Origin of the sequence: Pseudomonas sp. Sample_20 (assembly GCF_004307585.1) — a bacterium.
Lineage (GTDB): Bacteria > Pseudomonadota > Gammaproteobacteria > Pseudomonadales > Pseudomonadaceae > Aquipseudomonas > Aquipseudomonas atacamensis.
On the sequence record NZ_RCOA01000062.1, the window covers coordinates 1 to 114,622 of the forward strand.

A 114,622-nucleotide genomic window follows, 5' to 3' on the forward strand; every position below is an offset into this window, starting at 1 on the left:
TCCTCATGGATGACGAAGACCGCGAGAACGAAGGCGACCTGATCATGGCCGCCGAATGCTGCCAGGCCGAACACATCAACTTCATGGCCAAGCACGCCCGTGGCCTGATCTGCATGCCGATGAGCCGAGAGCGCTGCGAACTGTTGAAGCTGCCGCTGATGGCGCCGCGCAACGGTTCCGGTTTCGGCACCAAGTTCACCGTTTCGATCGAAGCTGCCGAAGGCGTGACCACCGGCATCTCCGCCGCCGATCGCGCGCGCACCGTGCAGGCCGCTGCGGCCAAGGACGCCAAGGCTGAAGATATCGTCAGTCCGGGCCACATCTTCCCGCTGATGGCCCAGGCCGGCGGCACTCTCGCTCGCGCCGGCCACACCGAAGCCGCTTGCGACCTGGCGCGCATGGCCGGTTTCGAGCCGAGCGGGGTGATCTGCGAAGTGATGAACGACGACGGCACCATGTCCCGTCGCGCTGAACTCGAAGCATTCGCCGCCGAACACAACATCAAGATCGGCACCATCGCCGACCTGATTCACTACCGGATGATCCACGAACGTACCGTTCAGCGGATTGCCGAGCAGCCGCTGGACAGCGAACTGGGCCAATTCAACCTGGTGACCTATCGTGATTCGGTGGAAGGCGACGTGCACATGGCCCTGACGCTGGGCACTGTCTGCGCTGAAGAACCGACGCTGGTTCGCGTGCACAACATGGACCCGCTGCGCGATCTGCTCATGGTCAAGCAACCGGGCCGCTGGAGCCTGCGCGCCGCCATGGCTGCGGTCGCCGAGGCCGGCAGCGGTGTGGTGCTGCTGCTCGGTCACCCGCTCGATGGCGACGTGCTGCTGGCGCATATCCGTGAAACCGGTGAGCAGGCAGCGCCGAAAAAACCGACCACCTACAGCATTGTCGGTGCCGGTTCGCAGATCCTGCGTGACCTCGGCGTGCGCAAGATGCGCTTGATGTCAGCACCAATGAAGTTCAATGCGATATCCGGTTTCGATCTGGAAGTTGTAGAATACGTGCCCTCCGAATAATGACCGGCTGTTTCCGGACTCCGATTCGCGGCAAATAATCACTGAGGGGCGCGTAGCAGACGCGTCCCGGCTCTTTAAGAGAACTGACGAATGACCCTGAAGACCATCGAAGGTACCTTCATCGCCCCCAAAGGCCGCTACGCTCTGGTAGTGGGCCGCTTCAACAGCTTCGTGGTTGAAAGCCTGGTCAGCGGTGCCGTTGATGCCCTGGTTCGCCACGGCGTGAGCGAAAGCGACATCACCATCATCCGCGCGCCGGGCGCCTTCGAAATCCCGCTGGTTGCGCAGAAAGTCGCCCAGAAAGGCGAGTTCGCAGCGATTATCGCCCTTGGCGCGGTCATTCGTGGCGGTACTCCGCACTTCGAATACGTGGCTGGCGAGTGCACCAAAGGCCTGGCCCAGGTCTCCATGGAATTCGGCGTACCGGTCGCGTTCGGCGTGCTGACCGTCGATTCCATCGAGCAAGCCATCGAACGTTCCGGCACCAAGGCCGGTAACAAAGGTGCCGAAGCTGCCCTGTCCGCTCTGGAAATGGTCAGCCTGCTGGCGCAGTTGGAGGCCAAGTGATTAGCGACGAAAGCGATCGTTTCAACCCGCGCGATCCGAAACCTGCGGATGCCGGCAAGCCGTCGAAGAGCGCCAAACGTCGCGAAGCCCGTCAGCTCGCGACTCAAGCGCTGTACCAGTGGCACATGGCCCGGCAATCGCTGAACGAGATCGAAGCGCAGTTTCGCGTTGATAACGATTTCTCCGATGTCGACGGCGCCTACTTCCGTGAAATCCTTCACGGGGTTCCGCAGTTCAAGACCGAAATCGACACTGCCCTGACGCCTTGCCTGGATCTGGCGATCGAAGAGCTCGACCCGGTTGAACTGGCGGTTCTGCGTCTGTCGACCTGGGAACTGCTCAAGCGCGTCGACGTGCCTTACCGCGTTGTGATCAACGAAGGTATCGAGTTGGCCAAAGTGTTCGGTTCGACCGACGGCCACAAGTTCGTCAACGGCGTGCTCGACAAGCTGGCCCCGCGCCTGCGTGAAGCTGAAGTGAAGGCGTTCAAGCGCTGATCGGCGCTTGAATACTTTTTCTCGGCCATGGGCGAGTTTGAGCTGATCCGCAATTTCTTCGCCGCCGCGCCTTGTGCGCAGGGCGGCGAAGGCGTTGCTCTGGGGATCGGCGACGACTGCGCCTTGCTGGCAGTTCCCGTTGGGGAACAGTTGGCGGTTTCCACCGATACGCTGGTGGCCGGTGTGCATTTCGCCGACCCCTGCGATCCGTTTCTGCTCGGTCAGCGCTCGCTGGCCGTCGCGGTCAGTGACCTGGCCGCCATGGGCGCCGCGCCCGTTGCCTTTACCCTTGCCCTGACCTTGCCGACGGTGACTGCCGATTGGCTGCAAGCCTATGCCCGGGGTTTGAACCGCATGGCGCAAAGCTGCGGCGTCGCGCTGGTCGGCGGCGATACCACGCGCGGACCGTTGAGCCTGACGGTCACCGTGTTCGGCCGCGTACCCGCTGGCCAGGCCTTGACCCGCAGCGGTGCGCAGGCCGGTGATCTGCTCTGCGTCGGCGGCGAACTGGGCAATGCCGCCGGCGCCTTGCCGCTGGTATTGGCCCAACGTGATGCCGAAGCGCATATCGCCCGGCCGCTGCTCGAGCATTACTGGTCGCCGCAGCCGCAACTGGCGCTCGGTCAGGCCCTGCGCGGCAAGGCCACGGCGGCACTGGACATCTCCGACGGCCTGCTCGCCGATTGCGGGCATATCGCGCTGGCGTCGAAGGTGCGACTTGAGATTGAACGCGAGCGTGTACCGTTGTCGGATGCTTTAGTCGCGTTTCTCGGCCAGCGCGGTGCCGAGCGCGCGGCATTGAGCGGTGGTGATGACTACGTACTGGCCTTCACCTTGCCGTCCGCCGAATTGCCGGCACTGCTGGCCGACGGCTGGCCGATCCATGTGATCGGCCGTGTGCTGCCGGGCCAGGGCGTACTTCTGCTGGACCGCGACGGGCACGACATCACTCCGCAGATTCGCGGCTACCAACATTTTCAGGAGACACCGTGACAGATCACCCGAAACAGGTCCCTGCCGAATTCGTGCCTCCTTCGGTCTGGCGCAATCCGTGGCATTTCCTCGCGTTCGGCTTCGGCTCCGGCACCTTGCCAAAAGCGCCGGGCACGTGGGGCTCGCTGGTGGCGCTGCCGTTCATTCCGCTGTGGCAGATGCTGCCCGACTGGGGCTACTGGCTGATGCTTGGCATCACCATGCTGTTCGGCTTCTGGCTGTGCGGCAAAGTCGCTGACGATTTGCGCGTGCACGACCACGAAGGCATCGTCTGGGACGAAATGGTCGGCATGTGGATCACCCTGTGGCTGGTGCCGGAAGGCTGGTACTGGTTGCTCGCGGGTTTTCTGGTGTTCCGCTTCTTCGATATTCTCAAGCCGTGGCCGATCCGCTGGATCGACAAGCATGTGCATGGCGGCGTCGGCATCATGCTCGACGACGTGCTGGCCGGTGTGTTCGCCTGGCTGGCGATGCAAGGGCTGGTCTGGGTATTCGCCTGATTCGACTCACGTGAGGAAACACGCAATGCTGCGACGCGGGTTGGCGCTGCTGCTTCTGGCTCTGCTGGGCACGTTCGCCCATGCGCAGGCCGCCGCGCCTGTGCCTGGGGTGATCCATCTGGCCAGCGAAGACTGGGAGGATTACACCGCCGCCGACGGCCATGGTCTGGCCTGGGACGTGTTGCGCAAAGTGTTCGAGCCGGCCGGGGTCAAGCTGGATATCCGCACGGTGCCGTACACCCGGTCGATCGGGCTGGTGCAGTTGAAGGAAGTTGACGCGCTGGTCGGCTCCTACCGCGACGAAGCCGAGCATGTGCTGTACCCGCAATCGAAGTTCGATTCTGATCACATCTACGCGCTGGGCCTGTCCAGCAGCCCGCCGCCGACCCAGGCGACCCTGGGCAAATATCGTCTGGCCTGGGTGCGCGGCTACCGCTACGAGAACTACTTGCCGAACATCCAGCGCTTCAACCAGATCGAACGACGTACCGGCATTCTGCTGATGCTCAAGCAGGGCCGGGCGGATTACTACATCGATGCGCTGACCGAGATTGAAGCGGTCGTGCGCGATGCCGCGGATCCAGCGCAGTATCGCTATTCGCATCTGGCTGAGTTGCCGCTGTTTCTCGGTTTCGCCGATACCCCACAGGCTCGCGCGTTGATGGCGCTGTATGACCGGCGCATGGCGGAGCTGGTCAAGAGCGGAGAGTTGAAGCCGGTCTTCGAGAAGTGGCAGCAGCCGTATCCGTTTGATCCAAAATGATCACAGTGTCCTGTGGGAGCGCATGGCAGCTGTCATCAAACTTTTTGATGGTTATGCCCGATAATTCAGCCTAAGCGTCCACAGGAACCTGCTGTTACAATGCCCGCCTGCGAATTTTCAGTCTTCTAGATCAGGAGCACATCGGTGCCTGTCGTCTTCGTCGCCGCTTCCAAGCTGCCAACGCCTTTTGCGCAATTCACCATGCACGGCTTTCTCGATGAGAGCACCGGGCGTGAGCACGTCGTGCTGAGCCTCGGTGAAATTGCCGATGGCGCCCCGGTACTCGGTCGCCTGCATTCCGAATGCCTGACCGGCGATGCCTTGTTCAGCCAGCGTTGCGACTGCGGCTCGCAACTGGAAGCCGCGTTGCAGGCGATTGCCCGCGAAGGCCGTGGCGTGCTGCTGTATCTGCGTCAGGAAGGGCGCGGCATCGGTCTGCTGAACAAGATCCGCGCCTATGAATTGCAGGACGGCGGCGCCGACACCGTGGAAGCCAACGAGCGTCTGGGCTTTGCCGCCGATCAGCGCGACTACGCCATGTGCCTGCCGATGCTTGAGCATCTGGGCGTGAAATCCCTGCGCCTGATGACCAACAACCCGCGCAAGGTCAAAGCGCTGACCGACATGGGCATCGTCGTCGCCGAGCGCGTGCCGCTGCACACCGGGCACAATCCGCACAACAAACTCTACCTGGCGACCAAGGCCAGCAAGCTCGACCACATGATGGGCAACGAGCATCAGGGCGAGGCCGACCGCGCGTGACCCGTGGCCAGGTGCGGCGGCGGTTGTCGGTGGCCTGGTGGCAATACCTGGCGCTGGCGCTGTTGCCGCTGTTCGTGCTCAACGCGCTGTTCGGTGAAGGCCAGGGCCTGCTGCCAGTGCTGGCAATGCCTTTGTTCATCGCCGGCGTCGCCTCGATGTTTGTCAGCCTGAAGTATTTCGCCCGCTACAAACACGCGTTGATCGCCACGCAAAAAGCCCTCGATACCGCCGAAGAACCCGCCGCCTGGATTGCCCTTGCGGCGCGTCGGCGTACGGCGTTGCTGGTAGGGTCCTTGCCGGCCTGGATTGGCGCACTGGCGGTATTCGTCGGCCTCGAAGCCGTGCCGTTGATGTTGCTGGCGCTGTCCACCGCCGTGCTGTTCTACCTCTACCGTATTCCGCGACAACTCGGCTGATGCATCGCCTGTGGCTGGCGGTTCTGCTGCTCGCCCTGAGCAGCCCGGCGCTGGCCGCACTGCGTGTGGTCAGCCTCGCCCCCTCGCTGTCTGAAATCGTCGTTGAACTGGATTCCGCTGACCTGCTGGTCGGCGTACTGGATGCGGGCGAGCGGCCGGCGGCGATAGCGGATGTTCCATCAGTGGGCCGCTACGGCCAGCTCGACATGGAGCGCTTGCTCAGCCTGAAACCGGATTTGCTGCTGCTCTGGCCCGGCAGTGTTGGCGCGGGGCAGCGTGATCAGCTCAAGCACCTGCACATTCCGACCTTCGTCGCCGAACCGCACACGTTGGCGCAACTGGCGACGCAAATTGAAGCGATCAGCAAACAGCTCGGGCGTCCAGAACGTGGGGCGAAACGAGCGGCCGAATTGCGAGAGCAACTGAATGATCTGCGCCAGCGTTATAGCCGTGACGAACCGCTGCGGGTTTTCTATCAAGTCTGGGACAAACCGCTATACACCGTCGGTGGCGGGCAGATCATCAGCGATGCGCTTGAGGTGTGCGGCGCGCGCAATGTCTTCGCCGAGCTGAATCTGCCGGCACCGCAGGTGAGTATCGAGGCGGTATTGCAGCGTGATCCGGAAGTGATTGTCGCCGGTGATCAGCCCCAGCTAGGGGCGTGGAAGGCCTGGCCGCAGGTGGCGGCGGTCAGGCAGGGGAGACTGCTATTGGTCACTGACAAAGGCCTTGAGCGACCGAGCGGGCAGATGATCAGCGCCACCGCCAAGCTTTGCCAATCGATCGCGCCGGATCGGTAGACCGCATCGCCTGTATTCGCGAGCAGGCTCGCTCCCACACTGGATTTGCGTTGAAAACAAACTGTGTGGCCGCACTCAGTCTACTGTGGGAGCGAGCCTGCTCGCGAAGAGGCCTGCCAACCAACACAAATCTCAGTTCAGAGTTCAGGGGTCCATGTCACCCCAAACATCCACGCCCGACCTTCCTCACGATAGCCATACTGCGCGCCTTCATAGCTGTAATTCGCCCGGCTGTAGCCCTTGTCCAGCAGGTTATCCACCTTCAGATCCAGCTTGATCTCACGGTTCAGCGCCCAACTGCTGCGCAGCCCGAGCGTGCCGTAGCCACCCAGCGACTGGGTGTTGTTCAAGTCGTCGTAACTGCCGCTGACCAATTGCCAACTGGCGCCGAGTCCCAAGCGATCAAACTGCTGATCCAGATCCCAACTGGCCGTGCGCCGCGCCCGTCGCGCCAGCGTATGCCCGGTATCGCGATCACGTGGGTCAATGATCGCCACGCCAAGATTGCTCTGCCAGCCAAACAACTCCTGCTTCAACGCTGCTTCAAAACCGTTGATGCGCGCTGACGCAACGTTCTGCGGGCGTGAGTTGCTGCCGAAGATGATCGCGTCTTCCAGGTCGGTGCGGTAAATCGAGGCTTCCAGCCGCGCGCTGTCGCTCAACTGGCTGCGCCATTGCAGTTCGTAGCTTTTCGAAGTTTCCGGTTTCAGGTCGGGATTGCTGAAATCCGGGTAGTACAGGTCGTTGAAGGTCGGCGCGCGGAAACCTTCGCTGTAGCTCAGCAGCACGTCGTTGTCCGGGTTCAGCGGCAGGGTGAAGGTGCCGCTCCAGGTGTTCTGGCTGCCGAACTGCTGGTTGTCGTCGTGGCGCAGGCCGATCTCGGTAGAGAAGCTGTCGGCCTGGTAGCGATGCTGGATGAACGCGGCGCGATTCCAGCGGCTGTCCTCGTCAAACGCAGTGCTGCTGTTGACCCGGTCTTCGTACCAGTCACCACCGAGGATAAGGCTGTTGCGCGCGTCCAGCGTCAGGTCGTTCTGCCAGTTCACCGAGTCGCGATAGGTGTTGAACACCGTTCGCTCGTCGCTGAGCTTGTCGAAGGTCTTTTCGCGGTTTTCGCTGTGGCCGAATTCAATGCGGGTTTTCCAGGTTTCCTTGACCCGCGCATCGACATAACTGCTGATGCTGCTGACATTGAAATCACTGTATGGCTGCTGTTGCACCGACTCGAAAGTGTCCATGTCGAAGCGGCCGAACGGGTTGTCGAATTCGCTCCTGCCACGGTTATCCAGCAGATTGGCGCCGACTTCGACGTCATCGGTCAGCGCGTGGCTGAGGCTCAGGCTCAGGGATTTGTTGCGGTAGGCATCATGGTCGCTGTCGCTTGGATACGACTCGTGGGTACGGTCGAGCCCGGCCGTTTCGTCGAGGCTGGCGCCGAGGTTGAAGCGGGTTTTCTCGTCGCCGCCGGACAAGCCGAGGCTGCGTTCCCAGGTCTGCTGACTGCCGAAGCCCAGATGCAGGCGTGGCTGCAAGCCTTGCTCGGTGCCGCGCCGGGTGAAGATCTGGATCACCCCGCCAATCGCGTCGCTGCCGTAAATCACCGTGCGCGAACCGCGCAGCACTTCGACGCGCTCGATCTGCTCGATGTTCAGATGCTGCAGGTTGCTGTCGCCGGAAGTCGAATTGCCGATGCGCTGGCCATCGACCAGCACCAGGCTCTGCGCCGATTGCGTGCCGCGAATGTAGATCCCCGGCAGGCTGCCGCGCCCGCCGGTCTGCGCCACTTGCACACCAGGCACGCGCCGCAGCAGATCGGGCACGTCGCTGGGTTGCAGGCGATCGATGTCTTCGCGGGTGAACACGGTGTTGGCGGCGCTGCTGTCGTTGCGCGCCTCGACCTGACGATTGGCGCTGATCAGCGTGTCCGGCAGCTTCAGCGCCTGATCGCGTTCGAATGTATCGGCAAGGGCGCTGGCGGTTGGCAGCAGGAGGAAGGGCAGGGCGAGGCGGGAGAGGTTCATGGACAGTCCAACGGGAGTTTCAGGTGTACACAAATCAAATGTGGGAGCGAGCCTGCTCGCGAAGGCGGTGTATCAGTCAGTTCGTCTGTGACTGACAGTCCGCTTTCGCGAGCAGGCTCGCTCCCACAAGGGTATTGCGTTTATTGGGCGAGCAATGCCAGCCGCTGGCGAATCGACGCTTCGATCCCGGCCTCATCCAGCCCGCACTCGGCAAGCATCTGCGCCGGTTTCGCATGCTCGACGTAAATGTCCGGCAAGCCCAGATGCAGCATCGACTTGAGAATGTTCTCGCGGGCGAGAAACTCGCTGACCGCGCCACCGGCGCCGCCCATGATTGCGTTCTCTTCGATAGTCACCAGCAACTCGTGGTTGCCGGCGATCTCGCGCACCAGCGCTTCATCCAGCGGTTTGACGAAACGCATGTCGACCACGGTGGCGTCGAGTTTCTCGGCGACTTTCAAGGCTTCGCTCAGTTGCACGCCGAACACCAGCATGGCGACCTTGCTGCCCTGACGACGGACAATGCCCTTGCCGATTTCGATCGCTTCGAGATCTTTTTCGATGACTGCGTTCGGCCCGCTGCCACGCGGGTAACGCACTGCCGCCGGGCCGTTGTAGAGGTGGCCGGTTGTGAGCATCTTGCGCAATTCGTTTTCATCGCTCGGGGTCATGATGACCATGCCCGGGATGCACCGCAGGTACGACAGGTCGTAGCTGCCAGCGTGGGTCGGGCCGTCTTCGCCGACCAGGCCGGCACGGTCGATGGCGAACAGCACGTCGAGGTTCTGCACGGCGACGTCGTGTACCAACTGGTCGTAGCCGCGTTGCAGGAATGTCGAATAGATCGCCACCACCGGTTTCGCGCCTTCGCAGGCCATGCCGGCGGCGAACGTTACCGCGTGCTGCTCGGCAATCGCCACGTCGAAATAACGCTCGGGGAAGCGCTCGCTGAACGCCACCAGATCCGAGCCTTCCTTCATCGCCGGGGTAATTCCGACCAGACGAGCGTCAGCCGCCGCCATGTCACACAGCCACTCGCCAAACACCGCCGAATACTTCGGCCCGCTGACGGCTTTCGGCGCAGCGGCGGGAGCGTCCAAAGGTTCGAGTTTGGTGATGGCGTGGTAACCGATCGGGTCGACTTCCGCCGGGGCGAAGCCTTTGCCTTTCTTGGTGACGATATGCAGGAACTGCGGGCCTTTGAGATCGCGCATGTTGCGCAGCGTGGCGATCAAGGTGGGCAGATCGTGGCCGTCGATCGGGCCGATGTAATTCCAGCCCAGCTCTTCGAAGAGGGTGCCAGGGACCAGCATGCCTTTGGCATATTCTTCGGTGCGACGGGCGATTTCCCACGCACCGGGCAGGCGCGAAAGGACTTTCTTGCTGCCCTCGCGCATGCTCGCGTAGGTGCGGCTGGACAGGATCTTCGCCAGATAATTCGACAACCCGCCGACGTTGCGCGAGATCGACATATCGTTGTCGTTGAGGATCACCAGCATGTTGGCGTTGACTTCAGGCGCATGGTTCAGCGCCTCGAAAGCCATGCCGGCGGTCAGCGCGCCGTCGCCGATCACGGCGATAGCCTTGCGATCGCTGTCCTGCAGACGGGCGGCAATGGCCATGCCCAGCGCGGCACTGATCGAGGTGCTGGAGTGGCCGACGCCAAAAGTGTCGTACTCGCTCTCGGAGCGGCGCGGGAACGCGGCAATGCCGTCCTTCTGACGCAGGCTGGCCATGCGCTCGCGGCGACCGGTGAGGATCTTGTGCGGATACGCCTGATGCCCGACGTCCCACAGCAGACGGTCGTCCGGGGTGTCAAAGACATAATGCAGCGCGATGGTCAGCTCGATCACGCCCAGGCCGGCACCGAAATGCCCACCGGTCTGGCCGACCGTGTAGAGCAATTCCAGGCGCAACTCATCAGCCAGGGTTTCCAGCTCGGCTTCGCCTAACCGGCGCAGGCCGTCCGGCGTGTTCGCACGGTCGAGCAGGGGCGTGGTCGGGCGCTTGCGGGGAATCTCATGAAACGTCGTGGGCATCAGGCGAATCGTTATAGGTATAAAAGATGCGGCAGTTTACCTGATGCATCGCCCCCTGCCCACGCGTTGGTCTTTTTTGGCCGATACGCCGTCAGTTGCGCCGCTCGACGATATACCGGGCCAGCTCGCGCAACGGCTCGGCGACCGCGTCAAACGGTCGCAGCGCCTGCAGGGCCTGATCGCGCAGTTCCAGAGCGTAGGCCTTTGCGGCTTCGAGGCCGAGCAGGGCCGGGTAGGTTGGCTTGTCGCGGGCAATGTCGGCGCCCTGGCGTTTGCCGAGAGTTGCGGTATCGCTTTCCACGTCGAGGATGTCGTCCTGCACCTGAAAGGCCAGACCAATGGCCTGTGCATAAGTCTGCAACGCCTGAAGCTGATCATGCTGGGCGCGGCCGCTGGCCAGGGCGCCGAGCCTGACGCTGACTTCAATCAGCGCGCCGGTCTTGTGCCGGTGCATCTGTTCCAGGGCTGTTTGATCGAGCTTGAGACCGACCGAACCCAGATCGATGGCCTGACCACCGACCATGCCCGCAGGGCCGGCTGCATGGGCCAGCGCAGAGACCATCTGCAGACGGATGTCGCTGCTGCAATCGCTCAGGCGCGGGTCGAGCAGGGCGCTGAAGGCCAGGCTCTGCAAGCCGTCACCGGCGAGGATCGCGCAGGCTTCGTCGAATTTCTTGTGGGTCGTCGGCTGGCCGCGACGCAGATCGTCATCGTCCATCGCCGGCAAATCGTCGTGCACCAGCGAGTAGGCGTGGATCAACTCGACCGCACACGCCGCGCCGCTGGCCTGTTCAGCCTGGCCACCGAGGGCTTCGCACGCCGCGTAAGCCAGCAACGGGCGCACGCGTTTGCCGCCGTTCATCACGCTGTAGCGCATCGCTTCGTAGAGCCGCGCCAGTTCCGGCAGCGGCGCGTTGAACAGCGTCTCCAGCGCCGCGTTGACCCGGGCCTGACTGCTCGCCGAATACGTCGCGATCATTCTGGCTCATCCGCGTCGAAGGGTTCCTCGGCGAGCTCGCCATCACGCTCCAGCAGCACCTGCACTTTCTGCTCGGCCTGGGCCAGCGCCGCCTGGCAGTCACGGGTCAGGCCGATGCCCTGCTCGAAAGCGGTCAGCGAGTCTTCCAGCGACAATTCACCGTTCTCCAGACGCTCGACCAGTGTTTGCAGGTCGGCGAGGGATTGTTCGAAATCCAGTGCAGCTTTTTTGCGGGCCATGGCGGCAATTTCCGGTAGACGTTAAACCGGCGCGACACTAGCAGATAGGGGGGGTATGGGCAAATGAGCGGGCCGTCGCTAGGCCCCTCCATAACGGTCGGCGAGTCAATCCGGATAGTTGATTTTGTAACGCGTACTGCGTCCGCCGCCCGGCAGGCGTTGCAGGCAGCCCTTGTCCAGCAACTCCGCCAGATGCCGCGTCGCGGTGGCTTTGGATACTTTCGCAACCGCTTGATATTGCCCTGCGCTGAGGCCCTGTTCGAAACCGCGCTCACCGCCATCGAGCAAGCAATTGAGCACTTTGATCTGCTCCGCTGAAAGGTCGGATTCGCGGTGCGCCTGCCAGAAGCGAGTCTTGCCCAACACCGAATCTATCCGGGTGATGGCTTGCTGCAGGCTGCGCAGCAGTGTCTGCAAAAACCAGGTCAGCCATTCGGTGATATCGAGCGTGGTCTTTTGGCTCGACTCCAGAATCCGGTAATAACCGGCGCGATCCTCGAGAATGCTTGCGGACATCGCGTAGAAGCGGATCGCCTGCGCTTCGCCTTGCGCCAGCGCCAGATCGGTGATGGTGCGGGTCAGACGACCGTTGCCGTCGTCGAAAGGGTGCAGAGTGACAAACCAGAAATGCGCGATGCCTGCGCGTAACAGCGGATCCAGCGAAACCTGATCGCGGCTGGCTTCGAACCAGCTCAAAAAACGCTCAATTTGCTGTTCCAGCCCTAGGCGCGGTGGCGCCTCAAAGTGAACCGTTGGTCGGTCGAGTCGTCCGGACACCACCTGCATCGGTTCGTCGCCGCGCAAGGTACCGACGAGTATTGGCCGCGCGCTGAACATCGCTTCCTCGGCGGGGAAAAGCCAGGTGTGCCATTCCAGCAATCGGGCCAGGGTCAGCGGCTCGTCGAAGCCATGGGTGGCATCGAGCATCAATTGCGCCAAGCCCTCGCTACGCTGGCTGACGCTATCGCGATCAACCCATTCCAGACCCAGGCGCCGGGCCAGAGAAGAGCGCACGGAGCCGACATTCAGTTGCTCACCTTCGATGGCGGAGGAGGTGACGATGTTCTGAAGCAACGCATCGAGCTCGCTCTGTGCGCTCATCGAATCGCCCACTGCGCCGGCCATTCCCAACAGTCGGCCCTGCATCTGCACGCACTCGCGCAGCAGCGGGGCGAGGCGCTCTGCTTGCCAGTTGAAGTTGGGCCAATCCGGTTGTTGCCAGATCCAATGTGCGGTCATTGATCACCTGTCGTAGAAGCGTGAGCCGAATAAAAACGCTATTCGGCTCATTTGGTGAGCCGAATATGCCGGCTATTCGGCTCATCGTCTACCCGGATGGCGAGATTCCTACAGCAATCACACATGTATCCGATTGTTAAAAAACTGCCGAATCGCTAATCTTCGCCGCTTCTACGGCCCCGACAGTTGCGGGGCATTCAGACGAAACGCAGTTCACCGCTGTGAAGTACCGAGGATCGGGTGCAAGGTTTCGTTCAAGGCATGGCAGGAGGCGTCACATGCGTTCATTTCTTTTGCTGCTGATCGGCCTCGCCTGCGCGCCTGCGCTGTGGGCCGCGCCGACTGCGCAGTTGTCCGAGCCGGTCGGCGGCTGGCGTTATCACGGCCTGCTCGATCGTTCGGAAAATCCGCAGGTCGCCTACCCGACGCCGCCGATCGATCGCGGCATTCAGCGCAATCGCACGATGATCCAGGGCCAGCTCAAAGCCCTCGGCCACATGCGTCCGCCGCACAGCCTCGCCGTCAACGGCAATCCATTGAATCTGTACACCGATGATCAGGGACGTTTTGCCCGGCCCTACGCATTTGGCGCCGGTTCCAACAGCGTCGAAGTGATCAGCGCCGAGGGCCAGTCGCTCAAGCGCGTGCAATTTTATGAAGCAAATAATCTGCGCACGCCGGCGAAGATTCGTCTTGTCTTGGGATGGGACGACCCGAAAGCCGAGCTGGATCTGCATATTGTCACCCCCGACGGTCAGCATGCCTTTTGGGCACGGCCGGCGCTGAGCAATGGCGGCGGCCTCGACCCGGATGGTGTCGACGGCCCCGGCCCGGAAATGTTCACCATGACCGCGCCGCTGCACGGCACGTATCTGGTCTACGTCAACTATTGGGGCAATTACGGCGATGGTGGCTATAACTTCGAGGAAACCAGTAATCAGAACGAGGTGATCACCTCGCAGATCACTCTGGTGCTCAACGAAAACACCGTCGACGAAAAACGCGAAACCTTCATCGTGCCCCTGCGGGCGATCGGTGATCTGCTGCTGGTCAAGACTTTCAACTATTAAGCATCCCGCCACGGATGAACTCGGATGTTGTGAACATGAGCGATAACACTGTGACTCCAGCTGCCGCGACACCGGCGGCCAAACCTTCGCGGCGCTGGCCGCTGGTATTGCTCGGCCTGTGCCTGGTGGCCGGTGTGGCGGGCGGTTTCGGCTGGCTGCTGCTCAAGCCCAAAGCGCCGCCGGCGACACTTGCCAGTGACAAGCTCGGCCTCGGTCGTCCGGACGCCTTGCTCGAAACCCGTTCACTGAGCCAGTTGCCCAAGGACCTGCTGACGGTGCCGTTCCTCAAGGCCACGCTCACCGAGGATTTCGTCTTCTATTACGAAACTCACGCCGACCGCCTCGGCCTGATTGGCAGCCTGCGGCGGATCATCTACGAGCATGACCTCAAATTGCAGGACAGCCTGATCGAGCAGCTTTTTGATCAACCGGCCGATGTGGCGTTGTGGCGCGGTGCGGATGGTCGCTTGAAGGATTTCCTGCTGGTGATGGATCGCGGCGGGTTGGCCAAGCTGATCGAGCCATTGGCGAAAGTGGCGCTGGATGACACTCAGCTCAGCATCTTCGGCACTCTCAAAGTCGGCGGCGATGACGTGCCGCTGTATCAACTCAGCTACAACGCCAGCAAATCACTGCTGTTCGCGTCGCGCGGCGACAAGCTGGTGGTGTTGTCCAATCCAGCCAAGTACTACGACCCCGAGAGCGGCGTCTCGGAGGAGTCGGGCCGCGTTTCCACGCAAGCGATGGCGGCGTTGCTCAACGGTGAAAAACTCTTCCCCGAAGCGTTCGGCTTGCCAGCGAAAAACCCGGAAACCAAGCAGCGTCTGTCGGTCAATTCCAGCGTCCTCGCCATGGGCTATCAGCGCTTCATTCCGAATTTCGCCGGCCTGCGTTTCGACATGGACGACAAGGGCTGGCACAGCTATCTGGCCATGGACGAACTGGAAAATCAGCCGGACTTCGATTTCAAACCGGTCTGGCAGGCGATGCCGTTGGGGGCGAGCGCTTGCGTGACCCTGCCGGTGGCGGCCGAGCCGCAGAAACCGATATTGATCAAACTCGGTGCCGATGAAGCTGTTGCGCAAACGCTGACCGAACACGTCGCTGGCGCGGCCGGCCTGTGCTGGTACGCCGATTCCCGGTTGTACACACCTCTGCTGGTCGCCAGCCTCAAAGACGAGGACAGCAGCAAACTCGACGCTGATCTGGGCAAGTTGTTCGGTTCGATGGTCGGCGCGTTCGAAGCCAACGTCGCCGAAAGCGTTTTCCCGGTGATCGACAAGCAGGAGGGCCAGAGCCACGTCTGGCAGCGTCAGGTCAGTTCCAGTTTCGGTCCGTACGCGGCGAAGACCGCTGAAAACCCGGAGGCGATTTCCGGCAAGGCGTTCATGAAAGTCAGCCTCGCCCGTCACGGCTCGACGCTGCTGTTCTCCCTCGACGACAAACTCGTCGACAAAGCCCTCGGCACCCTCGACAAGCGCTTCCCGCCGATGGCCGACGTTTTGCCAAAAGACGTACTGATGCCGATCTACTTCGGCCCGGACGCGATGGCGCAACTGATGCAGCGCGAAACCCTCGACAGCCTGCCGCAGGACATGGAGCCGGTGTTTTATAACGCTGCGCAAACCTACCTGATGCCGAAACTGCGCACCCTTGGCGGTTACGGCAAATATGCCCTGACCCTGCCCGAAGGCAGCGAGCCTGACGGCCACTGGCAATGGCTGCCGCTGGAATGGAAAGCGCTGTGAGCGCACTGATCCGCAGCCTCGGCTTGCTTGCGTTGCTGCTGAGCGCAGGCGCCCGTGCGGTTGAAGCGCCAGCGCTCGACCCGGCGCAATCCCAAGTGTTTCGCGCCTGGTTTGTGCGTATTGCTCAAGAGCAATTGAGCCAAGGCCCGAGCCCGCGCTGGTATCAGCAGGACTGCGCCGGCCTGGTGCGCTTTGCCGCCAACGAAGCGCTGAAAGTCCATGACGACAAATGGCTGCGCAGCAATGGTCTGTCCAATCGCTATCTGCCGCCGGAACTGGCGCTGAGCGATGCGCAACGCAAGCTCGCGCAACAGTGGCAGCAGGGCGGCGGCAAGGTCGGGCCGTACGTCAACGCGATCAAACTGATTCAGTTCAACAGCCATCTGGTCGGCCGCGATGTGTCGCAGGCGCGGCCCGGTGACCTGATGTTTTTCGATCAGGGCGACGACCAGCACCTGATGATCTGGATGGGCCGCTACATCGCCTATCACACCGGCACCACCACCCCCACTGACAACGGCATGCGTTCGGCAAGCCTGCAGCAACTCATGACATGGAAGGACACCCGATGGATACCCGACGCAGCCAACCCCAACTTCATCGGCGTCTATCGACTGAACTTTCTTTCCCAATGACCGGTGCCCGCATGTTGCGTATCTGTTCGCGAATTTCCTTGCTGTTGGCGTTGTTGCTGCCGTTTACCTGCGTCAACGCCGAAGACTCGGTGGAGCCGAGCAATTACACGCCGGTGGCCGGTGAGAGTTTTTTCTTGCTCGCCGATAGCAGTTTTGCCAGCGACGAGCCGGCGATGGTCCGCCTCGAAGCCCCGGGTCGTGACTACCGGCGTTTCCGTATGGAACCGTACGGCGGCGCCGACATTCGCGTGTATCGCATCGACAAGCCGCTGGATTTCCTCAAGCGCCAGAAGAACCTGCATCGCGTCGTCAGCGACGGCCAGTTCAAGGGCGAAGGTCTGTCCAACACCCTCGCGTATCTGTGGGACAACTGGTATCGCAAATCCCGCCGGGTGATGCAGCGTGCGTTCTCCTACGAGTCGCGCAAGCAGGTCACCGAAGAAGTGCCGGAGCTGAAAATGGGCGAGGCCATGGCCGCGCCGACGCCGTACGACGCGCAGCCGCAATTCGCGCTGATCCCGGGTTTGCCGGTGGTCAGCCAGTTCCGTTATCCGCTGTGGCAGGCCAAGCCGATTCAGCCGCCGGCCGGGGTCAATCTGGCCGGCTCGTCCAGCGACTTTGTCAGCGTCGCGCCGGGCAACGTCTACATCCCGCTGGGTAACCTGAAGCCGGGGCTGTATCTGGTTGAAGCGCTGATCGGCAAGTACCGCGCGACCACCATGGTTTTCGTCTCCAACACCGTCGCGGTGAGCAAGATTGCCGGCGATGAACTGCTGGTCTGGGCCGCGCGCAAACACGAAGGCAGTTCGGTGCCGAAGGTCAACGTGCTGTGGACCGATGGCCTCGGCGTGATGAGCAGCGGTGCTACCGATGCCGACGGTCTGCTGCGCCTGAAACACGTCAGCCCGGAGCGCTCGTTCGTCATCGGCGAGGACGAAGAGGGCGGCGTGTTCGTCTCGGAAAACTTCTACTACGACAGCGAAATCTACGACACCAAACTTTACGCCTTCACCGACCGGCCGCTGTATCGTCCGGGCGATTGGGTGTCGTTGAAAATCGTCGGTCGCGAGTTCAAGAATGCCCGTGATTCGGTGTTGCCGGGTGCGGCGGATGTCAGTGTCAGCGTGCTTGATGCCACGGGGACCGAATTGCAGACCCTCGATCTGAAACTGGATTCCAAGGCCGGTACTCAGGGCCGTTTCCAGTTGCCGGATAACGCCGTGGCCGGTGGTTACGAGATCCGTTTCAACTACAAGGAGCAGGCCTACAGCAGTGCTTTCCGTGTGGCTGAATACATCAAGCCGCACTTCGAAATCTCGCTGAATCTGGCCAAGCAGGATTACCGTACCGGTGAGCCGGTGAAAGGCAGTCTGGTGTTGCTCTACCCGGACGGCAAACCGGTGGCCAACGCCAAATTGAGCCTGAGCCTGCGCGCCCAGCAACTGTCGATGGTCGACAACGAGCTGCAATACCTCGGGCAATTTCCGGTGGAGCTGACCAGCACCGAACTGACCACCGACAGCAAGGGCAACGCGACCCTCGATCTGCCAGCCGCCGACAAGCCAAGCCGCTACATGCTCACTGTGTTTGCCAGCGACGGCGCGGCTTATCGGGTCAAGACCACCAAGGAAATCCTCATCGACCGTGGTGCGGCGAGCTTCCGCTTGAGCGCGCCGCAGCGGTTCAGCGCGGTCGGCGACAAGGTTGTCTTCAGCTACGCGAATGAGGGTGGCACCGAACAAAGCAAAGCCGTAACGCCGAGCAGCTACGCCTGGGTGCGCCTGGAAAATCAGAGCACCGGCGAAGGCAAACTCGCCGCAACGGACAAAGGCTTCAGCCTCGCCTTCGAACGTCCGGGCACCTACAACCTGACGCTGAAGGATCAACACGGTCGCGTCCTCGGCGCCACCAGCCATTCGGTCACCGGCGACGGTGTGAAAGCGGTGCCGGGTACCGTGGAAATCGTCCTCGACAAGCCCGAGTACAAGGCGGGCGAAGAAGCGCTGGCGCTGATCACCTTCCCTGAGCCGGTCAGCGATGCACTGCTGTCGCTGGAGCGCGACAAGGTCGAGGCCACTGCGCTGCTGGCCAAGGGCGCTGACTGGTTGAAGCTGGAAAAACTCAGCGACACCCAATACCGCGCGCGCATTGCGGTGAAGGATAACTTCGCGCCGAACCTGACCTTCTCCGTGCTCTACACCAAGGGCGGTCAGTACAGTTTCCAGAACGCCGGGATCAAAGTGGTCGCGCCGCAAATCGACGTGGCGATCAGCACCGACAAAGCGGTTTACCTGCCGGGCGATACGGTCACGGTCGACCTCACCACGCAGTTCGCCGGCAAAGCGGTTCCGGCGCATCTGACGGTCAGCGTGGTCGACGAAATGGTCTACGCGCTGCAACCGGAAGTCGCGCCGAGCATCGACCAGTTCTTCTATCACCCGCGGCGCAACAACGTGCGTACCAGTGCCAGCCTGTCATTCATCAGCTACGACGTGGCATTGCCGGGCAGCCCCGGCGCACCGGGCAAGGCCAATCGCAGCGAGCGCGGCGTGAAAGTGCTTGAGCGTCCGCGCCGTGAAGACGTCGACACCGCTGCATGGCAGCCGGAGTTGTTGACCGGCGCCGACGGCAAAACCCGCTTCACCTTCAAGATGCCGGACTCGCTGACCCGCTGGCGCATCACCGCGCGGGCGATTGCCGATGACGGTCAGGTCGGGCAGAAGAAGCAGTTTGTCCGTTCGGAAAAACCGCTATACCTGAAGTGGAGCGGGCCGAGCAGATTCCGCAAGGGCGATCAGCCGCAACTGGGCGTGTTCGCTTTCAGTCAGGCAGAGAAACCGGTCAAGGCTGAACTGGTGACTCACTATGCCGGTACCGAACAACGTCTGCCGGTGACTTTGAACAGCGGCATCAACTACCTGCCACTGCCGGCGTTCGCTTTGGCCTCTGGCGAGTGGACGGCGCAGTTGGTGCAGGATGGCAAAGTCGCCGATGCCCTGGCTGTGCGCTTGAGTGCCACCGGTGAAGGCTGGCCGGTCACCCAGACACAAAGCCTCGAAGTTGTCAGCGGCGACACGCCGTTGAGTTTTCCGGCGGATGCCACGGATATCCGCCTGCGTCTGGATGACAGTCCGCAAGCGCTGTTCCGTTCCGCCCTCGATGATCTGCTGAGCTACCCGTACGGCGGCGTCGAGCAGACCGCCAGTCGCTTGCTGCCGTTGAGCATCGCCTATCCATCGCTGGCTTCGAACCCGCAGATTCGCGATCGCTTGCGCCTGATCATGCAGAACAGCCGCCTGCGCCTGGTGCAAATGGCCGGGCCGTCGGCGAGCTTCACCTGGTGGGGCTACGACGGCGAGCCGGATGCATTTCTCACCGCCTATGCCTATTACGCCGACTGGAATGCCAGCCGCGTACTCGACCTGACCCTGCCGCCGGAGCACTGGCAGCGGGTGCTGGAGGTTTATGCCAAGCAGGCGCCGAATACGCCATTGCTGCAACGGGCGCTGATTCTGTCGTTCGCCAAACAGATGCAGCTGCCAGTGAACACGCTGCTCAGCGGTTTGATCGACGATCTGGCCAAGGCCGGTGAAGGCGCTGCCGAAACCTTGCTCGACGACGGCCAGGACAGTCTGGTGATGAACGACCCGGATTCGGCGCTCGGTCTGGCGACGGCACGGGTACTCACTGCATCGTTGGCCTCGCAGGTAAAAGTTGCTCTGCCGGAGGCATTCAATCGTCAACTGGGCGCAGCGCAACAACGTCTGGCGGTCAGCTCGCAGCCCTTCGTCGAAGCGCTGAACCTGTCGCTGCAACCGTTTGATCAGGCTCGTGCGACAGCGCTGCTGCAACGTCTGTTGCCGCAGCAATCGACACTGGAACGTGCACTGGCGCTGACCTGGCTGCAACGCAGCATCGCTCAGGCTTCGCCGACCATCGCGCTGATGCCGGGTGAAGGCTGGAAGAAAAACCACGGCGCCAGCGGCGAGATGTACTGGACATGGCAGGGCGCGGCGCCGCTGCCGAGCGTGCTGAGCGTGTCCGGCACGCAAGAGCGGCCGCTGCGTGCAGCGCTGAGCTTCCAGACGCAACAGCCGCAGGTCGATCCGATGGCCGTGACTATCACCCGGCGCCTGTCGCGTCTGGTGCCGGGCGACGAAGCGTTCACCTTCAAACTCGAGCCGGTCGGCACTAAACCGTTGTCCAGCGACAGCCTGTACCTGGACGAGGTGATCCTCACCAGCAAGGCAGCGAAACCGCTGCGCTACGGCATGCTTGAAGTGCCGCTGCCACCGGGCGCGGATGTCGAGCGCACGACGTGGGGCATCAAGTTGCAGGGCAAGGACGGCACCGAACCGACCGCGCTGGAGAAGGCGCGTTTCGAACCGGGACAACTGGCATACGCGGTGCCGGTCGACGCGCTGAGTGGCGAGTTGCGCCTGCGTCATCTGGTGCGCTTCTCGCAGAAGGGGCAGTTCAACCTGCCACCGGTACGCTTCAAGCAGGTGTATGCACCGCAGCATCAGGCCCAGGAGGCGAAAGCCGCCCTCGGTCAGGTCACGGTCAACTGACATGCGCCGGCCGCTGTTGTGGCTGCTGATGGGTGTGATGCCTGCGCTGGCGACAGCGCAGGACGAGCCGTTGCGCGTGGCCAATCAGGGCGAGTTGTTGTCGTTGAGTCAGACGCAACTGATCAAGCGCGAACCGTTGCCAGCGTCGCTGGATGCGCCGCTGGGCAGTCTGTGGAAGTTGTTCGTCTACGCGTGGCTGGTGGATACCGGTGCACAGGAACCGGCGTATGAATGTCGCGGGCAGTCCAGAGAAGAAGTTTATTGCTGCTCGGCGGGCGGCAAGATCGAGCGGGATCAGGCACTGGTGAAGTCCTGCGGTCTGTATTTCGAACCGGCGCGGTTGGGCATTGCAGCGACGGATTGGCGAGCGTATTGGCAGGCGCGGCAAGCGCCGTCGTGGTTGCTGGATTTGCCAGCCGTGCAACCGGCAACAAGGGTTTCGGTTGCCGAGTTATTGAGCGTTCTGGCGTTGCTGCCAGCGCAGGAACAGATGCGCCGCGTGCTGCTCGATGTCGTGCTGAACGCGGCGGACGGCAATGTCGTCGGCGAGTTGGGCGGGCGCCTGCGGGTGAAAACCTGGAGCTGGCTCGGCGACCAGGATGCACAATCGCGCCAGGGTGGATTCGCCGGCTGGAGCGCCGACGGCGCACCGATCTGGGCGGGTGGGCGCGGTACCAGTCAAATGGTTCTGCGTCACTACGCTCAGGCGCTGGCCAGCGTGTTGCCGACGGCGTGGCCAGCGGACACGGGGCGTTGTGTGCAAGTCGGGCTGTTCTCGAAATACCCGGTGTCGAAAGTTCTGGCCGGAGATCGTGTTGCCACGTCCGGGCCATTGCGCGGCGACTACCGCGTCGAATTCGCCAACGGCAATGCGCTGGACATCCACAGCGATGGCGAACTGTTTCTGCTCAACGACAAACTCGTCGCAAGGCTTGATCGCGAAGAATATGTCGCCCGCGTTCTTGAGCGCGAAGCCAAACCGCAACCCGCCGAAGCCGCCAAGGCGCTGGCCGTAGCGATCCGCACTTATCTGCTGCAAAACGCCACGCGCAACGGCGACTGCCTGAGCATCGACGACAGCAGCAATCGCCAGCGCGTCGCCCCGCGTCCAGCCTCGGCCGAGTCACGCAACATCGCGGCGTGGACGGCCGATCTGGTGCTGGCCGGCAGCACCGTCACCTATCACTCCGACCAGCCCGGCCCGGACAAACTCGCCTGGCAGCAAGCCGTCGAGCAAGCGAACGCCGGCCAACGTTTCGACGCGATTCTGCTGCACGCCTATCCACGCGCCAGCCTCAGCCGTTGGGACAACCCGGTCGCCTCCTGCGAAGCATTGCCCGCCGCGCAAGACTGGCTGCAAAAGCAGCGACGCGGCTGGCGTCCGAGGCTTGAAAGCGAAACCGGCTACAACGAAGTCAGCACTTTCGCCGTATGCAAACTCGCCTTCGGCCGACCCTTCGTCGACCGCGAACGCCAGCGCATTTACGTGCGCGGCGTACTGACCCTGCAGGATCGCCTCGACCTGACTCATGAATATCTGCACCTGGCCTTCGAAGCACACCCCAACGGCCAGAATGAAACCTACATCGAAGGGCTCGCCCGTCACCTTTTGCTGGAATAGACCATGACACTCCGTTATCCACAGGTCTTGCTGCTGCTCTGTGCCCTCAACGTACTGCCGCAAGCGTTCGCCGCCGATGGCGTCAAACTCGACACCCCGGTGGGCGGCTGGCGCAGCGGCGCTCCGCAAGGCGAGGGCGAGAGCTTTCGCCAGACCGTCAACTACCCGGCCTCGTCGGTCAACACACCGCTTGGCCAGGCCAATACCGCCAGAATCAGCGGCCAGATCAAAGCCGTGCCGAAGAACAACGAACCCGGCCGCCTGATCGTCAACGGCGTCAGCATGCCGCTGAAAATCGACCCCGCCGGCGGCTTCGATCGCCCGTTCTCCTTCCCCAACGGCAGCAACAGCGTCGAAGTGCGCAGCGCCGACGGCCAGCAACGCCACCGCACGCAATTCCTCAACGCCCGCGGCGGCGCCACCCCGGCCAAACTGCGCGTGCTGCTGGCCTGGGACAGCGACGGCACCGACCTCGACCTGCACCTGATCACCCCCGATGGCGCCCACATCTGGTACGGCAACCGCAGCGCCGCCAACGGCGCCGCCCTCGACGTCGACGTCACCACCGGCTACGGCCCGGAAATCGCCGCCATGCCCGCGCCGATCAAAGGGCAATATCTGGTGTATGTGAATTATTACGGCGGCGGATATCGCGGGGATGACGAAGGTGGGGATGAAGCGGTTCAGGCGCTGACCACGGCGCAGGTGACGGTGATTACTGAAGAAGGCACGCCGAGCGAGAAGATGGAAACGTTTGTAGTGCCGATGCGGACGGCGGGGGAGCTGACGTTGGTGAAGTCGTTCAGTTATCCGTGAGGGGAATTTGTCCAACAGGTTGTTGGACAAATTCAGCAACTGTAGCTGGGCGCTCGAACAGCTTACAGATCAGCCAGACTGACCTGCATTCGCTGAGGAGCGGCGAGGCGCTCGTGAACGATGGCGGCAAGTTCGTCATCTTCTTCACTGGCCAACTTATCTTCGGCAGGCGGCTCGCCTCGTTCGGCGGCGCGCTTCAGCGCGTCCTCAATGGGGAATGAGGTTTTGGGCATTTGGTGTTTCCTGCGATATTTGGCGGGACGGTAACCAGTGCATTGGGCGCTATACATGCTGGAATGCAATTTCAGCAATGGATATGGTTTGTTGCAGGCATTAAAAAGCCGGCTTGTGGCCGGCTTCTCGGGGACTGGCTTGGTTTATTTTTGGTAAACCGCGCCAGCCTTCAAAACGTACATCCGGATCTGCGTCCGGCTGTGGGACTTGGTCAGACGTTGGTCTGCCGCGTCGGGCGTCATCCGAGCCGCTGGGCGGGTCGATGCGCGAATGTGGGGCGCAGGATACTGAGTTTTGCTCTGGATTCCCAGCCTCGAGTGCGGTTTAGAGCGACTGAAGCAGTACAAATCCTGGATTTGTACCGGTTATCAGGGCCATCTTCGCGAGCAGGCTCGCTCCCACAGGTTCGAGTGAACTGTCATAGAAACGGCACCACCGGCCGGCGCTTGCCCAGTGTCGACCACCAGAACACCCAGCCAAGAATGTGAATCCGCTGCTCTTCGATCTGCGCCGGCCGGAAGACCTCATCGGGGTATTCGGCGCTGTTGTGGCTGCGCATGCGCAGGCCGTTGCCGGGCATGCGGTGCAGGTATTTGATGCGCAGCATGCCGTCGTGCTCTATGGCGTAGATTTCGCCGTCGACGACCTGGGTCAGTCCGCGATCAATGGCGACAATGGAGCCGTCTTCGATGCGATCGGCCATGCTGTTGCCGATCATGTGCGCGCAGATGGCGTTGGCGTGCTGGATGTCGAGTTGATCGAGGTGGGCGCGGGGCAGGCGCAGGGATTGGTCGGGGTCGAGGATGACGTGGGTCTTGCCGTCGCCGTTGGCGATCGGAGTTTCCTTGAAAAATGCCAGGTCGATGTCGCTGGGGTTGATGACGGTGCAGACGCCGCAGATGGACTGGGCATCGAACGTGTCGCCGTTGCTGGCGGGTGGGTGCAGGCGCGCGACCTCCTTGACGCCTTCCCCGGTTTTCAGCCATTCACTATTGACCGACAACAGGCGTGAGACTTCTTCCATGCGATACGCCGGGACGCCCCGGGTGTACCAGTTATGAACGTTTTGGGCTTCCGTGCCCCAGAACCTTGCGAAATCCGTGGTGCTGATGTTCGCTGCTTCCAGGAGTGCCTTGAATCGTGGACCGCTAGTGTTCTTTCTCATAAACACGGAGTCTACGGCCGGACTAGAGCGGTTTGAATAAACCGGGCGTTCAAAAAAAGCCTGTATTTTGCGACGGGATGTAAGACGTACTTGTGGGAAATTAAACAGATTAAAACTGCATGTAGGAATTTAAACGGTTTGTTTAGTCGGGCTTTTTCAAGAGCCCCTCACCCCAACCCTCTCCCGGAGGGAGAGGGGGCCAACCAAGGTGTATTTCGAGTTACATCGACCAGAACAACGGAGTCGATTATGCAGACGCCAATAACAAAAAACCCCGGAAATCCGGGGTTTTTTTCAAGCGTCACGCAAGGCGCATTGGCTTAGCCCTTGTAGGCGGCAACCGACTTGGTGATCGCTTCGCGGGCGGCGTCTGCACCGGCCCAGCCTTCGATCTTGACCCACTTGCCCTTCTCGAGATCCTTGTAGTTCGCGAAGAAGTGCTCGATCTGCTGGATCAGCAGGGGTGGCAGATCGGTGTATTCCTTCACGTCGACGTACAGCTGCGACAGCTTGTCGTGGGGCACGGCGATGACTTTGGCATCGCCGCCGCCGTCGTCGGTCATGTTCAGGATGCCGACCGGACGGGCGCGGATTACCGAGCCTGGAGCAACCGGGTAAGGAGTCACGACCAGCACGTCGAGGGGATCACCGTCGTCAGCCAGGGTGTTCGGGATGTAACCGTAGTTGGCCGGGTAGAACATTGGGGTGGCCATGAAACGGTCAACGAACAGGCAATCGCTGTCTTTGTCGATTTCGTATTTGATCGGCGCGTGGTTGGCCGGGATCTCGATCGCGACGTAGATGTCGTTCGGCAGGTCTTTGCCAGCCGGAATCTTGCTGTAGCTCATTGGGCGTTGCCCCCGTAGTTGACCAAAAACACTTGGCCGGATTGACCAAAAAGTGGCGGCGATTATAGGCACATTCCTACGCCGACGCCACGTACCAGAAGTCGTGCAGAGCTTAGTCGTGCGCCTGATAGACCGGGTCTGTGGCCTGAAGTTGCCGCAGTCTGCCCAACGGATCCTGCCGGTAGAAAAGCTGCAGTTGCAAGTAGACCTGTGGATAAGCCTCATGCAGCAGATCCGGGGCGCTGAAGAAGTATTCACTGGTGACGGCGAAGAACTCCGCCGGGTTCTCGGCGGCGTAGGGATCGATGGCGGTTTCGGCGTCGGGATCGTGGTCGAGCTGGCGGTTGAGGTCGTCGTAGGCGGCCTGCATCACTTCAGCCCAGTCGCTGACGCGCATGTCGGTGTGCAGTGGCGGCAGGCCGTTGGCGTCGCCGTTGAGCATATCGAGCTTGTGCGCCAGTTCGTGGATCACCAGGTTGTAGCCTTCCCAGCCACCGCTGGCCTGTACGCCGGGCCAGGCGAGAATCACCGGCCCCTGTTGCCAGGCTTCGCCGCTGTGTTCGCCATCCCACTCATGCTCGACGCCGCTGGCATCGCGATGACGTTGCGGGCTGAGGAAGTCATCCGGGTACAGCACGATTTCGTGGAAACCCTGGTACCAATTCAGATCACCGAGATGCAGCAACGGCAACTGTGTTTGCGCGGCGAGCAGCAGGCGCTGTTCCTGATGCAGTTCGACGCCGGGCAGGGCGGTCAGGTGTTTGTCGTCGAGAAACAGAACACAGGCTTCGCGCAACCACTGGTCTTCAGCAGCGCTGATGCCATCGAGGAAGGAGAGTTGATGGCGCACCCGTTGCCACAGGTCGTCGGCAATCGGGTGCCTGGCCAGGAGGCGCCGGCGTCGCCAGGCGCTCAGTGACCACATCGGATCAGTGCGATTGCACTTTGGTGCCGCCGAACCGGCTGCGCACCACGCCGATGATCATCGGCACCAGCGACAGCAGGATGATTGCCACCACCAGCAGCGAGAGGTTTTTCTTGATGAACGGCACGTTGCCGAAGAAGTAACCCAAGGTGACCAGACCGCCAACCCAGAGGATGGTGCCGAGCACGCTGAAGCCGAAGAAACGCGGGTACGGCATCCGCGCCACGCCCGCGACGAACGGCGCGAAGGTGCGGATGATCGGCAGGAAACGCGCCATGGTCACGGTCTTGCCGCCGTGCTTGTCGTAGAAGTCGTGGGTTTTTTGCAGGTAGTCGCGACGGAAGATTTTCGAGTTCGGGTTGCTGAACAGCTTCTCCCCGGCCGTGCGTCCGATCACGTAGTTGGTACTGTCGCCCATGATCGCCGCCAGCATCAGCAGGCCGCCGAGCAGCACCGGATCCATGCCGCCGCCGGCCGCTACTGCGCCAGCGATGAACAGCAGCGAGTCACCCGGCAGGAATGGCATCACCACCAGACCGGTTTCACAGAAGATCACCAGAAACAGGATGGCGTAGATCCATGGCCCATAGTTGTTCACCAGCAAATCGAGATACACATCGAGATGCAGGATAAGGTCGAGCGGGTTGAAATCCATGGGGGCACCTGTATGACGGCCCGACTCGGCAGGCCTGTGCGGATGACTTCGTGTAAGCCTACAGCGGGGTGTAGTTTTTCTTACAAGCCGGAAAGATCGGGATTATACGGTCTGACCGCTGAAAAGCGCGCCGGTTTTGTAGCGGGGAGTGTCGCGAAGTGAGCAATTGTCAGGGAAGGGGCGGCCGTGGCGAGGGAGCGAACTCCCTCATCACCGAAGCCGTTGGAGTCAGAGCTCGTCGCTGATTGGCAGTACGTAGTTCTTGAACTCGGTGTCTTCCTTGAAGCCGATCGATTCGTAGGTTTTCTGCGCCACTTCGTTGTTCGCGCTGGTCGAGACGCGCATGCGCACGGCTTGGGTTTCCTTGGCCATTTTCTTTGCGGTGCGGATCAGGTTGTCGGCGACCAGTTGCCGGCGCGCATCTTCGGCAACGTAGATATCGTTGAGAATCCACACGCGTTTGAGCGACAGCGACGAAAAGCTCGGATAGAGCTGGCAGAAGCCCATGAGTTTCTTGTCGTCATCGTCGGCCAGGGCCAGATAGATCACCGACTCTTTGCGGCGCAGGCGCTTCTCGAGGAACGCGCGGGAGGAATCCGGGTAAGGCAGGGAGCCGTAGAACTCGCGATATTTGACGAACAAAGGAGTCAGCAAATCCAGATGTTCGAGGGTCGCTTGAATAATCCGCATGATAGGTCTCGTCTTCAAGTGGCTGTCTTCAACTGCTCTGACGGCGATGGGAAACCCGGGCGGCCGTGCGTCGATCCTGCCTGAAAGCAGCGCAGAAAGGCAATGCGGAAACGGTTCAGGCTGGCGGTGGATCGAGCAGGAAGTTGCCTTTCATGTCGACAGCGTCGTCCGCCTCCAATGTGTGCAGCTGAGCTTCATCCTTCAGGTTGACCCCCGACAGCTGGCGCCGACAGGCCTCGCGCATCAGATACAGCAAGCGATGCGCCGCCATGCCGTAGCTCAAACCTTCAAGCCGAACATTGGAAATGCAGTTGCGATACGCGTCGGTGAGGCCGACCTTCGGCGCGTAGGTGAAATACAGCCCGAGGCTGTCCGGTGAACTCAAGCCCGGGCGCTCGCCGATCAGCATCACCACCATTTTCGCCCCGAGCAGCTGGCCGATCTCGTCACCGATGGCGACGCGGCCCTGTTCCACCAGCACCACCGGCGCCACGGACCAGCCGTCGCCGCTCATCTGTTCTTCCAGGCGCGTCAGGAACGGCAGCGTGTGCCGATGCACCGCCAGCGCCGACAGGCCATCCGCGACGACCATCACCAGATCGACGCCGCCCGGGTGTTCGCTGGCGTAATCGCGTAAGACCTGCGCCGATGCATCGCTGAGCTTGCGCCCCAGATCCGGGCGTTGCAGATAGGTGTGTCGGTCCGACGCGGCGCTTTGCAGCGCCAGGGTTTCCCGCCCGCGGTCGCTCAGTTGTGCGCTGATTTCGCTGTGATCGAAGGCCAGATGCACGGCATCACGGGCTTGGGCGTGGGCAAACTGAAAATCCAGCTGCGCCCGCGTCGGCAGACTGGTGCCGGTTCGGCCCAGGGCAATCCGCGCCGGGGTCAGGCGGCGCAGTTCCAGCCAGGGGTTTTGCGGATCGACCGGTGGTTTTTCCATAAGACTTATCCCAAGTGCGCCAAGGCCTGGCGGAAGGCCGGCGGCAGGTTGTTGCCGAAGCGAACCTTGCCGTCCGCCTGGGTGAAGATGCCCATGTTGGCCAGCCATTGCTCGAACTCCGGCGCCGGTTTCAGGCCCAGGGTCTGGCGGGCGTACAAGGCGTCGTGAAACGAAGTGGTCTGGTAATTGAGCATGATGTCGTCGGAGCCGGGGATGCCCATGATGAAGTTGATCCCGGCGACGCCGAGCAACGTCAGCAGGGTATCCATGTCGTCCTGGTCGGCTTCGGCGTGGTTGGTGTAGCAGATGTCGCAGCCCATCGGCACGCCGAGCAGCTTGCCGCAGAAGTGATCTTCAAGGCCGGCGCGGATGATCTGCTTGCCGTTGTAGAGGTACTCCGGGCCGATAAATCCTACGACGGTGTTCACCAGGAATGGCTTGAAATGTCGCGCCACGGCGTAGGCCCGTGTCTCGCAAGTCTGTTGATCGACGCCGTGGTGGGCGTTGGCCGACAGCGGGCTGCCCTGACCGGTTTCGAAATACATCAGGTTCTGCCCGAGGGTGCCGCGCTTGAGACTGAGCCCGGCGTCGTAGCCTTCTTGCAACACGTTGAGGTTGATGCCGAAACTGGCGTTGGCTGCCTCAGTGCCGGCAATCGACTGGAACACCAGATCCAGCGGCACGCCACGGTTGATCGCCTCGATCGAAGTGGTGACGTGGGTCAGCACGCAGGCCTGGGTCGGGATGTCGTAGCGCTGGATGATCGCGTCGAGCATTTCCAGCATCGCGCAGATCGAAGCGATGCTGTCGGTGGCCGGGTTGACCCCGATCATCGCATCGCCGTTGCCGTAGAGCAGGCCGTCGAGAATGCTCGCGGCAATGCCGGACGGCTCGTCGGTCGGGTGGTTGGGTTGCAGGCGGGTCGACAGGCGCCCGCGTAAACCGAGGGTGCCGCGAAATTGGGTGACCACGCGGATTTTCTGCGCGACCAGCACCAGATCCTGCACGCGCATGATTTTCGACACGGCGGCGACCATTTCCGGGGTCAGGCCGGGGGCGAGGGCGCGCAGGCTGGTTTCGTCCGCCGCATCACTGAGCAGCCAGTCGCGAAAGCCGCCAACGGTGAGGTGGCTGACCACGGCGAAGGCTTGCTTGTCGTGGGTGTCGATGATCAGCCGGGTGACTTCATCGGCTTCGTAGGGAATCAGCGCTTCTTGCAGGAAGTGGGTGAGCGGGATGTCCGCCAGGGCCATTTGCGCGGCCACCCGTTCGCCGTCGTTGAGCGCGGCGATCTCGGCGAGAAAATCCCCCGAGCGGGCGGGGCTGGCCTTGGCCATGACGTCTTTGAGGCTGTCGAAGCGGTAAGTCTGCGCGCCGACCGTGTGAGCAAAACTGGCCATTCAGCGTTCTCCGTGACGGCGCAGATGCGTCTGCGCCGTGGTTTTCGACAATCAGTGCAAGGCATGTTCAGCTTTTTGAATCGCCGCGAATTCTTCTTCCGGCGTGCCTGCTACCAAGTGATGCCGACTGTAGAAAGCAAAGTAAGCAATTAACACTCCATAGATGATCGCCGCGCCGATCACCACCCGTGGATCGACGAGGAAGCCCGCCACCACGGCGATGCACGCCAATACCAGCGCCACACCCGAGGTGAAAATGCCACCCGGCGTGCGGTACGGCCGGTCCATTTTGGGGCGACGGATGCGCAGGGTGATGTGCGCGGCCATCATCAGCACGTAGGAAATGGTAGCGCCGAACACCGCGACCAGAATCAGCAGGTCGCCCTGGCCGGTCAGCGACAGACCGAAGCCGATGACGCCGGGAATCACCAAGGCCAGCACCGGCGCCTTGCTTTTGTTGGTCTGCGACAGTTTGCGCGGCAGGTAACCGGCCCGCGACAGCGCGAAGATCTGCCGCGAGTAGGCGTAGATGATCGAGAAGAAACTGGCAATCAGTCCAGCCAGACCGACAAGGTTGACGAAGCTGCCCATCCAGGTCGAGCCGCCGTAGGCTTTGCTCAGTGCTTCGACCAGCGGATTACCCGACGTCAGCAGCGAATTCGCACCGGCGCCGCCGGGACCGACGATCAGAATCAGCAGGGCGAACATCAGCAGCACCAGCATTGCCCCGATCAGCCCGCGCGGCAGATCGCGCTTGGGGTTTTTGGTTTCTTCGGCGGCCAGCGGCACGCCTTCGACGGCGAGGAAAAACCAGATCGCATAGGGAATCGCCGCCCATACGCCGACATAGCCGAACGGCAGAAACGGACTGGCACCGACCGCAGTGGTCACCGGGATGTCGAGCAGGTTGGCAACGTCGAAGTGCGGCACCATCGCCACCAGAAACACCCCCAGCGCCAGCGCGGCGACGGCGGTAATGATGAACATCAGCTTGAGCGCTTCGCCGACCCCGAAAATATGGATGGCGATGAAGATGATGTAGAACGCCAGATAGATCATCCAGCCGCCAATGCCGAACAGCGACTCGCAGTAGGCGCCGATGAACACCGCGATGGCAGCGGGGGCGATGGCGTACTCGATGAGGATCGCGGTGCCGGTGAGAAACCCGCCCCACGGTCCGAAAGCACTGCGGGCGAATCCGTAGCCGCCGCCAGCAGTGGGAATCATCGACGACAATTCGGCCAGGGAAAAACACATGCACAGGTACATGGTCGCCATCAGCAGCGTGGCGAGAAACATGCCGCCCCAGCCACCCTGGGCGAGGCCGAAGTTCCAGCCGGCGTAATCGCCGGAAATCACATAAGCGACGCCGAGGCCCACCAGCAGGACCCAGCCGGCGGCGCCTTTTTTCAGTTCGCGTTGTTGGAAATAATCGGTGCCGACTTTTTCGAAGTCGACGGAGGAGCCGGTCGCCGGAGCGCCGGCCGGGGATTCGCTTGGCATAGGGTTCACCATTTTTATTGTTTTATTGGCCCGGCTACAGCCAGGAACCTGATCGTTCCCACGCTCTGCGTGGGAATGCAGCCCGGGACGCTCCGCGTCCCTTCGAAACCGAACGCGGAGCGTCCGTTGAGGCATTCCTTTGCTGCGCGTGGGAACGATCAGCATCGCAGGATCAGAAGAATCCCAACGGATTGATGTCGTAGCTCACCAGCAGGTTCTTGGTCTGCTGATAATGGTCGAGCATCATTTTGTGGGTTTCACGCCCGACGCCGGACTTCTTGTAACCGCCGAATGCGGCATGCGCCGGATAGAGGTGGTAGCAGTTGGTCCACACGCGACCGGCCTTGATCGCCCGGCCCATGCGGTAGGCGCGGTTGATGTCGCGGGTCCACAGGCCGGCGCCGAGGCCGAACTCGGTGTCGTTGGCAATCGCCAGGGCTTCGGCTTCGTCCTTGAAGGTGGTGATGCTCACCACCGGGCCGAAGATTTCTTCCTGGAACACGCGCATCTTGTTGGTGCCCTTGAGCAGGGTCGGCTGGATGTAATAACCGGTGGCCAGGCTGCCCTCGAGTTTTTCCACCTTGCCGCCGGTCAGCAGCTCCGCGCCTTCGCCCTTGGCGATTTCCAGGTACGAGAGGATCTTGTCGAATTGCTGCTCCGACGCTTGGGCGCCGACCATGGTCTCGGTGTCCAGTGGGTCGCCACGTTTGATCTGGCTGACTTTCTTCATCACGGCCTGCATGAATTCGTCGTAGATCGATTCCTGCACCAGCGCGCGGGAAGGGCAGGTGCACACTTCGCCCTGGTTGAAGAACGCCAGCACCAGACCTTCAGCAGCCTTTTCGATGAAGCTCGGCTCGGCCTGCATGATGTCTTCGAAGAAGATGTTCGGCGACTTGCCGCCCAGTTCCACGGTGGATGGAATGATGTTTTCCGCCGCGCATTTCATGATGTGCGAGCCGACCGGGGTCGAGCCGGTGAAGGCAATTTTGGCGATGCGCTTGCTGGTCGCCAAGGCTTCGCCGGCCTCTTTACCGAAACCTTGCACGACGTTGAGCACGCCCGGCGGCAGCAGGTCGCCGATCAGTTCCATCAGCACGCAGATGCCCAGCGGGGTTTGCTCGGCAGGCTTGAGCACCACGCAGTTACCGGCGGCCAGCGCTGGCGCAAGTTTCCACGCGGCCATCAGCAGCGGGAAGTTCCACGGAATGATCTGGCCGACCACGCCCAGCGGTTCATGAATGTGGTAAGCCACGGTGTTGCCGTCGATTTCCGCAGCGCTGCCTTCCTGAGCGCGCAGGCAACCGGCGAAATAACGGAAATGGTCAGCGGCCAGGGGGATGTCGGCGTTGAGGGTTTCGCGGATGGCTTTGCCGTTGTCCCAGGTTTCGGTGATCGCCAGCAGTTCGAGGTTTTCTTCGATGCGGTCGGCAATTTTCAGCAGGATCAGTGAGCGCGCCTGCACGGAAGTGGCGCCCCACGCATCGGCGGCGGCGTGGGCAGCGTCCAGCGCCTTGTCGATGTCTTCGGCGGTGGAGCGGGGGAATTCGGCGATTGGCTGGCCATTGACTGGCGAGGTATTGGTGAAGTACTGACCTTTGACCGGCGCGACGAACTCGCCGCCGATGTAGTTGCCGTACTTGCTCTTGAACGAGACTTTGGCGCCGTCAGTACCGGGGTGGGCGTAACGCATGATGATGTTCTCCTTGGCTTTGTACTTATTAGAGAAACGCGCAAGTGCGCTTGCTATAAGCGTAGAGCAAGGCTCGGGCCACTGCCGTGCAGGTCAGGCAAATCAAGGGCTTGGCCGGTTTGTCTCGGACGAGTGGAGTGGTGCTGTGACGGTATCGGTACAGCACGGGTGACAGTTTGTACCGCTTGCGGCACAGCCCGTGACCGGGCGGTCTTGCCAGCATTGCATTGCCGGAGCCGCTGGAGGATGCTGGGCGTCACCTCATGCTTTGGGCCATCGCGCCCCGGGGAGAACAATAAGAAATGCACGACAACCATTTGAGTCGCCATGCCCGCCAGGTTCTCACCGTCACCCAGGGCAAACCGCACCTGCACGGCCCCGGCGCCGATCCATCGATCGCCCGTTCGTGGCTGCGTTGCCTTGAGGACTACCACCTCGATCCTTCTGTGACCATGGCGCCGACCGTGCTCGAGCATGGCCGAGTGCTGGAAAGTCGCGAACGTCTGCAACAAGTGCTGCAAATCGCCGGCACCGAGATGAGCAGCCTGCATCAGCAACTCTCCGGTGCCGGCCATGCGGTGCTGCTGACTGACGCGCGCGGTGTGATCCTCAATTGCGTCACCGCGCCGGCCGAACGGAAGATTTTCGAGCGCGCCGGGCTCTGGCTCGGCGCCGACTGGAGCGAAGCCTGCGAAGGCACCAACGGCATCGGCACCTGCCTGGTCGAGCGTCAGGCGCTGACCATTCACCAGGACGAACACTTTCGCGGCCGCCACACCGGGCTGACCTGTTCGGCGAGCCCGGTGTTCGATCCCCATGGTGAATTGCTGGCGGTACTCGATGTGTCTTCGGCGCGGCCGGACGTCTCGCGGCAGAGCCAGTTCCACACCATGGCGCTGGTCAATCTGTCGGCGAAGATGATTGAGAGCTGCTACTTCCTGCGCTGTTTCGACAATCAGTGGTTGCTGCGCTTTCATCTGCAGGCCGAGTCCGTCGGCCTGTTCAGCGAAGGGCTGCTGGCGTTTGACGGCGAAGGGCGGATCAGCGCAGTCAACCAGAGCGCGCTGAACCTGCTCGGGCATATTCGCGGTGGTTTGCTCGGTAAACCGGTGGAAGCGTTTTTCGATTGTTCGCTGGATGACCTGCTCGGGCGGGCGAGCGCCAACGCCAGTGCCAGTTGGCCACTGCGCACCCGTGATGGCCGGCATCTGTTTGCCGTGTTGCGCGGCGAATCGCGCAAGCCGACAGCCATTGTTCCAGCGCCAATCGCTACTCCAGCGCCACGCCTGTCCGGCATCTGCCTCGGCGATGAAGCGTTGCAGGCGGAATTTCGCAAAGCCCTGCGCGTGTTCGAGCGCGACGTGCCGCTGTTGATCAACGGCGAAACCGGCTCGGGCAAGGAGGCGTTCGCCAAGGCTGTGCACCAGGCCAGCCAGCGCTGCGGCAATGCCTTCGTCGCACTCAATTGCGCGGCCATTCCGGAAAGCCTGATCGAGAGCGAACTGTTCGGCTATCGCGGCGGCAGCTTCACCGGCGCACGCAAGGACGGCATGCGCGGCAAGCTGCAACAGGCCGATGGCGGCACCTTGTTCCTCGACGAAATCGGCGACATGCCACTGGCGTTGCAAACGCGTTTGCTGCGTGTGCTGGAAGATCGGCAAGTGGTGCCGATTGGCGGTGAACCGCAAGCGGTGGACGTGCGCATCATCAGTGCGACGCACCGCAATTTGCTCGAACGAGTCGAGGACGGCAGTTTCCGTGAAGACCTGTATTACCGCTTGAACGGGCTGGAAGTGGCGTTGCCGGCGTTGCGCGAGCGCAGTGATAAATCGCAGTTGCTGGATTTTCTCCTGGCCGAGGAGGCAGGGGGCGAAACAATTCTGATCGACGAAGCGGCGCGGCAGGCGTTGTTGGCATTCAACTGGCCGGGCAATGTGCGGCAGTTGCGCAATGTCCTGCGCACGCTGGCGGCGTTGTGTGATGGCGGGCGGGTCGGCGTTGAGGATTTGCCGGTGATGATTCGGCAGGCGCGGCCGGCGGTGGTGGTGGCGCAGATTGTCGCGCAGCCATTGGACGACGCTGAGCGTGTCGCATTGCTCAATGCGCTTGAGCAGACGCGCTGGCATATGACCCATACCGCTGAACAGTTGGGCGTCAGCCGCAATACGCTGTACAGAAAGCTTCGCAAGCACGGCATCGCCCGCTCTGCCTGACGACCTGATCGTTCCCACGCTCCGCGTGGTAACGCCTCCCCGGACGCTCCGCGTCCGCTTTGGGACGCAGAGCGTCCCGTGCTGCATTCCCACGCAGAGCGTGGGAACGATCAGGTCGAACAGGCCCGCCCCTCAGCTAAAGAGTGCCATTTCCCCCTCCCTACGCTAACCTGCGGCCATGTTTTACGAGGTCGACTATGCACATTCATATTCTGGGTATCTGCGGGACTTTCATGGGCTCGATGGCGGTGTTGGCCAAAGAGCTGGGCCATCACGTCACCGGCTCCGACGCCAACGTCTATCCGCCGATGAGCACGCAGCTCGAGGCCCAGGGCATTCAGCTGACGCAGGGTTATGACCCTGCACAGCTCGATCCGGCGCCGGATCTGGTGGTGATCGGTAATGCCATGTCCCGTGGCAACCCGGCGGTGGAATATGTGCTGAACAAAGGCCTGCCGTACGTCTCCGGCCCGCAGTGGCTGGCTGACCACGTGCTGCAAGGTCGCTGGGTATTGGCCGTGGCCGGTACGCACGGCAAGACCACCACCAGCAGCATGCTCGCCTGGGTGCTGGAGCATGCCGGCATGAGCCCGGGTTTCCTCATCGGCGGCGTGCCGCAGAATTTTTCGGTATCGGCGCGCCTGGGCGGTACGCCGTTTTTTGTGATCGAGGCTGACGAATACGACAGCGCGTTCTTCGACAAGCGCTCGAAGTTCGTCCACTACCGTCCGCGCACGGCGATCCTGAATAACCTTGAGTTCGATCACGCCGACATCTTCCCTGATCTGCCGGCCATCGAACGTCAGTTCCACCACTTGGTGCGCACCATCCCGAGCGAAGGTCTGGTCATCCACCCGACCACCGAGCCAGCGTTGCAGCGCGTGATCGAGATGGGTTGCTGGACCCCGGTGCAAACCACCGGTGCCGGCGGTCAGTGGCAGGTCAAGCTGCTCAGCGAGGACGGCTCGGCGTTCGAAGTGATGTTCGAAGGCGTGTCCCAGGGCTCCGTCGAGTGGGAATTGACCGGTCAACACAACGTTGCCAACGCCCTGGCTGCTCTGGCCGCAGCGCGTCACGTTGGCGTGGTGCCATCGATGGGCATCGCCGGGTTGAGCGCGTTCAAGAACGTCAAGCGGCGTATGGAGAAAGTCGCCGAGGTGCGCGGCATCACCATTTACGACGACTTTGCCCATCACCCGACCGCCATTGCTACCACCCTCGACGGCCTGCGCAAACGCATCGGCGACGCGCCGCTGATTGCGATCATCGAGCCGCGCTCCAATTCGATGAAGCTCGGCGCCCACCGTGACGGTCTGCCGGACAGCGTGGTCGATGCCGATCAGGTGATCTGGTACGCCCCGGCCAACCTCGGCTGGGACCTCGGCGCCACCGCAGCGTTATGCACCGTGCCGTCAATCGTCAGCGATTCGCTGGAAGGCATCATCGAACGCGTGAAGAGCCAGGCGCAGCCCGGTACTCACGTGGTGATCATGAGCAACGGCGGCTTCGGCGGCCTGCACGGCAAGCTTGCCGAGGCACTGCAATGAACAGTTTTTCCCAGGCCGGTGGCCCGGAACGCATCACCCTGGCGATGACCGGTGCTTCGGGCGCGCAGTACGGTTTGCGCCTGCTCGATTGCCTGGTGCGCGAGGATCGCGAAGTGCACTTCCTGATCTCCAAGGCTGCGCAACTGGTAATGGCCACCGAGACCGATGTGTCCCTGCCGAACAAACCGCAGATGATGCAGGCCTTTCTGACCGAATACACCGGCGCCGCTGCCGGGCAGATTCGCGTGTATGGCAAGGAAGACTGGATGTCGCCGGTAGCCTCCGGCTCCGGCGCGCCGGCAGCCATGGTCGTGGTGCCGTGTTCGACCGGCACGCTGTCGGCGATTGCCACCGGTGCCTGCAACAACCTGATCGAGCGCGCGGCGGACGTCACCCTGAAAGAGCGCCGTCAGTTGATTCTGGTGCCGCGCGAGGCGCCGTACTCGAGCATTCATCTGGAGCACATGCTCAAACTGTCGAATATGGGCGTGACGATTCTGCCGGCCTCGCCGGGCTTCTATCACCAGCCGCAGACCATCGATGACCTGATCGACTTCGTTGTGGCGCGGATCCTCAATCTGCTCGGCATCCCGCAGGACATGCTGCCGCGTTGGGGCGAGCATCACCTGAGCAGCGATGAATAAGCTGCTGGTGCTTGTGCTGGCGCTGCAATTGGCTGGATGCGCTACCGTGCGCACGCTGGATGCAGCCAAACCCGGCGCACCGGTGGTGTACGCCGGGACGCGCCTGGATTTGTATGCGTTGAACGGCGGCTGCTGTGCGATGGACCGGTTCGGTGCCGAAGCGCCGAGCTATCCGGGCGTGGACCTGCCGGCCAGCGCGTTGCTCGACACGCTGTTGTTGCCGTTGTCGTTGCTCACCGTGATTGGCGTAGGTTTTCAAGCGACTGGTGGATTGTAGCGACTGATCGTTCCCACGCTCTGCGTGGTAACGCATCCTGTGACGCTCCGCGTCACGCTTTTTAGGACGCAGAGCGTCCATGGCTGCATTCCCACGCAGAGCGCGGGGACGATCATCACCACAAAGTCCCGGCATTATTTGCCTAACTTGCGCAGCTCATCCGATTCGATCACCCGCACCCCATCCTGTTCTTCCAGCGCCAGGCGCCACATCGCTCGCGCCAACTGGCACGCTTCGATGCCGTGGTATTTGCCCGGAATCAGCTTCGACAACGGCCCGGCCAGTTGCTCGACCAGACGCGGTTCGGTGCGTTCGCCGAGTAACAGCGAAGGTCGGCAGATGGTCAGCTGCGGCCAGTTCTGCGCGCGCAGGGCCTGTTCCATTTCACCCTTGACCCGGTTGTAGAACACCGAGGAATTCGGATCGGCGCCAATCGCACTGATCACGATCAGGTGCCGTGCGCCCATCTCCCGGGCGCGCTTGGCAAACGCCACGACCATGTCCAGATCCACCGCGCGAAAGGCTTCTTCGGAACCTGCCTGTTTGATCGTCGTGCCGAGGCAGCAGTAGGCGATATCGACCCGGCCACTGAGCTGCGGCAGAAACGCCTGCGGGTCGCCGACCGGGTTTTCCAGATGCGGATGCTCGGCCAGCGGCCGGCGTGAAGGGGCGAGGACACGGGTAATCGTTGGCTCGTTGAGCAAACGGTCGAGCAGATGTTCACCGGTCAGTCCGGTGGCTCCGGCAAGCAATACGTGCTGAGGCGTCAAGTACATAGTGTCTCTCCCTTGATACTGTTCAGCTTAGTTGCCTTTTTTCGCCGCGTCGTTCAATGCGCTGCTTTGCAACGCTTTGCGCGCCTGCTGTTTACGCAGCAGCTGCCAGTGCGACAGCACGGTTTTCGGTGCCCAGATCTGCGGCTCCGAGGCTTCGAAGCCGTCGGCCAGCTCACGTTCGGCAACGGTCGCCTTGGCCAGTTTGAATGCCTGCTCAAGGTCGTCAGTCTGGTTCAGTGCCTGGGCAAACAGCGCATCGCCGAAATAAGTGAAGTTGGCTTCTTCCGAGCAACCGAACGACACCCGATCGGCGCGCGAGGCGGTCATGATCAGCGTGCGTTCGTCTTTCAGCGCCGGGATGAAACCGCCGGAATAGCACGAGGAAATCACGATGACCTTGTCGCGATGCTTCAGCGGCGCGAGCACGGCGGCGAGTTCATCGGCCGGCAGATCGGCCAGTTCCATGCGCGGCTGATCGAGCACCAGTTCATGCTCGGCGGTGCCGTGGCTGGTCAGATAAATGAACAGCAGATCTTCCGGCCCGCTGCGTTCGGCAAGGGCTTGCGCGGCGCGGCGCAGATTTTCGCGGGTGGCCATCGGCCGGTCGCCGAGATGATCGCGATGATTGACCAGACGGATCTGGCCGAAGGCGCCGAAGCGCGTGTTGAGCATGTTGGCGACGTAGTCTGATTCACGCAGGAACACGCTTTGCTTGCCGTCGCCGCCAAGGGTCAGGGTGTACAACTCGACTGCCGGAGTCGAAGCGGGAATCGCCGCCAGTGCGTCCTTCAGCAACCGGCCTTGGGCGAGCAAACCGAGTTCGAGGGTGTCGGGGAGCAATTTGCCGTCGGCGTCGCGCACGCGTTGGCCGTTGATCCAGGTGCCACTGAGCACGCTGCCATCGGTCAGCACCAGAGTGCCGCGTCCTGAATAGCTGTCGTTGTCGAAGCCGCCGATGTAGAAGCTGCCATCGGCCAGGTTCAAACGGCCCTGACCGGTGAAGCGCCAGTCATTGAACACACCGATGTAATGGCTGCCGTCAGCGCCGATCAGTTCGCCCTTGCCGGTCAGCGCGCCTTCCTTGAACTGGCCAAGCCAGACGTCGCCGTCGGCGTTCTCGTAGCGGCCCTTGCCGTGCAGTTGATTGTTCTTGAAACCGCCGACGTAGATATCGCCGTCGGCGCTGTTGTAAGTGCCGTTGCCTTCCAGTTGGCCGTTGACGAAATGCCCGCTGAACGAATTGCCGCTGGCATCGCCGCGCTGGCCTTCGCCGTTGGGTTTGCCGTGGGCGAACTGGCCTTGATAGGAGCTGCCGTCGTCCATTTCCAGACGGCCGAGGCCGGAATACTGGTCAGCCTTGAACTCGCCGCGATAGGTCATGCCGTTTTCTTTCAGCGTGCCTTCGCCATCGCGCCGGCCCTGCTTGAAACCACCGGTGTAACTGCTGGCATTGGTGCTCAGGCTGCCCTGACCATCGAACAGCCCTTGCTGGAACTGGCCGCGATAGACCTCGCCGTTGCTGCCATGCCATTCGCCTTGCCCGTGCCACTGACCCTTGTCGAACTCCCCGGCGTACCAGCTGCCGTTGGGGTAGTCGACGCGGCCCTGACCTTGCAGCAAGCCGTCGACCAAGTCACCGCGATAGCGTCCGCCATCGGGCAGGCGCGCATCCGGCGGCAACAGCGATTCGCCGTCGCCGCAAGCGGTGAGCATCAGGGTCAGGGCAAGGGGTGCAAGTCGAGCGATTGAGCGCATAGCGGGATCCGGGCAATTAGGCGACCGAGTATGCCGCAGCTATGCGTCGCATATATACAGACGTGACGCGAAACAGCGTGCGCTGCTTCGCATCCGGGATGATCAGACGAAGCAGAGTGACAGCGGCTCGGCAATGTAGGCCGGTTTGTCCGAGCCTTCTATCTCCAGTGTCGCGGTAGCCTTGAGCAACCACTGGCCGGGTTTTTTCTCGGTGACTTCGACCATGTCGACCTTCAGTCGGACTTTCGAGTTGACCTTGACCGGCTGGATGAAACGCACGCTGTCCAGGCCATAGTTGACGACCATCTTCACGCCTTCGGGCAGCACGAGGATGTCTTCCATCAGTTTTGGCATCAGCGACAGCGACAGGAAACCATGGGCAATCGTGCTGCCAAACGGCGTTTGCGCAGCCTTGACCGGATCGACGTGAATGAACTGAAAATCACCGGTGGCTTCGGCGAACAGGTTGATGCGCTCCTGATCGATGGTGAGCCATTCGGAACGTCCAAGTTCCTTGCCGACATAATCTTTGAGCTCTGCAACGGGAACATAGGGCATTGAGACTCTCCTTGGGTTCATCGGTTTTATAGTTTTTCAGGGGGCGGATTTGACCGGCCTGCGAACCACTGTAGATCATCATGGCGATTTGCTCAGGTCAACCGACCATGCTTTTGGCGAATGCCGGTCCATAGCGCTGGCATGCTTATAATGCCGAGCCCCTGCTGGCTGAAAATGTAAGACGGAGATGTCGGATGTTGTTACGTGGCCTGACCCTGCTGGTGCTGTTCCAATTGCTCGGCACCGCGCTCAATCATTTGCTGTTGCCGATATTGCCGGGGCCGATCATCGGGCTGCTGCTGTTGCTGGTGTTCCTGATCATTCGCGGTGAAGTCGGCGAGCCGCTGAATCAGGCAGCGGGCAGCCTGCTGCGTTATCTGCCGTTGCTGCTGGTGCCGCCGGCGGTGGGCGTGATGGTGTATGCCACGGCGATTGCTGCGGATTTCTGGGCGATTGTCGGCGCGCTGGTGGTCTCGCTGATCCTGTCGATGGCGTTTGCCGGCGTGCTCATGCAGCGGCTGGTCAAACGTCACGCGCCGCCGGCGGAGGAGTCCTGATGCTGTTTGACTGGCAAGGCGCGTGGGCGTCGGTGATTCATCATCCGCTGTTCGGCATCGGCATCACCCTCGGCGCCTATCAACTGGTGCTGGCGGCGTTCGAGAAAACCCGCTGGATCTTTCTGCAACCGGTGCTGGTCTCCATGTTGTTGGTGATCGGTGTGCTGGTCGGCTGCGGCCTGACTTACGCGGAGTACCGCAAGAGCACCGAGATCCTCAGCATCCTGCTGGGGCCGGCCACGGTGGCGCTGGCGGTGCCGCTGTATTTGAATCTGCGGCGCATCCGCCAATTGTTCTGGCCGATTTTTACTACGCTGGTGATAGGCGGGGTGGTCGCAACGGGCATGGGCGTGGCGCTGGGCTGGTGGTTCGGTGCCGATCACATGATCCTGATGACCATGGCGCCGAAATCGGTGACCTCGCCGATCGCCATGCTGGTCGCCGAGCAGATCGGCGGCGTGGCGGCGCTGGCCGCGGTGTTCGTGCTGATCACCGGGGTGATTGGCGCGATCTTCGGCCCGGCGCTGCTGACCCGCCTCGGCGTGCACAGCCCCGAAGCGCGCGGCATGGCGCTGGGCATGACCGCGCATGCGGTCGGCACGGCGGTGGCGATGCAGGAAAACGACGAGTGCGGCGCGTTCGCCGCGCTGGCAATGAGTCTGATGGGCGTGGCCACGGCGGTGTTCCTGCCGTTGGCGGTGTCGATGGTGGTGTAAGGATATGTCTATGAGTCTGCCGCTTTTCCCGCTGAACACGGTGCTGTTCCCCGGCTGCAACCTCGATCTGCAGATCTTCGAGGCGCGCTACCTCGACATGATCGGCCGCTGCATGAAGCAGGGCGTCGGTTTCGGTGTGGTGTGCATCCTTGAGGGCAGCGAAGTCGGTGTGGCACCAGAAGGTTTCGCAATGGTCGGTTGCGAGGCGCGGATCACCGATTTCGAGCAACAGGACAACGGCTTGCTCGGCATTCGCGTGCATGGCGGACGGCGCTTCACTGTGCTGCGCACCGAAGTGCAGCGCGATCAACTGATTCTGGCCGAAGTCGAGTGGCTCGATGACGAGCCCGAGCAACCGTTGCAGGACGAGGACGCCGACCTGGTCGCGCTGCTCAAGGCGCTGGCCGAACACCCGATGGTCGAGGCGTTGAACATGGGCACCGAAGCCGCCGGGCAACAGGCGCTGGCCAATCAGCTTGCCTATCTGTTGCCTTTTGCCGAAGAGGACAAGATCGATCTGCTGCAACTCGACGACCCACAGCAACGGCTGGATGCGATCCAGGCATTACTCGATGAACTGCAGGGCGAACTGTTCGCCTAGTTTCACTTTGAATCAACTCAAGCTGCCTGCCAGTATTGTTTCGCTTTTGTCTTTGTCTTAATTTCAAGTTGCTCGCAGGATGCGAACAACTTGAAAACAACAAGGATAAATCATGACTTTATATGAAGATGAACGGGCATTCTGGGACGATATTGCTGGCAAGTATATCTTGAAGCATGCCGGTACTGATCATAACGTTGGCCATGTCATTGAGGCGGCAGCGATTTATGCGGATCGCATGGTAATGGCCCGGCGGAAACGAAAAACCGAAAACATTCCGGATGGCGATGTTCTGCGGATGTCGGCAACAGCCACAGTCGCTATCTGATCCTTTTCCTTTTTCAACTTTTCTGTCGCTGTCTTGAACATGGCGGCAGAGTGTTTACCAATGGGTAGTTCTATGTCTTTGGCAAAAGTAAACAATGAAAGCTTCAGTGCCAATCTTTATCTGGACGGTCTTCCGGTAGTTCTTAATCAGCAACGCCTGCAACAGACCCTGCGCCACAAGCGCATAACTCAAGGCGAAAAACTCGATGCTGAAGTGGGGTTGGCCGACTCGCGGACATCCGCCCTTATCACCTTGGCTGACAATGAGGACGATGCTCCATTGCTGTTGAGGTTTGTTCCTGAAGGTAACTGTTACGCAATTCAAGTGATACATCCGGGCGTGTTTGACGGTGCGCGATTATTCATCGAAGACAAGACACATAATTTGCTGGTCAGCACCAGCGCTCCGGCACAACTTTATTCAATCAGTACCTACGGCGTGGCCAAGGCTTCTTTAAGCAATATCGCATCCGGCCCGGCTTATATCGAATTGAACAGCGAGCCGAAAGATAAACCGCTGTATCGTCAGGTAAGCGATGGCATGAGCAAATTCCTCGACGCGAACCCCAACGGGACAGGGCATAACGCCTTCAATCCAAAACCGGCACGGTTTGTGATCAGCGTGCTCAAATAGCGCAACGCCGCAATTGAAGGACAGACGCCATTCGTTATCGAATGGCGTCTGGATTTCACGGCCGATGATGTTCAGCAACGGGCCAGACTATATCGTTGGAACATCCTTTCCTGCCCTTGGGCAGCCTCACTATGGGGCCCTTGGAGGCAGTTACGCGATCGATCAACTGATCGTATGAATTGTTGTGATTGCCCCCCGTCCGTTCACTGGGCAATCTGGCGCGCCAGGCTTTGATCAGATCGTGGTACGCCACCATCACTGTCTGCCCTGCGGCCGATCCGTCGTCGTTGGCGATGTCTGCGAACTTGCGCCCCTTGTATTCTTTCAGACCGTCTGCATCGGGGCGTAAAGTCCCGTCGATGTCTTGCAGGTAAGGCTCCAGCGGCGACATGGCAGACCGCTGAGTGCAAGTGCCGGAATGGAGGTCAGGTCCATCCCGGCACGTTGTTGAAACCGGCAGCGCGCGGTCAGTTGATGTTGACGGGGATGAACAGGTCTTCGCGTTTGACGCGTGTCTGCCGGTCAGTCAGCAGGCTCCAGTGGCGGTTTACCGAGTTGTAAACCAGCGTGCCCACTGTGTCGGGCTGGTAGCCGATGTGAGTCACGTAGACCCGCGCTGCCAACTCGTTGCGCTGCCGGTGTTGCTCGATATCGGCCAACAGCGCATCGACGCTGGCGTAGCCTTGGGCATTGATCACGTACAGCTGCAAGATCTCGAACAGCAGCGAGACTTGATAAAGATTGCCGGCGGTGGTCGCCACGCTGACCGATTCCACCGGTGTGTCATCGCCGATATCCGGCAATTGGACAGTCACGCTGGCGATGCGCAAGCGGTTGTCCTGCAATTGGATTTCGTCGCGAGTGACGGTTTCGTCCATTGTCCTGGTGTACAGATTCCAGCTTGAGGCGTTGGCCGTTTTTGCCGCAGCCCCAGGTGTGGCCAGGCGCACGATGCAGTTGCTGGCCAGGTAGATGTCGTACGTGGCGCTATGACCCTCAAGCAGATAAATGCCGGTATGCGCCCGGGATTCGATGACGATTTTGCTGGGTCGATCGGTCAGCAGCGGCTTCTCACTGATGGTGGGCCGGGTGAACGGGTATTTGCCGTTGCGCCGTTTCAGCCAGCTTCGAGTGCTGACCAGTCGTGCGCCGGGGTTGTTGGCGTCCGCTTCGTAGTCCAGGTGCGGCAGTTGCAGGCGATAGGACACTCCGTCCCGCATGACCACAACGATGTCTTGCGCCAATTGCGGCGTGGTGACTTTGAGGCTGTTGCGCCCGCTGTACCCGGTGGCGGCAGCGATCGGTTGAATCACGCCCTTGAATGCCAGCACTTTTGCCGGCAACCGCAGCGACAGGCAGAAGTCTTTGTAGGTCAGGTGAGTATTGCCCGAAACGCCTTTGCGCACCTGGACGGCATAGCTGAGCTCGACGTCGATGATTTCGTCGTCGCCGTAGTCCAGAAAAACGCTGCGCGGCCTGGTGCCGCTGCGTGCGATGACGAATTCGACCTCGCGCTGCGTACGGGTGACAAAATGCCGGCCCAGGCTCTGATCGTCGATCGTCACCGTACCGCCATTGACGATCGCCGGGGCAGGTGCGGGCTGACCAATGACGGTCACGGCGACATCAATGTCCTGACTCAGCGCTGGACCTGGTTCCTGAGGGAGCTGAGCCAGCAGTTCGTAGCCATCCTGGGTGCGGAACAGCCATCGATCGTTATGCAGCCGACGCTGGCCGTCGACCATTCGATAGACGTTTTCCAGGGTCAGCACATGGTCTGGGTCGTCGCCGTCCTTGCCGCGCAAGGAATTGATCACCAGCGAGGTGCCGATGATCTGCCAGCGCTGAATCACCGCGTGCGGCCAGCCCAACTCGATCACGCTCGAATGCGCGCTGTCCTCGGTAATTGTCGTGCGTGCGTTGGTGTGAGCGATGTAATAGCGATCGACGCCGCTACCGCCGTCCACGTGACATTCGAGGCCATAGATGGCAATCGTGTCGTTGCCGGCACCGGCGCTGACGCGATCATGGCCATGGGCGGAGATCTGGTTGGCCTCGGTATTGCCGATGACGTGGCTGCTGCCTTTGCGCAGCGTCGAAACGTTCTCGAACGATGTCAGGTGCGCGACTTCAATGCCTGGGCCTTCCGGGTCCAGACCACGCAGCGTGACCTTGCCGCTCGGCAGGTCAATCCGATGGCCGATGTATCGTGTATCAGTGGCCGGCCGCTGGCCTTCAAACGCAAACATATCGCTACCGTCGCCGCCATCCAGCACATTGATGTGCGGCGGTTTGGTCAGCCGATCCAGTTCCTCGTCAGCGACCTGCTGATAGAACGCATCGTTTTTGTCGCCACCGCTGAGCGCCTTGTGTCCCTGGCGGTAGGTAAACAGGTTGGGCTGCGCCTTGACGCCAGCGACACGGTCATTGCCATCGCCCAGGCGCCAGAACACGCCTTTGCCTTCGCCTGCACTGCCGTTGACAACGCCCTTGAGGTTGTCGGGTAATCCATGGCTTGCATCGATGATATCGTCGCCGCCGACGATCACCGCCTGGCTGTCGAGTCTGAACGGCAGCTGCCCGACGCTTTCGTCCCACTGGTAACGCCATAGTTCGACAGGGCGCAATTCGGCGCGAAACGCGCCATTGACCACTTGGGCGATGGAGTCGCTGTAAGCGCCGGCAAGCATGTCTTTGGCCGACAGTTCGAGCTGTTTTTCGTAGTCACTGGAAAGCCTGGACAGCTTGAAGCGATCCATCACTTCGGCGTCCAGCTCCTTGCCGGTAAAAGCGAACCATCCCGAGCGCAGACGCTCGAGTGTTGTCAGTTCGATGTAATCATCGATCTGGTCGACGACCCTGGCGGCTTGATAGATCAATGAACCGGAGATGAGCAGTGCGGCAGCCGCGAGGCCGAGCGGGCCGGCAACACTGCCGAAACCGGCCAGCGCGGCGACGCCCAGCACCAGGCTGATGCCAGCGCCCGCTACACTCAGGGCAGCGCTGAAATAATGGTCCTGAGCTTCTTTGCCCGATGACGCGGCGGCGGCGTTGAACGATTTGATCGCGTCGACGATGTCGAACGGCAAGGTAATCGCGCTGGCGAACAGTCCAGCGCCACGGCTCATGTATTTGCCGATCGAGGTCAGCGCAAAACCCCTCAGTACATTGCTGCCCTGAGTCAGCATCGCCTGGCCGGTTCTGGCCAGACCCCGCTCAATGATCAGCGAGCCGAGTTCTGCGGCGATGGATCCGCCGTAGTAGAGCATTTCCAGCGCCTCGCCTTTTTTGATCGCATCGGTCAGGGCCATGTAGCCGCTGTAGATGCCGAAGGCTTGCATGCCGACTCCTGCGCCGCTCATCAAATAGCTTTTGGTCTTGTTGATCCAGCCCGGCGCGTGTTCAAACGCGTCCGCCCGGTGGATTTCCAGCTTTTGCGCAGCCTTGCCCAATTTGTTGAGACGATCCAAGGCGCTGCCCGAAACCAGCGGCGTATCACTGACGAACAATGGGCCGGCATCGACCGAGCGCTTGCAGGCAATCTCATAGAACAGCAGTGCCGCCATGTCATTGTCGGGAAAGTCCACGGCTTGCAAGCGGGACTGCACCTTTGCGGACTCGAAATGGAGTCCGTCCAGAAAAGCCTGATCCACGCGCTTAATGTTGGCATTCGCCGGACTGACAGGTTGACCGTCTACGGTCGCCCCCAGCGCTTGCAACTCGACCCGACTGATCACGACCTCGCCGATACGCAGTGGGCCCAGGTGTTTGTCGATTGCCTTGAGAGTCTGGCGAAGGGATGGGGGGCTGTCAGGCACCTCGCCTGGCACGTCCGCTCGATCGGGCATGGGTGTGGACGGCGTATGGGCATTGGCCGAGGCGTCTATGGGGGTAACTTGAAGCGCGCGCACGTGGGCGACATGAGCCGCGGGAACGATGAGTTTCGACACGTATTAATCCTTTAATGGTGTGCATGAGGAGCCGGTTTCCCTGGCGGCTTTACTTGAGCATTTGAAGTTCGGGCCAGGCGATGTCATGGCCAAACTCGTCCTTTTTGCCTGAGAGCCTGAGTATCGGCAGGCCCGCCGTCTCCACCTGGTCGATCAACTGGTCGTATTCGAACCGGTTAAAGTGCCCGGCATGGGTGGCCGCTTCGATGCGATCAGCGTTTGCGCCAGCCTGCTCTTTGATGTCTTCGACCCTGGCGCCCTTGGTCAGGTCTGTGTTCAGTAACCAGACACGCTCGGCTGAAACGCCGCTGCGCGTGACCGAGATCAGCCCTTCGAGATCGTCGGAGGGGAACCAGGTCGGCGGGGTGTCGCGCGCAGCGGAATTGAACATCATGTTTTCTTCGTGGGGGACGACCTCCAGATCGCGCGTGTCGAGCGCGTAGAGAAACATTTCCGTCTGCCGCGTGCGCGTGGACCGGTAGCCGCGCTCGTGATCCCATGCCACAGGGCTGTCAGGATCCGACCAGTCTGACGAGGACTCACTCGGTGTATCACTGGCGTCGCTTGCGCCGCTTTCCGAACCGCTGTCGCCCGTGTCGCGTCCCGGGTATTTATGGGTCTGGCTGTTGAAACGCAGGTATTCGGGATCGGGGGTGCGGGCATATCCCTGTCCTGCCTGGAGACTGAACGTCGCGCTGATCGGCTTGTGCGTGGTCGCGCCGGGTTCGTGGTGATAGCGCGGCAGCATGGTGCCGTCGTTCGCCAGCTCGAACGGCGTGCGCTCGTCACCGCGAAACAGCGCCTGAATGTCCGTGCGGTACAGGCAGTTGTTCTTGTTGCGCAGATAACCGAGCTGTTTCAACAGCGCTTCGCGCACCTCGGGGGTCAGGCTGTTTTCTGCGTCGTACCAATCGTGGCGGGCATTGCGCTTGAGGTTGAGCTGCTCGAGCGCATCGGCGGCAAACTGGTCGAAGCGTTGCGGGTTGCTGACGTCCTCCAGCAAGCGCTTGTGCGCCAGTGCCCACGCCGGAAGCGTCAGATGGCTGGCCATTTCCTGCTGCAAGCGCGACAGTTGCCTGGGCAGCAGATTGAACGATTGCAGAAAGGCTTCGCGCTCGGCAAAGCCCATCTGCGGGTGCAGCCAGCGCAACGAGTCGCGCAGCAGATCGGTTCGCGGATTTTCCGTGGTTGTGGGGTGTGCCCACTGTGGCGGCGTGCCGGTAGCCTGGGCTTCGACACGAAAGCGCGCGATGTCCTCGCCGTGTAGCCCATATAGCTGCCATATCTCGTGATCGGTCCACTGTTTGAGGTGGAGCGGCGACGCTGCGAATCCACCCGCCGGAGGATCAACCGCTATGTAATTGCCATATGAATCCCGGAAGGCGAACAGCATGTCGTCTTTGCGTGAGCCAAATAGCGGATTCATTTCGTAATAACCCTGAGCATCCGGCGAACGCCAGGATGGGCTGTAATGACTTTGATTGATGGGTGTTGTGACTGGGGCGAGGCGCGGTCGCTTTGGCGCGGGTTGTTCGGTCAGGCGCCAGGTGGGGCTGTCTGCGTTTTTGTACAGGCGCGGTCCGGAGGGAACGCGCTCGGTGAGTAACTTGCTGCGTAATGTGCCGGTTTCATCCTCACCCACATGCGTGGTTTGCACAGCTCCCTGATATTCGACGTCTGCGAACTTTCTGCCAACGATCCAGCGAAATCCATCATTGTCGGCAGGCTGCATTCCACGCACAAAGGTCTCCGATAACCAGTAATCGTTTATTGAAGTGGAATGTTCCGAGCGATAAGCGCTGTGCGCCGGTAACTGAAAGATTTCAACCGCAGGCAACCTCGGATTCGCATCGGCAGGGGCGGTGCCGAAGTTTGTACTGTGCTGCGCAAGATCGGGGATGCCGGCTCTTGGCGATATTTCAATGCTCCTGACATCAAACATGGGTCGATGTGGCGTTGGTACGTTTGCATCCGTTTGATGCGTCGTTGTGACTGACGTCTTGCGGGGTATTTTTGGACTCATGAAAGACTCGATAAAAAATGGATTGTTGTATGACTCGGCAGAACTTCAATGCGTGGTTTGAATAAATATGGATAGCCAGCAAATGTCCGAGTCGGGCCCATCAATCTAACGGTTTTTCAGAAGCGCGAAACACTGAGCAGGCATGTTTCAACTTGAATATGTAACGCTAGTTTTGCGTCGATCGAGAATGCGGAAATGTCGGTTTTATAACCAGGAAAGTTAACCGGGAGGGAGGAAGTTTGCGTAGGTTGCAAGCGCCGCTCTTGTCGGAATGTTCCGAAAGAGCGGCGTATAAGAAATGTCGCTTGTAAATTGCCTGTTTTAGTAGGCGTAACGCAACAATGTATGTGGCAAGTGGCGCATAACGAAGAATCCGAACAGCGCGACCATGGACGGCAGGATCAGCCACCAGATCTTGAAAGGCATGGCGTTGAGCGGCGCCTGCCGCTGGTTTGACCACAGCATCGCGGCGCAGACGCAACTGGCAAGCATTGCACCGGCCAATATGTCGGTTGGCCAGTGCGCGCCGAGATAGACCCGCGACAAAGCAATGGAGAATGCCGGGATGCAGGCAATCAGCAGCCAGGTCAGGCGCATGCGTGGCGGCTGCCCGCGTCCGGCCAGGACACCCAAGGTCAGGAACAGGGCGAATGCGCCAGAAGCATGGCCGCTGGGCATGCTGTAGGTGGTCAATGGATCGCTGAGCACTTCCGGGCGTACCCGGGCGAAAAAATACTTGGTGCCGGTGTTGGCCATGGCGGTGATCAGCATGGTGGCGCCCGCGAACACTGCCTGGCGCCACTGCTTGCACAGCAACAGCAATATGACGAGCAGGGCGCTGAACAGCAGCATGTTGCGGAATTCGCCGATCAGGGTCAGCGTCACGGCGATTTCGTCCAGCGCTGGCTGGCGATGTTCCTGCACCAGAGTCATCACACCGTTGTCGAGCGCGGTGAGGTATGGATAGCCGATAAACAGCCCGATCAGGATCAACAGGCTCATGCCGCCGATCCAGATTGTCGCGCGACGATGGCGGCGCACGCTGCTGTTGACGCTCAGGCCGACCATCACCGCAATGCTGGCCGCGACAATCCCGGCTTCGAGCCAGAAACCTTCAGGCAATGGCAGGCGGAACGCTGCGCCCGTGGCCCAGCCCGGCAATAGATAAGCCAGGCTCCAGCCCGCAGCGGCCAGCAGGCTGACGGCGAAGAAACGCGGGAAGGGCATGTCGCACATCCCGGCGACCATCGGCAGCATCGGCCGCAGCGGGCCGATGAAACGCCCGACCAGCAGGCTGGCGATGCCATAGCGCTGGAAGTACGACTCAGCGCCGGCCATCCATTCCGGATGATGGCGTAGCCCGGGGAGGCGGCGGATGTTCTGGTGGAAATGGCGGCCGAGGAAGTAGGAAATCAGGTCGCCAAGAATGCCGCCAAGAAAGCCCAGCAGCAGCGTTTCGCTCAATGACAGCGCGCCGCTGCCGGCCAGCACCGCCACGGCAAACAGCAGCACCGTGCCCGGCACGATCAGCCCGGCGATCGCCAGACATTCCACGCACGCCACGATGAACACCGCTGCGGCCAGCCACTGCGGATTGGCGCCGAGCCATCCGGTGATGCTATCGAGCCATGGGCCCATACAGAAAAACTCCATTGATTCTTTAAGTAATTGTTACGCGTTTCACTGCTGGCCCGTGGGAGCGAGCCTGCTCGCGAATACGCTGTGTCAGACGATAGAAACGTTGGCTGGCACGACCCCTTCGCGAGCAGGCTCGCTCCCACAGGGGAGGTCATCATTCATTGACGGATTCGGCGTCGGTTACGGGAAGCAAAATATAATCCCGGCCTTCGACCTGACCCCGTCGCAGCGGGTTCCGCGTGCACCATTGCGCATACGCAGCGTCAACGAAGCGATACATCAGGTGTTCATCACGGCCCAGCGGGATGCCCAGCCGGGTGGTTTGAATAATCTGCGAGGGTGCCGGCCCCGTATCTTCGACCAGCAACAATTCATGGTCGAAACGCTTGGCGTCCCACATCGGTACTTTCAAACCGAGTGCCTTGCACAGCAGCGTCTGCCCGGCGCACAACTTTTGCGTCGGCCGCGGTCGCCCCTGGGCATCGGGATTGTTCCGCAGCATCTGCGCCAGGCTCGCCGGGCCGCTGACCTCGTCGACCCACGGATAGGCGGATTTGATCAGCACCGCGTTGCCCGGCCCCTGCGCACTGAAGTTCAGCGAATCACCGCCGCGGGCGTAGTACATATAGATGTGGCCGCCATCCAGAAACAAAGCCTTACGCTTTTCTGTATAGCCGAGCGAGGCGTGGCTGCCTTTTTCCGCGCAGTAATAGGCTTCGGTTTCGATGATTCGCGCACTCAGCCACAGATCGCCGACGCGATGGCGGATGACTTTGCCAAGCAGCGCCTGCGCCAGAACCTGGGCGTCGCGGTCGAAAAAACTGTCCGGCAGGCCCACGGGCAGGCGCGCGGACTCGGGGCAAAGGGGCACGTTGGTCATGATGGGCAAGGTTTATCCAGGCTCAAGAGGTCGTGATGATAACAACGCTGAGCTTAATTACGTCTGAACGCCGGCCAAACGCAGCTCATTTCGACCATCCGCCCGTCACCGCTGTTAGTCCCGGGACGCGGCAGCTATAATCTGCCGCTTTCCTCTTTGCCAAGACCCCAGCAGACCATGACTGAGTCCGTTCTTGACTACATGACCCGATTGGGTCGCGCCGCCCGCGCTGCCTCCAAGGTCATCGGTCGCGCCAGCACCGCGCAGAAAAACCGCGCCTTGCAGGCTGCCGCCAATGCTCTGGACGCTGCGCGCGCCGAGCTGGCCGCTGCCAATGAGCTGGATCTGGCTGCCGGTCGCGCCAGCGGTCTGGAGCCGGCGCTGCTGGAGCGTCTGGAACTGACCCCGGCACGCATCGACGGCATGATCGTCGGCTTGCGCCAGGTCGCTGCACTGGCGGATCCGGTCGGCGCGATCCGCGACATGAGCTTCCGTCCGTCGGGCATTCAGGTCGGCAAGATGCGCGTGCCGCTGGGCGTGATCGGGATCATCTACGAATCCCGTCCGAACGTGACCATCGATGCCGCCAGCCTGTGCCTGAAGTCCGGCAACGCGACCATCCTGCGCGGCGGCTCCGAGGCGATTCATTCCAACCGCGCGATTGCCGCGTGCATCCAGCGCGGTCTGGCCGAAGCCGAACTGCCCGCCGCCGTGGTGCAAGTGGTCGAAACCACTGACCGTGCCGCTGTCGGCGCGCTGATCAGCATGCCGGAATACGTCGACGTCATCGTGCCCCGTGGCGGTCGTGGCCTGATTGAACGCATCAGCCGCGATGCCCGCGTGCCGGTGATCAAGCATCTGGACGGCATCTGCCACGTTTACGTCAGCGAACACGCCGATCTGGCCAAAGCCCAGCGCATCGCCTTCAACGCCAAGACCTATCGTTACGGCATCTGCGGCGCGATGGAAACCCTGCTGGTCGATCAGGCTGTTGCCAGGGATTTCCTGCCGTCGATGGCCACGCAGTTCCGCGACAAAGGCGTCGAGCTGCGCGGTTGCGAGCGCACCCGGGCGATCATCGAAGCGGTCGCGGCCAGCGAAGACGACTGGCACACCGAGTACCTGGCGCCGATTCTGTCGATCCGCGTGGTCGACGGTCTGGAGCAGGCGATCGAACACATCAACCATTACGGCTCCCATCACACCGACTCGATCGTCAGCGAAAACCTCGCCGACACCCGCCGGTTCGTGGCGGAAGTCGACTCGGCCTCGGTGATGATCAACACGCCGACCTGCTTTGCCGATGGATTTGAATACGGATTGGGTGCCGAGATCGGCATTTCTACTGATAAGCTGCACGCCCGCGGCCCGGTCGGGCTCGAGGGGCTGACCTGCGAGAAGTACATCGTGGTCGGCGATGGCCAGTTGCGCGGCCAGGCGACGGTCTGACTTGACCGACCTCGACCTGACAGCGCCGCACACCGGCAGCGAGTCGCGCCCGCAACGCATTGGCGTGCTGGGCGGTACGTTCGACCCGGTGCACATCGGCCATTTGCGTGGCGCGCTGGAAGTCGTCGAAGCGCTGGCGCTGGACGAGTTGCGCCTGATGCCGAACGCGCGGCCGCCACATCGCGGGACGCCGCAGGTGTCGGCGCAGGACCGGCTGGCGATGGTCGAGTGCGCGGTGGCCGGATTGCCGCCGCTGGTGGTGGACGCCCGCGAATTGCAGCGGGACAAACCGTCCTGGACCATCGATACCCTGGAGTCGCTGCGCGCAGAGATGCCCGCCGAGACCCAGGTTTTTCTGCTTTTGGGCTGGGACGCATTTTGCGGCCTGCCCACTTGGCACCGCTGGGAAGAGTTGCTCCAGCATTGCCACATCCTGGTGCTACAGCGCCCGGACGCGGACAGCGAACCGCCGGATGCCTTGCGCAACCTGCTGGCAGCGCGTTCGGTGAGCGACCCGCTGGCCCTGAAAGGGCCGAGCGGACAGATTGCATTCGTCTGGCAGACACCGCTCGCGGTTTCCGCCACCCAGATCCGTCAACTGCTGGCCAGCGGTAAGTCGGTACGTTTCCTGGTGCCCGACGCGGTCCTGGCCTACATCGATGCGCACGGTCTGTACCGTGCGTCGAACTGAACAAGGCGCGCTTCACCGATACGGATCACCGTATCCCCAAGCCGCCGAATACATGAGCAAAACGAGTTACATATGACTGATAAAGATCTACCGAAAGTAAAGCGCAAAGGCACGTTCAAGAGCGCACCACTGCCGGAAGCCGTCAACACCAATGAGCCGCTCAAGGGCGACGAACTGGTCAAGATTGCCGTCGCTGCGCTGGAAGACGTCAAGGCCCAGGACATCCAGATCATTGATGTGCGCGACAAGCAGAGCATCACTGACTACATGATCATCGCCACCGGTACCTCCAATCGCCAGATCAACGCGATGCTGGACAAGGTCCGCGAGGAAGTGAAGAAGCAGGGCGCCAAGCCTCTGGGCGAAGAAGGCAAGGGCGACAGCGACTGGGTTCTGCTCGACCTCGATCTGGTGATCGTGCACATGATGACTGCCTCGGCGCGTCAGTTCTACGACCTGGAGCGCCTGTGGGCCGGTGCCGAGCAAAGCCGTGCGGCCGATGCCAAGCACCACAGCCCGGAGAACACCCACGAGCATTTCACCAAGCTCAACAAAGACCAGTTCTAAGGGATTGCTGTGCGACTGCGCCTGATCGCCGTCGGTTCACGCATGCCCAAGTGGGTGGAAGAAGGCTGGCATGAATATGCCAAGCGTCTTCCGTCCGAGCTGGCGCTGGAACTGGTGGAAATTCCGCTCAACACCCGTGGCAAGAATGCCGACGTGGCCCGTTTCATCCGCCAGGAAGGCGAAGCCATGCTGGCCAAGGTCGGGCACAACGAGCGGATCGTCACGCTGGAGGTTCACGGCAAGCCGTGGAGCACCGAGCAACTGGCGGTCGAACTCGATCGCTGGCGCCTGGATTCGCGCACGGTCAACTTCATGGTCGGCGGCCCGGAAGGGCTGGCACCGGAAGTCTGTGCCCGCGCTGACCAGCGCTGGTCGTTGTCGCCGCTGACCTTGCCGCACCCGCTGGTGCGGATCCTGATCGGCGAACAGTTGTACCGTGCCTGGACCGTGTTGTCCGGCCACCCTTACCACAAGTAAGCCTGCCCTCATGTCTCAGCCGATCCGCATCAAGGACCACGAAAAGGACGCCCGTCTGGTGCGCAGCCGTGTCGTGTTCGGTGCGATCGTGATTGTGGCGCTGATCTGTGTGTTGATCGCGCGTCTGTATTACCTGCAGGTGATCCAGTACGAGTACCACTCGACCCTGTCGGAAAACAACCGCGTCCATGTGCAGCCGATTCCGCCGACGCGCGGGCTGATTTTCGACCGCAACGGCGTAGTCGTGGCCGACAACCGGCCGAGCTTCAGTCTGAGCATGACCCGCGAGCGCTCCGGCGATTGGCAGCAGGTGCTCGATGTCATCGTCGAGGTGCTGGAGCTGACGCCCGAGGACCGGGTGATCTTCGAAAAGCGCATGCGGCAGGGGCGTCGGCCGTTCGAGCCGGTGCCGATCCTGTTCGAGCTGACCGAAGAGCAGATCGCCCGGATCGCGGTGAACCAGTTCCGCCTGCCCGGGGTGGAAGTGGTCGCGCAACTGGTCCGGCATTACCCGCAGGGCGCGCACTTTGCGCACTCGGTGGGCTACATGGGGCGGATCAACGAGAAAGAGCTGAAATCGCTGGATCCGGTCAACTACAGCGGCACCCACCACATCGGCAAGACCGGCATCGAGCGGTTCTACGAGCCGGAATTGCACGGTCAGGTCGGTTACGAGGAAGTCGAGACCAACGCCCGTGGCCGCGTGTTGCGGGTGCTCAAGCGCACCGATCCGATTCCCGGCAAGGACATCGTTCTGAGCCTCGACATCAAGTTGCAGGAAGCCGCCGAAGCCGCACTGGGTGGGCGACGTGGCGCGGTGGTGGCGCTCGATCCGAAGACCGGCGAAGTGTTGGCGATGGTCAGTCAGCCGAGTTTCGACCCGAACCTGTTCGTCACCGGCATCAGCTTCAAGGCCTATGCCGAGTTGCGTGATTCCATCGACCGGCCGTTGTTCAACCGCGTGCTGCGCGGTCTGTACCCGCCGGGCTCGACGATCAAACCGGCGGTAGCGATTGCCGGTCTTGACGCCGGCGTGGTCACGGCTTCGAGCCGGGTGTTCGACCCGGGCTATTACATGCTGCCCAACTACGACCACAAGTATCGCAACTGGAACCGTACCGGTGACGGCTTCGTCGACCTCGACACGGCGATCATGCGGTCCAACGACACCTACTTCTATGACCTGGCGCACAAGCTCGGCATCGATCGGCTGTCGACCTATATGAACAAGTTCGGCATCGGCCAGAAGGTCTCGCTGGACATGTTCGAAGAATCCCCGGGCCTGATGCCGTCGCGCGAATGGAAACGCGCGACGCGCAAACAGGCGTGGTTCCCCGGCGAAACCCTGATTCTCGGGATCGGCCAGGGCTACATGCAGTCGACGCCGCTGCAATTGGCCCAGGCCACGGCGCTGGTGGCCAACAAAGGCATCTGGAACCGTCCGCACCTGGCCAAGTCCCTCGACGGGGTGAAGCCGGTGGATGAAAACCCGATGCCGAACATCGTCCTGCGCGACCCGTCCGACTGGAACAAGGTCAACCACGGCATGCAGCAGGTGATGCACGGTGCCCGTGGCACCGCGCGCAAAGCGGCGATCGGCGCGCAATACCGCATCGCCGGCAAGTCCGGTACCGCGCAGGTGGTGGCGATCAAGCAGGGCGAGAAATACGACCGCTCCAAGGTCCAGGAACGCCACCGCGACCACGCCTTGTTCGTCGGCTTCGCCCCGGCCGATGATCCGAAAATCGTCGTGTCGGTGATGGTCGAGAACGGTGAGTCCGGTTCCGGCGTTGCCGCGCCGGTGGTGCGCCAGGTCATGGACGCCTGGCTGCTCGACCAGGATGGCCACCTGAAAGCCGAGTACGCCAGCCCTATCACTGCGGAGGCCCCGGCCCGTGATGAATAATTTCGATCGCATGCTCTCCAGCGAGGATGTGATGCGTCGCCGCGCGACGTTGCTGCAAAGACTGCATATCGATGGCCCGCTGTTGATCCTGTTGCTGATTCTCGCCGCCGGCAGCCTGTTCGTGCTGTATTCGGCCAGCGGCAAGAGCTGGGATCTGCTCGGCAAGCAGGCCACATCCTTCGGCATCGGCCTGGTGGCGATGATCGTCATCGCCCAGTTCGAGCCGCGTTTCATGGCCCGCTGGGTGCCGCTCGGTTATGTGATCGGCGTGGTCTTGCTGATCGTTGTCGACATCATGGGCCACAATGCCATGGGCGCCACGCGCTGGATCAACATCCCCGGGGTGATCCGCTTCCAGCCCTCGGAATTCATGAAGATCCTGATGCCAGCGACCATCGCCTGGTATCTGTCCAAACGCACCTTGCCGCCGCAGCTCAAGCACGTCGGCATCAGCCTGATGCTGATTGGCGTGCCGTTCATTCTGATCGTGCGCCAGCCCGATCTCGGTACCTCGCTGCTGATTCTCGCCGGTGGCGCCTTCGTCCTGTTCATGGGCGGCCTGCGCTGGCGCTGGATTCTCAGCGTGCTGGCGGCGGCGGTGCCGGTGTCGGTGGCGATGTGGTTCTTCGTCATGCACGACTATCAGAAGCAACGGGTCCTGACTTTCCTCGACCCGGAAAGCGATCCGCTCGGCACCGGCTGGAACATCATCCAGTCCAAAGCCGCGATCGGTTCCGGTGGCGTATTCGGCAAAGGCTGGTTGCTCGGCACCCAGTCACACCTGGACTTTCTCCCGGAAAGCCACACCGACTTCATCATTGCTGTGCTTGGCGAAGAGTTCGGTCTGGTGGGGATTTGCGCGCTGCTGCTGATCTATCTGTTGTTGATCGGTCGCGGGCTGGTGATCACCGCCCAGGCGCAAACGCTGTTCGGAAAATTGCTCGCCGGCGCGTTGACCATGACTTTTTTTGTTTACGTTTTCGTCAACATCGGTATGGTCAGTGGCCTGTTGCCGGTCGTGGGGGTGCCGTTGCCGTTCATTAGCTACGGAGGAACTTCGCTGGTGACGCTGCTGTCAGCGTTTGGGGTTTTGATGTCGATCCATACCCATCGCAAGTGGATCGCACAGGTTTGAATAAGGTGAAGAGTGCAATGCAAGTAATGCGTGGCTGGGCGACTCGATGCGCGCCGCTGGTTGGCCTGATGGGCCTGCTGGGGAGCGTGCAGGAAGCGCTGGCCGGCGACTATGAAGGCTCGCCGCAGGTGGCCGAATTCGTCGGCGAAATGACCCGCGACTACGGTTTCGCCGGTGAACAACTGATGGGTGTGTTCCGCGAGGCGCAACGCAAGCAGTCGATTCTCGACGCCATCTCCAGACCCGCCGAACGGGTCAAGCAGTGGAATGAATATCGCCCGATGTTCATCACTGACGCGCGCATCGCCCGGGGTGTCGACTTCTGGCGTCAGCACGAGGCGACCCTGGCCCGTGCCGAGCAGGAATACGGCGTGCCGGCACAAGTGATCGTGTCGATCATCGGCGTCGAGACCTTTTTCGGACGTAATACCGGTAATTTCCGCGTGATCGATGCTTTATCGACCCTCGGCTTCGACTATCCTCCCCGTGCCGAATTTTTCCGCAAGGAACTGCGTGAGTTCCTCCTGCTGGCCCGTGAAGAGCAGGTCGACCCGCTGACCCTGAAAGGCTCGTACGCCGGGGCCATGGGCCTGCCGCAGTTCATGCCGAGCAGCTTTCGCGCCTACGCGGTGGACTTCGACGGTGATGGCCACATCAATATCTGGAACAACCCGGACGATGCCATTGGCAGCGTCGCCAGTTACTTCAAGCGTCATGGCTGGGTTGCCGGTGAGCCGGTGGTCAGCCGCGCCGATGTGCGCGGCGAGCAGGCCGATGAAGGCCTGACCACCGGTATCGAACCAGTGAAGACGGTCGCAGAGTTGCGGGGGCTGGGCTGGTCAAGTCATGATGCGCTGCGCGATGATATGCCGGTTACCGCATTTCGCCTCGAAGGCGACAACGGCCCTGAATACTGGATGGGCCTGCAGAATTTCTACGCGATCACGCGTTATAACCGCAGCGTGATGTACGCCATGGCCGTACATCAACTGTCTGAACAGCTGGTACAAGCACGGGGCGTCAAGTAATGCAGGCATTGCCTAACAATAAACCCCTGAAGCTGGTGGCTTTCGCTGCGTTGGCAGTTCTGGTCGCCAGTTGCACGACCAGCCGTACGCCGACGCAGAAAACCCCGTCCACCGCTGTCCGCGCCCAACCGGGCCTGGACATCAACCGCGCGCACAAAGACGGCGCGCCGTGGTGGGATGTCGATGTTTCGCGCATCCCGGATGCGACACCGACCCTGCACACCGGCCCGTACAAGGCCAATCCTTACACCGTGCTGGGCAAGACCTATTTTCCGTTGCAGGAATCCAAGACCTACGTGGCTTCGGGCACGGCGTCCTGGTACGGCACCAAGTTCCATGGCCAGAACACCGCCAACGGCGAAGTGTATGACCTGTACGGCATGAGTGCGGCGCACAAGACCTTGCCGCTGCCAAGTTACGTCCGGGTGACCAACCTGGACAACAACAAGACGGTGATCCTGCGCGTCAACGATCGTGGGCCGTTCTATTCCGATCGAATCATTGACTTGTCTTATGCTGCGGCGAAGAAGCTCGGCTATGCCGAAACCGGCACCGCGCGGGTCAAGGTCGAAGGCATCGATCCGCAGCAGTGGTGGGCGGCCAAGGGCCGTCCGGCGCCGCTGATGCTCAACGAGCCGCAAGTGGCGCAGAATAGCGCGCCAGTGATCACGGCGTCGGCCGGCACCGTCGAGCAATGGACGCCGCCGCCGCAGCAACACGCCGCTGCCGTGGTGCCCGTGCAGATCGATGCAAAAAAAAACGCTTCTGCACCAGCGTCTGGCCAGTATCTGCAGGTGGGCGCGTTCGCCAACCCGGACGCTGCCGAACTGCTGAGGTCGAAGCTCAGCGGGATGGTGAGCGCGCCGGTGTTCATCAGTTCGATCGTGCGCAATCAGCAGACCCTGCACCGGGTACGCCTGGGGCCGATCGGCTCGCCGGGTGAGATCGCCCAGGTGCAGAACAGTGTGCGTCTGGCCAATCTGGGTTCGCCCAGCGTGGTCACCGAGTAACACGTAGACCTTGATTGACGGTTCACTTGCGGTATTCGGGGGGTGAACCAGGTTGTTGGCTCGTCGAAGAACAAAAGCCCGGCAAGGGTGACTGGAGTGAGCAACTGAACACGCGATGGCCCGTTAGAAGGCTGTCTGAATAAGTTTTGCCTTCGGGCAAGTTTCCATTAGCGATTTCGAGAGACGGATGAACATCACCACCTTTGCCAAACGCCTGTGTCTGCTAGTCCCGCTGCTCCTCTCGCCAGCCGCCTTCGCGGCCGAGATGATGCCGTCGCCACCACAACTGGCCGCCAAGGCCTATGTTCTGATGGACGCCAGCAGCGGCAACGTGCTGGTCGAAAACAACGGCGACCAGCGTCTGCCACCGGCCAGCCTGACCAAGCTGATGACCGCGTACATCGCGACCCTGGAAATCCGTCGCGGCCAGATCGGTGAAAACGATCCGGTGACCGTCAGCGAAAACGCCTGGCGCACCGGCGGTTCGCGGATGTTCATCAAGGTCGGTTCGCAGGTCACTGTCAGCGACCTGCTGCACGGCATCATCATCCAGTCCGGAAACGACGCCAGCGTCGCCCTGGCCGAGCACATCGCCGGCAGCGAAGACGCCTTCGCCGACCTGATGAACAAGACCGTCACCGAACTGGGCATGACCAATACCCACTTCATGAACCCGACCGGTCTGCCAAACCCTGAGCACTACTCGTCGGCGCACGACATGGCGATTCTGGCCCGTGCGATCATCCACGAAGACCCGGCTCACTATGCGATCTACTCGCAGAAAGAGTTCTTCTGGAACGGCATCAAGCAGCCTAACCGCAACCTGCTGCTGTGGCGCGACAAGACCGTTGACGGTCTGAAAACCGGCCACACCGATGAAGCCGGCTACTGCATGGTGTCCTCGGCGGTACGTGACGGCCAGCGCCTGATCGCCGTGGTGTTCGGCACCAACAGCGAAGTGGCCCGCGCGGCTGAAACGCAGAAGCTGCTGACCTACGGTTTCCGCTTCTTCGAAACCCAGACCTTCTACCAGAAGGGCACCGAACTGGCGCAGGCGCCGGTATGGAAAGGCACCACCAGCCAGGTCAAGGCCGGCCTGGCGCAAGACCTGACCATGACTCTGCCAAAAGGCCAGCTGAAGAAGCTCGCTGCCAGCATGACCATGAACCCGCAACTGGTTGCGCCAATCGCCAAGGGCGACGTGATCGGTAAAGTCGAAGTCAAACTGGAAGACAAGGTAGTGCACAGCGCCGACCTGATCGCTCTGGACGGCGTCGAGGAGGGTGGTATCTTCCGCCGCATGTGGGATAGCATCCGTCTATTCTTCTACGGCTTGTTCAACTGATTTTGTGTTGACCTGCATGGCCCCGCCCCGATCCGGTGCGGGGCCATGTGCGTTACCACGGCTTGCGCTATAGAGGCCGTTACGCCATGACCGATACCGAAGTACAGGCGCCAAAGATCGAATTTCCCCAGACTGATTACCCGATCAAGGTGATCAGCGATACGGGCGTCGGCCGCAAAGACCAGATCATCGAGATCGTCAAGAAACACGCGACCATCAATGACGAGCGCATCGACGAGCGTCAGAGCAGCACCGGTAAGTACACCACCATCCAGCTGCACATCGTCGCCACCGATCAGGATCAGCTGTACAACATCAACAGCGAACTGCGGGCGACCGGCTTCGTGCACATGGTGTTGTGATGCACGGCACGCTGGGCTTTCGCGAGCTGGGCCAGATGGCTTACGAGCCGGTCTGGCATGCCATGCAACGCTTTACCAACGAACGCGGCAATACTGCCGCCGACGAAATCTGGCTCGTCGAACACCCACCGGTGTTCACCCAGGGCCAGGCCGGCAAGGCTGAACACCTGTTGCTGCCGGGAGATATTCCGGTGGTGCAGGTCGATCGTGGCGGTCAAGTGACTTATCATGGCCCCGGGCAACTGGTGGCTTATCTGTTACTGGATGTACGCAAGCTGGGTTTCGGCGTGCGTGATCTGGTCAGCCGCATGGAAGCCTGCCTGATCGAACTGCTGGCCAGCTACGGCGTCACCGCCGCCGCCAAGCCAGATGCTCCCGGCGTATACGTCGATGGAGCGAAAATCGCTTCTCTGGGTTTGCGCATTCGCCACGGTTGTTCCTTTCATGGCCTGGCCCTGAACGTGGATATGAACCTGGAACCGTTTCGACGGATTAATCCCTGCGGCTACGCCGGGCTGGCCATGACCCAGCTGAGCGATCACGCAGGATCGATTGAATTTGCCGAGGTAAGTGCCCGGCTGCGCGCGCAGCTCGTCAAACACCTCGACTATGCTGAGCAGACGACCCTCACGGGCGGAATCGACTGATATGACTACTGATGCAGTGCAAACCATGATCCCGACGCTCGACGTGACCGAGCGCCCGGCCCCGCGTCCCAAGGTTGAAGCCGGCGTCAAGATGCGCGGCGCCGAGAAGGTTGCACGCATCCCGGTCAAGATCATCCCGACCACCGAACTGCCGAAGAAACCCGACTGGATCCGCGTGCGCATCCCGGTTTCGCCGGAAGTCGATCGCATCAAGAGCCTGCTGCGCAAGCACAAGCTGCACAGTGTCTGCGAAGAAGCGTCCTGCCCGAACCTCGGCGAATGCTTCTCCGGCGGCACCGCAACCTTCATGATCATGGGCGACATCTGCACCCGTCGCTGCCCGTTCTGCGACGTTGGCCACGGTCGTCCGAAGCCACTGGACGTCAACGAGCCGGAAAGCCTGGCGATCGCCATCGCCGACCTCAAGCTCAAATACGTGGTGATCACCTCGGTTGACCGCGACGACCTGCGTGACGGCGGTGCACAACACTTTGCCGACTGCATCCGCGAAATCCGCAAACTGTCGCCAAACGTGCAGCTCGAGACCCTGGTCCCGGACTACCGTGGGCGCATGGACATCGCCCTGGAAATCACCGCCGCCGAGCCGCCGGATGTGTTCAACCACAACCTGGAAACCGTGCCGCGCCTGTACAAGGCTGCGCGTCCGGGCTCGGATTACCAGTGGTCGCTGACCCTGCTGCAACGCTTCAAGCAGATGATGCCGCATATCCCGACCAAGTCCGGCCTGATGCTGGGTCTGGGCGAGACCGACGAGGAAGTCATCGAAGTCATGAAGCGCATGCGCGAACACGACATCGACATGCTGACCCTCGGTCAATACCTGCAACCGTCGCGCAGTCACTTGCCGGTGCAGCGTTTCGTGCACCCGGACACCTTCGCCTGGTTCGCCGAAGAAGGTTACAAGATGGGCTTCAAGAACGTCGCTTCGGGCCCGCTGGTACGTTCCTCGTACCACGCCGACGAGCAGGCGAAGCTGGTCAAGGCCGAACTGCTGGGTTCCTGATTCACTGCTGATGTAAAAATGCCCGCCGAGGACGGTTCCTCGGCGGGCATTTTTTTGCCTGAGACATGGGGCTTTTGTTTGTCTCTTCAGCTGACTACTGTGTGTGCATGACTTTACCGCTGGAGCCCAAGGATGACCGTTCGACCGAGCCACACCCTGATTGCCCACCGACCCGTACCGGCACTGCCCTCCGAAGGGACGATTGGCGTCATCGCGCCTGCCGGCCCCGGCGCCCTCGACACTGAAAAAGCGCTGCAGTGGATGCGCGCGCGCGGCTATGGGCTGAAGGTGTTTCCGGGTGTCTATGAGAAGGACGGCTATCTGGCTGGCAGTGACGACGTACGCCTGCGCGATCTGCACGCGGCCTTCGCTGATCCTGAAGTCGACGCGATCATTTGCCTGCGCGGCGGCTACGGCACGCCGCGTCTGCTCGACCGAATCGATTACGACCTGCTCAGCCGGCATAACAAGCCGTTTGTCGGCTATAGCGACATCACCGCGCTGCACCTGGCCATCAGTCGCTACGCCGGGTTTGTGACCTTTCACGGGCCGCTGCTCAATGCCGACCTGCTCGGCGACAAGGAGCCGCCGACCGTCACGTCATTCTTCGCCATGCTGCGCGGGCAAATGAAGTCAGGGAGTGTGCTGAGCCATCCGGCGGCTTATCCGTTATCCACCGTCGAACCGGGCATCGCTCACGGGCGTTTGCTCGGCGGCAACCTGGCGATGATTGCTGCAACCCTCGGCACGCCCTACGAGATTGATGTCGAAGGGGTGATCCTGTTCATCGAGGACATCAACGAGCCGCTGTATCGCATTGATCGCCTGCTGACCCAGATGCGTCTGGCCGGCAAGCTGGCCCGACTGCGCGGTGTGCTGGTCGGTGATATCGCCGGGGTGGAAGTCGACGCGCTGAATCGGCTGCTCAAGCAAACCTTTGAGCCGTTGCGGATTCCGGTGCTGTCGGGCTGGCGCAGTGGCCATTGCGACCCGAACCTGACACTGCCGTTGGGCGCGCTGGTGCGCCTGGATGCGGGGAAGCAGGAGTTGCTGCTGGAGCAGGATGTGGTGATCAAAGTCTAGAAATTGGTCGCCTGACATTCAGTCATCGCGGGCAAGCCCGCGATGCTTTTATTGGGCGCGCAGGCTCTCAAGCAACTTGTGCGTCGGATACCCATCCGCCGGCCAGCCCAGCGCCTGCTGGGCACTGCGAATGGCCTTGCGGGTATTGGCGCCGATAATCCCGTCCGCTGTGCCGGCGTCGTAATTACGCGCGCTCAATAGCGTCTGCAGTTCGATGCGCTCGGTGCGGCTCAGCGGCAGATCATCTTTCGGCCAGTCGCCATTGATCAGGCCCGCGCCTTCAAAGCGCTCGGACAACAGGCTCACCGCCAGCGCATACGACGACGAATTGTTGTACTTGAGAATCGCCCGGAAGTTGTCGAGGATCAGGAACGCCGGGCCGCGATAACCGGCCGGCAGCAGCAGGGCGGCGGACAGTTGTTCGGAACCGGCTGGCACCTGCGCACCATTGGGCAGGTTCACACCCAGTTGCCGCCATTCGGCGACGCTTTTGCGAATCGCGCCATCGGCCAGCGTGTAGTTGAAACCGCTCGGCAATTGCACTTCGAAACCCCACGGCTGGCCGCGTTGCCAGCCCGAGCTTTGCAGGTAATGCGCGGTCGAGGCCAGCGCATCGGCCGGGCTGCCCCAGATGTCGCGGCGACCGTCACCGTCAAAGTCCACGGCGTGGGTGTTGTAAGTGGTCGGAATGAACTGGGTCTGGCCCATCGCGCCGGCCCAGGAGCCGAGCATTTTCTCCGGGGTGATATCGCCCTGTTGCAGAATCTGCAGGGCGGCGATCAGTTGCGCGTGAGCAAAGCCCGGACGACGCCCCTCGTAGGCGAGGGTGGCCAGCGAATTGATCACCGACTTGCTGCCCTGGAACTGGCCGAAATTGCTTTCCATGCCCCACACCGACACCAGCGCCTGGCGATCAACGCCATAACGCTGTTCGATGCTTTGCAGAATGTCGGCGTACTGGTTGATCAGCGCCTGGCCCTTGCGGACGCGCAATGGCGACAGCGCGCCGTCGAGGTATTCCCACACCGGGCGGGAAAACTCCGGCTGACTGCGATCCGCACGGATCACGCTGGCGTCGAAGCTGATGTTGGCAAATGCCCGATCGAACAGCTCGGGGCGAATCCCGGCGGCGAGGGCGTCCTTGCGGAAGCCCGCCTGCCATTCGGCAAAGGTCTGGGTCGGTTGAATATCGAGCGGGTCGGCGGACGGCACTACCGGCGGAATAATCGCTGGGGCCGTGGTAACCGGGGCGGCTTGAAGCGGTTGTGCATCGGCGGCGGTGGGTTTTTCCGCGCAGGCGACAAGCAGGATGAAGCTGGAGGCAGCGATCAATTGGCGCACGGGCCAACGACGGGAAAGACTTGGGGGCATGCACAGTTCCAGGGGAAACGAATCAGGTGCAGACCTTAACATGAGCGGGGGGTGGTGCGCTTCAGGCAGCCAGAAAGTAAAAAGCCTCCCGGTTGTCAGACCGGAAGGCTTCGCGGCGGTAGCTGCCTTTGCCCTTGGCTGGTCGTTCCTGGCGGCTGCGGAACAAGGGCTGGGCGACGATGGATTTGGCCTTGTTGGGGCCATGCTTTGCTGGCTTTTTGCTCATGAGGGTTCTCTGGATTGAGTGGGTTTGGCGCGGCAAATAATCTGCCGATGTTGGGCGTCTGTCCAGTGCCTGTTGCGTAGGAATGTTCTGGCGCTTTCGCGAGCAAGCTCGCTCCCACATTTGGAATGCATTTCAATGTGGGAGCGAGCTTGCTCGCGAATGGCCGTTATGCGGGAAACAGGTTATTCGGCAGGAAGTGTCAGGCGCCGGCCAGCCATCAACAACGCCAGACGACTCAAGCTCATCCACGGCGAACCCGCCGCCTGGCCCTTGATCTGCGCGTCGATACGCTGCGCTTCGAGCAACAATTGCGCCCAGCGTTGCGCCGAGTAGCGTTGCAGTGCCTTGCTCATCAGCGGCTTGCGCTTGTCCCAGACCGGCGGTTTCGATTGGCTGAAACACTTGTCCAGTGGCGTGCCCTGGCTGTATTGCAGGGAAATGTTGGCCAGCAGGCGCAACTCCCGCGCCAGTGCCCAGAGGATCACCGGCGGTTCGACGCCTTCGCCGCGCAGGCCCTCAAGCATGCGCAAGGCGTGGGCCGGTTCGCCGTTGAGCACCGCGTCGGTCAGGCCGAACACGTCGAACCGGGCACTGTCGGCTACGGCGGCCTGCACGGTTTCGATGGTGATCTGCCCACCTTCGGCCATCAGTTTGAGCTTTTCGATTTCCTGGGCGGCGGCGAGCAGGTTGCCTTCGACACGCGCGGCAATCAATTCGACGGCGTCCTGACTGGCCGACAGGCCTGCCTGGGACAGGCGCTGACGAATCCAGCTCGGCAGCTGATTGGCATCCACCGGCCAGATCTGCACGAACTGGGTTTGCTGGCCTTCGACCAGTGCCTTGCCCCACTTGGTTTTCTGCGCGCTGCCATCGAGCTTCGGCAAGCTGATCAGCAGGACAGTGTCTTCAGCGGGGCGTGAGCAGTATTCGATCAGCGCGGCGGCGCCTTTGTCGCCAGGTTTACCGGATGGCAGGCGCAGTTCCAGCAGGCGTTTTTCGGCGAACAGCGACATGCTTGCGCCGGCCTGCAGCAACGTACCCCAATCGAAATTGGCATCGGCGGCGAACACCTGACGTTCGTCGAAACCTTGCTGACGGGCAGCGGTGCGGATGGCGTCGGCGGCTTCCTGACACAGCAACGGATCATCGCCGCTGATGATGTAAACCGGCGCGAGTGCGCCTTGCAGGTGTTTGCCGAGTTGCGCGGGAGCGAGCTTCATAAAGAAGGGCGAGCGGGGCGCCTGAGCACCCCGGCCGTCTTACTGCTGCGGGATTTCGAGCGGCGACTGACGCGGAGTTTCCGCCTCAGCCTTCTGCGCCGCTTCCAGCGCATCGGCTTCAGCCTTGGCGCGGTCGTTGGCGGTTTGCTGCAGTTGCTGCAACTGGCCCGGGGTCAGCTGCGACAGGCGCAGCATCATGCGTTGCACCAGCTCGCGACGGATTTCATGACGGGCGTCGTTGGCTTCCTGATCGGAGCCGACGAGGTTGTTGCCGTCGTGAATGAACACCTTCTGCACTTCGAGCTTGTCGCTAAGCAGGGACAGGTCTTTGTCGCCGCGGATGTCATAGCTCAGCACAGTGTTGACCTGATACTCGCCTGTGCGCCCGGCACCGGCATAGCTGAGAATGCGCTGGCTTTCCTGCTCGTCAGCCAGATACAGCTTGTACGGCGCGCCGCTGTAAACCTTGACGCCGCTGGACTCCAGCGTCTGACGCAGCTGTCTTACGGTTTCGCCATAAGCGTTACGCGCGCTCAGGTCGATTTCCTTGATCGACAGTTCGTTGGTGCCGGTACCACGCAACTGGAAACCGCAGGCGCTCAGCAGAACGGCGAGGCCCATCACCAGCAGATTGCGTTTGATCATTGTGTTGCTCCCCTTGAAACCAGGTGAGCCGACTCTGCGGCCCGAAAGGTTTTACTGGCTGCCAGGCGAGCCTGGCAGCCGATCCAATTTAGCTGGCGACGATGTTGACCAGTTTGCCCGGCACCACGATCACTTTGCGAATGGTCAGGCCGTCGACGAAACGCAGCACGTTTTCGTTGACGCGCGCGGCGGCTTCGATCTCTTCGCGGGTGGCGCTGGCCGGCATTTCGATCTGCCCGCGCAGCTTGCCGTTGACCTGAATGACCAGGGTCAGGTTGTCCTGCACCAAGGCACTTTCGTCCACGGCCGGCCAGCCTGCATCGATCACCGCATCGGCGTGACCCAACTGCTTCCACAGTTCGTGGCTGATGTGCGGGGTGATCGGTGCCAGCAGCAGGGTCACCGCTTCCAGACCTTCGTGCAGCAGCGCGCGGTCCTGTTCGGTGCCTTGGGCGGCTTTTTCCAGCACGTTCATCAGCGTCATCACCTGAGCGATGGCGGTGTTGAATTTGTGGTTCTGGCCGACGTCATGGCTGGCCTGCTTGATCGCCAGGTGAATCGCACGACGCACGGTTTTCTGTTCGTCGTTCAGCGCGGCGATATCCAGTTTGTCCGGCAGGCCCTGGGTGACGTGGGCTTGCGCAAGACGCCAGACGCGCTTGAGGAAACGGTGCGAACCTTCAACGCCGGAATCGGACCATTCCGCGCTCATGTCAGGCGGCGAGGCGAACATCATGAACAGACGGCAGGTGTCGGCGCCGAACTGGTCGATCATCGACTGCGGGTCGACGCCGTTGTTCTTCGACTTGGCCATCTTCTCGGTACCGCCGATTTCCACCGGCAGGCCGTCGGATTTCAGCTTGGCGCTGATCACCTTGGCTTTGCTGTCACGCTCAAGCTCCACGTCCGCCGGGTTGAACCAGGTGTAGGCACCATTGGCTTCGCGACGATAGTAAGTCTCGGCGATCACCATGCCCTGGGTCAGCAGGTTCTTGAAGGGCTCATTGGAGCTGACCAGACCTTCGTCACGCATCAGCTTGTGGAAGAAGCGCGCGTAAAGCAGGTGGAGAATGGCGTGTTCGATACCACCGATGTACTGATCCACCGGCAGCCAGTGATCGGCTGCGGATTTTTCTACCAGGCCACCTTCAAAATGCGGCGAGGCGTAACGGGCGTAGTACCACGACGACTCGACGAAGGTGTCCATCGTGTCGGTTTCACGCTTGGCCGGCGCGCCGCATTTCGGGCAGCTGCATTCGTAGAACTCGGGCATGCGCGCCAGCGGCGAACCGGCGCCGTCCGGCACCACGTCTTCCGGCAATACGACCGGCAGTTGATCTTCCGGCACCGGCACGTCGCCGCACGTGGCGCAGTGGATGATCGGGATCGGGCAGCCCCAGTAGCGCTGGCGGCTGATGCCCCAGTCGCGCAGGCGGAACTGGGTGCGCGAGGCGCCCAGTTGTTTCTTGATCAGCGCCACTTCCATGGCGTCGAACGCGCCGGCGAAGTCGAGGCCGTCGAACTCACCGGAGTTGATCAGCGTGCCGTGCTCGCCGTAAGCGTCTTGCCACGGCGCCGGGTTGCTGTCACCGGAGCTGGTGCGCACCACCGATTTCACCGGCAGGTTGTACTTGTGAGCGAATTCGAAATCGCGCTCGTCGTGCGCCGGAACCGCCATGACCGCACCGTCGCCGTAGTGCATCAGCACGTAGTTGGCGACCCACACCGGCAGCTTCTCGCCGGTCAGCGGGTGCTCGACGAACAGGCCGGTCGGCAGGCCTTTCTTTTCCTGGGTGGCGACATCGGCTTCAGCGACGCTGCCGCCCTTGCATTCAGCGATGAACGCTTGCAGCTCGGGATTGTTCTGCGCGGCCAGGGTGGCCAGCGGGTGCTCGGCAGCCACGGCGACGTAGGTCGCGCCCATCAGGGTGTCCGGACGGGTGGTGAAGACTTTCAGGGTGCCGGCTTCGCCGATCGAATCGACGTTGTACGGGAACTGCACTTCCATGCCACGGGACTTGCCGATCCAGTTGCGCTGCATGGTCTTGACCTGTTCCGGCCAGCCAGTCAGTTCATCGAGGCTTTCCAGCAGCTCGTCGGCGTAAGCGGTGATCTTGAAGTAGTACATCGGGATTTCGCGCTTTTCGATCAGCGCGCCGGAGCGCCAGCCACGGCCGTCGATGACTTGCTCGTTGGCCAGAACGGTCTGGTCGACCGGGTCCCAGTTCACGGTGCCGTTCTTGCGGTAGATCACGCCTTTTTCGAACAGGCGCGTGAACAGCCATTGTTCCCAGCGGTAGTAGTCCGGCTTGCAGGTGGTCACTTCACGGGACCAGTCCACCGCGAGGCCGAGGCTGCGCAGCTGCGACTTCATGTAGGCGATGTTCTCGTAGGTCCACTTGGCGGGCGCTACGTTGTTTTTCATTGCGGCGTTTTCCGCCGGCATGCCGAACGCATCCCAACCCATGGGCTGCAGAACATTCTTGCCCTGCATGCGCTGGTAGCGCGAGATCACGTCGCCAATGGTGTAGTTGCGCACGTGGCCCATGTGCAGCTTGCCGCTGGGGTAAGGGAACATCGACAGGCAGTAGTAGGTTTCCTTGCCTGGCTGTTCACTGACTTCAAAGGACTTTTGCTCATCCCAGAACGACTGGGCGGCGGCTTCGATCTCACGTGGCTGATATTGTTCGTGCATGGCTACTTTTGTACTGGATAGGGGTGGCCTAATCCTCTTCGACGGCGGCATCCGGGATGGCCCGGGTGCGCTGGAAGTGGAATGACAGGAAGCGCCGTAGCATACATGACCGCGCTTGGCCGAGGGAAACCCTGATTACAGCTGTTTGCCCGACCTTTTGGACGACGAGGGCCGTTGGTCGCGGCGTGTAGCCGGTTCGTGCAGCGAAGCTAAGCTCTAATTGGGGAGTGAGTCTTATCTTCAATGAGGTGAGGGATGGTGGAGCAACGGAAAAAGAACGTAACGAAACCCGAGTTGTATGAAAGGTTGATCGATCGTCTGGGCATGGCGCTGGACGCCGTGAAAACCGCTGACCGGCTGCGCGACGAGCGCCCCCTGGAACTGGAATTGCGTGGCTTGAGTCCCGCCGAGTTCAAACTGGTCAAGGCCTATCTGGATCGCAGTGAACGTGAAACGCAGGGATGCCTGTCTCAAGCAGTGAAGCAGCTCGATGCAGCACATTCGGCCAAGGTCATCTGGCTCAAGGACAAGGCGCCGCGCAGAGACACCGGCAAGGTGCGTTCTGTGCAGGCCAAGTAAGCGCATGGCAGGTCATGAAACGGATCTTTTGCAACAGGATCCCGCCTATTGGTTGTAACGCGTAATCAACACTCTTAGGCTTCGGGCATCTTTGGAGATGCCCGATGCCCTTTCGCTATTTCATCAAACAACTTTTATTGCCGCCCGGCATTCTTTTGCTGCTGTTGCTGGCCGCCTGGTGGCTGCGCCGCTCACGGCCACGGCTGGCTGGCGTGTGTTTTGCCCTTGGCTTTGGTGGCCTGCTGCTGATGAGCCTGCCGGTGGTCGTGCAGTGGAGCGCCAAGGCGCTGGAACGAGAGCCGCCGCTGGCGCGGCAGGAATGGGCAACGCTGGCGCAACGCGCCGATGCGATTGTGGTGCTGGGCTCGGGGCGTGAGCGCGGTGATCTGGCCTGGGGCGAAGACCAGCCGACCGGCGTCGGCCTTGAGCGTCAGCGTTACGCCGCACGCCTGGCCAAGGCCTCGGGCCTGCCGATCCTGACCAGCGGCGGCCTGCACTACGGCACGCCGCCGACCGAAGCGAAATTGATGGCAGATTCGTTGCGTGATGATTTCGCCGTAACGGTGCGCTGGCAGGAAGGCGAGAGCCGCACCACATGGGAGAACGCGAAGATGACGGCAGATATTCTCTTGCCCCAGGGGATCAAGCGGGTCGTCGTGGTGACGCAGGCGTGGCACATGCCGCGTGCGGTGTGGAGCTTTGAGCAGGCGGGTTTTGAGGTGGTGCCGGCACCGGTGGGTTTCCTCGGTACCGATAACGCTCGCCCGTTTGGCGGCTGGTTGCCGGAATTCAAGTCGATCTGGCAGAGCGGGCAATTGCTCAATGAAGCGGTGGGGCAGGTGGGGTACTCGTTGTTTTACCGCTGAAGATCATTGTGGCGAGGGGATTTATCCCCGATGGCGCGCGTAGCGGCCCCTCTCTTACCTTCAGAAGAGGGGACTGCTGCGCACTCCAGCGGGGATAAATCCCCTTGTCACATTTCTCAGAGGGTCTTCGACATGCGGCTGGCCATCAGCGCCCAGCCAAACAGCAGCAGGCACAACGCGATCAACGGCCACGAGCGCCATTGCAGATACGGCGTCAGATCGTGCATCGGCACCACTTCGCCATACAACACGCCTTGTTCGAACTGCGGAATCTGCTCGGTGATCTGGCCGAACGGATTGATCAGGCCGGTAACGCCGTTGTTGGTCGCGCGGATCATCCAGCGTCCGGCTTCCAGCGCGCGCATCTGCGCCATCTGCAAATGCTGCAGCGGGCCGATGGACGTGCCGAACCAGGTGTCGTTGCTGATCGTCAGCAACAGATCACTGCGTGCCGACAGGCCAGCGGCGAATTCCGGATAGACCACTTCGTAGCAGATAAACGGTGCGATCTGGTAACCCTTGGCCTGCAAGAGCGCTTGATCCGACGGGCCGCGAGCGAAGTCCGACATCGGCAGGTCGAAGAACGCGATCAAGCCGCGCAACAGGTCCTGCAACGGCACGTACTCGCCGAACGGCACCAGTTTCTGCTTCAGGTAAGTGCCGTCGCCTTCGCCGACCACGGTGATGCCGTTGAAGAAGCGCCGCTCGTGATGCACGGTTTGACGGATCGGCACGCCGGTGATCAACGCCGACTTACGCTCGGCGGCGAAGTTGCCCATCATCGTCAGGTAGCCCTCGGCGGACTCCTTCAATACCGGCACGGCGGTTTCCGGCCAGATCAGCAGATCGACCGGTTTGGAGCGGAAGCTCAGATCACGGTACAGCGCCAGTTGCGCGTTGAGCTCGGCCGGGTCCCATTTCATGCTCTGCGCGACGTTGCCCTGAATTGCGGCCACGGTCAGCGGTGCGCCGGACGGGCTGGTCCACGCGTGGCCTTTGAGGGCGATGCCTGCTACCCAAGGCCCCGCCAGAAGTACCACACCGGCCGTGATGAAACCCTTGCGTCGCGCCTGCAACAAGCGCGACGCGTTGTAGATCAGCGCTGCGGTCAGTGCCAGAACAAACGATACCAGCCACATGCCGCCCACCGGAGCGAGCCCGGCCAGCGGGCCGTCGAGCTGGCTGTAACCGGAATAAAGCCATGGGAAACCGGTGAGGAACCAGCCGCGAAAAGCTTCCTGGCCGACCCACAACGCCGCAAACGCCAAGGCATCCGCCAGCGGTGCTTCGTTACGCCGCAACCAGCGTGCCCACAGCCACGCGGGCAGGGCGAAGAACCAGGCAATCGCCGCGGTGAACAGCAGCATCAAGAACCCGGCGAGCAACACCGAAGCGCCACCAAAGTGGTGGATGCTGTAATAGATCCAACTGGTGCCGGCACCGAACAGGCCGAAGCCGAAGCACCAGCCACGGCCGAGCGCCTGACGCGGGCTCAGCTCACGCAAACCGGCATAGAACAGACCAACCGCCAGCAATGCCAGCGGCCAGATGTCGAACGGTGCGAGAGCGAATGTGGTGATTGCACCGGCCGCCACGGCCAGCAGGTTACCGGGCCAGCCGGGGCGGGTTGTCCAGCGCATTTCAGTCCTTAGATTTCTTACCGGGCGATTGGGGTCAGTCGCAGCAAATGAATCCGACGGCTGTCGGCGTTCAGGATGCGGAAGCGATAGGCGCCGATTTCAGTGATTTCGTTGCGTTTTGGCAAGTGGCCGAACGCGCTCATCACCAGACCGCCAACGGTATCGAACTCGTCGTCGGAGAATTCGCTGTCGAAGAACTCGTTGAAGTTCTCGATCGGCGTCAACGCCTTGATCAGGAAATCACCGCTGGGCAGGGGCTTGATGTAGCTGTCTTCTTCGACGTCGTGCTCGTCCTCGATGTCGCCGACGATCTGTTCCAGCACGTCTTCGATGGTCACCAGGCCGGCCACACCGCCGTATTCGTCGATGACGATGGCCATGTGGTTGTGGTTGGCGCGGAATTCACGCAGCAACACGTTCAGGCGCTTGGACTCCGGCACGAAGGTGGCCGGGCGCAGCAGGTCCTTGATGTTGAAGCTGTCGCCGTTTTCCTTGAGGATCAGCGGCAGCAGATCCTTGGCCAGCAGCACGCCCATCACGTCGTCATGGCTTTCGCCGATGACCGGATAGCGCGAGTGGGCCGAGTCGACCACGGCGGGGAGGAATTCGCGGGGTGTCTGGGTCGCCTTGATGCTGATCATCTGCGAGCGCGGCACCATGATGTCGCGAACTTGCAGGTCAGCCACCTGGATGGCGCCTTCGACGATGGCCAGCGCTTCGCTGTCCAGCAGTTTGTTCTGATGTGCATCACGCAGCAGCTCGAGGAGCTCCTGACGGTTCTTCGGCTCGTGGGCAAAAGCCTGGGTCAGTTTACCCAGCCATGACTTCTGCCCGTTGCTCGATCGATCTTCGCTCATAGCGATTACTCTGAATCCTTTGTTGTAACGATGGGGGTGTGTTCGGTTTCGTCATCCGCGTACGGATCGGGATAGCCCAGTTCAGCAAGCAACTCGCGTTCCAGTGCTTCCATTTCTTCGGCTTCGTCGTCATCTATATGGTCGTAACCCAGCAGATGCAAGCAGCCGTGAATGACCAGATGTGCCCAGTGGGCCTTTAGTTCCTTGCCCTGCTCGGCGGCTTCGCGTTCGACCACGGCCACGCAGATCACCAGATCGCCGAGCAGCGGGATATCGAGAAATTCGTCTGGCACTTCCGCCGGGAACGACAACACATTGGTCGCGTAGTCCTTGTGGCGCCAGGTGTGATTGAGCTCGCGGCCTTCTTCCTCGTCGACCAGACGAATGGTCATTTCCGAATCAGCGCTGCGCTGGCGCAGGGCCAGTTCGCACCACTGACGGAACTCGGCTTCACTCGGCGCGCTGGCCTCGGTGGCGATTTGCAGATCCAGCTCAAGCATCGCGCGAGGCTTCCTTCGCAGCTTCGGCACGGGTCTCGAAGCGCTCGTAGGCCTCGACGATCCGCTGCACCAACGGGTGGCGCACGACGTCTTTGGGCTGGAAGTGGGTGAAGCTGATGCCCGGCACGTCTTTGAGCACTTCTATCACATGGTGCAAGCCGGACTTGGTGCCGCGCGGCAGGTCGACCTGGGTGATGTCGCCAGTGATCACGGCGGTGGAGCCGAAGCCGATCCGCGTGAGGAACATCTTCATCTGCTCGACGGTGGTGTTCTGGCTTTCGTCGAGAATGATGAAGCTGTTGTTCAGCGTACGACCGCGCATGTAGGCCAGCGGCGCGACTTCGATCACCTGTTTCTCGATCAACTTGGCGACGTATTCGAAACCGAGCATTTCGTACAGCGCGTCGTAGAGCGGGCGCAGGTACGGGTCGATCTTCTGCGACAGGTCGCCGGGCAGGAAGCCGAGTTTTTCCCCCGCTTCGACCGCCGGACGCACCAGCAGGATGCGGCGGATCTGCTCGCGCTCGAGCGCATCTACCGCGCAGGCCACGGCCAGATAGGTCTTGCCGGTACCCGCCGGGCCGATGCCGAAGTTGATGTCGTTGCCGAGGATTTCCTTCACGTAGCGCTGCTGATTCAAGCCGCGTGGGCGAATCATGCCTTTCTTGGTGCGCAGGGCGACGGTCGCTTCGGCAGGGGCCGGGTTGTCGATATCTGCTGATTCCTGAATGAACAGGTGCACCAGGTCTGGCGACAGCTCGGTACCCTTGGTTTCCCGGTACAGGCGGCGCAGCAGGTTTTCTGCGGACGTGGTGAGTTTTGGATCGCCAATCAGCTCGAACTGGTTTCCGCGATTGCGGATCTCGATGGCCAGGCGCTGTTCGATCAAGCGCAAATGCTCGTCGAATTGCCCGCACAGATTGGCGAAGCGGCGAGCCTCAAAAGGCTCGAGGAGAAAACGATGTGGTTCGATGGGTGCGTTCAAGGTCGTATTTAGCCGCCCTGGGGCAATTAGGATGAAATCAAGGATAACGCCAGTGGCGTGGGTGCGAAAGCTCTTAAATATCGACGCTGCTTTCCAACCCATTGTCTGTGGCTGGCGGGGTCTTTTGTGGTGAGGGGATAAATCCCCTCACCACAGAAACCCCATCCACAATGCGATGGTGTTACTGGATCAGCGAACCACGCAGCGAGTGCGGTTGCGCGGCGTCGATGTGCACATCGGCGAACTGACCGATCAGGGTGGGATTGTCGCAGCGGAAGTTGACGATACGGTTATTCTCGGTACGCCCTTGGAGCTCGCCCGGGTCTTTCTTCGAGTAATCGGTCACCAGAATGCGCTGGATCGAACCGACCATTTGTCGGCTGATTTCGAAGCCCTGCTGATTCAAACGATGTTGCAGCGCGTTCAGACGTTCTTTCTTCAATTCTTCCGGGGTGTCGTCGGCCAGATCGGCAGCGGGCGTGCCCGGGCGCTGGCTGTAAACGAACGAGTAGGAGAAATCGAAGCCGACATCGGCAATCAGCTTCATGGTCTGTTCGAAGTCTTTCTCGGTTTCACCGGGGAAGCCGACGATAAAGTCCGAACTGATGCAGATCCCCGGCACGGCAGCGCGCAGTTTGCGCAGTTTGGATTTGTACTCCAGCGCCGTGTGGTTACGCTTCATCGCCGCGAGAATCCGGTCCGAGCCCGACTGCACCGGCAAGTGCAGGTGCTTGACCAGTTCCGGCACTTCGGCGTGGGCCTGGATCAGGCTGTCGGAGAACTCCAGCGGATGCGACGTGGTGTAGCGGATGCGGTCGATGCCATCGACAGCGGCGACCACGCGAATCAGCTCGGCCAGGTCGGCCAGGCGACCGTCGTGGGTCTGGCCGCGATAGCCGTTGACGTTCTGCCCGAGCAAGGTCACTTCACGCACGCCGTGTTCGGCCAAGTGAATGATTTCCGCGATCACGTCGTCGAACGGTCGGCTGACCTCTTCGCCACGGGTGTACGGCACCACGCAGAACGTGCAGTACTTGCTGCAACCTTCCATCACTGACACATAAGCGCTCGGGCCGTCGATACGCGGCTCCGGCAGGTGGTCGAATTTTTCGATTTCCGGGAACGACACGTCGACCTGCGGCAGCTTGCTGCTGCGCGCGGCGTCGATCATTTCCGGCAGGCGGTGCAGGGTCTGCGGGCCGAACACCACGTCGACGTACGGAGCGCGATCACGGATCGCTGCGCCTTCCTGACTGGCCACGCAACCGCCGACGGCGATGACCATGTCCGGGTTGGCCAGCTTCAGTTCGCGCCAGCGGCCGAGCTGCGAATACACGCGGTCTTGCGCGCGTTCGCGGATCGAGCAGGTATTGAGCAGAATCACGTCGGCATCTTCCGCGCGAGCGGTGACTTCCAGGGCCTGATGTTCGCCCAGCAGATCGACCATGCGCGAGCTGTCGTACTCGTTCATCTGGCAACCGTGGGTTTCGATGTAAAGCTTCTTGGCCATGGATTCGGGTCGTCACGTGATTCAAAGAACCGCGCATTATAGGGAACAAGCCGTCAGGTTCCTACCGCTGTGCGTCCGGTGGCTATGCTATAGTTCGCGCCCTCATTTTTACCCCGATGTTATCCGCCCGCCATGACCAAACGCGAAGCTCCAATCTACAAGGTGATTTTCCTCAACCAGGGCCAGGTGTTCGAAATGTACGCCAAGCAGATCTATCAGAGTGATCTGTGGGGTTTCCTGGAAGTTGAAGAATTCGTCTTTGGCGAGCGCACGCAAATGGTCGTCGATCCGAGCGAAGAAAAGCTCAAGGCGCAATTCGAAGGCGTGGTGCGCAGTTTTGTGCCGATGCATTCGATCGTGCGCATCGACGAAGTGGAGCGTCTGGGCACGCCGAAAATCAGCGAGGCCCGGGGCGCGGTCGGCAATGTCATGCCGTTTCCGATGCCGATGCCTGAGAAGTAAGCACAGCTTTGGATTTGGAATGATGTTGTGGCGAGGGGATTTATCCCCGCTCGGCTGCGAAGCAGTCGCAATCCATCCAGCAATATGTGTCAGACAGAACCGGGTTGCAGGGTTTGGGGCCGCTTCGCAGCCCAACGGGGATAAATCCCCTCGCCACAGGTCATCTCCACAGCGCTTATGGCAGTGGTGAGAATGGCGTGCGCCCATCGGCGTTCTGCAGTTCCATCAGGTATTTGCGGAAAATCTGCCCGAGCACCTGAGTGGCGGTTTCGAGATCTTCGCGGGACATCTTTTCCGAGACTTCGTCAGCCGTGTCCAATGCCTCTTCAGCACCGTTGACCGCTGCCATCTTCAGCACGATGTAGGCCTGGATATTGTTGGCCTGCACACCTTCACCGTGGAAGAACATGCTGCCGAGCTTGTATTGCGCCTGGGCGTGGCCTTGCAACGAGGCCTTTTCGAAATAGGTCAGGGCTTGATTGAGGTCGCGCGGCGCGTTCTTGCCGTCGTAATAGAACTCACCCAACTCGTATTGCGCTTGCGCGTCCCCTTCGTCCGCCGCTTTCTGGCAGGCGGCCAGTGCCTGCGTGACGTCTTGCGGCTGAGTATTGAGGGTGCAACGACCCATCGCCGGGATCAACAACGAGTTGCCGCCTGCTTGTGCATGCGCGAGCAGGGGCTGAAGGAGCAACAGGCAGCCCAATGCAAGGGTGCGGCCGGTGCGGTTCATGGGAATCGACTTACCTCTGAAGGGCACGCGGACCCGTCGAGGGATCCAATAAGCGCGCATTATGAAATAAGCAGGGCCAACCTTACAAAGTCTTTACTCGTTTTTCTGCTGCGTGGGGAATATATCGCCCGATTCGGGCAGGATTTGCGCAGACAGGTCGGAAAAACCGTGGCGATGTAGGTGAAAGCTGACGCTGGCCATAGCCAACGTCAGCGGTACGGCGATTATTTCAATGCGGCGAAGGCACGCTCGGCGGCGTCCAGCGTCAGTTGCAACTCGGCTTCGCCATGGGCGATCGAGGTGAAACCGGCTTCGAAAGCGCTCGGCGCCAGGTACACGCCACCTTCCAGCATCAAGTGGAAGAAGCGACCGAACATTGCTGCGTCGCTGGCCATCACGTCGTCGAAGGTGACGATGTCGTCGGCGCCGCTGAAGTACAGACCGAACATGCCGCCGGCCTGAGTGGTCACGAACGGGATGCCCGCAGCATCGGCACGCTGCTGCAGACCGTCGAGCATGCGCGCGGTGTAGTCGGTCAGTTCGGCGTGGAAGCCTGGGCGGCTGATCAGGCGCAGGGTCGTCAGGCCGGCAGCCATCGCCAGCGGATTACCCGACAACGTACCGGCCTGATACACCGGACCCAGCGGAGCGATGCGCTGCATGATCTCGCGCTTGCCACCGAAGCAGCCCACCGGCATGCCGCCGCCGATGATCTTGCCGAACGTGGTCAGGTCCGGCGTCACACCGTAGTGCGCCTGGGCACCGCCGAGGGCGACGCGGAAACCGGTCATCACTTCGTCGAAAATCAACACCACGCCGTGCTTGTCGCACAGCGAACGCAGACCTTCGAGGAAGCCCGGCGCTGGCGGCACGCAGTTCATGTTGCCGGCGACCGGTTCGACGATGATGCATGCCACGTCCTCACCCACTTCAGCGAGCATCGCTTCAACCGCGTCGATGTCGTTGAACGGCAGGGTCAGGGTGTGTTTGGCGAACGCTGCCGGCACGCCGGCCGAGCTCGGTACGCCTTGGGTCAGAGCGCCGGAACCGGCCTTGACCAGCAGGCTGTCGGAGTGGCCGTGGTAGCAGCCTTCGAATTTGATGATGCTGTCGCGCCCGGTGTAACCACGGGCCAGACGGATCGCGCTCATGGTCGCTTCGGTGCCGGAGCTGACCATGCGCACCATGTCCATCGACGGCACCAGCGAGCAGACCAGATCGGCCATCTCGGTTTCCATCGATGTCGGTGCGCCGTAGGACAGGCCGTGTTGCAGCTGATTGCGCACCGCGTCGAGCACGTCCGGATGGCTGTGGCCGAGGATCATCGGGCCCCACGAACCCACGTAATCGACATAACGCTTGTCATCTTCGTCGGTGACGTAAGCGCCTTCGGCGTGTTTGAAGAACAGCGGGGTGCCGCCGACGCTCTTGAACGCGCGCACCGGCGAGTTGACGCCGCCGGGGATGTGTTTCTGAGCATTGGCAAACAGGGTTTCGGAACGAGACATGATCGGGCTCTCAAATCAGATTTTCAGAAGTTCGTTGAAGGCGCGGGCGCGGCGGGTCACTTCGGCGCTGCTCTCGGCGCCGAACAAACCGTGGATCACGGCGAGCAGATCGACACCGTGCTCGACCAGCGGCGCGGCGTTATCGAGGGTGATCCCGCCAATCGCGCAGATCGGCAAGTGCAGCGTGCGTTTGGCTTCGTCGAGCAAGTCGAGGCTGCAACTCGGCGCACCGGGTTTGGTGGTGGAATTGAAGAAGCGGCCGAAGGCAACGTAACTCGCACCTTCTTTGGCGGCTTGTTCGGCCAGAGCGATTTGCCCATGGCAAGTCGAACCGATGATCGCTTTCGAACCGAGCAGGGCGCGGGTCGGCGAGAGCGGGCCGTCGGTCTGGCCCAAGTGCACGCCGACGTTGAGGCGTGCGGCCAGCTCGGCGTCATCGTTGATGATCAGTTGCGTCTTGTAGCGCTCGCACAGGTTGCGCAACGCCTCGGCCTCGCGCAGACGGCGGGCCTCGTCGCTGCTCTTGTCGCGGTATTGCAGCAGGGTGACGCCGCCGTCGAGCGCCGCCTCCACGTAAGACAGAAACTTGCCGGTCAGCAACTGGCTGTCGGTAATGGCATACAGGCCACGGAGTTTCATCGGGCAGACCTCACGACGTTACGAGCAGAAATCCAGCGGCAGGCGACGCGGCACGAACTGGCCTTTGCCCAGTTGTTCGGCATCGCGCAAAGTGCGCCAGGTGTAATCCAGCGCGCTGCGCACGGCACTGGCCAGGTGCTCGCCCTGGGCCAGGCGACCGGCCAAAGCGCTGGCCAATGTGCAACCGGAGCCGTGGTAGCTGCCCGGCAGGCGCTGGCAGATAAAGGTTTCGCGCAGGCCGTCGCGGCTGTACACGCGGTTATGGATTTCAGTTTCGTCGCCATGGCCGCCGGTAATCAGCAGGTTTTTGACGAATGGCAGGAGTTTTTCCGCGCACTCGTCGGCCGTGCCTTCGGGCAGTTCGGCGAGGATGCGCGCTTCAGGAAGATTGGGCGTGGCAATGATCGACAGCGGCAGCAGACGTTCGCGCATCGCGTAGCCGACCTCGTCCTTGCCCAGGCGTCCGCCGCCGCCGGCACGCAGCACCGGGTCGCAGACCACTGGCAGGTGCGGGTGCGCCGAGAGCAGTTCGACCACGGTGTCGACCATCTCCAGCGAACCGAGCATGCCCAGTTTCACTGCGGCGACTTCGGAGTCGTTGAGCACGGCGTTGGCCTGGGCCAGTACCCACTCACGGTCGAGGACGCGGAAGTCAGTGACGTTGACGGTGTCTTGCACGGTCAGGGCGGTGACGGCCGGAGCCGCATGGCAACCCTGCGCGAGCAGGGCTTCGATATCTGCCTGCAAGCCGGCGCCACCACTGGGGTCGTGGCCGGAGAGACAGAGGACAACGGGGCGGGAGCTGTAGATATTCATGGTGCGCGAGCTTACCACCAAAGCTGATTTTGGGGTTCAGTACTCACGGTGTTTGCGAGCAGATTGTCGGACAACCCCGCAGTCTTTATTTGGAGCACATTTGTGGCGAGGGGATTTATCCCCGTTGGGCTGCGAAGCGGCCCCAAACCCTGCAATCCGGTCCTTTCTGACACACCTCGCTGGATGGACTGGCGACTGCTTCGCAGCCGAACGGGGATAAATCCCCTCGCCACAATTGGTCATCTATCAAGGAGGCTGTCGTCGCGAGTTGACCAACCCAACAGCTCTATCTCGGTGCTTTGCCCTGGAACGCCCGTTCTAGAGCCGTTGTAGGAAAAATTTCCATGGTGCTCAATGGCCATCAACGGCTATGCTAGGCTGGATCCAAACAATCACAGGTAATACCGGTTTTACGTCTACTCAAAGGGAATGGGGGGCTTCCTGACACAACCGGACGAGCCACGCTGGGGCTTCAATGCGCTATTTGCTGATGTTGCTGTTCTGCTTGCCCCTCATGGCGAGCGCTGTCGAATTCGACGAATTCACCCAGAGCCTGCCACTGGGCCGATCGCTGCAAGTGTTCGAAGACCCGAGCGGTCAGGCGACGATTGCCGACGTCCGTGCGCAAGACGCCGCCGGCCAGTTCAAAGCCCACGACAAAGCCACGCTGAACGCCGGTTACTCGCGTTCGGCGTTCTGGCTGAGGATCGACCTGCATTACCGCCCGAGCAACCCGGCCGCCCAGCGCACCTGGTTGCTGGAACTGGCCTATCCGCCACTCGATCACCTCGATCTGTACTTGCCTGGCGCCAACGGCGAATACCGACTGGTGCGCCAGACCGGCGATGCCTTGCCCTTCGCCAGTCGCGAGATCCGCCAGAACAATTACCTGTTCGACTTGCCGTTCAAACCGGATCAACAGCAGACGCTGTACCTGCGACTGGCCAGCGAAGGCTCGATCCAGGCGCCGGTGACGTTGTGGTCGAGCACCGCGTACCTCGAAGACCAACCGGTGCGCCTGTATGTGCTCGGCATCATTTATGGCGTACTGCTGGGGATGCTGGTCTACAACCTGTTCATCTACCTGAGCGTGCGCGATACCAGCTACCTCTATTACATCTTCTATATCGGCTCGTTCGGCCTCTATCAATTGTCGGTGAATGGCGCGGCGGTCGAGTATTTCTGGCCGGACAACCCATGGTGGGCCAACGCCGCGACGCCGTTCTTCATCGGTTGCGCCGGGCTGTTCGGCAGCCAGTTCGCCCGCAGTTTCCTGCAGACCAAGACCCACAGCCCCTGGCTGGATCGCTTGCTGATCGGCCTGATTGCCTTCAGTGCACTGGTGATCGGTCTGTCGCTGATGACCAGTTACGCCCTGGCCCTGCGCCTGGCGACCACACTGGCGCTGACCTTCACCGTGGTGATCTTTGCCGCCGGGATCCTTGCCTGGTGGCGCGGCCTGCGCGTGGCGCGTTACTTCATCATCGCCTGGTCGGCATTCCTGCTCGGCGGCATCGTCAATACGCTGATGGTGCTGGGCCTGCTGCCCAACGTGTTTTTGACCATGTACGCCAGCCAGATCGGCTCGGCGATCGAGGTTGCGCTGCTGTCGCTGGCGCTGGCCGATCGCATCAACGCCATGCGCGAACAACAGGCGCAGACCTTGTTCGACGCCGGGCAGAAACTCGAAGTGCTCAACCAGCAACTGGCCCACAGCAACAAGCTCAAGGACGAATTCCTCGCCACGCTGACTCACGAACTGCGCACGCCGATGAATGGGGTGATCGGTTCGCTGGAGCTGATGCAGACCGTCGACCTCGATCCCGAGCTTGAGCAATATCAACAAACCGCCGCCGGTTCCGCCCGCGACATGATGCGCATGGTCAATGGCATCCTTACCCTCACTGAATTGCAGGCCGGCAAACTCAAGGCGACGCCGGGCAGTTTCAGCCTGCGCGCAGTGGTCGAGGCGTTGCGCGTGCAGTTCGAAGGTAATGCAGCGAGCAAGTCGCTGGACTTCAAGGTCGAGGTGCTGCCGACCCTGCCGGATCGCTTGCTCGGCGACAGCGCGAAACTGGCGCAGTGCCTGGAATGCTTGCTGGACAACGCCATCAAGTTCACCCGCGTTGGCGGGCTGGCACTGCGCGTTACCGGGCGGCCGTCGGCGGATGAGCGCATGGCGCTGTCGTTTGCGGTGATCGACACCGGCATCGGTTTCACTGATCTGGGCGAGGCGACCCTGTATCAGCGTTTCTTCCAGCTCGACGGTTCGATGACTCGTGAATATGGCGGCTTGGGGGTGGGTCTTGCGATCTGTCGGCAACTGGTCGAATTGCTCGGCGGCAAACTCACCCATCGCTCCGAGCCGGGACGCGGCAGCCGCTTCCAGCTCGATGTCGAATTCGAACTGCCGGTGATCGAAGCGCCTGCGGATCAGCCGACTCGCGATTGCATTCGTGCGCCGCAGGACTGCACGGTGCTGCTGGTGGACGACAACAGCGTCAATCAACTGGTGATGCGTGGCATGTTGCTCAAGCTCGGTTTTCGCGTGCGCAGCGCTGACAACGGCGCCGCCGCGCTGGACTGCCTGCAACGGGAAAGTTTCGATGCAGTGCTGATCGATTGCCAGTTGCCCCGCCACGAAGGTGCATCGCTGTGCTGCCAGATCCATGCATTGCCAGGCTGCGCGCATTTGCCAGTGTTCATGCTGGCGCTGGGTGCGGATCGCGAACAATGCGCCCCGGGCGCGGCAATCGACTATCTGCCCAAACCGGTGAAATTCGAGGATCTGCAGGCTGCCTTGCAGCGCCGCGTGCTCAGTTGCTGATGGGGTAAAAGCGCCGCAAAAACGGCGCCTATGACACTTTGTTCAAAAAAACACCAGTGCTTAACTGGTGCCATTGCTGAACACGGAGCGCCGTCATGAACCTGCATCAGTTCGCCGAAACCCACGAAGTCACCAATCAGCCGCCGTCGCTGGACGGCACCAACCTGTACCGCATCGACCTGCCGCTGCAGGAGTGGTCGCGGCGTTTTGGCGCCGGTTGGGCCGAGGCGCGGATCGATGCCTATGGCGCACTCGCGGGTGGGCCGCTGATGGAAGCGGGGTTTCTCGCCAACCAGAACAAACCGGTATTTGCCAGCCATGATCGCTACGGCCATCGCATCGATCTGGTCGAGTTTCACCCGGCTTACCACGAGCTGATGCGCACGGCGATTGAACATGGCCTGACCTCGCTGCCGTGGGCGCACCCGCAGGACGGCGCACATGTCGCCCGCGCGTCGATGACCTATCTGCACAGCCAGGCCGAGGCCGGCAGTGGTTGCCCGCTGACCATGACCTTCGCCAGCGTGCCGGCCCTGCGCTTGCAGCCGGAGCTGGCTGAGCAGTGGCTGCCGAAAGTCCTCGCCACCGACTACGATCCGCGCAACGTCGGCATGGCGCACAAGGCCGGCGTGACCATCGGCATGGCGATGACCGAGAAGCAGGGCGGCACCGACGTTCGCGCCAACACCACCAAAGCCTATCCGGTCGGCGCCAGCGGCCCGGGTCAGGCCTATGAGCTGGTCGGGCACAAGTGGTTCTGCTCGGCGCCGATGTGCGACGCCTTCCTGACATTGGCGCAAACCGACAAGGGCTTGAGTTGCTTCCTGCTGCCGCGCCATCGCCCGGACGACACGCGCAATCAGTTCTACATCCAGCGTCTGAAAAACAAACTCGGCAACCAGTCCAACGCCTCCAGCGAAGTGGAGTTTCGTGGGGCGCTGGCATGGATGATCGGCGAAGAAGGGCGCGGCGTGCCGACCATTATCGAGATGGTCGCCATGACCCGTTTCGATTGCATGGTCGGCTCCAGCTCGCTGATGCGCCAGGCGCTGACCCAGGCCAGCCATCACTGCGCGCACCGCAAGGTCGGCGGCAAATTGCTCAGCGAGCAGCCGCTGATGCAAAACGTGCTGGCCGATCTGGCCCTGGAAAGCGAGGCCGCGCTGGCGCTGAGTCTGCGCATGGGCAAGGCGCTCGATCATCTGGATGATCGCCACGAAGCGCAGTTCGCGCGGCTGGTGACGGCAGTGGGCAAATACTGGATCTGCAAGCGCGCGCCAGGAATGATCAACGAAGCCGCCGAATGCATGGGCGGTGCTGGATACGTCGAGGACAGCATCCTGCCGCGCCTGTACCGGGAAGCGCCGGTGAACTCGACGTGGGAAGGGTCGGGGAATGTGCAATGTCTCGACGTGCTGCGCGCGTTGTCGAAGGAGCCGGGTGTGTTGGATGTGCTGTTCAGCGAATTGGGCGATGGCCATGGCGACAAACGTCTGGCCGCGCATATCCAGCAGTTGCAGGCGCAGTTCAAGGACACCAGTGACATTCAGTATCGGGCGCGGCAACTGACCGAAGACATTGCCCTTGGATTGCAGGCCAAACTGTTGCTGGAGGCTGGCCACTCAGTGGTCAGTGATGCCTTCATTGCCAGCCGCCTCGGCAGCGGTGGCCGCGTCTATGGTGCGCTGCCGCGTGGGCTGGACGTCGAAGCCATCGTCGCCCGCTCGACGCCACAGCTTTTCTGACCCACCTCAAATCCCCCCCCCCTGTGGGAGCGAGCCTGCTCGCGAAAGCGGTGTGTCAGTCGACATCTTTATTGGATGATCCACCGCATTCGCGAGCAGGCTCGCTCCCACAGGGGACATCATTGGTCTGCAGATTTAAGTGTCGCCACAACGCCACTGTTCCCGTGCGTCCACGATGCAGGCAAGATGAAGCTCTGCAAGTCAGAACACAGGAAGCTGATCGTGACCGAAGCGTTTATTGTCGTTCAAACCGCCGAACAAGCCGTGGATCGTCTGGCCGAGCTGCATGAGCGGGCCACCACTGCGCTGAATTCTGCCCTCAAGCGTTACCTCAAGGACCGCGTCGAGCCCGACGCCGAACAGCGTGCCCTGTTTCGTTATCCCGAACTGCGTCTGACCTACCACTGCCAGGGCGAAGTGCCGCAGACCACCCGCGCTTACGCCAAGGTGCAGCTGCCGGGCACTTACAGCGTCACCGTCACCCACCCGGCGGCGTTTCGCAAATACCTGCTCGAACAACTGACGCCGTTGATGCACGACTTCACCGTGACCGTCGAAGTCGGCGTCAGCCAGCAGAACATTCCGTATCCGTATGTGGTCGAGCAGGGCGATGAACTGGCCGGTTCCGGCGTCACTGCAGCGGTGCTGGCGCGGGTGTTCCCGAGTACCGATCTGTCCGCCGCTACCGATGGCATTGCCGACGGCCTCTACGACTGGGAAAACACTGATCCGCTGCCACTGGCGCTGTTCGACGCCGCGCGCGTGGATTTCTCGCTGCGCCGGCTGGTGCATTACACCGGCAGTGACTGGCGCCATGTGCAGCCGTGGATTCTGCTGACCAACTATCACCGCTACGTCGACCAGTTCATCGTTCATGGTCTGGAGCAGTTGCGCCGCGACCCGCGTTTCGTGCGCATGGTCCTGCCGGGCAACGTGATCATCGAGAAGAGCATGGACCACGGCGAAGCCTCGGCGATTGCCGCCGGTGTGGTCTGGCACCGTTACCAGATGCCGGCCTATCACCTGATCGCCAGCGATGGCCACGGCGTGACGCTGGTGAATATCGGTGTCGGCCCGTCCAACGCCAAGAACATCACCGATCACCTGGCCGTGCTGCGCCCGCATTGCTGGCTGATGATCGGCCACTGCGGCGGCCTGCGTCAGTCGCAGACCATCGGCGATTACGTGCTGGCCCACGCCTACATGCGTCGCGACGGCATTCTTGATCGGGTGGTGCCGCCGAATATTCCCATCCCGGCACTGGCCGAAGTGCAGCTTGCGCTTCAGCAGGCAGCGGCGAATGTCACTGGCGAGAAGGGCGACGATCTGAAGAAACGCCTGCGCACCGGCACGGTTCTGACCTACGACGACCGTAACTGGGAACTGCGCTGGGCTCAGGAACGGCCGCTGATCAACCTGTCCCGCGCGGTTGCGGTGGACATGGAAAGCGGCACGATTGCAGCGCAGGGTTATCGCTTGCGGGTGCCTTACGGCACGTTGCTCTGCGTTTCGGACAAGCCGCTGCACAGCGAAATCAAACTGCCGGGCTCGGCCAACGCCTTCTATGAGCGCGCGGTCAGCCAGCATTTGAAAATCGGCATCGAAGCGGTGGATCTGCTGCGTACCGAACTCAACTCGCTGCACTCGCGCAAACTGCGCAGCTTCGACGAGCCGCCGTTCCGTTAACGGTTAGTCGTGGTCATTTGGCGGTCGGGGCACTAGCATTGTCAGCCCTGATCGCTAAATGTTCTGTCTCTTATGTCCCGTCCCCCGCGTCCACCTTCCCGCCGTCCCGGCGTGAAGCCTCAGTCTTCTGCCCCGCGCCGTGTTGCCAAGGCACCACCGGCCGAGCCGAAACTGATCCTGTTCAACAAACCCTTCGATGTGCTGACGCAATTCAGCGACGGTGAAGGGCGGGCGACACTCAAGGATTACATCGATGTGCCGGGGATTTACCCGGCCGGACGCCTGGATCGTGACAGCGAAGGTTTGTTGCTGCTGACCAACGACGGCCAGTTGCAGGCGCGCATCGCCGATCCGAAACACAAACTGGCGAAGACTTATTGGGTGCAGGTGGAGGGCGAGCCGACGGCCGAGCAGTTGCAGCGCCTGCGCGATGGTGTCGAGCTGAATGACGGCATGACCCTGCCCGCCGAAGCGCGGCAACTGGCTGAGCCGCAATTGTGGCCGCGCAATCCGCCGGTACGCTTTCGCGCGACCATACCGACTTCATGGCTGGAACTGGTGATTCGCGAAGGGCGCAACCGTCAGGTGCGGCGCATGACGGCAGCGGTCGGGCTGCCGACGTTGCGGCTGGTGCGGGTCAGGATTGGCGACTGGACGATTGAAGGGCTGGATCAGGGCCAGTGGCGGGAAGTGCCGGCGCGCTTATAAGGCGCCGGATTCGATCAGGCCGATCACCACACTCTTGATGATGAACGCGGCCACGCCCAGGCCCAGCACGAAAAACAGAATGAACGAGCCGAACCGCCCGGCCTTGGACTTCTTCGCCAGATCCCAGACGATGAAACCCATGAAAATGATCAGGATGCTGACCAGACCGGTCATCATCCACTCTTCGAACAGTGCTGGATCCATTGGCGATCTCCGGCGCGGACAGGGCTGAAAGGGCGGCGGCGAGTATACGCCATGGTCGGTGGGGTGGCATTGATCTGGGGCTGATCCGCAATTGTTGCCCTCACCCTAACCCTCTCCCGGAGGGAGAGGGGACCGATCGGGGGATGCTGATGAGCTATGTCGACCTGTTCCAGCTGTTGCGAATCCGTAATCGACTCGGGCTTTCAGGTCGATGTATAACGCCTGACCCTGCGGTCGGCTCCCTCTCCCTCCGGGAGAGGGCTGGGGTGAGGGGCTTTTGCTCAGCTACGCAAATGAGTCAGCGGCAGTTCGGTGCTGTTGAGCACCTGATTCAGCACAAAACTCGACCGCACGCTGGTGACCCCCTCGATCCGGGTCAGGTGCCCCAGCAGTAATTTCTGGTAGTGATCCATATCCGGCACCACCACTTTCAACTGGTAGTCGGCATCCACTCCGGTCACCAGACTGCATTCCAGCACTTGCGGCAATGTGCGGATTGCCGCTTCGAAATTCTCGAAGCGTTCCGGCGTGTGCCGGTCCATGCCGATCAGCACATACGCGGTCAGGCTCAAGCCGAGCATCTTGCGATCGAGCAGCGCCACCTGGCGCGAGATATAGCCATCGTCTTCCAGCTGCTTGACCCGGCGCGAGCAAGGCGAGGGCGACAGACCGATGCGCTCGGCCAGTTCCTGGTTGGAGATACGGGCGTCGCGCTGCAATTCCGCCAAAATACTCAGGTCATACCGGTCGAGTTTGCTCATCAATCTGTCCTTGGTCGTAACTATTGCGGCGAATTATCTATCCAGGGTTAAAAATTGCGCAAGCAGTGTTTAATTGAGCAATTTTCGCAATCCTCTGTCGCGGCTTCAGGCCTATTCTTATCACCAGAATCACTGCTCGGTAACACAGTCCACGCGGCCCGCCCAATCAGGCCCGCCGCGGCCGCCACCCCCACCGGGGATGTGCCGGCCCCCGAGCTGCACGCTGTCCAGAAGACGGGGTGAGGTGAGCCGACGTCAAAAGCGTCGAGCCAGGACGAAGTTCTCAGAAGGGAGGCCGACGGGTCTCCCTTTTTTCTTGCCTGCGATTTCATGTTGGCGCCTCAATAAATAAGTCGCGCGACTGATAACCTGTTGCAGAACCCGATGGGGCTGTTTCGAGTCTCAGCAACAAGCCCTGCCAACGACAGGCTCCCGCAGTGAGGAAAAGCATGAATTCGCGCATCTGGCGTCTGGCCGGTGTTGGTTTGCTATGTGTGGGTGTCAGTGCGCAAGCGCTGGCCGATGAGCCGCAGAATCGCGGGCCGGGCAACGGGCCGCAGAACGACGGGATCATCCGTGGCGACAACAGCCGTCAGTTCGAGCACAACGGCCAGCCGCATAACAATGATGGTCAATGGCAGAACCGCAACCGTGTCGATGATCGTCCAGAACCGCCTCGCCAGCCGGGCAACAACCTGCCGATCCAGCCGCGACCCGACGCCGTGCACCAGACTCAGGAGCCGCGTCAGGGTTACTACCGCGACGAGCGCCCGCAGAACGGTTACCACAATCAACAGTGGCAGGCGCGGCCGCGTCCCGATGACAACCGCTGGCCGGGACGGCCCAACGGTCATGGCAATGGCTGGGGGCCTGGCCCGCAATATCGTCCGGGCCATGTGATCGATCGTTTTCCGGATCGTGATTACCGCGTGCCGTATCGCGGTCAGGATTACTTCTATTCCGGTGGCTATTGGTATCGCCCGCAAGGCCCACGCTACATCGTCGTGCAGCCGCCGCGCGGGATCCGCATCCAGTATTTGCCGGATTACGCCCGTGAAGTGTGGATCGGCGGCTCGCTGCTGTTCCTCGCCGCCGGTTCGTATTACGCCTATCAAGAGGCGACGCAGGATTACGTGGTGGTCGAGCCGCCGCTGCAGCAACTGCCGCAACCGCAAGCTCAGGGCTATGACGTCGAAGCCTACCCGGCCAACGGCCAGTCGCCGCAGCAAGTGCAGCAGGACGGTTACCAGTGCTCTCAGTACGCGGTGCAGCAAAGCGGTTTCGACCCGCGCACCGCGACCTATCAACCGGCACCCGAAGTGGTTCAGGCTTATCGCCAGGCGCAGGGCAACTGCCTGAGCAGTCGCGGTTACCAAGTCAATTATTGAGTGCGGGCGGCGAGCACCACTTCCTGTGGGTCGGCGTGCACCAGCACCTCGGCCTTCGGATATTCCTTGTGGATCGCCGCCGCCGCTTGATCGCTGATGCCATGGGCGACTGACAGGGTCAGTTCGCCCGGCAATTCCAGGTGCAATTGCACGAACCAGTGGTTGCCGGAAATCCGCGTGCGCAGGTCATGTGCACCCAGCACGCCGGGGACGCTGCAGGCCAGTTCGAGCATGTGCTGGCTGACATCGGTCGGCAACTCCTCGTCCATCAACACCGAAAAACTTTCCCGGGCGATCTGGATCGCACTCCAGAAAATGTACACGGCGATCCCCAGGCCAAACCACGCATCCAGTTGCGCAAAACCCATCCCGGCCAACACCAGCGCGATCAGGATGCTGCCGTTGAGCAGCAGGTCCGAACGGTAATGCAGCGAGTCGGCACGCACGGCGTTGGAGCCGGTCTGCTTGATCACCCGGTGCTGCAACATCAGCAGCGCCGCGGTCAGCAGCAGGGAAAAAACGATCACACCGATGCTCAGCCACGGCGCGCCAAGCGGCTCTGGTTTCTGCAAGCGCTCGTAGGCCTGAAACGCGATCAACACCGCGCTGCCACCAATGAACAACGCCTGGGCCATGCCCGCCAGCGATTCGGCTTTGCCGTGGCCATAACGGTGATCATCATCCGCCGGGCGCAAGGCGTAATGCACTGCCAGCAGATTGAGCATTGAAGTGACGCCATCCAGCGCCGAGTCGGTGAGGCCGGCGAGCATGCTCACCGATCCGCTGAGCCACCAGGCAATCGCCTTGGCGACGATCAGCGTGCACGCGACCGCCACCGAGGCGCGGGTCGCCAGCCGCAGCAGGCGGGCGTGTTCGGGGCTGGAGGTCATTGAACGTCCTTATTCAAGCGGCCGGTTGCAGACCGAACATCGCCAGTTGCTGAGTGCTGCCCTTGTGCTGGATCAGGCGCGGATCATCCAGAGGAAAATCTCGGCCCAGCTCGCTCTCGAGAATCGCCTGCAACTTGTGATTGTCGACCTGTCCATCCGGGCCGATGGCTTGCTTGAGCTTGGCCGGATCGATCTGCGCGGTGTGGCCTGGTTCGAAATAGATCGCCCCGGTGGCGAAGTCGACGGCAAACGCGATCAGCCCGGGAATGATGTAGAACAGCAGGCCGACGGCATCGAGCACGGCAATCGCCGGGTCGATCTTGCCGTCGATCTGGCCACGCCGGTCCGGGTAGAAAATCGAACCGCACGCCGACAGTTGCGTGAGCAGAGTGGCAACCAGAACACCGCCGATCAGGCGAGAGGGTAAGCGCATGGAAATGTCTCCTGAGTCATCAAATAACGAAGCTTCGTCTTGTGAAGTTAAGACCCTGACGAACGCCCGGCAGTTCGCCGTTATACTCGGCCCTCTGTTTGGGAGCCAGCATGATTTCTTTGCCGATCGACGATGTTTTACCCGCCCTGCGTGAAGCCCTCGCGTCACGCCACGAAGCCGTGCTCGAAGCACCGCCCGGCGCCGGTAAAACCACCCGCGTGCCTTTGGCCTTGCTCAATGAAGCCTGGCTGGCCGGGCAGACCATTGTCATGCTCGAACCTCGGCGTCTGGCTGCGCGGGCGGCGGCGGAGCGTTTGGCCAGCGAGCTCGGCGAGCAGGTCGGTGAAACCGTCGGCTATCGCATCCGCCTCGACAGCAAGGTCGGCCCGAAGACGCGTATCGAGGTGGTCACCGAAGGCATCCTCACCCGGCGCTTGCAGGACGACCCGGCGCTGGAAGGCGTGGGTCTGCTGATCTTCGACGAATTTCATGAACGCAGTCTCGACGCCGATCTGGCGCTGGCCCTCAGTCTGAACGGTCGCGAGCTGTTTCGCGCTGAACAGCCGCTGAAGATTCTGCTGATGTCGGCCACCCTCGAAGGCGAGCGGTTGGCGGGGTTGCTTGATGACGCGCCGATCCTGCGCAGCGAAGGGCGCATGTACCCGGTGACGATGCGCTGGGGCCGGCCGTTTCAGCCGGGCGAATATATCGACCAGCGGGTTACCCAAACCGTGCTCGAAGCGCTGCACGACGAGACCGGCAGCCTGTTGGTGTTCCTGCCGGGACAAGCGGAAATCCGCCGCGTGCACCAGCAATTGGCCGACGCCATCGGTGAGCGCAAGGACGTTTTGCTGTGCCCGTTGCACGGCGAACTCGACCTCAATGCGCAACGCGCGGCGATCGATCCGGCGCCGCCCGGTCAGCGCAAAGTGGTGCTGGCAACCAACATCGCCGAGACCAGCCTGACCATCAACGGCGTGCGCGTGGTCATCGATGCCGGGCTGGCGCGGGTGCCGCGTTTCGATCCGGGCAGCGGCATGACCCGCCTCGACACCCAACGCATCTCCAAGGCCAGCGCCACCCAGCGTGCCGGCCGCGCTGGGCGACTGGAGCCGGGCGTGTGCTATCGCCTGTGGTCGCAGGATCAGCACGAACAATTGGCAGCCTATGGCAGCGCAGAAATTCTCTCGGCGGATCTGGCCAGCCTCGCTTTGCAACTCGGGCGCTGGGGCGTGACCCCGGGCGAACTGGTCTGGCTCGACATACCGCCCGCCGCCGCGTATGCCCAAGCGCAGGATCTGCTGCAACGCCTCGGCGCCGTGCACGGCGACACGCTGACGGCCCACGGCCAGGCCATGGCCGAACTGCCGGCGCATCCGCGCATCGCGCATTTGCTGTTGCGCGGTCAGGCATTGGGGCTGGCGGCGATGGCCTGCGATGTGGCGGCGCTGCTCGGCGAGCGCGATATCCTGCGCGGCGCTGGCGCGGATCTGCACAGCCGATTGGTTCTGCTTTCCGGCGAAGAACGTGCTGGCCGCGGCGCGCAGGGCGGGGTGCAACGCGCCCGGCAATTGGCCCGGCAGTATCGCGGTTACCTGCGTGGCAAGCCGAGCGAACCGGTCAACGATCCCGAGCATCCGCGCTGGCTCGGCGCGCTGTTGGCGCTGGCCTACCCGGATCGTGTGGCCCAGCAACGGCGTGCCGGCGGTGCTGAATATCGTTTGGCCAACGGTCGCGCCGCGCTGTTCGCTGAGGCCGATAGCCTGATGAAGCACGAGTGGATCGTTATCGCCGACCTTGGCAGCCGTCAGGGCCAGCGCGAAGAACGCATCTATCTGGCGGCGGATTTCGATCCGGCGCTGTTCGATTCGGTGCTCGCCGAGCAAGTGCGCAGCGTCGATCAACTTGATTGGGATGAACGCGAAGGCGTGCTGCGCGCCGAGCGCCAGCGCAAGGTCGGCGAGCTGATTCTCAGCCGCGAACCTTTGATCGGTCTGGATGAAAGCGCGCGCAGTCAGGCTCTGGTCAATCTGGTGCGGCGCAAGGGGCTGGAGTTGTTGCCGTGGACGCCGGAACTGCGCCAGTGGCAGGCGCGGGTGGCGCTGTTGCGCCAGCTCGATCTGAACACTCAGGACGACAGCCAATGGCCGGATGTCAGCGATGCGGCATTGTTGAATACCCTGGAAGACTGGCTGATGCCGTATCTGGGCAAGGTCTCGCGGCTGAGTCATTTCGCCAACCTCGACCTGTCGAGCATCGTGCGCAATCTGCTGCCGTGGCCGCTGCCGCAGAAGCTCGACGAGCTGGCGCCGCATCATTTGAGCGTGCCGTCGGGTTCATCGATTCGTCTGGATTACAGCGAACATCCACCGATTCTCGCGGTGCGTTTGCAGGAACTGTTTGGTCTGGCCGATACGCCACGGATTGCCGGCGGCCGGCAAGTGGTCAAGCTGCACCTGCTGTCGCCGGCGCGGCGGCCGGTGCAGGTCACGCAGGACCTGGCCAACTTCTGGCGCAGCACCTATGCCGAGGTGAAGAAGGATCTCAAGGGGCGTTATCCGAAGCATTATTGGCCGGACGATCCCTTGGTCGCCGAAGCCACGGCGCGGGCGAAACCACGCGGCACCTGACCCGCAATGGCTGCGCGCCATTAGCCCATCCGTGCTAATTGCCCTTGGTTGTTCAGGCTCGCAAAATCGCCGCCTGAACAATAACCAGCCTTGTTGCCTGGCAACTTGCGCCCAAGGAACGGAACTGCCCATGACCTCTTTCTTCAAGCTGAAGAAGTTGATCTTCTTGTCGGCTGCGCTATTGGCCGCCTCCAATCAGGCCATGGCCGAAGAGCCCAATCCGATTGGCGACTGGTGGATTATCTACGGCAACGGCGTGCCCCAGAAAAACATCATGTACGTCGCCGATGCGACGTCGGTGGTGCCTTCGCAGAAAACCAAAGGCGCGACCATGGTCGCGGTGACGCTGGTGTATGAAGAACCCGGCAAACCGATGATCGACGTCTACAACCTCGAAGCCCAATGCTCTACGGGCAAGGTGCGTTTCATCAATGGCCAGTCCATCGAGCGTCTGGCCTACACCATGCGTCATCTGAAAGTTGCCAACCAATGGCAGACCCCGAAAGAGTTCTGGGTCCAGCAGGCGCTGAAGTTTGCCTGCGCGCCGGGCAGTCGCGCGAAAAACGACATGGCCGCCGTGGGCAAGATGGAATACCTGCAGATGATCGAGATGCTGCAGCAGATGTTTTTCAAGCTCGCGCCGATTCAGCAAAAGAGCCAGATGATGGACAACATCGACAGCCTGCTCGAACTGAAGAAATAAGCCGGGGCATCCAATGACTTACACACGTTTATGGCTGGCAACCCTGCTGGCAGGATTGCTCTTGAGCGGCTGTTCCACCATCGCGCAGAGCCGCTGGGAAGGTCGCGATCTCCAGGAAGCACTGGACCTGTTCGGCACGCCCGACGCGATGGCAAAGGAAACCGGGCCGAACGGCGAACCCTTGGCCGTACTGACCTGGCACAAGTCCGCGAGCTGGACCTCCACCGAAGCGGCCGGCACTTCGATGACCCATACCGGCAATGGCATGGTGTACACCGAGCACTACCAACAGGTCGGCCACAGTTCTACCTGCAAGTTGCAGGCGAAGATCAATCAACAGAAGAAGATCGCCCAGTTCCTGATCGAAGACGGGCGAATACTGCACGGCAAGTGCGCCAATGTCCGCTATGTTCCGGGTTACGTTCCGCCCGGCCTATAAGGGCAAAAGCGCTCAGGGCGCAGCGGGCAGCAGGAACCGCGCAATCACCGGCAAGTGATCGGAGATGCGCAAGGTATCGTCCTGTCGCACCTGTGCTTGCAGGCGTTTGAGCTTCGGGCTGTAGAACAGATAATCCACCGTGCGATCCGGGCCGTTGAGGCCGGGGTCGTTGGGGTAATGGGTCAGCCATTTGGCCCGATCGATACCGCCGGCCTCGTTGTTGGTCGGGATCATCGGGTACTTGTCCCACAGCAGATGCAGTTCGCTGTCGGCAGAGTAGGGCGTGCGGCGCTCGACCGGCAGGCGTCGATACTGGCCCAGCGGCAGCAGATTGAAATCGCCACCGATCAGCCACGGCAGGCCTTGGCTTTCATATTTGTCGAGGATTTTGGCCACGGCAGCCACTTGCGCCTGCACGTTGCCGTCCGCCTGGCTGGCGCGCTGCAAGTGGGTGTTGAACACGGTCAGTTGTCCGCCATCGCTGAGCGGCAGCTTGGCTGCCAGCAAGGCGTCTTTGGGCTGGAACTGGCGGCTGATGAAGTTGCTCGGGGCGACGGGCAGTTGCAGGCGTTCGGCGTGTTCGATGCGATAGCGGCTCAGCGTGGCCAACTGGCGGCCGACGCTGCCGTAGATGTGGGGCTCAGGGACGAAATCGGCTTTCCAGTCGAAGGCGCTGGTGCTGCACGGGTACAGGTCGGCGACGCGTTCCTGCAACAGTTTGAGCTGGTTCTGGTAATCGCTGGCCTTGGCGCCGTCGTCGAGCTCCTGCAACAGCACCACATCGGGTTGTTCGTCACGGATCACCCGCGCTACTTCGTCGAGGCTGAAGGCCATGTCTTCGGCGGTCGGCGCTTCGTCGTCGCCCTGAGCCAGGTCATTCCAGAATACGTAGCGCTTGCCGGCGAGGAACTGCACGTTCCAGGTCATGACTTTCAGCGCTTGCCCGGGCACCAGTGTCGGCGCGGTAGTGCCGCAACTGACCGGCAGGGTTTCGCGGGCATCGGGGCGCCAGGTCAGGCTGAACAGCAGCACACCGAACAGGACGGCGGCGAGGATGACGAGGAGCAGGGTGTAGCGCAGCAGACGGGTCATGGCTCGGCTTATAGCGTTACAGAAAGTGGCCCCGAGCATACCTGACGGCAGCGACGAAGCCCAAGCACGGCGCGGTCAGACTGCGCCGTTACGTTTGTCAGGCAATTCGCTGATCAGCATGAACAGGCGGAACAGCACCACGCTGGTGAACAGTTGCAGGAAGCTGTGGGCGCTGTCGATCAGCCCGGCAATCAGCGGATTCTGCGGCTCGGGGTACACCGCCAGCGTCGCGCCCTTGAGCAGCCACAACGGGGTCATCACGCAGAGAATGCACAGCAGGATGCGCCAGAAGTGCCCACGGGTCAGCCGCAGGCTTTCCTTCATCGCCTGCAACGGCCCGAGGCCGCGCAGCACCAGCAGGTATTCAGCGAAGGCGAGCATGACCATCAGCATCAGGCCCGGCAGGAAGTACAACGACAGGCCCAGCAGAATCAGCAAGGTATTGAGCGCGGTCAGCACGGCGAAGCGCGGCCACAGGGTGGCGGCCATCGCCAGCAGGTCGCGGTTGCGCGGCGACTCGCCACGGCTGCGCGCATCGAGAAACAGGATCAGCGCGGCGGTGTACAGCGGATACACCAGCAGGCCGACGATGATGCTGACGCCGGCGAAGGTGTCCGGCCCGGTGGCGTGATCGACCGCCTGCTGCAAGAAGGCTTCGACAATCACCAGCGGCAGGCACAACTGCACGATGCTGCCCAGATGGCGTTTGAAAAAATACAAAGAGTCGCGCAGTACTTCGAGGGCATTCATCAGTCGGTATCGCAGGTCGAAAACAGTGGCTCACTTTAACCGATGCAACGCGGGCCGACACAAACGTAAACATTCGGTAAAGGCCATTGAAACGTTTTGTCACTGTCTCCATTACAGGAGAGCACCGCGCCCAGAGTGGGCGCGGGCACGTTATTACCGGCAATCTACGAGGTCGCCATGAACAGCGAAGAGCAAACCCTGATCGATGGACTGTTTTCCCGGCTGCAACAGGCCGAAACGGAGGCAGCCCCGCGCGACGCCCAGGCCGAGGCGCGGATCAAGGAACACCTGACGCGCCAACCGGCGGCAGGCTATTTCATGACCCAGGCGATTCTGGTGCAAGAGGCCGCGCTGAAAAGCCTCGATGAGCAGAACAAGCAACTGACCCAGCAAGTCCAGCGTCTGCAGGCCGAGCTGCAATCGGCCAAGGCCCAAGGCGGCGCACCGGCATCCAGCGGTGGCGGCGGTTTCCTGTCGAGCATTTTTGGCGGCGGCAATTCACGTCCGGCGCCGAGCCAGAGCGCCGCACCGTCGTCCACCGGCGGCTGGCGTGAACCGGCGCCGCAGCAGAGCTATCAGACTCCGGCACCGCAACAGAACTTCGCCGCCGCGCCGCCCAACTATGCGCAGCAGGCAGCCCCGGCGGCGGGCAACAGCTTCCTCGGCGGCGCGCTGAAAACCGCCGCAGGCGTGGCCGGCGGTGTGATGCTGGCGCAGGGCATCAGCAGCCTGTTCCACCACAATCAGCAACCGGAAGAAATCGTCGAGGTCATCAAGGAAGAACCGGCGCAGGTCGCCGATCAGAGCAACAACGGCTGGGGCGATGATCAGCGCGTGGCGGACAACGGCTTCTCGGGCAATGACCAGGGCGGTTTCAGCGACGCCGATTACAGCAGCGACAATTCGTCGTTCTTCGATGACGACGACTCCTTTGTCTGACATCGCCTTTGAAGGCTGGCATAGACACTGAAGGCTGACATAGCCTCTGAAGGCTGACATAGACACTGTGGTGAGGGGATTCATCCCCGCTGGGCTGCGCAGCAGTCCTCGCTTTAATCAGGAAAAGCGGGGCTGCTCCGCAGCCCAGCGGGGATAAATCCCCTCACCACAACACCGTTTGTCAGGGACACCTCGGCGCCAGCTGGTGATTATTCGCTGAATCTTTCTCTTGGCTGGCATACTGAGCGCCTTTTTCAGGCCTGATCGCCTGACCCCGCTTCGTGCGCTTGCACGCTCACAGGAACTCCGGTGAAAAAAATCGCAGTGTTCGCCGATGTGCAGAACCTCTACTACACCGTGCGTCAGGCCTATGGTTGCCACTTCAACTACGCCGCATTGTGGGCCGACATCAGCAAGAACGGGCAGATCGTCGAGGCTTACGCCTACGCGATCGACCGTGGCGACAGCAAGCAGCAGCAGTTTCAGCAGATCCTGCGCAACCTCGGTTTCACCGTGAAGCTCAAGCCATACATCCAGCGCAGCGACGGCTCGGCCAAGGGCGACTGGGACGTGGGCATTACCCTGGACATCATGGACGCCGCCGACCATGTCGACGAAGTGGTGCTGGCCTCCGGTGACGGCGATTTCGACATGCTGCTCGAACGCATCATCAACAAGCACGGCGTGCAAGCAGTCGCTTACGGTGTGCCCGGCCTGACCGCCAACTCGCTGATCCGCGCCGCCAGCCGCTACGTGCCGATCGAAGGCGCGCTGTTGCTCAAGAGCTGAGCTGAACAATAGATTTGAACGGAGTACACCCCGGTTTGGAACGCATTGCAGTCATCGACTTTGAAACCACCGGCCTGTCGCCGAACAGCAGCTGCCGCGCCACGGAAATCGCCGTGGTCATGCTGGAAAACGGCCGCATTGTCGAGCGTTACCAGAGCCTGATGAACGCTGGGGTGCGCGTCCCCGCGTTCATCGAACAACTGACCGGCATCAGCAACGCCATGCTGCGCACCGCGCCGCCGGCCGAGCGGGTGATGGAAGAGGTCAACGAATTCGTCGGCTGCACGCCATTGCTCGCACACAACGCCTCGTTCGACCAGAAATTCTGGGATTTCGAACTGGGGCGGATCAAGCGCACACGCCTGCAGAATTTCGCCTGTTCGCTGCTGCTGGCGCGGCGCCTGATGCCGGCGGCGCCGAATCACAAGCTCGGCACGCTCACCACTTTCGCGCAGCTACCGCATACCGGCCAGGCTCACCGGGCCATGGCCGATGCCGAGATGGCGGCCAATCTGATGGCGCATCTGGCGCAAGAGTTGCGCGGCAAGCATGGGGTGCGCGAGTTGAATCACGACCTGTTGTGCAAGTTGCAGAAAGTCCCTGCGGCGAAAGTCGGCGAGCATTTGCAGCGTTATCGCTGATTCCAGGCACTCCGACTGATCGTTCCCACGCTCTGCGTGGGAATGAAGTCCAAGACGCTCCGCGTCCCTTTCAAAGCCGAACGCAGAGCGTCCGTTGAGGCATTCCCACGCGGAGCGAGGGAACGATCCAAGATGGATGTCTGCTGATGCACCGCCTTCGCGAGCAAGCTCGCTCCCACAAGGACCTTGTCGGTCTCAGTTGCTTTCATGCAAAAGTGTACCGGCGCGAAAAACAGGTTTTGTAACTTATTTTTGCGTGGCGGTCTTTCTAGAATGACCGGTCCACAGAAATCTGACTGTCGAGCTTCTCATGCCTGCCTTGCGCCGTTTTTCCCTGCCGTTGATCGCTGCGTTTTTTGCGTTGTACGTGATTTGGGGATCGACCTATCTGGTGATTCGCATCGGCGTCGAATACTGGCCGCCGCTGTTGCTGGCCGGGGTGCGCTTCGTCATTGCCGGCAGCTTGATGTACGCCTGGCTGCGCTGGCGCGGTGCTCCTGCGCCGACCTGGGCGCAGTGGAAAGCGGCGGGGCTGGTCGGCATTCTGCTGCTCAGTTTTGGTAACGGCGCGGTCAGCGTGGCAGAGCACACCGGGGTGGCTTCAGGTGTTGCTGCGCTGGCGGTGGCGACGGTGCCACTGTTCACCTTGTTGTTCGGCTACTTCTGGGGCGCGCGCAATACGCGGCTGGAGTGGGCCGGTGTGGCGTTGGGGATTATTGGCATCGCCATGCTCAACATGGGGTCCAACCTGCAATCGAGCCCGCTCGGCGCGATGTTGCTGATCTTCGCGGCGGCGAGCTGGGCGTTCGGTTCGGTGTGGAGCAAATACCTGCCATTGCCCGCGGGGGCGATGGCCAGTGCGGTGGAAATGCTCGTCGGCGGCATGGTCTTGCTGATCGGCAGTGCGCTGAGTGGCGAGCACCTGCAAGCCATGCCGCCGCTCGAAGGGTGGCTGGCGCTGGCCTATCTGATTTTCTTTGGCTCGATCATCGCCTTCAATTCCTACATGTATCTGCTCAAACACGTGCGCCCGGCGGCAGCGACCAGTTATGCCTACGTCAACCCGGCGGTGGCGGTGTTGCTCGGCGTGGTGTTTGTCGGCGAGACCATCGGCATCGAAGAAGCGCTGGCGATGCTGGTGATCATCAGCGCCGTGCTGCTGATCAGCCTGCCGCAGTGGCGTCGACCTGCGCAGCCACCGGTGGAAGAGGCGAAAGCCGTTCCGACGGAAGCGCGTACGAATTAGGGTAAACTGCGCGGCATTGCATCCTCGCGTCATTTTTTCCTACGGTACTCCCATGACTTTCGCCTCCCTTGGCCTGATCGAACCCTTGCTGCGCTCCCTCGAGACGCTCGGCTACCAGACCCCGACGCCGGTGCAGGCGCAAGCCATTCCGGCGGTGCTGGCCGGTCGCGACCTGATGGCAGCGGCCCAGACCGGCACCGGTAAAACTGCCGGTTTCGCCTTGCCGCTGTTGCAGTTGCTGGCCATGGAAGGGCCGAAAGTCACCGCCAACTCGGCGCGTGCGCTGATTCTGGTGCCGACCCGCGAGCTGGCGGAGCAGGTCCATGAAGCCGTGCGCCAATACGCCGAGAACCTGCCGCTGCGCACATATGCGGTGTACGGCGGTGTCAGCATCAACCCGCAGATGATGAAGCTGCGCGGCGGCGTCGATGTGCTGGTCGCCACACCCGGTCGCTTGATCGACCTGTTCCGCCAGAACGCGCTGAAACTCAATCAGCTGCAAACGCTGGTGCTGGATGAAGCCGACCGAATGCTCGACCTGGGCTTCTCGGAAGAACTGGCGAACATTTACCGCATGCTGCCGAAAAAGCGCCAGACCCTGCTGTTCTCAGCGACCTTCTCCGATGACATCCGCCTGCTCGCCGGGCAGATGCTCAACGATCCTTTGAGCGTCGAAGTCAGCCCGCGCAACGTCGCCGCCAACACGGTCAAGCAGTGGATCGTCACCGTGGACAAGAAGCGCAAGGCTGAACTGTTCGTGCACCTGATGCGCAAGAGCAAGTGGAAGCAGGTGCTGGTGTTCGCCAAGACCCGCAACGGCGTCGATGCGCTGGTGGAAAAACTTCAGGGCCTCGGTGTGAATGCTGACGGCATCCATGGCGACAAACCGCAGGCTACGCGCCAGCGCGCGCTGGACCGGTTCAAGCTCAGCGAAGTGCAGATTCTGGTCGCGACCGACGTTGCCGCCCGTGGTCTGGACATCGAAGATCTGCCGCTGGTGGTCAACTTCGATCTGCCGATCGTCGCCGAGGATTACATTCACCGCATCGGTCGCACTGGCCGCGCGGGTGCCACCGGTGAGGCGATTTCGCTGGTGTGTGCCGATGAAGTGAACATGCTCTCGGCGATCGAAATGCTGACGCGGCAGAACCTGAAGCGCCAGAACGAACCGGATTTCGAACCCGAGCACCGCGTGCCGGACACCGACGCCAGCGGTCAGGTGATCAAGAAGCCGAAAAAACCGAAGAAGCCGAAAGCGTCGGGCGGTGGCGGTGGTAAACGCAATCTGGGCAAGTGGGTCGACAGCGGCGAGGCCTCGGCGCCGGAGCCATCGATCAAGCCAGTGCGCAAAGTGCCGGTGTTCAATACTGGACCGCGCAAGCGCAAGCCTTGAGATCAAAGATCAAAAGCCCCTCTCCCGGAGGGAGAGGGGACTGATTGGGGGATGCTTGTGAGTTACGCCGACCTGATATATCAGATGTGAATGCATAATCGACACGATCGCTCAGGTCGATGCATGACGCCAGACACCTCGGTCGGCTCCCTCTCCTTGGGGAGAGGGCTGGGGTGAGGGGCAGGGGCGACTCAGTTCCCGCGCCGTAACCATTCCAACATCCCAAACCCCGCCGCCCGCCCACTGGCAAAACACCCGGTCAGCAAATACCCTCCGGTCGGCGCTTCCCAATCAAGCATCTCGCCCGCACAAAACACCCCCGGCAACGCCTTGAGCATCAAACGCTCATCCATCGCCTCGAACCGCACGCCACCAGCGCTGCTGATCGCTTCATCCAACGGACGGGTTTTCACCAGTGTCAGCGGCAACGCTTTGATCGCTCGCGCCAGCAGCAACGGATCAGCGAAGGTTTCGGCATCGGTCAGCTCGCGCAACAACGCTGCTTTAACCCCATCAATCCCCACCTGACTGTGCAGATGCTTGGCCATCGAGCGCGAGCCGCGTGGTTTGCTCAGCGCCGCCTGCAATTTATCCACAGGCCGGCCGGGCAGCAGGTCGATGTTGATAACCGCTGCGCCGTAGCGATTGATTTCCTCGCGTATCGGCGCCGACAGCGCATAGATCAGGCTGCCTTCAATGCCGGTCGCGGTGATCACGCATTCGCCCAAGCGCGGGATGTCGTCGTTCAAACCGATGGCAATGTTTTTCAGCGGTGCGCCGGCGAATTTGCTCACCATCAGCTCGCTCCAGGCTTGCACCTCGAAGCCGCAATTGCTTGGCTGCAACGGCGCCAGATCCACGCCGCGCTGCTCCAGCGGCAACATCCACGCGCCATCCGAGCCCAGGCGCGACCAACTGCCGCCGCCGAGGGCGAGCAGGGTGGCGTCGGGGTTTACGCTGATTTCGCCTTGCGGGCTGGCCATGCGCAGTGCACCGCTTGCGTCCCAGCCGAGCCAGCGATGGCGGGTGTGGATAACCACGCCGCTGTCGCGCAGGCGCTTGAGCCAGGCGCGCAACAGTGGCGCGGCTTTCATGTCGGTGGGGAACACGCGGCCGGAGCTGCCGATGAAGGTTTCGATGCCCAGATCGTGAATCCACTGGCACAAGGCATCGGCACCGAATCCGCGCAGCAGCGGGGCGATTTGCGGTGCGCGCTCAGCGTAGCGGGAGAGGAATGCCGGGTAGGCTTCGGAATGGGTGATGTTCATGCCGCCGACCCCGGCCAGCAGGAACTTGCGCCCCACCGAGGGCATGCCGTCGTAAACGTCGACGTGGATTCCGGCCTGGCTCAGCACTTCGGCGGCCATCAGGCCGGCGGGGCCACCGCCAATGATGGCGACGTGGGTGTTGGCGGGGGCGGAATTCTGGGTCATGGCTATGCGCTGCGGTATGGCGGAACAAGGCGCGCATTCTAACAGCGCTGAACCCTGTGGGAGACCCCATGTGGGAGCGAGCCTGCTCGCGAACGCGGTCTGTCAGTCAATTAGATGCTGTAGGTGCAAAAGCTTTCGCGAGCAGGCTCGCTCCCACCGGGGGCTGCGGTGTATTTCGAGGCTGGTTAAAAAATAAACAGTGCGCTGGGCGCCTTGGCCAGCAAGGCCTGCAGTCCCTTTCGCTCAGGTTATCCACAGCCAGTTCCACAGCGATTGTGGGTAACGCAGCACGTTTCAATGACAGCCGTGTGAATCCCAGACCCGTTGCGCGCTGTGATGGAGGATGCCGTGGCGGCGGGCGAGGGCGTGGCGATCCTTGCTGTAACCGCCGCCGATCACCCCGACCACCGGGATGTCGCGGCCCAGGCAGTGGCGCATCACCCGTTCATCGCGCTTGGCCACCCCGGCGTCGGTCAGTTGCAGATAACCAAGGGCATCGTCCTTGTGCACATCGACGCCGGCGTCGTAGAGCACCAGATCCGGTTGATACAGCGGCAACAGGTAATTGAGCGTGTCATCGACCACCTGCAGATAGTCGGCATCGCCCATGCCCTTGGGCAGCGGAATGTCCCAGTCACTTTCGGCTTTGCGTGCGGGAAAATTCTTTTCGCAGTGCAGGGAAACGGTAATCGCCTCCGGCGTGTCGTGCAGAATCCGCGCGGTGCCGTCGCCCTGATGCACGTCACAATCGAAGATCAGCACGCGATTGACCCGGCCGCTCTGCAACAGGTACTGGCTGATGATCGCCAGGTCATTGAAGATGCAGAACCCGGCGGGGTAATCGTAGTGAGCGTGATGGGTGCCGCCGGCCAGATGACAGGCCAGACCATGCTCAAGGGCTTGCTCTGCCGCGAGGATCGAACCGCCCACCGCGCGTACGGTGCGCCGCGCCAGCGCTTCATTCCACGGCAGGCCGAGACGCCGTTGGTCTTCGCGGGACAACTCGCCGCTCATGTAGCGTTCGATATAGCTGCGGTCATGGGCGAGGGCGAGGATGTCGTTGGGACAGATCTGCGGGCGCAGCAGGTCGGCGTCGCGGGTCAGGCCGCTGTCGACCAAGTGATCGCGCAGCAGACGAAACTTGTCCATGGGAAAGCGGTGATCCGCGGGAAACTCGGGGCTGTAGTCTTCGTGATAGATCAACGGCAAGGGCATGGCTTGTTTCGCGCAGAACCAGGGAAAGAATGAACGATCCTACCAGCGATGTAGACTCAACGGCATGGAAATGGAGGGGACGATGGAGCCGATACTGGAGCTGCAAAGCGCGCGGTTGTTGATGCGTCAGTGGCAGGACGAGGATTTGCCGGCATTCGCCGCGATGTGCGCCGATCCGCAGGTGATGCGCTACTTTCCGGCGCCGTTGACCCGGCTCGAAAGTGCCGCGCTGATCGGTCGCGTGCGCGGGCATTTTGCCGAGCATGGCTTTGGCCTGTGGGCGCTGGAGCGCAAGGACACGGGTGAGTTCATCGGTTTCACCGGGTTGGGCGTGGTCGGCTTCGATGCGCCGTTTACCCCGGCGGTGGAGATCGGCTGGCGGCTGGCCAAGGAACACTGGGGCCTGGGTTACGCCAGCGAAGCGGCGTGGACCGCACTGCGCGCCGGTTTCGACCAGTTGAAACTGGAGGAAATCGTCTCGTTTACCGCCGGGCAGAATGCGCAGTCGGAGAAGGTCATGCAGGCGATCGGCATGCATCACGATCCACAGGATGATTTCGATCACCCCAAGCTTGCGCTCGATCACCCGTTGCGCCGCCATGTTCTGTATCGCATCAGCCGCGAACAATGGCTGCAAACCTTGCATGAATAAGCCGACACGGACGTTTACAATGGCCGCCATCGTATTTGGCCCGTGCCAGAACCTGAATCGTCCGCCGCAGCCAAGACTGCGCGGCCATTGCTTTGTGTGAGGAGAGTCTGAATGAGCCAAGTGCTGGAAGATCTGGTCGATCTGCTGACCCTGGAACCGATCGAAGAAAACCTGTTCCGTGGTCGTAGTCAGGATCTGGGGTTCCGCCAGTTGTTCGGTGGTCAGGTGCTCGGCCAGTCGCTGTCGGCGGCCAGTCAGACGGTGGAAGAGGCGCGCCATGTGCACTCGCTGCACGGTTATTTCCTGCGCCCGGGCGATGCCAAGTTGCCGGTGGTCTATTCGGTTGATCGCGTGCGTGATGGCGGCAGCTTCAGCACCCGCCGCGTGACGGCGATCCAGAAGGGCCACCCGATCTTCACGTGCAGCGCTTCGTTCCAGTACGACGAAAAAGGCTTCGAGCATCAGGGCCAGATGCCGGCGGTGGTCGGCCCGGAAAACCTGCCCTCGGAGCTGGAACTGATCCAGCAGCGTGCGCACCTGATTCCCGAGCACATGCGTGAAAAACTGCTGTGCCCGAAACCGATCGAAGTACGCCCGGTTACCGAAAAAGACCCGTACAACCCGCAACCGGCCGATCCGATCAAATATGTGTGGTTTCGCGCCGACGGCGCCCTGGCCGACATTCCTGCGCTGCACAAATACCTGCTGGCGTACGCCTCGGATTTCGGCCTGCTGACCACTTCGATGCTGCCCCACGGCAAGTCGGTCTGGCAGAAGGACATGCAGGTCGCCAGCCTCGATCACGCGCTGTGGTTCCACAACGACCTGCGCGCCGACGACTGGTTGCTCTACGCGATGGACAGCCCGTGGGCCGGCAACTCCCGTGGTTTTTCCCGTGGAAGCGTGTTCAACCGTGCCGGGCAACTGGTCGCTTCGGTGACTCAGGAAGGCCTGATCCGCCATCGCAAGGACTGGGCATGAGCCTGACCGCGGTTCGCCATTGGGTGTTCGATATGGACGGCACGCTGACTGTCGCCGTGCATGATTTCGCCGCGATTCGCGTGGCGCTGGCGATTCCGCCCGAGGACGACATCCTCACCCACCTCGCCGCGTTGCCGGCGGATGAAGCGGCGGCCAAACATGCCTGGTTGCTTGAGCATGAACGCGATCTGGCGTTGGGCTCGACCCCGGCCACCGGCGCGGTGGAGCTGGTGCGCGACCTGCATGCGCGCGGTTATCGCCTCGGCATCCTCACGCGCAATGCGCGTGAGCTGGCGCACGTGACGCTGGAGGCGATCGGCCTGGCTGACTGCTTCGCGGTCGAGGATGTGCTGGGTCGCGACGAAGCACCGCCGAAGCCGCATCCGGGCGGTTTGCTGAAACTGGCCGATGCTTGGCAAGTGCCGGCCAGTGACATGGTGATGGTCGGCGATTACCGCTTTGATCTGGATTGCGGCCGAGCAGCGGGGGCGCGGACGGTGTTGGTGAACCTGCCGGATAACCCGTGGCCGGAGTTGACGGATTGGCATGCGAAGGATTGTGTCGAGTTGCGGCGGATGCTGTTTGCCTGACATCTTCGTCGCCTGAGCCGGCCCCTTCGCGAGCAAGCTCGCTCCCACATTGGATCTTCAGTGCACACATATTTTGTGCATGTCATAGAGCTATGTGGGAGCGAGCTTGCTCGCGAAGGGGGCGGTGGATTCAGGAAAAAACCTACTGATCAAACAACGCCTTCTGCCCCTCCGCCGACGTCAGCATGCCATCCCCGTCATGCCCGACCCCAGGCACCTCCACCAGCCGCTGATTGACCCCCTCAGGATGCCGGCGCAGCAAATAACCGAAATACAGCTTCCCGCGCATCAAGCGGTAAGCCCCTTGCGCCTCGGCCGCGCAGCTCTTGTCCAGCGCCGGATGTTCCGGGTCGACGTCCTGCTGCCCGAGCAGATAAATCACCTCGCGTTTGACGTAAGCGCTCTCGACCTGCAACGGCGTTTGCCCGCCGGCATACACCGGCATGTCCGCCAGGCCATACTTCCAGCGGTTGAAACCAGGACATTGCGCGTGATCGAACGCCACTGGCCGCTGCTCGTTGAAATATGCATAGGACGAAGGATTGGCCACCACATAGCGCAAGCGAATGCCGTTGGCCTTGAGCGCCGGCTGATCCTTGGCCAGCAGGGCGTAACGCTGCACCACCTGACCACCGCCGGAGTGGCCGAAGATCACGATCTGCTTCACGTCCGGAAACTGTCTGCGATCGCTGACCCGCGCGACGATTTCATCCAGCGCCGCGTAGGAGCTCAGCGGATTTGGCCCGGTGGACAAGCCGCCGCCCATCCACTCGTTGCCCTGCCAGCGCAGCACTGTCGACGGCAAGGAATACAGGGTGACGTCGCTTTCATTGAGAAACTGCGGAGCGATCACCAGCGTGTGCGCGGTCTGCCCGGCGAGTTCGGCGGCGCTTTCCGCGCTTTTGCGATAGGTCTCGGCGTTGCGCAGGCGACCGTGAATGACGATCAGCACCCGCTCGATCTTCTCCGGTGCCGGGCCGATGCCCACCGCCATTTCCCCGGCCTTGAGTTGCAGGCGACCGGGGCTGATCGCATCGACGCCGGCCGCTTGCGCGGTGCCGGCGATGAACAGTAACGCCACAAGCCATGTATGCATTTACAGGGTTTTCGCCGCGAAGGTGTCGCACTGGCTTACCTGGCCTTGCGCGAATCCGGTTTTGAACCAGCGCACCCTTTGCGCTGACGTACCGTGGGTAAACGAGTCCGGCACCACGCGGCCCTGACCCTGTTGCTGCAAGCGATCATCGCCGATGGCGTTGGCGGCGTTCAAGGCTTCTTCGATGTCGCCCGGTTCCAGCCAGTTCAGGCGTTTCTGCGCGTTATACGCCCAGACGCCGGCGAGACAGTCGGCCTGCAATTCCTGGCGAACCAGCAAGCCGCCGTCGCCCTCCATCTGCCGGCCTTGCTGACGCGCCGCCTGCATCTTCGCCGAGACGCCCAGCAGCGTCTGCACATGGTGGCCGACTTCGTGCGCAATCACGTAAGCCTGAGCGAAATCGCCAGCGGCTTTGAAGCGCTGCGACATTTCCTGAAAGAAGGCCATGTCCAGATAGACCTTCTGGTCGGCCGGGCAGTAGAACGGGCCGGTGGCAGAAGTGGCCATGCCGCACGCGGAGTTCACTCGATTGCTGAACAGCACCAGTGTCGGGTCTTTGTATTGGCGTCCGGCCTGCTGGAAGATCGGACCCCAGGTGTCTTCGGTGTCGCCGAGAATCGAGCGGACGAATTCGGCCTGTTCATCATTGGCCGGTGGCGCCTGGCGGGTTTGCGAAGTAGCCGCCGGTTGCTCCATCTGCCCGGTCAACTGGCCGAGGATCTGCATCGGGTCCTGGCCGGTGAGCCAGCCGATGCCGACAATCAGCACGATGGCCGTCAGGCTCAGGCCCTTGCCGCCACCAAAGCGCATGCCGCCGCCACCGCCGGCATCATCACCCCGGGCGTCGACGACGTTGTCACTGCGTCGGCCTTTTTTCCATAGCATGTGGGAATCCTCTTTTATTGCCGGTGATGAATCTGCTGGTGATGAGTGTTGCCGCTGTGTGAGTGTGGCGCCAGTCCGGTCGTCCGTCCATGCACACGCGCCCACATGGTGCGGGCCTGGTATTGACGGCCGAGCGGGCCGTGAATTCAATCCCGAGTGGAATTTCTTCCGTCGAATTCATGAACCCGCTGTTTCGACGGCAGTCTGTGATGTTGCACACTGGCCGGGCGCCGAAGTGGCGGGAATCTTGCCTCAAGGTTTTGCCTGGCGGCGGTTTCCCGGCGAAGAAGAGTGCAACCTGTGCGGTTGCTGAAAGCTCAGCCGACTATGATTGCCACAACGATTGCCTCCAGCGCGAACGCTCGCCCGGATTTTTTTCAGAGATTGCCAATGACCGTCAGCACCCCGCTCTCCGGTGTCAACCAGCCCTTCAAGGGGATCTTGCTGATTGTCGTGGCGACGTTCCTGTTTTCCAGTCACGACGCGTTGTCGAAATACCTCTCCGGTTTTTATCCGATCGTGATGGTGGTGTGGGCGCGCTATGTGGTGCACACCTTGTTGATGGCGGGGATTTTCCTGCCGCAGTCCGGTTTGCGCGTGCTGCGCACCAAGAAGCCGTTATGGCAGCTCGCCCGTGCCCTGTGCCTGCTCGGCACCAGCCTGTTTTTCACCACGGCGCTGCTGTACATCCCGCTGGCGGAAGCCACGGCGGTCAACTTTCTCGCACCGGTATTGGTCACCGCATTGTCGGTGCCGCTGCTCAAGGAACGCGTGACGCGCGGGCAGTGGATCGCGGTGATCTGCGGTTTCATCGGCGTGCTGATCATCGTCCACCCGGGCGGCGAACTGTTTACCCCGGCGATCCTGCTGCCGTTCTGCTCGGCGCTGTTCTTCTGCTTCTACCAGCTGCTGACGCGCAAGCTCGCCGAAGTGGACAGCCCGACCACCAGCAACTTCTTTGCCGGGCTGTGCAATACCCTGGTGATGAGCGCGCTGGTGCCGTTCTTCTGGCAGGTGCCGACGTTGCCTCATGCCGCGCTGATGCTGGCGCTGGGCAGTTGCGGGATGACGGCGCACTTGTTTCTGACTCAGGCCTTCCGTCACGCCGCGCCGGCATTGCTGGCGCCGTTCGGCTATTGCCAGATCGTCTTTGCCGGGTTGTTGGGCTGGCTGCTGTTCAATCACACCCCGAGCGGGTTGACGGTGATCGGTATCGCGGTGATCTGTTGCAGCGGATTGGCGGCAGCATGGCAGCAGAGCCGGCGCTGAAGAAGGGATCCCGGTACAACTTGTGGGAGCGAGCCTGCTCGCGAAAGCGGTGTGTCAGTCACCCTGTTCAGTGGCTGACTTGACGCCTTCGCGAGCAGGCTCGCTCCCACAATGGGATGTATGCAGGCAGGTTATTCGGTAATGGTCGGAATTTTGCGCGGTGCCATGAAGTACATCCACGTCAGTGCGAGGAAGTACATCGCAGGAATCAGCGTGAACAGCACCGTGTAGTTGTTGTTGGTGACGGTGAGGATGTGGCCGACGATCTGGGTCATGAACATCCCGCCGATCGCCGCGCACATGCCGCCGAAGCCGAACACCGTGCTCATCATGTGCTTGGGCGTGTAGTCCATCACCAGGCTCCAGATGTTCGCAGTCCAGGCCTGATGCGCGCCGATCGCCAGCGAGATCGCCGCCACCGCCACCCACAGATTCGCCGAGCCGGCAGCCATGACCACGCCGATGATGCAGCAGGCAAACAGCAACATCGACAGCAGCCGCGCCTTGATCGAGTTCATCCCGCGACCGATCAGGAACGAGGACAGAATCCCGCCGCCGACACTGCCGAAGTCAGCCGTGACGTAGATGATGATCAGCGGAATACCCATCTGCGTCACGTTGATGCCGAGGTTGTATTGCTGATTGAGAAACGGCGGCAGCCAGTACAGATAGAACCAGAACACCGGCGCGGTCAGCGAGTAGGCGAGGGCGAAGGCCCAGGTGCCGCGCATGCGCAGGATCTTGCTGAACGGCACGCGGGCCTGTTCCGGTTCGACTTGCTGCTGGATGTAATCGAGTTCCGACTGTTTCACCGTCGGGTGATCTTCCGGATTGAAGTATTTCAGGCCCCAGAACAGCAGCCAGATGCCGCCGAGTGCCGCCATGCACAGGAACGCCGCTTGCCAGCCCCACACATGCAGGACCAGTGGCAGCAGCATCGGCGTGAACATCGCGCCGACGTTGGTGCCGGCGTTGAAAATGCCGGTAGCGACTGCACGTTCACCGGCCGGGAACCACAGACGCGTGGTTTTCACACAGGCCGGATAGTTGGCCGCTTCCGTCAGGCCGAGGATGAAGCGGCAGACCATGAAGCCGACTGCCGAGGTCGCCAGGCCATGGGCACCGGTGGCCAGGCTCCAGAGCAGTACGGCGCAGAAGAACACGCGCTTGACGCCGACCCGGTCGATCAAACGTCCCTGCAGGACAAACCCGATCGCGTAGCCGACCTGAAACCAGAAGTTGATGTTGGCGTAATCCATCGCCGTCCAGCTCATTTCCTTGGCGAGGATCGGCTGCATGACGCCGAGGGCGGCGCGGTCGATGTAGTTGAGGGTGGTGGCAAAAAACACCAGCGCCAGCATGCCCCAGCGGGTCTTGCCGACAGCCATGGCGCCGCGGATCTTGTCGCCAATGCCACCCGTGGCAGTGCTCATGGCCGGAGCCATGCGGGAAGTCTGTGAAGGAATCATGTGTTCCACCCGTTTTTGGATTTGTTATTTGGTGTTCTTTTCTGTCGAACACCTTGCCCGGTGGTTAGTGGCCGGACTCGATGTGCAACCGATGTTGGGCAGTGAACAAAAAATCGTCAATTCGCCAAATCGCCTTAGTGTTCGATAATCGCACGCAAAACTAACCGGGTAGTACACTTTAAATTGCTGCGCGCAGGGATGCAGCCAATAATTTGCTCATCCTATAAAAGCGGCGCGGCTCACGCAGCCGCCGTCTCCAAACGGGAGTTGAAACATGCAGCGTTCCATTGCCACCGTTTCCTTGAGCGGCACCCTGCCGGAAAAACTCGAAGCCATTGCCGCCGCCGGGTTCGACGGCGTGGAGATTTTCGAAAACGACCTCCTGTACTACGACGGCAGTCCCCGGGAAATTAAACAGATGTGCGCCGATCTGGGGATCGCCATCACCCTGTTTCAGCCGTTCCGTGACTTCGAAGGCTGCCGCCGCGATCGCCTGGCGCGCAACCTCGAGCGTGCCGAGCGCAAGTTCGATCTGATGCAGGAACTTGGCACCGACCTGGTGCTGGTCTGCAGCAACGCCTCGCCGGACAGTGTCGGCGATCAACAAATCCTCGTCGATGATTTGCGCCTGCTGGCCGAACGCGCCGGCGCCCGTGGCTTGCGCATCGGTTACGAAGCGCTGGCGTGGGGCCGTCACGTCAATACTTATCAACAGGTCTGGGACATCGTTCGTCAGGCTGATCACCCCAACCTCGGCGTGCTGCTCGACAGCTTTCACACCCTGTCGCTGAAGGGCGATCCCAGCGCGATCGCCGACATTCCCGGCGACAAGATCTTCTTCGTGCAAATGGCCGACGCGCCGATCCTGGCCATGGATGTGCTGGAGTGGAGCCGGCATTTCCGTTGTTTCCCGGGGCAGGGCGAGTTCGATCTGCCGGGTTTCCTCGCACCGATCATCAAGAGTGGCTATAACGGGCCGTTGTCGCTGGAAATCTTCAACGACGGCTTCCGCGCCGCGCCCCCGCGAGCCAACGCCGCCGACGGATTGCGCTCGCTGCTGTATCTGGAAGAGAAGACCCGTCAGCGTCTCGAGCAGGAAGCGCCGCCGGTGGCCAACCGTGAAATTCTTTTCGAAACGCCGTCCGCCAGCGAATACAACGGTGTGGAATTTCTCGAGTTTGCCGTCGACGAAGCGCTGGGCGCGAAGCTCAGTCACTGGCTGCAACGCCTCGGTTTTGCCAAGGCCGGGCAGCATCGCTCCAAGAGTGTCAGCCTGCTGCGTCAGGGCGATATCAACCTGATCCTCAACTCCGAGCCGTATTCGTTCGCCCACAGC

The 114,622-nt window shown here is 61.6% G+C and carries 106 protein-coding genes (1 of these 106 cut by a window edge); 58 read left to right on the top strand and 48 right to left on the bottom strand.

Going from position 1 to position 114,622, the window contains the following annotated elements:
- The 9 genes from ribBA to D8U70_RS14010 form a co-directional block, all read left to right on the top strand.
- Positions 1–1,034, top strand: a 1,034-nt coding sequence (ribBA, locus tag D8U70_RS13970) for a bifunctional 3,4-dihydroxy-2-butanone-4-phosphate synthase/GTP cyclohydrolase II (RefSeq protein ID WP_130929114.1), incomplete at its 5' end; no start/stop codon positions are given.
- 90 nt (positions 1,035–1,124) lie between these two features.
- Positions 1,125–1,601 carry a 6,7-dimethyl-8-ribityllumazine synthase gene (ribE, locus tag D8U70_RS13975; RefSeq protein WP_003228649.1) on the top strand — a complete coding sequence of 159 codons (477 nt, stop codon included), beginning with the start codon at positions 1,125–1,127 and terminating at the stop codon, positions 1,599–1,601.
- Positions 1,598–2,098, top strand: coding sequence for a transcription antitermination factor NusB (nusB, locus tag D8U70_RS13980; RefSeq protein WP_122506600.1), 501 nt, complete (start codon positions 1,598–1,600; stop codon positions 2,096–2,098). The genes ribE and nusB overlap by 4 nt, the downstream gene beginning before the upstream one ends.
- 27 nt (positions 2,099–2,125) lie before the next feature.
- Complete coding sequence (thiL, locus tag D8U70_RS13985) at positions 2,126–3,091, top strand: thiamine-phosphate kinase (RefSeq protein WP_130929115.1); 966 nt, start codon at positions 2,126–2,128, stop codon at positions 3,089–3,091.
- Entirely contained in the window at positions 3,088–3,591 is a 504-nt protein-coding gene (locus tag D8U70_RS13990) for a phosphatidylglycerophosphatase A (RefSeq protein ID WP_039761886.1), read from the top strand. The genes thiL and D8U70_RS13990 overlap by 4 nt, the downstream gene beginning before the upstream one ends.
- A 25-nt stretch (positions 3,592–3,616) precedes the next feature.
- Positions 3,617–4,354: a transporter substrate-binding domain-containing protein gene (locus D8U70_RS13995; RefSeq protein WP_071173721.1), complete on the top strand. Its 738-nt coding sequence runs from the start codon at positions 3,617–3,619 to the stop codon at positions 4,352–4,354.
- A gap of 144 nt (positions 4,355–4,498) precedes the next feature.
- Positions 4,499–5,116 carry a GTP cyclohydrolase II gene (gene ribA / locus D8U70_RS14000; protein WP_041477692.1) on the top strand — a complete coding sequence of 206 codons (618 nt, stop codon included), beginning with the start codon at positions 4,499–4,501 and terminating at the stop codon, positions 5,114–5,116.
- Complete coding sequence (locus tag D8U70_RS14005; protein WP_130929116.1) at positions 5,113–5,532, top strand: MFS transporter; 420 nt, start codon at positions 5,113–5,115, stop codon at positions 5,530–5,532. Before ribA ends, D8U70_RS14005 begins: the two co-directional genes overlap by 4 nt.
- Positions 5,532–6,332, top strand: coding sequence for a cobalamin-binding protein (locus D8U70_RS14010; protein WP_130929117.1), 801 nt, complete (start codon positions 5,532–5,534; stop codon positions 6,330–6,332). Before D8U70_RS14005 ends, D8U70_RS14010 begins: the two co-directional genes overlap by 1 nt.
- A 137-nt stretch (positions 6,333–6,469) precedes the next feature.
- On the opposite strand, the gene D8U70_RS14015 is transcribed toward D8U70_RS14010, so the two are convergent.
- From D8U70_RS14015 to D8U70_RS14035, 5 genes are all read right to left on the bottom strand, one after another.
- Positions 6,470–8,353 carry a TonB-dependent receptor gene (locus D8U70_RS14015; RefSeq protein ID WP_130929118.1) on the bottom strand — a complete coding sequence of 628 codons (1,884 nt, stop codon included), beginning with the start codon at positions 8,351–8,353 and terminating at the stop codon, positions 6,470–6,472.
- A 140-nt stretch (positions 8,354–8,493) separates the two neighbouring features.
- Positions 8,494–10,392: a 1-deoxy-D-xylulose-5-phosphate synthase gene (dxs, locus tag D8U70_RS14020; protein ID WP_073475710.1), complete on the bottom strand. Its 1,899-nt coding sequence runs from the start codon at positions 10,390–10,392 to the stop codon at positions 8,494–8,496.
- 91 nt (positions 10,393–10,483) lie between these two features.
- Positions 10,484–11,371, bottom strand: a complete 888-nt coding sequence (gene ispA, locus D8U70_RS14025; RefSeq protein WP_130929119.1) for a (2E,6E)-farnesyl diphosphate synthase — start codon at positions 11,369–11,371, stop codon at positions 10,484–10,486.
- Positions 11,368–11,610: an exodeoxyribonuclease VII small subunit gene (locus D8U70_RS14030; protein ID WP_016772991.1), complete on the bottom strand. Its 243-nt coding sequence runs from the start codon at positions 11,608–11,610 to the stop codon at positions 11,368–11,370. The genes ispA and D8U70_RS14030 overlap by 4 nt, the downstream gene beginning before the upstream one ends.
- A 105-nt stretch (positions 11,611–11,715) precedes the next feature.
- Positions 11,716–12,849, bottom strand: coding sequence for a Fic family protein (locus D8U70_RS14035; RefSeq protein ID WP_130929120.1), 1,134 nt, complete (start codon positions 12,847–12,849; stop codon positions 11,716–11,718).
- A 278-nt stretch (positions 12,850–13,127) separates the two neighbouring features.
- Between D8U70_RS14035 and D8U70_RS14040 the strand changes: the two genes are divergently transcribed.
- The 6 genes from D8U70_RS14040 to D8U70_RS14065 are packed head-to-tail and all read left to right on the top strand — an operon-like array spanning position 13,128 to position 23,310.
- On the top strand, positions 13,128–13,919 hold the full coding sequence (locus D8U70_RS14040; protein ID WP_024014479.1) for a DUF2135 domain-containing protein: 792 nt from the start codon (positions 13,128–13,130) through the stop codon (positions 13,917–13,919).
- A 35-nt stretch (positions 13,920–13,954) separates the two neighbouring features.
- On the top strand, positions 13,955–15,667 hold the full coding sequence (locus D8U70_RS14045; protein ID WP_130929121.1) for a DUF2138 domain-containing protein: 1,713 nt from the start codon (positions 13,955–13,957) through the stop codon (positions 15,665–15,667).
- Positions 15,652–16,302, top strand: a complete 651-nt coding sequence (locus D8U70_RS14050) for a DUF1175 family protein (RefSeq protein ID WP_071173713.1) — start codon at positions 15,652–15,654, stop codon at positions 16,300–16,302. The genes D8U70_RS14045 and D8U70_RS14050 overlap by 16 nt, the downstream gene beginning before the upstream one ends.
- The gene (locus tag D8U70_RS14055) at positions 16,299–20,873 is read left to right on the top strand and encodes an alpha-2-macroglobulin (protein ID WP_130929122.1); all 4,575 of its coding nucleotides are present in this window, start codon (positions 16,299–16,301) and stop codon (positions 20,871–20,873) included. Before D8U70_RS14050 ends, D8U70_RS14055 begins: the two co-directional genes overlap by 4 nt.
- 1 nt (position 20,874) lies before the next feature.
- Complete coding sequence (locus D8U70_RS14060; protein ID WP_130929123.1) at positions 20,875–22,494, top strand: DUF2300 domain-containing protein; 1,620 nt, start codon at positions 20,875–20,877, stop codon at positions 22,492–22,494.
- Between the two features lie 3 nt (positions 22,495–22,497).
- Positions 22,498–23,310, top strand: a complete 813-nt coding sequence (locus tag D8U70_RS14065) for a DUF2135 domain-containing protein (protein ID WP_110646086.1) — start codon at positions 22,498–22,500, stop codon at positions 23,308–23,310.
- Positions 23,311–23,372: 62 nt separating this feature from the next.
- On the opposite strand, the gene D8U70_RS27730 is transcribed toward D8U70_RS14065, so the two are convergent.
- From D8U70_RS27730 to D8U70_RS14110, 10 genes are all read right to left on the bottom strand, one after another.
- Positions 23,373–23,543, bottom strand: coding sequence for a hypothetical protein (locus tag D8U70_RS27730; protein ID WP_016772997.1), 171 nt, complete (start codon positions 23,541–23,543; stop codon positions 23,373–23,375).
- 419 nt (positions 23,544–23,962) lie between these two features.
- Positions 23,963–24,709: a S24 family peptidase gene (locus D8U70_RS14070; RefSeq protein ID WP_130929124.1), complete on the bottom strand. Its 747-nt coding sequence runs from the start codon at positions 24,707–24,709 to the stop codon at positions 23,963–23,965.
- 320 nt (positions 24,710–25,029) lie between these two features.
- On the bottom strand, positions 25,030–25,557 hold the full coding sequence (gene ppa, locus D8U70_RS14075; RefSeq protein ID WP_003205933.1) for an inorganic diphosphatase: 528 nt from the start codon (positions 25,555–25,557) through the stop codon (positions 25,030–25,032).
- 112 nt (positions 25,558–25,669) lie between these two features.
- Positions 25,670–26,482, bottom strand: coding sequence for a zinc-dependent peptidase (locus D8U70_RS14080; protein WP_130929125.1), 813 nt, complete (start codon positions 26,480–26,482; stop codon positions 25,670–25,672).
- A gap of 4 nt (positions 26,483–26,486) precedes the next feature.
- Entirely contained in the window at positions 26,487–27,137 is a 651-nt protein-coding gene (locus D8U70_RS14085) for a DedA family protein (protein WP_016773001.1), read from the bottom strand.
- A 228-nt stretch (positions 27,138–27,365) separates the two neighbouring features.
- Positions 27,366–27,827 carry a GNAT family N-acetyltransferase gene (locus tag D8U70_RS14090; RefSeq protein WP_016773002.1) on the bottom strand — a complete coding sequence of 154 codons (462 nt, stop codon included), beginning with the start codon at positions 27,825–27,827 and terminating at the stop codon, positions 27,366–27,368.
- 115 nt (positions 27,828–27,942) lie between these two features.
- A complete protein-coding gene (eutC, locus tag D8U70_RS14095) occupies positions 27,943–28,767 on the bottom strand; it encodes an ethanolamine ammonia-lyase subunit EutC (protein WP_130929126.1) in 825 nt (274 codons plus the stop codon).
- Positions 28,768–28,772: 5 nt separating this feature from the next.
- On the bottom strand, positions 28,773–30,167 hold the full coding sequence (locus D8U70_RS14100; protein ID WP_130929127.1) for an ethanolamine ammonia-lyase subunit EutB: 1,395 nt from the start codon (positions 30,165–30,167) through the stop codon (positions 28,773–28,775).
- A gap of 51 nt (positions 30,168–30,218) precedes the next feature.
- Positions 30,219–31,670, bottom strand: coding sequence for an ethanolamine permease (gene eat, locus D8U70_RS14105; RefSeq protein WP_130929128.1), 1,452 nt, complete (start codon positions 31,668–31,670; stop codon positions 30,219–30,221).
- Between the two features lie 172 nt (positions 31,671–31,842).
- A complete protein-coding gene (locus D8U70_RS14110) occupies positions 31,843–33,363 on the bottom strand; it encodes an aldehyde dehydrogenase family protein (protein WP_110646090.1) in 1,521 nt (506 codons plus the stop codon).
- A gap of 302 nt (positions 33,364–33,665) precedes the next feature.
- Between D8U70_RS14110 and D8U70_RS14115 the strand changes: the two genes are divergently transcribed.
- The 4 genes from D8U70_RS14115 (at position 33,666) to D8U70_RS14130 (ending at position 38,044) form a co-directional block, all read left to right on the top strand.
- Positions 33,666–35,576, top strand: a complete 1,911-nt coding sequence (locus D8U70_RS14115; protein WP_130929129.1) for a sigma-54-dependent Fis family transcriptional regulator — start codon at positions 33,666–33,668, stop codon at positions 35,574–35,576.
- 197 nt (positions 35,577–35,773) lie between these two features.
- Entirely contained in the window at positions 35,774–37,123 is a 1,350-nt protein-coding gene (mpl, locus tag D8U70_RS14120; RefSeq protein ID WP_130929130.1) for a UDP-N-acetylmuramate:L-alanyl-gamma-D-glutamyl-meso-diaminopimelate ligase, read from the top strand.
- On the top strand, positions 37,120–37,767 hold the full coding sequence (ubiX, locus tag D8U70_RS14125; protein ID WP_123443265.1) for a flavin prenyltransferase UbiX: 648 nt from the start codon (positions 37,120–37,122) through the stop codon (positions 37,765–37,767). The genes mpl and ubiX overlap by 4 nt, the downstream gene beginning before the upstream one ends.
- Complete coding sequence (locus D8U70_RS14130; protein WP_024014461.1) at positions 37,760–38,044, top strand: YceK/YidQ family lipoprotein; 285 nt, start codon at positions 37,760–37,762, stop codon at positions 38,042–38,044. Before ubiX ends, D8U70_RS14130 begins: the two co-directional genes overlap by 8 nt.
- A gap of 134 nt (positions 38,045–38,178) precedes the next feature.
- On the opposite strand, the gene D8U70_RS14135 is transcribed toward D8U70_RS14130, so the two are convergent.
- The 3 genes from D8U70_RS14135 to D8U70_RS14145 all read right to left on the bottom strand — a co-directional run bounded on the left by D8U70_RS14135 (position 38,179) and on the right by D8U70_RS14145 (position 41,133).
- Positions 38,179–38,820, bottom strand: coding sequence for an oxidoreductase (locus D8U70_RS14135; RefSeq protein WP_016773010.1), 642 nt, complete (start codon positions 38,818–38,820; stop codon positions 38,179–38,181).
- A 27-nt stretch (positions 38,821–38,847) separates the two neighbouring features.
- Positions 38,848–40,575: a C13 family peptidase gene (locus D8U70_RS14140; protein WP_130929131.1), complete on the bottom strand. Its 1,728-nt coding sequence runs from the start codon at positions 40,573–40,575 to the stop codon at positions 38,848–38,850.
- Positions 40,576–40,677: 102 nt separating this feature from the next.
- On the bottom strand, positions 40,678–41,133 hold the full coding sequence (locus D8U70_RS14145; protein ID WP_016773011.1) for a MaoC family dehydratase: 456 nt from the start codon (positions 41,131–41,133) through the stop codon (positions 40,678–40,680).
- Between the two features lie 194 nt (positions 41,134–41,327).
- Here D8U70_RS14145 and D8U70_RS14150 point away from each other — a divergent pair, with 194 nt between their 5' ends.
- The 5 genes from D8U70_RS14150 to D8U70_RS14170 all read left to right on the top strand — a co-directional run bounded on the left by D8U70_RS14150 (position 41,328) and on the right by D8U70_RS14170 (position 43,968).
- Entirely contained in the window at positions 41,328–41,690 is a 363-nt protein-coding gene (locus D8U70_RS14150) for a CidA/LrgA family protein (RefSeq protein ID WP_016773012.1), read from the top strand.
- A complete protein-coding gene (locus tag D8U70_RS14155; RefSeq protein WP_016773013.1) occupies positions 41,690–42,406 on the top strand; it encodes an LrgB family protein in 717 nt (238 codons plus the stop codon). The genes D8U70_RS14150 and D8U70_RS14155 overlap by 1 nt, the downstream gene beginning before the upstream one ends.
- A 10-nt stretch (positions 42,407–42,416) precedes the next feature.
- A complete protein-coding gene (locus tag D8U70_RS14160) occupies positions 42,417–43,007 on the top strand; it encodes an LON peptidase substrate-binding domain-containing protein (RefSeq protein WP_073475682.1) in 591 nt (196 codons plus the stop codon).
- A gap of 112 nt (positions 43,008–43,119) precedes the next feature.
- Entirely contained in the window at positions 43,120–43,335 is a 216-nt protein-coding gene (locus D8U70_RS14165; RefSeq protein WP_016773015.1) for a hypothetical protein, read from the top strand.
- Positions 43,336–43,407: 72 nt separating this feature from the next.
- Complete coding sequence (locus D8U70_RS14170) at positions 43,408–43,968, top strand: hypothetical protein (protein ID WP_125925932.1); 561 nt, start codon at positions 43,408–43,410, stop codon at positions 43,966–43,968.
- A 55-nt stretch (positions 43,969–44,023) separates the two neighbouring features.
- Here D8U70_RS14170 and D8U70_RS28020 read toward each other — a convergent pair whose 3' ends face one another.
- The 5 genes from D8U70_RS28020 to D8U70_RS14200 form a co-directional block, all read right to left on the bottom strand.
- Positions 44,024–44,359, bottom strand: a complete 336-nt coding sequence (locus D8U70_RS28020; protein ID WP_241664663.1) for a hypothetical protein — start codon at positions 44,357–44,359, stop codon at positions 44,024–44,026.
- A gap of 76 nt (positions 44,360–44,435) precedes the next feature.
- The gene (locus D8U70_RS14180; RefSeq protein ID WP_241664664.1) at positions 44,436–47,786 is read right to left on the bottom strand and encodes a calcium-binding protein; all 3,351 of its coding nucleotides are present in this window, start codon (positions 47,784–47,786) and stop codon (positions 44,436–44,438) included.
- A gap of 181 nt (positions 47,787–47,967) precedes the next feature.
- Positions 47,968–49,941: a hypothetical protein gene (locus D8U70_RS14185; RefSeq protein ID WP_130929133.1), complete on the bottom strand. Its 1,974-nt coding sequence runs from the start codon at positions 49,939–49,941 to the stop codon at positions 47,968–47,970.
- A gap of 321 nt (positions 49,942–50,262) precedes the next feature.
- Positions 50,263–51,579, bottom strand: coding sequence for a bifunctional DedA family/phosphatase PAP2 family protein (locus D8U70_RS14190; protein ID WP_016773020.1), 1,317 nt, complete (start codon positions 51,577–51,579; stop codon positions 50,263–50,265).
- A 154-nt stretch (positions 51,580–51,733) separates the two neighbouring features.
- Positions 51,734–52,459, bottom strand: coding sequence for a DNA-3-methyladenine glycosylase (locus D8U70_RS14200; protein WP_130929155.1), 726 nt, complete (start codon positions 52,457–52,459; stop codon positions 51,734–51,736).
- A 177-nt stretch (positions 52,460–52,636) separates the two neighbouring features.
- On the opposite strand from D8U70_RS14200, the gene D8U70_RS14205 reads away from it, so the two are divergent.
- From D8U70_RS14205 to D8U70_RS14265, 13 genes are all read left to right on the top strand, one after another.
- A complete protein-coding gene (locus D8U70_RS14205; RefSeq protein WP_130929134.1) occupies positions 52,637–53,908 on the top strand; it encodes a glutamate-5-semialdehyde dehydrogenase in 1,272 nt (423 codons plus the stop codon).
- 1 nt (position 53,909) lies between these two features.
- Complete coding sequence (gene nadD, locus D8U70_RS14210) at positions 53,910–54,599, top strand: nicotinate-nucleotide adenylyltransferase (RefSeq protein WP_016773023.1); 690 nt, start codon at positions 53,910–53,912, stop codon at positions 54,597–54,599.
- Between the two features lie 72 nt (positions 54,600–54,671).
- On the top strand, positions 54,672–55,166 hold the full coding sequence (gene rsfS, locus D8U70_RS14215; protein WP_016773024.1) for a ribosome silencing factor: 495 nt from the start codon (positions 54,672–54,674) through the stop codon (positions 55,164–55,166).
- A 9-nt stretch (positions 55,167–55,175) separates the two neighbouring features.
- Complete coding sequence (rlmH, locus tag D8U70_RS14220; RefSeq protein WP_011063671.1) at positions 55,176–55,643, top strand: 23S rRNA (pseudouridine(1915)-N(3))-methyltransferase RlmH; 468 nt, start codon at positions 55,176–55,178, stop codon at positions 55,641–55,643.
- A 10-nt stretch (positions 55,644–55,653) separates the two neighbouring features.
- A complete protein-coding gene (gene mrdA / locus D8U70_RS14225; protein ID WP_071173699.1) occupies positions 55,654–57,549 on the top strand; it encodes a penicillin-binding protein 2 in 1,896 nt (631 codons plus the stop codon).
- A 31-nt stretch (positions 57,550–57,580) separates the two neighbouring features.
- Complete coding sequence (gene rodA / locus D8U70_RS14230; RefSeq protein ID WP_051600793.1) at positions 57,581–58,684, top strand: rod shape-determining protein RodA; 1,104 nt, start codon at positions 57,581–57,583, stop codon at positions 58,682–58,684.
- Between the two features lie 17 nt (positions 58,685–58,701).
- Entirely contained in the window at positions 58,702–59,712 is a 1,011-nt protein-coding gene (gene mltB / locus D8U70_RS14235; RefSeq protein ID WP_071173698.1) for a lytic murein transglycosylase B, read from the top strand.
- The gene (locus D8U70_RS14240) at positions 59,712–60,722 is read left to right on the top strand and encodes a septal ring lytic transglycosylase RlpA family protein (protein WP_016773027.1); all 1,011 of its coding nucleotides are present in this window, start codon (positions 59,712–59,714) and stop codon (positions 60,720–60,722) included. The genes mltB and D8U70_RS14240 overlap by 1 nt, the downstream gene beginning before the upstream one ends.
- Positions 60,723–60,909: 187 nt before the next feature.
- Entirely contained in the window at positions 60,910–62,067 is a 1,158-nt protein-coding gene (locus tag D8U70_RS14245) for a D-alanyl-D-alanine carboxypeptidase family protein (protein ID WP_016773028.1), read from the top strand.
- An 86-nt stretch (positions 62,068–62,153) separates the two neighbouring features.
- The gene (locus D8U70_RS14250; protein ID WP_016773029.1) at positions 62,154–62,429 is read left to right on the top strand and encodes a DUF493 domain-containing protein; all 276 of its coding nucleotides are present in this window, start codon (positions 62,154–62,156) and stop codon (positions 62,427–62,429) included.
- Complete coding sequence (gene lipB, locus D8U70_RS14255) at positions 62,429–63,076, top strand: lipoyl(octanoyl) transferase LipB (RefSeq protein WP_071173697.1); 648 nt, start codon at positions 62,429–62,431, stop codon at positions 63,074–63,076. Before D8U70_RS14250 ends, lipB begins: the two co-directional genes overlap by 1 nt.
- Positions 63,077–63,101: 25 nt before the next feature.
- Complete coding sequence (gene lipA / locus D8U70_RS14260) at positions 63,102–64,100, top strand: lipoyl synthase (protein WP_177433969.1); 999 nt, start codon at positions 63,102–63,104, stop codon at positions 64,098–64,100.
- A 132-nt stretch (positions 64,101–64,232) separates the two neighbouring features.
- The gene (locus D8U70_RS14265; RefSeq protein ID WP_130929136.1) at positions 64,233–65,183 is read left to right on the top strand and encodes an LD-carboxypeptidase; all 951 of its coding nucleotides are present in this window, start codon (positions 64,233–64,235) and stop codon (positions 65,181–65,183) included.
- Between the two features lie 48 nt (positions 65,184–65,231).
- On the opposite strand, the gene D8U70_RS14270 is transcribed toward D8U70_RS14265, so the two are convergent.
- From D8U70_RS14270 to leuS, 5 genes are all read right to left on the bottom strand, one after another.
- Positions 65,232–66,554 carry a lytic murein transglycosylase gene (locus D8U70_RS14270; RefSeq protein ID WP_073475666.1) on the bottom strand — a complete coding sequence of 441 codons (1,323 nt, stop codon included), beginning with the start codon at positions 66,552–66,554 and terminating at the stop codon, positions 65,232–65,234.
- Positions 66,555–66,615: 61 nt separating this feature from the next.
- Positions 66,616–66,780, bottom strand: a complete 165-nt coding sequence (gene arfA / locus D8U70_RS14275) for an alternative ribosome rescue factor ArfA (RefSeq protein WP_016773035.1) — start codon at positions 66,778–66,780, stop codon at positions 66,616–66,618.
- 182 nt (positions 66,781–66,962) lie between these two features.
- Positions 66,963–68,000 carry a DNA polymerase III subunit delta gene (gene holA, locus D8U70_RS14280; RefSeq protein ID WP_130929137.1) on the bottom strand — a complete coding sequence of 346 codons (1,038 nt, stop codon included), beginning with the start codon at positions 67,998–68,000 and terminating at the stop codon, positions 66,963–66,965.
- A gap of 39 nt (positions 68,001–68,039) precedes the next feature.
- Entirely contained in the window at positions 68,040–68,645 is a 606-nt protein-coding gene (gene lptE, locus D8U70_RS14285; protein WP_073475660.1) for an LPS assembly lipoprotein LptE, read from the bottom strand.
- 88 nt (positions 68,646–68,733) lie between these two features.
- The gene (leuS, locus tag D8U70_RS14290; protein WP_130929138.1) at positions 68,734–71,340 is read right to left on the bottom strand and encodes a leucine--tRNA ligase; all 2,607 of its coding nucleotides are present in this window, start codon (positions 71,338–71,340) and stop codon (positions 68,734–68,736) included.
- Between the two features lie 255 nt (positions 71,341–71,595).
- Here leuS and D8U70_RS14295 point away from each other — a divergent pair, with 255 nt between their 5' ends.
- A complete protein-coding gene (locus D8U70_RS14295) occupies positions 71,596–71,919 on the top strand; it encodes a hypothetical protein (protein ID WP_024014441.1) in 324 nt (107 codons plus the stop codon).
- A gap of 104 nt (positions 71,920–72,023) precedes the next feature.
- Positions 72,024–72,785 (top strand): YdcF family protein, encoded by a 762-nt coding sequence (locus D8U70_RS14300; protein WP_110646101.1) that lies wholly within the window; start codon positions 72,024–72,026, stop codon positions 72,783–72,785.
- 116 nt (positions 72,786–72,901) lie between these two features.
- Here the strand turns inward: D8U70_RS14300 and lnt are convergent, their stop codons facing one another.
- The 5 genes from lnt to miaB all read right to left on the bottom strand — a co-directional run bounded on the left by lnt (position 72,902) and on the right by miaB (position 78,277).
- The gene (lnt, locus tag D8U70_RS14305; RefSeq protein ID WP_130929139.1) at positions 72,902–74,425 is read right to left on the bottom strand and encodes an apolipoprotein N-acyltransferase; all 1,524 of its coding nucleotides are present in this window, start codon (positions 74,423–74,425) and stop codon (positions 72,902–72,904) included.
- 17 nt (positions 74,426–74,442) lie between these two features.
- Complete coding sequence (locus tag D8U70_RS14310) at positions 74,443–75,282, bottom strand: HlyC/CorC family transporter (protein WP_007909641.1); 840 nt, start codon at positions 75,280–75,282, stop codon at positions 74,443–74,445.
- A 5-nt stretch (positions 75,283–75,287) separates the two neighbouring features.
- Positions 75,288–75,782 (bottom strand): rRNA maturation RNase YbeY, encoded by a 495-nt coding sequence (gene ybeY / locus D8U70_RS14315; protein ID WP_130929140.1) that lies wholly within the window; start codon positions 75,780–75,782, stop codon positions 75,288–75,290.
- Positions 75,775–76,767 (bottom strand): PhoH family protein, encoded by a 993-nt coding sequence (locus tag D8U70_RS14320; RefSeq protein ID WP_016773043.1) that lies wholly within the window; start codon positions 76,765–76,767, stop codon positions 75,775–75,777. Before D8U70_RS14320 ends, ybeY begins: the two co-directional genes overlap by 8 nt.
- Before the next feature lie 181 nt (positions 76,768–76,948).
- Positions 76,949–78,277: a tRNA (N6-isopentenyl adenosine(37)-C2)-methylthiotransferase MiaB gene (gene miaB / locus D8U70_RS14325; RefSeq protein WP_016773044.1), complete on the bottom strand. Its 1,329-nt coding sequence runs from the start codon at positions 78,275–78,277 to the stop codon at positions 76,949–76,951.
- A 132-nt stretch (positions 78,278–78,409) separates the two neighbouring features.
- Between miaB and D8U70_RS14330 the strand changes: the two genes are divergently transcribed.
- Positions 78,410–78,739, top strand: a complete 330-nt coding sequence (locus D8U70_RS14330) for a DUF1820 family protein (protein ID WP_016773045.1) — start codon at positions 78,410–78,412, stop codon at positions 78,737–78,739.
- A gap of 175 nt (positions 78,740–78,914) precedes the next feature.
- On the opposite strand, the gene D8U70_RS14340 is transcribed toward D8U70_RS14330, so the two are convergent.
- The 4 genes from D8U70_RS14340 to D8U70_RS14355 form a co-directional block, all read right to left on the bottom strand.
- Entirely contained in the window at positions 78,915–79,469 is a 555-nt protein-coding gene (locus D8U70_RS14340) for a tetratricopeptide repeat protein (RefSeq protein ID WP_122506637.1), read from the bottom strand.
- Positions 79,470–79,693: 224 nt separating this feature from the next.
- Positions 79,694–80,977: a glutamate-1-semialdehyde 2,1-aminomutase gene (gene hemL / locus D8U70_RS14345; RefSeq protein ID WP_016773047.1), complete on the bottom strand. Its 1,284-nt coding sequence runs from the start codon at positions 80,975–80,977 to the stop codon at positions 79,694–79,696.
- 15 nt (positions 80,978–80,992) lie between these two features.
- Entirely contained in the window at positions 80,993–81,616 is a 624-nt protein-coding gene (gene thiE, locus D8U70_RS14350; RefSeq protein WP_122603844.1) for a thiamine phosphate synthase, read from the bottom strand.
- An 18-nt stretch (positions 81,617–81,634) separates the two neighbouring features.
- The gene (locus D8U70_RS14355) at positions 81,635–82,432 is read right to left on the bottom strand and encodes a hydroxymethylpyrimidine/phosphomethylpyrimidine kinase (RefSeq protein ID WP_007909650.1); all 798 of its coding nucleotides are present in this window, start codon (positions 82,430–82,432) and stop codon (positions 81,635–81,637) included.
- 475 nt (positions 82,433–82,907) lie between these two features.
- Between D8U70_RS14355 and D8U70_RS14360 the strand changes: the two genes are divergently transcribed.
- The 4 genes from D8U70_RS14360 (at position 82,908) to D8U70_RS14375 (ending at position 89,398) form a co-directional block, all read left to right on the top strand.
- On the top strand, positions 82,908–85,259 hold the full coding sequence (locus D8U70_RS14360; protein WP_110646105.1) for a hybrid sensor histidine kinase/response regulator: 2,352 nt from the start codon (positions 82,908–82,910) through the stop codon (positions 85,257–85,259).
- 95 nt (positions 85,260–85,354) lie between these two features.
- The gene (locus D8U70_RS14365) at positions 85,355–87,004 is read left to right on the top strand and encodes an acyl-CoA dehydrogenase family protein (RefSeq protein WP_130929141.1); all 1,650 of its coding nucleotides are present in this window, start codon (positions 85,355–85,357) and stop codon (positions 87,002–87,004) included.
- Between the two features lie 186 nt (positions 87,005–87,190).
- Positions 87,191–88,690, top strand: coding sequence for an AMP nucleosidase (gene amn / locus D8U70_RS14370; RefSeq protein ID WP_016773051.1), 1,500 nt, complete (start codon positions 87,191–87,193; stop codon positions 88,688–88,690).
- Positions 88,691–88,762: 72 nt separating this feature from the next.
- A complete protein-coding gene (locus tag D8U70_RS14375) occupies positions 88,763–89,398 on the top strand; it encodes a pseudouridine synthase (RefSeq protein WP_071173683.1) in 636 nt (211 codons plus the stop codon).
- Here D8U70_RS14375 and D8U70_RS14380 read toward each other — a convergent pair.
- Together D8U70_RS14380 and D8U70_RS14385 are read right to left on the bottom strand one after the other, a co-directional pair.
- Complete coding sequence (locus D8U70_RS14380; protein ID WP_016773053.1) at positions 89,393–89,602, bottom strand: DUF2788 domain-containing protein; 210 nt, start codon at positions 89,600–89,602, stop codon at positions 89,393–89,395. The genes D8U70_RS14375 and D8U70_RS14380 overlap by 6 nt on opposite strands.
- Positions 89,603–89,883: 281 nt before the next feature.
- Complete coding sequence (locus tag D8U70_RS14385; protein WP_007909658.1) at positions 89,884–90,363, bottom strand: Lrp/AsnC family transcriptional regulator; 480 nt, start codon at positions 90,361–90,363, stop codon at positions 89,884–89,886.
- Between the two features lie 449 nt (positions 90,364–90,812).
- Here D8U70_RS14385 and D8U70_RS14390 point away from each other — a divergent pair, with 449 nt between their 5' ends.
- Positions 90,813–91,751: a DUF6515 family protein gene (locus tag D8U70_RS14390; RefSeq protein WP_130929142.1), complete on the top strand. Its 939-nt coding sequence runs from the start codon at positions 90,813–90,815 to the stop codon at positions 91,749–91,751.
- Here D8U70_RS14390 and D8U70_RS14395 read toward each other — a convergent pair.
- Together D8U70_RS14395 and D8U70_RS14400 are read right to left on the bottom strand one after the other, a co-directional pair.
- Positions 91,745–92,641: a cation diffusion facilitator family transporter gene (locus tag D8U70_RS14395; RefSeq protein ID WP_056790613.1), complete on the bottom strand. Its 897-nt coding sequence runs from the start codon at positions 92,639–92,641 to the stop codon at positions 91,745–91,747. The genes D8U70_RS14390 and D8U70_RS14395 overlap by 7 nt on opposite strands.
- Before the next feature lie 13 nt (positions 92,642–92,654).
- Positions 92,655–93,074: a hypothetical protein gene (locus tag D8U70_RS14400; RefSeq protein ID WP_016773056.1), complete on the bottom strand. Its 420-nt coding sequence runs from the start codon at positions 93,072–93,074 to the stop codon at positions 92,655–92,657.
- Between the two features lie 110 nt (positions 93,075–93,184).
- On the opposite strand from D8U70_RS14400, the gene hrpB reads away from it, so the two are divergent.
- From hrpB to D8U70_RS14415, 3 genes are all read left to right on the top strand, one after another.
- Positions 93,185–95,704: an ATP-dependent helicase HrpB gene (gene hrpB, locus D8U70_RS14405; RefSeq protein ID WP_130929143.1), complete on the top strand. Its 2,520-nt coding sequence runs from the start codon at positions 93,185–93,187 to the stop codon at positions 95,702–95,704.
- A 130-nt stretch (positions 95,705–95,834) separates the two neighbouring features.
- The gene (locus D8U70_RS14410; protein ID WP_130929144.1) at positions 95,835–96,407 is read left to right on the top strand and encodes a hypothetical protein; all 573 of its coding nucleotides are present in this window, start codon (positions 95,835–95,837) and stop codon (positions 96,405–96,407) included.
- Positions 96,408–96,420: 13 nt separating this feature from the next.
- Positions 96,421–96,846 carry a hypothetical protein gene (locus D8U70_RS14415; protein WP_071173678.1) on the top strand — a complete coding sequence of 142 codons (426 nt, stop codon included), beginning with the start codon at positions 96,421–96,423 and terminating at the stop codon, positions 96,844–96,846.
- A gap of 12 nt (positions 96,847–96,858) precedes the next feature.
- Here D8U70_RS14415 and D8U70_RS14420 read toward each other — a convergent pair whose 3' ends face one another.
- Together D8U70_RS14420 and D8U70_RS14425 are read right to left on the bottom strand one after the other, a co-directional pair.
- Positions 96,859–97,938 (bottom strand): endonuclease/exonuclease/phosphatase family protein, encoded by a 1,080-nt coding sequence (locus D8U70_RS14420; RefSeq protein WP_130929145.1) that lies wholly within the window; start codon positions 97,936–97,938, stop codon positions 96,859–96,861.
- 75 nt (positions 97,939–98,013) lie between these two features.
- Positions 98,014–98,688, bottom strand: coding sequence for a YciC family protein (locus D8U70_RS14425; RefSeq protein WP_016773061.1), 675 nt, complete (start codon positions 98,686–98,688; stop codon positions 98,014–98,016).
- A gap of 177 nt (positions 98,689–98,865) precedes the next feature.
- Here D8U70_RS14425 and D8U70_RS14430 point away from each other — a divergent pair, with 177 nt between their 5' ends.
- The 5 genes from D8U70_RS14430 to D8U70_RS14450 all read left to right on the top strand — a co-directional run bounded on the left by D8U70_RS14430 (position 98,866) and on the right by D8U70_RS14450 (position 103,696).
- Positions 98,866–99,627, top strand: a complete 762-nt coding sequence (locus D8U70_RS14430; protein WP_130929146.1) for a DUF2076 domain-containing protein — start codon at positions 98,866–98,868, stop codon at positions 99,625–99,627.
- A 309-nt stretch (positions 99,628–99,936) separates the two neighbouring features.
- A complete protein-coding gene (locus D8U70_RS14435) occupies positions 99,937–100,416 on the top strand; it encodes an NYN domain-containing protein (RefSeq protein ID WP_056790604.1) in 480 nt (159 codons plus the stop codon).
- A 35-nt stretch (positions 100,417–100,451) separates the two neighbouring features.
- Complete coding sequence (locus tag D8U70_RS14440) at positions 100,452–101,057, top strand: 3'-5' exonuclease (RefSeq protein WP_024014425.1); 606 nt, start codon at positions 100,452–100,454, stop codon at positions 101,055–101,057.
- A gap of 310 nt (positions 101,058–101,367) precedes the next feature.
- A complete protein-coding gene (gene yedA / locus D8U70_RS14445; protein ID WP_130900859.1) occupies positions 101,368–102,303 on the top strand; it encodes a drug/metabolite exporter YedA in 936 nt (311 codons plus the stop codon).
- 52 nt (positions 102,304–102,355) lie between these two features.
- Positions 102,356–103,696 carry a DEAD/DEAH box helicase gene (locus D8U70_RS14450; RefSeq protein ID WP_130929147.1) on the top strand — a complete coding sequence of 447 codons (1,341 nt, stop codon included), beginning with the start codon at positions 102,356–102,358 and terminating at the stop codon, positions 103,694–103,696.
- A gap of 191 nt (positions 103,697–103,887) precedes the next feature.
- Here the strand turns inward: D8U70_RS14450 and D8U70_RS14455 are convergent, their stop codons facing one another.
- Positions 103,888–105,129: a TIGR03862 family flavoprotein gene (locus D8U70_RS14455; protein ID WP_130929148.1), complete on the bottom strand. Its 1,242-nt coding sequence runs from the start codon at positions 105,127–105,129 to the stop codon at positions 103,888–103,890.
- 294 nt (positions 105,130–105,423) lie between these two features.
- Positions 105,424–106,344 (bottom strand): histone deacetylase, encoded by a 921-nt coding sequence (locus D8U70_RS14460; RefSeq protein WP_073475620.1) that lies wholly within the window; start codon positions 106,342–106,344, stop codon positions 105,424–105,426.
- Between the two features lie 82 nt (positions 106,345–106,426).
- On the opposite strand from D8U70_RS14460, the gene D8U70_RS14465 reads away from it, so the two are divergent.
- From D8U70_RS14465 to D8U70_RS14475, 3 genes are all read left to right on the top strand, one after another.
- The gene (locus D8U70_RS14465; RefSeq protein WP_024014420.1) at positions 106,427–106,996 is read left to right on the top strand and encodes a GNAT family N-acetyltransferase; all 570 of its coding nucleotides are present in this window, start codon (positions 106,427–106,429) and stop codon (positions 106,994–106,996) included.
- Between the two features lie 111 nt (positions 106,997–107,107).
- Positions 107,108–107,977, top strand: a complete 870-nt coding sequence (tesB, locus tag D8U70_RS14470; protein WP_016773073.1) for an acyl-CoA thioesterase II — start codon at positions 107,108–107,110, stop codon at positions 107,975–107,977.
- Positions 107,974–108,567: an HAD family hydrolase gene (locus D8U70_RS14475; RefSeq protein WP_130929149.1), complete on the top strand. Its 594-nt coding sequence runs from the start codon at positions 107,974–107,976 to the stop codon at positions 108,565–108,567. Before tesB ends, D8U70_RS14475 begins: the two co-directional genes overlap by 4 nt.
- 142 nt (positions 108,568–108,709) lie before the next feature.
- Here the strand turns inward: D8U70_RS14475 and D8U70_RS14480 are convergent, their stop codons facing one another.
- Both D8U70_RS14480 and D8U70_RS14485 read right to left on the bottom strand, forming a co-directional pair.
- Positions 108,710–109,663, bottom strand: coding sequence for an alpha/beta fold hydrolase (locus D8U70_RS14480; RefSeq protein ID WP_130929150.1), 954 nt, complete (start codon positions 109,661–109,663; stop codon positions 108,710–108,712).
- Positions 109,664–110,548 carry a neutral zinc metallopeptidase gene (locus D8U70_RS14485; protein ID WP_110646124.1) on the bottom strand — a complete coding sequence of 295 codons (885 nt, stop codon included), beginning with the start codon at positions 110,546–110,548 and terminating at the stop codon, positions 109,664–109,666.
- Positions 110,549–110,938: 390 nt separating this feature from the next.
- On the opposite strand from D8U70_RS14485, the gene D8U70_RS14490 reads away from it, so the two are divergent.
- Positions 110,939–111,817: a DMT family transporter gene (locus D8U70_RS14490; RefSeq protein WP_041477756.1), complete on the top strand. Its 879-nt coding sequence runs from the start codon at positions 110,939–110,941 to the stop codon at positions 111,815–111,817.
- A 131-nt stretch (positions 111,818–111,948) separates the two neighbouring features.
- Here the strand turns inward: D8U70_RS14490 and D8U70_RS14500 are convergent, their stop codons facing one another.
- Entirely contained in the window at positions 111,949–113,286 is a 1,338-nt protein-coding gene (locus D8U70_RS14500; protein WP_056790566.1) for an MFS transporter, read from the bottom strand.
- 274 nt (positions 113,287–113,560) lie between these two features.
- On the opposite strand from D8U70_RS14500, the gene quiC reads away from it, so the two are divergent.
- A protein-coding gene (gene quiC, locus D8U70_RS14505) for a 3-dehydroshikimate dehydratase QuiC (RefSeq protein ID WP_130929151.1) crosses the window boundary here: on the top strand, positions 113,561–114,622 show its 5' portion. The gene runs 840 nt beyond the window's last position; 1,062 of the gene's 1,902 nt are visible here — the first part of the coding sequence; the start codon lies at positions 113,561–113,563; its stop codon lies off the right edge, out of view.

Coding starts and splice junctions, on each gene's coding strand:
- ribE (WP_003228649.1), top strand. CDS start 1,125: ATGACCCTGAAGACCATCGAAGGTACCTTCATCGCCCCCAAAGGCCGC.
- thiL (WP_130929115.1), top strand. CDS start 2,126: ATGGGCGAGTTTGAGCTGATCCGCAATTTCTTCGCCGCCGCGCCTTGT.
- D8U70_RS13995 (WP_071173721.1), top strand. CDS start 3,617: ATGCTGCGACGCGGGTTGGCGCTGCTGCTTCTGGCTCTGCTGGGCACG.
- D8U70_RS14010 (WP_130929117.1), top strand. CDS start 5,532: ATGCATCGCCTGTGGCTGGCGGTTCTGCTGCTCGCCCTGAGCAGCCCG.
- D8U70_RS14015 (WP_130929118.1), bottom strand. CDS start 8,353: ATGAACCTCTCCCGCCTCGCCCTGCCCTTCCTCCTGCTGCCAACCGCC.
- dxs (WP_073475710.1), bottom strand. CDS start 10,392: ATGCCCACGACGTTTCATGAGATTCCCCGCAAGCGCCCGACCACGCCC.
- ispA (WP_130929119.1), bottom strand. CDS start 11,371: ATGATCGCGACGTATTCGGCGAGCAGTCAGGCCCGGGTCAACGCGGCG.
- D8U70_RS14030 (WP_016772991.1), bottom strand. CDS start 11,610: ATGGCCCGCAAAAAAGCTGCACTGGATTTCGAACAATCCCTCGCCGAC.
- D8U70_RS14035 (WP_130929120.1), bottom strand. CDS start 12,849: ATGACCGCACATTGGATCTGGCAACAACCGGATTGGCCCAACTTCAAC.
- D8U70_RS14040 (WP_024014479.1), top strand. CDS start 13,128: ATGCGTTCATTTCTTTTGCTGCTGATCGGCCTCGCCTGCGCGCCTGCG.
- D8U70_RS14045 (WP_130929121.1), top strand. CDS start 13,955: ATGAGCGATAACACTGTGACTCCAGCTGCCGCGACACCGGCGGCCAAA.
- D8U70_RS14050 (WP_071173713.1), top strand. CDS start 15,652: ATGGAAAGCGCTGTGAGCGCACTGATCCGCAGCCTCGGCTTGCTTGCG.
- D8U70_RS14055 (WP_130929122.1), top strand. CDS start 16,299: ATGACCGGTGCCCGCATGTTGCGTATCTGTTCGCGAATTTCCTTGCTG.
- D8U70_RS14060 (WP_130929123.1), top strand. CDS start 20,875: ATGCGCCGGCCGCTGTTGTGGCTGCTGATGGGTGTGATGCCTGCGCTG.
- D8U70_RS14065 (WP_110646086.1), top strand. CDS start 22,498: ATGACACTCCGTTATCCACAGGTCTTGCTGCTGCTCTGTGCCCTCAAC.
- D8U70_RS27730 (WP_016772997.1), bottom strand. CDS start 23,543: ATGCCCAAAACCTCATTCCCCATTGAGGACGCGCTGAAGCGCGCCGCC.
- D8U70_RS14070 (WP_130929124.1), bottom strand. CDS start 24,709: ATGAGAAAGAACACTAGCGGTCCACGATTCAAGGCACTCCTGGAAGCA.
- ppa (WP_003205933.1), bottom strand. CDS start 25,557: ATGAGCTACAGCAAGATTCCGGCTGGCAAAGACCTGCCGAACGACATC.
- D8U70_RS14080 (WP_130929125.1), bottom strand. CDS start 26,482: ATGTGGTCACTGAGCGCCTGGCGACGCCGGCGCCTCCTGGCCAGGCAC.
- D8U70_RS14085 (WP_016773001.1), bottom strand. CDS start 27,137: ATGGATTTCAACCCGCTCGACCTTATCCTGCATCTCGATGTGTATCTC.
- D8U70_RS14090 (WP_016773002.1), bottom strand. CDS start 27,827: ATGCGGATTATTCAAGCGACCCTCGAACATCTGGATTTGCTGACTCCT.
- eutC (WP_130929126.1), bottom strand. CDS start 28,767: ATGGAAAAACCACCGGTCGATCCGCAAAACCCCTGGCTGGAACTGCGC.
- D8U70_RS14100 (WP_130929127.1), bottom strand. CDS start 30,167: ATGGCCAGTTTTGCTCACACGGTCGGCGCGCAGACTTACCGCTTCGAC.
- eat (WP_130929128.1), bottom strand. CDS start 31,670: ATGCCAAGCGAATCCCCGGCCGGCGCTCCGGCGACCGGCTCCTCCGTC.
- D8U70_RS14110 (WP_110646090.1), bottom strand. CDS start 33,363: ATGCGTTACGCCCACCCCGGTACTGACGGCGCCAAAGTCTCGTTCAAG.
- D8U70_RS14115 (WP_130929129.1), top strand. CDS start 33,666: ATGCACGACAACCATTTGAGTCGCCATGCCCGCCAGGTTCTCACCGTC.
- mpl (WP_130929130.1), top strand. CDS start 35,774: ATGCACATTCATATTCTGGGTATCTGCGGGACTTTCATGGGCTCGATG.
- ubiX (WP_123443265.1), top strand. CDS start 37,120: ATGAACAGTTTTTCCCAGGCCGGTGGCCCGGAACGCATCACCCTGGCG.
- D8U70_RS14130 (WP_024014461.1), top strand. CDS start 37,760: ATGAATAAGCTGCTGGTGCTTGTGCTGGCGCTGCAATTGGCTGGATGC.
- D8U70_RS14135 (WP_016773010.1), bottom strand. CDS start 38,820: ATGTACTTGACGCCTCAGCACGTATTGCTTGCCGGAGCCACCGGACTG.
- D8U70_RS14140 (WP_130929131.1), bottom strand. CDS start 40,575: ATGCGCTCAATCGCTCGACTTGCACCCCTTGCCCTGACCCTGATGCTC.
- D8U70_RS14145 (WP_016773011.1), bottom strand. CDS start 41,133: ATGCCCTATGTTCCCGTTGCAGAGCTCAAAGATTATGTCGGCAAGGAA.
- D8U70_RS14150 (WP_016773012.1), top strand. CDS start 41,328: ATGTTGTTACGTGGCCTGACCCTGCTGGTGCTGTTCCAATTGCTCGGC.
- D8U70_RS14155 (WP_016773013.1), top strand. CDS start 41,690: ATGCTGTTTGACTGGCAAGGCGCGTGGGCGTCGGTGATTCATCATCCG.
- D8U70_RS14160 (WP_073475682.1), top strand. CDS start 42,417: ATGAGTCTGCCGCTTTTCCCGCTGAACACGGTGCTGTTCCCCGGCTGC.
- D8U70_RS14165 (WP_016773015.1), top strand. CDS start 43,120: ATGACTTTATATGAAGATGAACGGGCATTCTGGGACGATATTGCTGGC.
- D8U70_RS14170 (WP_125925932.1), top strand. CDS start 43,408: ATGTCTTTGGCAAAAGTAAACAATGAAAGCTTCAGTGCCAATCTTTAT.
- D8U70_RS28020 (WP_241664663.1), bottom strand. CDS start 44,359: ATGTCGCCGCTGGAGCCTTACCTGCAAGACATCGACGGGACTTTACGC.
- D8U70_RS14185 (WP_130929133.1), bottom strand. CDS start 49,941: ATGAGTCCAAAAATACCCCGCAAGACGTCAGTCACAACGACGCATCAA.
- D8U70_RS14190 (WP_016773020.1), bottom strand. CDS start 51,579: ATGGGCCCATGGCTCGATAGCATCACCGGATGGCTCGGCGCCAATCCG.
- D8U70_RS14200 (WP_130929155.1), bottom strand. CDS start 52,459: ATGACCAACGTGCCCCTTTGCCCCGAGTCCGCGCGCCTGCCCGTGGGC.
- D8U70_RS14205 (WP_130929134.1), top strand. CDS start 52,637: ATGACTGAGTCCGTTCTTGACTACATGACCCGATTGGGTCGCGCCGCC.
- rsfS (WP_016773024.1), top strand. CDS start 54,672: ATGACTGATAAAGATCTACCGAAAGTAAAGCGCAAAGGCACGTTCAAG.
- mrdA (WP_071173699.1), top strand. CDS start 55,654: ATGTCTCAGCCGATCCGCATCAAGGACCACGAAAAGGACGCCCGTCTG.
- rodA (WP_051600793.1), top strand. CDS start 57,581: ATGCGTCGCCGCGCGACGTTGCTGCAAAGACTGCATATCGATGGCCCG.
- mltB (WP_071173698.1), top strand. CDS start 58,702: ATGCAAGTAATGCGTGGCTGGGCGACTCGATGCGCGCCGCTGGTTGGC.
- D8U70_RS14240 (WP_016773027.1), top strand. CDS start 59,712: ATGCAGGCATTGCCTAACAATAAACCCCTGAAGCTGGTGGCTTTCGCT.
- D8U70_RS14245 (WP_016773028.1), top strand. CDS start 60,910: ATGAACATCACCACCTTTGCCAAACGCCTGTGTCTGCTAGTCCCGCTG.
- D8U70_RS14250 (WP_016773029.1), top strand. CDS start 62,154: ATGACCGATACCGAAGTACAGGCGCCAAAGATCGAATTTCCCCAGACT.
- lipB (WP_071173697.1), top strand. CDS start 62,429: ATGCACGGCACGCTGGGCTTTCGCGAGCTGGGCCAGATGGCTTACGAG.
- lipA (WP_177433969.1), top strand. CDS start 63,102: ATGATCCCGACGCTCGACGTGACCGAGCGCCCGGCCCCGCGTCCCAAG.
- D8U70_RS14265 (WP_130929136.1), top strand. CDS start 64,233: ATGACCGTTCGACCGAGCCACACCCTGATTGCCCACCGACCCGTACCG.
- D8U70_RS14270 (WP_073475666.1), bottom strand. CDS start 66,554: ATGCCCCCAAGTCTTTCCCGTCGTTGGCCCGTGCGCCAATTGATCGCT.
- arfA (WP_016773035.1), bottom strand. CDS start 66,780: ATGAGCAAAAAGCCAGCAAAGCATGGCCCCAACAAGGCCAAATCCATC.
- holA (WP_130929137.1), bottom strand. CDS start 68,000: ATGAAGCTCGCTCCCGCGCAACTCGGCAAACACCTGCAAGGCGCACTC.
- lptE (WP_073475660.1), bottom strand. CDS start 68,645: ATGATCAAACGCAATCTGCTGGTGATGGGCCTCGCCGTTCTGCTGAGC.
- leuS (WP_130929138.1), bottom strand. CDS start 71,340: ATGCACGAACAATATCAGCCACGTGAGATCGAAGCCGCCGCCCAGTCG.
- D8U70_RS14295 (WP_024014441.1), top strand. CDS start 71,596: ATGGTGGAGCAACGGAAAAAGAACGTAACGAAACCCGAGTTGTATGAA.
- D8U70_RS14300 (WP_110646101.1), top strand. CDS start 72,024: ATGCCCTTTCGCTATTTCATCAAACAACTTTTATTGCCGCCCGGCATT.
- lnt (WP_130929139.1), bottom strand. CDS start 74,425: ATGCGCTGGACAACCCGCCCCGGCTGGCCCGGTAACCTGCTGGCCGTG.
- D8U70_RS14310 (WP_007909641.1), bottom strand. CDS start 75,282: ATGAGCGAAGATCGATCGAGCAACGGGCAGAAGTCATGGCTGGGTAAA.
- ybeY (WP_130929140.1), bottom strand. CDS start 75,782: ATGCTTGAGCTGGATCTGCAAATCGCCACCGAGGCCAGCGCGCCGAGT.
- miaB (WP_016773044.1), bottom strand. CDS start 78,277: ATGGCCAAGAAGCTTTACATCGAAACCCACGGTTGCCAGATGAACGAG.
- D8U70_RS14330 (WP_016773045.1), top strand. CDS start 78,410: ATGACCAAACGCGAAGCTCCAATCTACAAGGTGATTTTCCTCAACCAG.
- D8U70_RS14340 (WP_122506637.1), bottom strand. CDS start 79,469: ATGAACCGCACCGGCCGCACCCTTGCATTGGGCTGCCTGTTGCTCCTT.
- hemL (WP_016773047.1), bottom strand. CDS start 80,977: ATGTCTCGTTCCGAAACCCTGTTTGCCAATGCTCAGAAACACATCCCC.
- thiE (WP_122603844.1), bottom strand. CDS start 81,616: ATGAAACTCCGTGGCCTGTATGCCATTACCGACAGCCAGTTGCTGACC.
- D8U70_RS14355 (WP_007909650.1), bottom strand. CDS start 82,432: ATGAATATCTACAGCTCCCGCCCCGTTGTCCTCTGTCTCTCCGGCCAC.
- D8U70_RS14360 (WP_110646105.1), top strand. CDS start 82,908: ATGCGCTATTTGCTGATGTTGCTGTTCTGCTTGCCCCTCATGGCGAGC.
- D8U70_RS14365 (WP_130929141.1), top strand. CDS start 85,355: ATGAACCTGCATCAGTTCGCCGAAACCCACGAAGTCACCAATCAGCCG.
- amn (WP_016773051.1), top strand. CDS start 87,191: ATGAAGCTCTGCAAGTCAGAACACAGGAAGCTGATCGTGACCGAAGCG.
- D8U70_RS14375 (WP_071173683.1), top strand. CDS start 88,763: ATGTCCCGTCCCCCGCGTCCACCTTCCCGCCGTCCCGGCGTGAAGCCT.
- D8U70_RS14380 (WP_016773053.1), bottom strand. CDS start 89,602: ATGGATCCAGCACTGTTCGAAGAGTGGATGATGACCGGTCTGGTCAGC.
- D8U70_RS14385 (WP_007909658.1), bottom strand. CDS start 90,363: ATGAGCAAACTCGACCGGTATGACCTGAGTATTTTGGCGGAATTGCAG.
- D8U70_RS14390 (WP_130929142.1), top strand. CDS start 90,813: ATGAATTCGCGCATCTGGCGTCTGGCCGGTGTTGGTTTGCTATGTGTG.
- D8U70_RS14395 (WP_056790613.1), bottom strand. CDS start 92,641: ATGACCTCCAGCCCCGAACACGCCCGCCTGCTGCGGCTGGCGACCCGC.
- D8U70_RS14400 (WP_016773056.1), bottom strand. CDS start 93,074: ATGCGCTTACCCTCTCGCCTGATCGGCGGTGTTCTGGTTGCCACTCTG.
- hrpB (WP_130929143.1), top strand. CDS start 93,185: ATGATTTCTTTGCCGATCGACGATGTTTTACCCGCCCTGCGTGAAGCC.
- D8U70_RS14410 (WP_130929144.1), top strand. CDS start 95,835: ATGACCTCTTTCTTCAAGCTGAAGAAGTTGATCTTCTTGTCGGCTGCG.
- D8U70_RS14415 (WP_071173678.1), top strand. CDS start 96,421: ATGACTTACACACGTTTATGGCTGGCAACCCTGCTGGCAGGATTGCTC.
- D8U70_RS14420 (WP_130929145.1), bottom strand. CDS start 97,938: ATGACCCGTCTGCTGCGCTACACCCTGCTCCTCGTCATCCTCGCCGCC.
- D8U70_RS14425 (WP_016773061.1), bottom strand. CDS start 98,688: ATGAATGCCCTCGAAGTACTGCGCGACTCTTTGTATTTTTTCAAACGC.
- D8U70_RS14430 (WP_130929146.1), top strand. CDS start 98,866: ATGAACAGCGAAGAGCAAACCCTGATCGATGGACTGTTTTCCCGGCTG.
- yedA (WP_130900859.1), top strand. CDS start 101,368: ATGCCTGCCTTGCGCCGTTTTTCCCTGCCGTTGATCGCTGCGTTTTTT.
- D8U70_RS14450 (WP_130929147.1), top strand. CDS start 102,356: ATGACTTTCGCCTCCCTTGGCCTGATCGAACCCTTGCTGCGCTCCCTC.
- D8U70_RS14455 (WP_130929148.1), bottom strand. CDS start 105,129: ATGACCCAGAATTCCGCCCCCGCCAACACCCACGTCGCCATCATTGGC.
- D8U70_RS14460 (WP_073475620.1), bottom strand. CDS start 106,344: ATGCCCTTGCCGTTGATCTATCACGAAGACTACAGCCCCGAGTTTCCC.
- D8U70_RS14465 (WP_024014420.1), top strand. CDS start 106,427: ATGGAGCCGATACTGGAGCTGCAAAGCGCGCGGTTGTTGATGCGTCAG.
- tesB (WP_016773073.1), top strand. CDS start 107,108: ATGAGCCAAGTGCTGGAAGATCTGGTCGATCTGCTGACCCTGGAACCG.
- D8U70_RS14475 (WP_130929149.1), top strand. CDS start 107,974: ATGAGCCTGACCGCGGTTCGCCATTGGGTGTTCGATATGGACGGCACG.
- D8U70_RS14480 (WP_130929150.1), bottom strand. CDS start 109,663: ATGCATACATGGCTTGTGGCGTTACTGTTCATCGCCGGCACCGCGCAA.
- D8U70_RS14485 (WP_110646124.1), bottom strand. CDS start 110,548: ATGCTATGGAAAAAAGGCCGACGCAGTGACAACGTCGTCGACGCCCGG.
- D8U70_RS14490 (WP_041477756.1), top strand. CDS start 110,939: ATGACCGTCAGCACCCCGCTCTCCGGTGTCAACCAGCCCTTCAAGGGG.
- D8U70_RS14500 (WP_056790566.1), bottom strand. CDS start 113,286: ATGATTCCTTCACAGACTTCCCGCATGGCTCCGGCCATGAGCACTGCC.